Source organism: Cupriavidus sp. C1SS-2L (genome assembly GCF_057073735.1).
Map to the genome: position 1 here is coordinate 1,816,690 of NZ_CP172709.1, position 112,630 is coordinate 1,929,319.

A 112,630-nucleotide genomic window follows, 5' to 3' on the forward strand; every position below is an offset into this window, starting at 1 on the left:
TTGCCAAAGAACAGCAGTTCGGTGTGCCGGCGCGACGGCTTCATCCACCGGCGCAGCCCGCGCAGCAGGTGGTTGATGTGCATCACGGACGGCAGGACGTCGACCATCAGGGTCTCGGCCTCGGCGCGCGCGCTGAAGTCGCGCTGGGCCGCCGCGGCGAGCCGGTGGGCATGACCGCGGATGGCGGTGCGTAGGCACCGCAACGTGTCTCGCCGTTCGCCGAGCGACGGAAACGGCGATGCCATGAACGCTGCACGTTGCTTACCAAGCCATCGCTGCAGATCCTTTTCCTGTGCTGTATTCGGCACCATATTAACCCTAAATTTATTCTGAATGGTCAGTACAATTTAGAGTTTGGTAAAGAGATGGTAGGCTGTCAAGAACAGGGCGCTGGCCTTAGGGCAAGTCCCGAGAAGCGGAAAGGCGCCTTCTCCACACATCGCACGCACTGTGCCAACCGTGCCCCAACAGTGCCCCAACAGTGTCCAACAAGCAGCCATGAACTCCGCACAAGAGGGTGCCGCCGGCCCCGATCTCGCCCTGGACGCCGCCGCCCCGGAAGCGCGCACTGAAGCGCCGCCGGCACGTACCGGCGCGACAACTAAGTACCGCCGTGGTCTGGAAACCCGCCAGCGGGTTATCGAACTGACCAAGAGCCTGATCGCGGAACACGGATATGGCGAAGTGACGCTGGACCGGATTTCCGCGCACGCGGGCGTGGCCAAGAGCAGTCTGCTGTGGCATTTCGGCAGCAAGGAGATGCTGCTGGCCGAGGCGGCGGTCAGCCTGTTTCAGGAAATCGAGATTTCGCTCGGGTTGGGCGATCTGCAGGACATGCCCGTGTCGCAGCGCGTCGACGATCTCTTCGCGCGTGTGGCCGACTATTTCACGCGCCACCCGGAAACCAAGGGCATCGTGCTGTCGTTGCTGTTCTCCAGCAATACGCCGCAGACCGTGCGTGAGCATATTCGCGAAAGCTGGGCTGGCCATGTGCGTGTGATGATGGAGGCGCTCGGAACCGCTGACCGCCCGCTGTCGGCGGACATGGGCCGTGTGCTGCTGGCGCTGTTCCACGGCTGCTATTGCCACTGGTACGCCAACGGCGGACAGGAAGACATCGGTCTTTATCTCGGCCCCGCCAAGGAAATGTTCCGGCAATGGTTTATCGGCGCCGCGTAAGGTGCGGGACTGCCGATGTGTCCGACGACCCGGACATTGACATGAAAATCCGGCTTATCTAAATTTTCCGTTACGGGGTTCCAGTTCTTGCCCCGGAACGGATGCCCGAAACGACGCTCTTCTCCCGGGCTTTTTTCGTTTGGCTGTTGTGGCCGTTGCCTTGATGCCCTGAATGCCCGGAGTGCACCATGTCAAAGGTTACGTTGCGATCAAGCCGGTCCATACCCAGTGGCTGGAGCGATCTCCAGCGCTCGATCGACGCTTCCCGGCGTCGCGTGCGCGAGCAGATACAGCGAATCCGTACGATCCGCGCCGAAGGCGGGGACACCCGGCTTGCCTGCCGCGTTCTCCAGTATCTGCTGGATGCGGTGGCGCAGATGCGGTGGAATCGCGACCTCCTCGTCGCCGCATACAGGATGTGCCCTGGCCGCCCGCGGCCGCCCGGAAAGGATCCGGACGGCAACGATGGTCGCGTCGCGCGCCGATCCGGTCGACGCGGCCGTGTACGCGCGAAGAATGCCAACACCGCAGGCAAACACGCCGCGGCGCGCGATGGTACAGGAGCGTAGTAAATATCCGCGACGGTCATGTTGAAATTTTCTTTTCGAGATACCCGGCGCGCAGGCATTGCGGCAGGATAGGCTGCGGGTCTGTCGCCACTTCTCCACTTTTGCGCCCAAGCCATCGCGAACGCACGTGGCGTATGCATCGGTGACGCGATAGCCCTGAACGTGGCTACCAACGGCAGTACTCTCTGACGGAGTTCACCATGGCACGCAAACTGGTTCTGAGCCTGCTCGCCGTCGCATTGACGGCGTGCAGCGGTACGCCTCTGACGCCGTCGAGTCCCCCGGCGAGTCAGCCTGGCGCGTCATCCACCAGCGCAAGCACTCCGCCGCCGGCGAGCACGGCGCAAGCGGACGCGAAGGCGGTGGACCCCGCGGCCATCAAGGCGCTACAGGATATGGGCGCGTACCTGCAGACCCTGAAGCAGTTCCAGGTCACCATCAACCTGACCGGCGAGCGCGTCCTGCAGGATGGACAGAAGCTCCAGCACACGGCGACGGCCGACCTGGACATCGTGCGACCGAACAGGCTGCGCGCGGAAATGCGCAGCGCGCGCTCGCAGCGCGACCTGATCTACGACGGCAAGACCGTCACGCTCTACCAGCCCGAACAGAAGTACTACTCGCAGGCCCCGTTCAACGACAACCTGGGCGCCCTGACCGAGCGGCTGAGGGAGCGGTTCGGCATTGAAGTGCCGTCAGCCGACCTGTTCCTGTGGGGCACGCCGGCGGCGCCCGTCGACAACATCCAGTCGGCGATGAACGCCGGGCAGGACATCATCGTGGGCGAGCTGTGCGACCACTACGCGTTCCGGCAGGGAGATTTCGACTGGCAGATCTGGATCTCGGCCAATGGGCGCCCGCTGCCGCGCAAGCTGGTCGTCACGAGCCGTGCCGACGAGGCACGTCCACAGTCGATCACCTACTACAAGTGGAACCTGAATCCGAAGTTCGGCAATACGACCTTCGCCTTCAAGCCGCCGGCTGGCGCCAAGTCCGCCGAGTTCGTTCCCATGAAGTCGCGCTAAGGAGCCCGCCATGAAATACGCAGATCGCAAGCTGTTCACGGTGTGCATGGCCGCGCTCGCGCTGGCGGCATCCGGCTTGGCGCCCACGGCGCAGGCACGTGTCGGTGGCGGTGGTGGGGGAGGCGGTGGCGGGCATATGGCGGGCGCGCGCGGCGGTGGTGGTGGTGGTGGTGGCGCCATGGCCAGCGGCGGTGGCGGTGGCCGGCAGGTCAATAACCAGCGCACTGACGCGCGCGCCAACAATGTGCGCAGCACCAGCGTCAACAACGTGAACAACGTCAATGCCAACCGGAACGTCAACGTCAATTCCAACCGCAACGTCAACGTGAACGTCGACAATCACGGCGGCTGCTGCGGCTGGGACAACGACTACCACCCGGTGGCGACGGCTGCTGCGGTCACGGCCACGGTGGCGGTGACGTCAGCGGTGATCGGCTCCATGGTCCGTACGGTGCCGCCGGGCTGCGTGCCGGTCAACTATGGCGGCATGGTGTACCAGCAGTGCGGCACCACGTGGTACCAGCCGCAGGGGTCGCAATACATCGTGGTGAACGCGCCGTACTGACGCCGGCCTGCGCATGACGGCGACTACCTGCATCACGCGGTGGTCGCCGTCATGCTGTTTCTGAACGACGAGGCAAGTCAGGACACTTTCCTGTCAGGCGCCGCCGGTGCCTGATGCCAGTTCGCCGGCGGCACCACCACCGGCTCTTTCGGCTGGAGCACGAAGTGCGGCGACATGATCTGCACGCCGTGGCGGTTGAATTCGTCCTGGATGGCCTGGTGCAACGTGGATAGCGTAGGGAAACGCTGGCGCGGGTCCGTAATGCCGAAGAACAGCTCGTACTCGACATAGAAGTCCGACAGCCCACGCTGCAGCACGAACGGCGCCGGTTCATCGCGCAGGCCCGGCACGTTCGCCACGGCGCCGAGCAGCATCGCATGGACCTGCCGCCACGGCGTGTCGTAGCCGATCGTCACGGCTGTCGATAGCAGTGCGCCCGTGTCGCCATGCAGTGCGGCCGAGGCGCGGCCCCGGCGCGAGAAGTTGTGGACCGCGCTGCCGACCACCACCGCGTTGGGGAGCGTCACTTCCTCCTGCCGTACGTTTTCGATCTTGACCGACAGCGCGTCGAGCCCTGTCACCGTGCCGATCGTCCCGCCGATGTCGACCATATCGCCGGGCCGCAGTGCGCGTGAATACACAAGCACCATGCCGCTCATGATCTGGTTGACGATATTGGCCGAGCCAAGCGTCACCATGAAGCCGAACAGCACCGACAGGCCCTTGAACACGTCGCTCTGCGAACCCGGAATATACGGGTACGCGAAGGTCAGCCCGAGTGCCCATACGCCCACGGCGGTCAGCCGGCGCGTGGCGCCGACGGTTTCGGGATGGAGGCCCGGCACGTCGAGCTGGCCGCGCTGTACGGCGAGGAAGATGGTCGACACGAGCCGCTGCAGCGCGCGCGTGATCAACAGGATCACGATCACGGTGACGATGCCCGGAATCGCCTCCAGCATCGATTCGCCGATGCGTGTCAGCAGCGTGAACAGGAAGGTGCCCATGCGCTGGCCAAGCGGCTCAGTCAGCGGGAACTGTTCGAGCGCAAATTCCAGCCACAAGAAGATCAACAGCGCGGTCAGGCCGACGCCGACGATCTGCACGACGAGGCTGGCGAGCTGGAACAGTGCACCGGTCCAGTCGAAGCCGCTGCGCTTTACGCGATCGCCGACGCGGCGTTCCAGCGCCTTCAGCAGCAGCGCGCTGAGCCGGCGGCGTGCGCGGGCAACGCCCCAGACGAGCCCCACAAGTAAAAGCAGGCCCAGCGACGACAGCAGTGTGCCGCGGATGATGGTCGGCCAGCGCAACTGCTCGCGCCGCGCGGCGACGGCATTCTCGAGCGCATGGCTGGCCGCGTCGGCCACGGCCTCCACGGTCTGTCCCGGCTGCTCGGGATCGAGGTCGTCCTGGACGATGGCGAACATCACGCGGTCGCCGAGCCGAATCGCCACACCGGACTCCTCGCCGAGCCGCCCCGACACGCGCGTCAGCGGCTCGGCCAGTTCGGCGCGATTCAGGTTGTCGAATCGCTCCCTGGCGCGGGCCGCGCGCACGGCCGGCACCGCTCCCGCCACGGTCGCGCGGAACGTGGCGACGGGCCGGTTCATCAGGATCAGATCTGCAGGCTCGGAAACGGGGGCAGGTACCGGCTTGTCGGCCGCGTGGGCGGCGAGCGGCACGATGAGTGCCAGTATCAGCAACACCAGCAACACCAGCAACACCAGCAGCATCTGCAGCGCCAGGAGCTTGCGCCAGTCAAATGGGAGAAACCTCAGCCGGGAAGGCCTGATGGCGGCCGGGCGAAACAGCGAATGGGCGTGAGAGGCGATCATCCGGAGGCTCTGTAAGGCGGCTAGTGCTTCGCATGATCGGGTGTTTTGGGCAGGAATGCCAGTCGATGTGCGGATCGCAACGCGGCACCGCACAAGCTTGGCCTCAGACCCGGTTGAAGCGTTGCTCCGTCACCGTGGTCCCCCATTGGCTGCCCTCGAACTCTTCGCTCAGCCGGAAGCCATGCGACTCGTACAAATGGCGTGCCGCCTCAAGTCCCTTGAACGTCCAGAGATGCGTTTCGCGGAACCCCTGCGTCTCGACGAATCGCATGGCGCGGGCCATGAGTTCGCGTCCGATACCCGAACCGTGCAGCGATTCGTCGACGATGAACCAGCGCAAATGCGCGATGCCGGTGGTCTTGTCGCCGTCGATGGCGAGAGACGCCAGCGAGCGGCCATTCTCGACATAGAGCCAAAGCGCCTTGCCGTCGACTGGCAGCGACCCGGCAAATGCAGCAAGTTCCGTGGCGACCCGCTTCTCGAAAAAGGCACCGAAGCCCCAATGCGCCGCATAGAAACGCCCGTGCAGGCTGGCGATATCGCCAATGCAGCCGGGTTGGTAGCCCTCGATAATCTGCACCGCTTCCGGCGTGGCTGGCGGCGCATTGCCGGCGTTGTCCTGCGCCAACGCATTGGCATAGAGCGCGAGCGAGCGAAGCAGGGCTTGCTGGTCGGCGGGCGCCATGTGCCGAAGCGCGTTCGATACCTGGCTGGTCGCGAACTGGTCGATCCTTGCCCTGAGCGATTTCCCTTCCGCGCTCAAATACAGCTCGGACGAACGCGCGTCATCGCTGGACACCCGGCGCTCCACAAAACCAGCGGCTTCCAGCCGTGCGATTTGCCGGCTGGTATTCGACTTGTCGAGCCGCAGGATGGTGGCCAGATCTTTTGCCGTGATGCCGGGCTTCATGCCGATTTCCAGCACCGCGTGCACCGCGGAAGGCGCCAGATCGCTATTGGCCAGGGTGGCGCGCATGAACCCCAGTTCGCGGACGAGTTTGCGGGAAACATCGCGCAGCGACAGGATGGTGGCGTCACGGGTGACGGCAGGAACGTCGACGAAGTCCATGATCTCTCAGAAAGTTGCGAGTCGCAACCAATATTAGTTGCGACTCGCAACCTGGTCAAGGTGAGAGCGTGGGTCAGGCGGGTTGTCTGTCCAGGATGGCGCCGCGCACATTCTTCACATGCGCCGCACCGGCAGCCTCGGCCGCGTCGGGCTCGCCAGCGAGTACCGCCGTAGCGATGCGACGGTAATCGTCGAGCCGCATCTGCCGCAACGAAGCCAGCCGATGCTGCGCGTGGACGATCGGCATATGGATGGTCGGGAACAGCCGGCGCAGTTCGCGGTTGTCGCCCATTTCCAGCAGCGTGCGATAGAAATGGCGCCTGGCGTTAGAAAACGTCTCGCCGTCCTGGGCCTTCTCTGCTGCGACGAGCGCCTGGACCGACGTGCGCAAGGCCTGAACCTGCGGCTGGTTGCCGCTGCCGCGCGTGGCGGCGCGCGCGAGCAGGCCAGTCATGCGTTCCGCGACATCGAGTACATCGAGGGTTTCCTGCAGGCTCAGCCGCCGGATGACCGCGCCGCGATGGCGTTGCAGGTCGACGATGCCCTCGGCGGCCAGCCGCTGCAGCGCCTCGCGCACCGAGTTGCGGCCGACACCGAAATGCGCGACCAGGTCTGTTTCCACGAGCCGCTGGCCGGGCACGAAGGTGCCAAGTTCCAGCCCGCTCATGATCCCGAAGAACACGGTGTCGGATGCGCTGCCGTCCGCCGGGCTGGCGTCGGTGGGCGTATCGATAGGCATGGCGGAGGCGGCGGAGGTCGGTCTTGGCACGGCGGCGATTCTAATCGATTGGCAGGTCCCGTCGGACCGGAGCCGTTGACATGGGATGAAATCATCCTACAATCTGATCCCATCTGCAAACGGTCCGCAAGTGACGACCCCACCCAAGTCGAGGGAATGACACCCATGTTTACTCCTTGTCCCACTGAAAGAAGCCAGGAAATTGCGGACCGCGTCGAGCGCTTCGTGCGCGACGTGGTGGCGCCGTATGAAAGCGACCTGCGCTGCACCGCACATGGTCCGACCGCCGAGCTTGTGCATGAACTGCGCACCAAGGCACGTGCTGCGGGCGTCATGACGCCACACATCCTGGCCGATGGTTCACACCTGACCCAGCACGAGACAGCCGCTGTGCTCAAGCGTTCGGGCCTGTCGCCGCTCGGCCCCGTGGCCGTCAATACGATGGCGCCCGACGAAGGCAATATGTTCCTGCTCGGCAAAGTCGGCACGCCCGCGCAGAAGGAGCGCTTCCTGGCGCCGCTCGTCCGTGGCGATGTACGTTCGGCGTTCTTCATGACCGAGCCCGCGGAAGAGGGCGGCGCCGGGTCGGATCCGTCGATGCTGAGCACCACCGCCGTCCGCGATGGCAATGACTGGGTGCTCAACGGCCGCAAGAAATTCATCACCGGTGCCGAAGGCGCCAGCGTGGGCATCATCATGGCGCGCACCGGCGACGGCGAACGCGCGCAGGCGACGATGTTCCTCGTCGACCTGCCGCATCCGGCAATCCGCACCGAGCGCGTGCTCGACACCATCGACAGTTCGATGCCCGGCGGTCATGCGCAGGTCCTGATCGATGGCCTGCGCGTGCCTGCCGACCAGGTGCTGGGCGAGGTCAACGAAGGCTTTCGCTACGCGCAGGTGCGCTTGTCGCCGGCACGGCTGTCGCATTGCATGCGCTGGTTCGGCACCGTCACGCGCGCGGACGAGATCGCGCGCGCCCACGCCACCACGCGCAAGGCATTCGGCAAGCTGCTGATCGACCATGAGGGCGTCGGCTTCATGCTGGCGGAAAACCTGATCGACCTGCAGCAGGCGGCGTTGATGATCGACTGGTGCGCTGGCGTGCTCGACACGGGTTCGGCGGGCACCACCGAGAGCTCGATGGCCAAGGTGGCGGTCTCGGAAGCGCTGTTCCGTGTCGCAGACCGTTGCGTGCAGATCCTGGGCGGCAATGGCGTGTCGCGCGACACCATCGTCGACCAGGCCTTCCGCGAGCTGCGCGCCTTCCGCATCTACGACGGCCCGACCGAAGTCCACAAGTGGTCGCTCGCGAAGAAAATCAAGCGCGACACGCTCGGCACGCGTCAACATGGCTGATTGCGTTTGCTGAGCCCCGCATCATGGCGACACGCCCGTCCCCTGTGCAGCGCGCGCTGGCAGTATTGCGCGCGCTATCCGATCCTGAAGTGCGCCGCATGAGCGATGTGGCGCGCGCCACGGGTCTTGACCCCGCCACGACGTCGCGCATGCTCGACATGCTGGTGCAGGAAGGCTTCGCCACGCGCGACGACAAGCGTTGCTATGGCATTGGCCCCGAGGTGTTCCAGCTTGCCGATGTGGGGCAGCGGCGCGTCGACCTGCGCGAGCTGGCCCATCCGGCGTTGCAGCGGTTGCAGGAGACGTTTGAAGACACCGCGGTGCTCACCGAGGCCAGCCGCGGCGAGGCCGTGTGCTCGGACGTCGTCACCGGGTCGTTTCCTGTGCATGCGAACTATGTGACAGTCGGCACACGGCGACCGCTAGGCGTCGGCGCGGGCAGTCTCGCCGTGCTCGCGTGGCTGCCACCGGCGGAACGCACGCGCCGTCTGCAGCAGACGGCCCGCAAGCTGGCGAACTATCCGCGGCTGCATGCGCCGTCGATTGCCGCCGAGGCGGACGCGGCACGCGCGCGCGGCTATGTACTGTTCCTGGACTGGGTGGTCGAAGGCATGGGCGGCATTGCCGTGCCGATTCTCGACTATGACGGTCGGCCCATCGGCGCGCTCAGCGTGGCGGCGCTGTGCGATCGCATTCGCAGCCGCGAGGCAAGCCTTGCGCGTCACCTCCTCCAGGAAGCGCGCCGCATCACCGGCGCGTGGACGCGCGTCGTGGTGCCGGCGGGCGGCCCTCAGTGTGCCGGGCCACGCAGCAGCGGCGAGAGCCCGTCGGGAATCTCCACTTCAAAGCGCAGCACGGCGCTGGCGAGCGCTTTGCCGTAGTTATCGATGGCGAGGCTTCGCGAGACGCCGCCGCCCAGTGCACCGTCGGCGACGAAATTGAGAACCTGCAAGCCATCAACGTCATAGCGCGTGACGGCTCCCGTAATCAGCGTGCCGTAGTGCGCCTTGAACGCATCTGCGGTGAGCTGCTGCTTGATATGCGGATAAAACTCCGGCGCATAGGCGATGACGGCTGTGTTTGAAGTATTGCCCTTGTCGCCGGAACGGCTGTGGGCAAGGCGGCGCAGCGGTACGCGCATGATGTGGTCTCCCCGTCAGGTAAGCGGTTGCGGATGGTCAGACGAACTGGACCTGCGACCGGATCAGCGCGCGCGGCACCAGCGCCGACCACACGCCGATGATCTCGCGCGTACGGTCCTGGTGCGGCACGCGCTTTCCGGTGGAGGCTAGTCCGCATACGGCCATGCTGTCGATCTCGCGGCCGACCTTGGCGGCTTCTTCCCGTGTGCGCGTGCGGGCCGCAACGCGCACTGCAATTTCGTTGGGCTCGCACGCGGGCTCGGGCGATGCCGCGCCGTGAACCGCATTGACGCCCAGGAAATCGATGCGCAACTCGTCGGCCCGCAACGCGGCCATGGCGAAGCGCTCCTCGAGAATGCGCTTCGCGAGCTTCGCTTTCTCCAGGCAACCCGGGCCGGCATAGAAGAACATATCTTCGCCGATATGGCCTTCCGTGCAGCCCAGCGACACCTTGAGCGTATCGGTGCGTGGCAGCCCGCTTACGCCGCTGATGCGCACGCGGTCTGGTGCGACCTGTTCCAGTACGGCGGTCGAAAAATCGACAATCACGTCGGGCGTGATGTAGCGGCCCGGATCGTGGACTTCATAGAACATCTGTTCCTTGACGGTCTGCAGGTCAATGCGCCCGCCGCTGCCCGCGACTTTCGAGATGACCGCGCTGCCATCGGCCTCGACCTCGGCAATCGGGAATGCGAGATTCCACGGCTCCGGCACGTCCTTGTAGCCGGGGTCGCCAAAGTAGCCGCCAGTCACCTGCGCGCCGCATTCGAGCAGATGGCCAATGGCACTGCCGCGCGCGAGCCGTGCAACGTCGTCCGCTTGCCAGCCGAAGTGATGGATCATCGGGGCCAGAAAGAGCGACGGGTCGGCGACACGCCCCGTGACCACGATCTGCGCCCCGGCGCGCAACGCTTCGACGATCGGGCCGACACCCTCGTACGGTTCCGCGCTGATCAGCGTTTCGCGCAGCGTCGATACGTGCTCGCCGCTTTCCAGCAACGTCAGGTCGAGTTCGCAGATGCTGCTCGTCAGGTCGGTCGTGGTGACGGCCGCGATCTTCACGTCGGGCAGGCCGAGTTCCTTGCATAGTTCGGCCACGCGCCGGGCCGCGCCCAGGGGATGGATCCAGCCCTGGTTGCTGATGATGCGCGTGCCGTGCGCAATGCAATGGGGCAGCACGGCTCGCATGCGGTCGTCGAGATACGTGTCGTAGCCGCCGAATGCGGGGTCGCGCCGCTTGCGTACCTGTGCGGCCGAAACGGTCGCTTCGGCCATGGTCTCGAAGCACAGGTAGTCGAGCTTGCCGAGACGTGCGGAGCGTTCGGCCGGTTCTACGCGGTCCCCCCACCAGCCCGATCCGGAGCCGATGCGCAACGTAGTGTTCTGGGTCATGACGTCATGTGTCCTGGTTTGGCGATGCGTATCAGTCATTGCGCCTTGATGCCGGCGCTCTTGATCACGCGTGACCACTTCTCGGTATCGGCCTTGATCTCGGCGGCGAATGCGGCGGAGCCTTCGCCGCCCGGCTCCGCGCCGAGTTGTTCGATGCGCTTGCGTACATCCGGCATTGCAAGGACCTTGTCGACCGCCTGCTGAATCTGGCGCACGCGCTCGGGCGGCGTGCCCGCCGGCGCGAGCAAACCGAACCACGAGTTGACCTCATAGCCGGGCAGCCCCGATTCACGCACGGTTGGCACGTTGGGCAGCACGGATGCGCGCTTGACACTGGTCACCGCCAGCGCTTTGATCTTGCCCGTCTGAATCTGCGCGAGTGCCGATGGCAGGTTGTCAAACATCAGGTTGACCTGCCCCGCGAGCAGGTCCGTCATCGCGGGCGCGGCGCCCTTGTAGGGCACGTGCTGCATGTTCACGCCTGCCATTGCGTTCAGCAGTTCGCCGGAGAGGTGAGGGGAACCGCCCGTGCTGGTCGAGGCGTAGTTGATCTTTCCCGGTTCTCGTTTCGCGAGCGCGATCAGGTCCCCAACCGAATTCGCCTGCAGCGTGCTGTTTACGAGCAGCACGTTCGGCGAATTTGCCACCAGCGTCACGGGCGTGAAATCGCGGGCGCTGTCGTACGGCATGCGCGCATAGATGAATTGGTTGGTGACCTGCGTGCCGAGCGTGCCCATGAGCAGCGTATAGCCATCGGGCGCGCTGCGCGCAACGGCCTCGGCACCGATATTGCCGCCGGCGCCGGGGCGGTTGTCGACAACGACCGACTGCCCGAGCACCTCGCCGGACTTCTGTGCGACAAGGCGCGCGAGGATATCGGTCGTGCCGCCGGGCGTGAAAGGCACGACGAGCCGGATCGGCTTGGATGGGAACGTTCCGGCGGCGCTTGCGGGCATGGCAAGCACGGCACAGATCAACGGCAGGGCGGCCAGCAGGGGCTGGCGCGGGAATGCAGTCATCGGCTGTCTCCTGGGCGCGATGTGCGCAGGTGGCGGTTTCATCGAGGGAAACTCTGTGCGCACATAGTAGGAAGCGGCCGAAAACGGCGTCAATCAAACGTGCTGAATTTTCATTGGATGAAAATTCAGCACAGAACGCGCCGCCACAAAAAAGAAGCGCGGTCATACCGCGCTTTCAACGGCCTTGAACAGAAACGGGGAGCGTTCTGCAGGGGTGGCCTTACTGGCAAGATAAGCCCGCTAGGGGCTGAAGACAATTGAAACAATCTAAGGTCCGAATTAAGTGGCTTCTACGTAATCGTTTCGTCGCGTTGCGAGGTGGCTGAGTACACCTGTCGCCACGCCGGCATCTGCAACGGGCAACCGAACAGGCCGGCTGATATGTCGCGCGCCACCGGTGCAGTCAGGGCCTGGCAAATCAGACGCGGCCGCTCACGCCGGAAGAGCAGGCGCGCCTTGGCGGCAAGACGTGCTGCGGGATGAAACGACACCGAAAATATGGCGACAAGCCAGAGCCTGTTGGCTTCCATTCATAGAAGCGCAAAGCCGGTATCCCCTCACGCCGCTGCGGCCGGGGGGATAATGGCGACCTTTTATCCAGCCAGCCAATGAAAGCAGGTGTCATGCAAAGCACGCGTAAGGCCACGTTGATCGGGCTCATTGCGATCCTGTTGTGGAGTTCCATCGTCGGCCTGATCCGCGGCGTCAGTGAAAGCCTCGGCGCGACCGGTGGCGCCGCCATGATGTACTCGGTTGCCTCCGTCCTGCTTATGCTGACGGTTGGCTTCGTGCGTCTGCGCGAATTTCCGCGGCGCTATCTGGTCTGGGGCAGCATCCTGTTCGTCTCCTACGAACTGTGCCTGTCGCTGTCCATCGGCTATTCGCACAGCGGCAGGCAGGCGATCGAGGTGGGGATGGTCAATTACCTCTGGCCGTCTTTCACCATGTTGTGCGCCATCGCCTTCAACAAGCAGAAGGCGAACGTTCTGATCGTGCCGGGCTTCCTGATTGCGATCCTGGGTATCTGCCTGGTGCTGGGCGGCGAGCAGGGGCTGGATGTTGCAGGCATGGTGGCCAATGTCAGGGACAACCCGCTCAGCTACGGCCTCGCTTTAGCGGGCGCGCTGATCTGGGCGGCCTATTGCACCGTGACGAACAGGATTGCCGGCGGCAAGAACGGCGTCACGCTGTTCTTCATGTTCACCGCAATGGCGCTGTGGATCAAGTACTTCACCGGCGACCATGCGCCGATGGCGTTCACATACCACGCCGTCATCTACCTGGCACTGGCAGCGTCGGCGATGGGCTTCGGCTATGCGGCGTGGAACGTGGGCATCCTGCACGGCAACGTAACGGTGCTTGCGGGTGCGTCGTATTTCATCCCTGTGATTTCAGCCGCACTGGCTGGCTTGCTCTTGCATATACCGCTTTCGCTGGCGTTCTGGAAAGGCGCGTCACTGGTATGCGCGGGGTCCGTGCTGTGCTGGCTGGCGACGCGCGCACCGCGGCGCAAGGTGGCTGCAACGCCCGACCGTGCTCCGGTCCGCGACCGTGTCTGGAAGCAATGAGCTTTCGGCGGGTAATTTCAGGTCATCTGTCTTCCATGAAGTAGTCATTGCCTTGCGGCAGACGTGTCGTGCCCCGATTCCGATGCATTGCCCCATACTCCCCGGATACGCGGCAAAGGAGCAATGACTGCATGACCGAGTCCGATTCCACCACCGCTGCACCTGCCATCGGTCAGCATACGGACTACGGCAGTGCCGATCCGATCTGGGCGGCGCCCGGCGATCCGGAGGCGGCCGTATCGGCTGTCGTACCCGATGCGCCGTGGCGGAGCCTGACACTGCGCGGTGTCACGTGGCGCTACCCGGACGATGCGCGTGGTGGATTGCAGCGCGTCGGTGTCGGCCGGCTCGCCGAAGGTGAGGTTCTCCTCCACGCTGGCCTCGAACACCTCGGCCTCCTGCGGAATCAATGTGGCCAGCGAGCGCAATTCGGCCCAGTCTTGCGCCGCGCCGTCACGCCGAAGTTCGTCCTGCTGTGGATGATAGAGACCAGCAAGCGCACGCAGCAGCGTGCTCTTGCCACCGCCGCTCGGGCCGATAAGCGCGACGCGCGCTCCGCGCTGCAGCAGGAGGTCGATGCCATGCGTACCTCCTCGCGCGGACCAGCGTCGACCACGCGGCCTGCCTCCACTAGACGATGGTGTCAAGCCGGGGGAGCAGGCTTGGCCGATGCTTTCCGGTGGCCAGCGGCAGCGGCTTGCGCTGGCCCGCGGTGCACTGGCGGCGCAGGGAAGCTCGCTGCTGCTGCTCGACGAACCGACCAGCGCGCTAGACCCGCAGGCCGAAGGCCGCGTGTTCGATCGCATGTTTGCGGCGTTTCCGTCAGCGTGCATCGTCGCCTCGGTGCACTTGGCAGGCGGACGCATTGATCGCGATGCGAACGTCGTCTTTTGTCGGCCGGTATTGTCGACACCATCGTCCGAAGAATCGCATTGCCTGTGCGGATTCCCGCATCGTCGACTCGGTTGGGTGATGACAACCTTGCCGGCGGAGGCGCATAGTTTTCCGAATTCCTGGTATTCCAGTTCCCGGAATGTCGCCCACGGACTACTATGGGGCAAGTATTGAAGAGCGAAAGTCCACAACGTAGTCATCAAAATGATAAGAGACGTTCGACTCCGTGCAGCTTCAGGTGATGATACGGAAGGCATTGCACAAGTACTGCAGGCTTGCGGCCTGACGCTTGCCGAGGCAAGCGATGTGGGGCGGCTCTACCATGTGGCGGAGTTCGAGAGACGGATCGTCGGCTGTGCCTATGGTGAACAATACGGCCTTACCTTTGCCATCCATACGGTCGCGGTGTTATCGGAATTTCGTGGCCGCTGGCTGGGCACCTATATCGTCAGTGCGCTTCTGATGAGAGCCCGCGCCGGCGGCTGCCGCAATGCGACGGTGCTGACGAACGAGCATCCGGGCTTCTTCGCCCGCCATGGCTTTACCTTAACCTCGATAGACTGCCTTGTGCGTGAGACGCAGTTGTCGTTGAGTCTGTTGCGCAGTTTTGGCGCCCGGACGCATTTCATGGCGCGCCAGTTGAACTGAGTGCGGATGCCGGGCATGCGGATCTGCGCCCCTTCGCGCACACCAATCGCCTGCTGATCCGCGGATTCAAAACTGAGAAATCGCGTGGAGGTTTCCTGATTTCAGGTTGAGTGAGCAGGATCGCCTGCCGGCACGCGATTCGCCTGCTGTCAGGCATTTCCTACGAGCGATTCAGTCCGTCCTGACGCCCGTTGTTGTCCCTTACCGAAGGCATCGGCGTTGCTCCGCATCTAGTCTTGAAATCAAGAGGTGCCGGCAGTTTATGCAGCGCCGCCAAGGGAGTGACAGATGCGAAATACCGATAATTCGCTACACGCACTGGTCGAGAAGTGGTTGTCGCCAAGCGAGGCAAATCCCGCTCGGGTCGCCTGCTTCAGGCACTTGGCGAACCGCAAGGGTTGCCTGGTTCAGGTCGAATCGACGCATCCCACCCGGCGCTTGTCCATTGCTTTCTTCCGCCACGGCGACGGCGCTTGGTACGTGTTTCCGCCAGTCGTTGGCTAGCCTCCGAGCCAAGAAGAGATCGGCTGCCATCTTCTGGCCATCAAAAGATGTGGCGAATCCCCACCACGGCGCCGATCTCGAATTCTTGCCACGCTAACGTGTCTCGTCCACGCCCTCGGCGTGGTACGGTCATCCAGTATCAGAGCCACGGCATCGTCTTTTGAGTGCAGGGCGCCCGAGTCGGAGGCGCTTGATCGAACGCATTCGGGATTCCCCCTAGTCCGCTTTGACGAAGTAGGCGCCGCCTCCAGCCCCTAGCATCCGGTCACAAGCCTGAAGACAGGCGGACGGAGACGGCGATGAAGCGTGGTCGGTGTTTAGCGGCTGTGGTGTTGCTCGGCCTTGGCGTGGCAGCCGGGGTGGCGTTGAGCCTGAAGATGGGCGCAACGGGAATTCCCGATGGTGACGATACGGTAGAGATCCGCTTCGCCCCCGAGGCTGTGGTCGACTATTGCGATGACGTATGTGTGCGCGGGCGCGGCGCGGCTGCGCTGATCGTGTTCAGCCAGTGGCCGTCACCTTGATGATGTGTGCGCAGCGTGTGATACATGATTCGCCGGTGGCGCGCGCTTGCGTCTGCCGGCGTTAAACCTTCGGCGGACGTCTCTTCACTACTTCATCCTCCTGGCTGCTGCCTGCAGTTTCTTCGGCAATCTCCCGGCCAGCAACGACCCCGCACGCAGCATTTCGCGCTTCTCGATACGGACGCCGCCAGGCGATCCAAGAGAAGCAGTGTCCGCTTTTCCGAAAGGCTCTGCGGAGGTCTATTCCGGTATGAGGCCGTGCATGTGGACACCAGCCGTCTGACTAATGGTTCGCGATCTGGTTCTGCGTAAGATCGGCGACGGACAAGAACAAAACTTGCAGAGCCAGACCAGACCCGCATGCATATTCGCGCTACGAAGTGTGTGGCCCGTGGGGGTTGTCACGCAAGACGGTCTCGTTTGAGGAGGCACCATGCCTTGGATTACGACATTCAACGCCGCGAGTGATGATGCGAAGGGCAACACCTCCGTATCCCCCGGTTTTACGGGGTTCAGTGCCGAACCCTTTCGGAAGGTCATCCTGTTTCGAATAGTGATCAACGGGCGAGGCATGTATTACGGATTCTTCTGTCATGCCTGCGATGCGATCGCGGATGCGCTGGACCATGGCGCCAACAGCGTGGCGGTGGCGAGGGCCTAGACTGCGGGCACACACGTGATAGAGTCGGTCATCCTTCTCTATCGAGTCGCCCTATGTCGCCGCCCGTTGATTGTGGATCCGTCGATTCGGCAAGCCATCGGCAGCACAATGAAGGCGCCGCCGATGCGGACAGCGTGACCACGCGGATTCCGGCGATTGTTCCGGCGCAAACCGCACTGGTGGTCATGCACTATCAGACCGACATCCTGCAGTTGTTCCCGTCGGTCGCACCTGCGTTGCTGACCAATACACGCAAGCTGTGTGATGCTGCGCGGGCCGGGGGCGTGGGCGTCTATTTCGCCAAGATCCACTTCAGCCCGGGTTATCCGGAAATCAGTCCCTTGAACCGGAACGGGCAGGGTATCCGGCAACTGGGTCTGTTTGTCGACGACCAGATCTCGCCGGAACTCGGCCGGCAGGCGTCCGAACCGCTGATCATCGCGCATCGGGCCAGCGTGTTCTTTGGTACCGACCTGCAGGTCCGGCTTTCCGCGCAGGGGATCGACACGCTGCTGATGGCGGGCATTGCGTCGACTGGCGTGGTGCTGTCTTCGGTGGCGTACGCGAGTGACGCGGATTTTCGGCTGTTCACGGTAAAGGACTGTTGCTACGACCCCGATCCGGTCGTCCACGAACATCTTTTTTCAACAGCGTTTGATTCGCGCACAACCGTGCTCTCGCTCGCAGATGCCTTGTCACTGCTTGCCTGACGGCGGCGGGGAATTCGCCTACGCAGCGTAGGGCGCGTTGCCAGACGGTTTCAGTCCGGTGGAACGCTCAGTCGTGCACGAAACTGGCCGATTGATAGACCGTTTCGCACCACGCCGGACTGGCGCCCAGCAACCGCGACAGCTTCGCCGCGGCGACGAGCTGCACGCGCGTGATTTCCGAGCGGTCCGCCGCTTCCAGGCGTGACGCCGGCCCGGACAGCGTGAGCGCGGCCACGAATTTGTCACCGGCACCGAACAAGGGCGTAGCGAACGCCGCCGTGTATACGTCCCGGACGCCGGACGTGAACCAGGGCAACGGATCATCGCGCTTCGCGGACGCTTCTTCCTTGCCCCAGTACTTCAGGACGGAGCCGATTGCCGTATCGTCGAGCGGCAATATCGTGCCCGGCAAGCGCGTTTCCCGCAGGCCTTCGCTGGGCTCGGCGCGATACAGGCACATGCGCTGCTCGTCGCCATGGAGCACGTAGTAGGACGCGCTTTCGCGCGTGGCCAGCGCAAGTTCCTGCAGGACGGGCTCGATGACCGAGCCGAGCTGGAACGACGACTCGTATAGCTTTCCCAGATAGAGCAGGCGCGGCCCCAGCGCGTACCGGCCGTCGGCCGTGCGCACCACGTAGCTCATTCGCTCCAGCGAATTCAACAGGCGGAAGACCGTGGTCTTGTGCATGCCCGAGGCTGCGGCGAGTTGCGCAAGCGACTGGATTTCGGCCCCGAGCCGAAAGCAGTCCAGCAAGCCGAGCGCCTTCTCGACTGCAGCGACACCGTGATTACTCATCGATCCATTCCTGGCTATGGTGTGAGCATTGTACATAGTACAACGGTGTTTTGACACGTACAGGGGTAAACGAGAAGTGGAACATCCGGGCGGACATACTATAGTTCCCACACGTTTATGAAACGATGTTGTACAGGGTACAACGATCGAATTGAGATATGTTGGTGAGCACCTCCGTCGTCACAGAGTTCTATACCTGGAGTAGTACATGAGCACTCAAGCCAAAGCATCCCCCGCCATTCGTCGCGATTTCGAGCGTGTCTCTCCCGAGCTGGTTGAGCGCGCCTCCAGGTTCCAGGCCGCCATCCTGGCCGACGTCGTTGGCCGTCGCGGCACGCTGAACGGGCGCGTGCAAGGCTTGTCGCCTTCGATGAAGGTCGCCGGCCCCGCGCTGACTGTGGAGGTCCGCCCTGGCGACAACCTCATGTTCCACGTCGCACTGGCCATCGCCAAGCCGGGCGACGTCATCGTGATCGATGCCAAGGGCGACCAGACCGCCGCCATGTGTGGCGAGATCATGGCAACCCAGGCTCAGGCTTCGGGCATTGCCGGCTTCGTCGTCGACGCCGCCGTGCGGGATTCGCGCGAGCTGGCCAACGGCAGTTTCCCGATCTTCGCTGCCGGCACCAATCCGTGCGGACCGACCAAGGCGCTCGGCGGCCTCGTCAATTGGCCGGCATCCGTGGCTGGCGTCGCCGTCAATCCTGGCGACCTGGTCGTGGGTGACGCCGATGGCGTGGTCGTGATCCCCCGCGAAGATGTGCCGGCGATCCTTGAACTGGCCCAGAAGAAGCTCGATTCGGAAACCCAGCGCATCGCCGCCATCAAGGCCGGCGACCTCCGCCCTGGCTGGCTGGAAGGCGAACTGCGCAAGGCCGGCGTGCTGGCCGAAGGGGAAGTGCTGTGAGCGAAGCCAGGAAACCCGTTCTGCTCGTCACGGGGAATGACCTGGCGCCGCAGGCGCTGGCGTTGCTCAACGACTTTGAAGTCTGCTTCGCGGGCAAGCAGTGCAGCGAAGAGACGGTGGTAGCCCTGGCGAAGGAAAAGGATCCCGTTGCCATCATCGTGCGGTACGGCAAGATCGGCGCCGCCGTCATGGACGCCGCGCCGTCTCTCAAGGTGATCTCCAAGCACGGCAGCGGCATCGACGTGATTGACCAGAATGCCGCGGCGGCTCGCGGCATTGCCGTGAAGGCTGCCGTCGGCGCCAACGCCGCCGCGGTGGCTGAGCACGCGTGGGCCCTGATTCTCGCGTGCGCAAAGGCAGTGCCCCATCTCAACGAGCGGATGCGCGCAAGTCATTGGGACAAGGCCGTCCACAAGTCCATCGAGCTGGAGGGGCGTACGCTCGGCATCGTCGGGCTCGGAGAGATCGGCCGTCGCGCAGCGGCCGTGGGCATCGCGATGGGCATGCGGGTCATCGCATTCGATCCGTTCGCCAAGACCGCGCCGCAAGGCGTCACGCTGGCCGAACTGCCGCGGATCTTCTCGGAGTCGGACGTCGTATCGCTCCACTGCCCGCTGACCGACGAAAACCGCGGGATGCTGAACCGGGAAACGCTGGCCACGTTCAAGGACGGTGCGATCCTTGTCAACACCGCGCGCGGCGGCCTGATCGACGAACCCGCGCTGGTCGAAGCCCTGAACAGCGGCAAGCTGTACGCCGCGGGGCTGGACAGCTTCGCCGTGGAACCGATGCCCGTGCCGCATCCGTTCCAAAGCGTGCCGAACCTGATCCTTTCGCCGCATATCGGCGGGGTGAGCGATGCCGCATACGTGAACATGGGCGTGGGCGCGGCGAAAAATGTACTTGCCGTGCTGGAAGCCGGCGTCGTGCCGGCCTGAATACCCCCGCCCGGTAGCAGGCCACAAACAACGATGCCGCAGGACCCCTCAGGGGCCTCGCGGCAAGGAGACAAAGATGTTCCACCGCACTTTCGGGTTCGTCGCCGCGGCGATGCTGCTGAGCCTCAATGCCTTGTCCGCCGCAGCGGCCTATCCGGACAAACCTGTGCGCATCGTCGTGCCGAATCCTCCGGGTGGGGCGGTAGACGTGATCACGCGAAAGATCGCGCAGAAGCTCAGTACGCAAACGGGGCAGAGCTTCGTCGTCGAAAACAAGCCGGGTGCGTCCGGCACCATTGGCACGTCGCAGGTGGTGAACGCGCAGCCCGACGGCTACACGCTGCTGGCAAACGACAGCTCGTACACGACATTGCCGTATGTCTTCAAGAAGCTGAACTGGGATCACCAGTCGGCGCTCATTCCCATCGCGCCATTCTCGTTTGCGCCGGTGGTGGTCGGCGTCAAGGCTGGCTCGCGATTCAAGGACCTGCCATCGCTGGTGGCCTATGCAAAAGCCCATCCCGACGAGGTGACGTTTGGCAGCGGTGGTCCGGGCAGCGCGCCGCATTTTGCCGCGGAAGCCTTCCAGCAGGCGGCGGGAATCAAGCTGATGCATGTTCCGTACAAGGGTGCGGGCGAGGCCATGGTGGGTCTGCTCGGCGGCAACGTCGATTTGCTCTTTGTGTCGACGCCGTCCGCGCTGGCACAGGTCAAGGGTAACCAGATGCGGCTGCTGGCCATCAGCGGGAAGAGCCGCGTTGACGCTTTCCCCAATGTGCCGACGTTCGCGGAAGGCGGTGTTCCTAGCTTCAGCCTGTTCAATTGGGCCGGCCTGGCTGCGCCGAAGGGCACGCCGAAAGACGTCATTGCGCGTCTGCAAGCAGAAATCCAGAAGGCGCTCCAGACGCCTGACGTGAAGGAATTCATTGCCCGGCTGGGCGCCCAACCGGGCAGTCTTGACAGCCCCGCGTTTGCGCAGCTGATCCAACGCGAGACTGCGCAGTGGGCACCCGTGGCGCAGAAAGCCAATATCGAGAAGCAGTAAGACAGGAGCGGATGATGTTTCTTCTCCAGCAACCAACCGTTCGCGATGCCAGCGTCTTCACGAAGCTGCCGGAATCACTCCGTCGGCAAGGTAGCGATAACGCATGGGTCCGCGCCAACCGCCCGGATCTGCGGACGGATTCGTTTCTGGAAGGGCCGGTATGGGCCGATGACCACCTGTGGGTGACGGACATACCTTTCGGCCGGATCTTTCGCGTATCGCTGCAAGGCGAGTGGGAAGTCGTGGCCGAGTATGACGGTGAGCCAAATGGCATGAAGCGCATGGCCAGCGGGGATTTCCTGATCACCGATTATCGCCTCGGCCTGATGCACCTTGACGCCAGCACGGGCAAGGTCACGCCGTTCCTGGAGCGCAGAAATTCGGAGCGCTTCCGCGGCGTCAACGACCTGACCTTCGATTCCAACGGCAATTTGTACTTTACCGACCAGGGCCAGACCGGCATGCATGACCCGACCGGGCGCGTATATAGGCTGAGCCCTGAGGGCAAGCTGGACCTGCTGCTCTCCAACGCTCCGAGCCCGAACGGCCTCGTGCTGTCGCCCGATGAGCGCGTGTTGTTCGTCGCCATGACGCGCGGCAACTGTGTATGGCGCGTACCGCTGCAGGCCGATGGCTCAGTGAGCAAGGTGGGACAGTTCTTTACATCGTATGGGCCCAGCGGTCCCGATGGTCTGGCCATGCGTTCGGACGGCTGCCTGCTGGTCGCCAATCCGGGACTGGCTTACGTCTGGGTCCTGAATCATCGGGCGGAACCGGTAGAGGTCATCCGCGGGCAAGCCGGCACGTCGCTGACGAACCTGTGCTTTGGCGGTGCCGAAAGGAAAACCCTGTTCATCACGGAGTCGACGACGGGCACGATTCTTTGTGCAGAGATGTCTGAGCCCGGCGCTCCGGTCCACGAAGGGCGCCGGGCATGACTTCCGCAAGCGGTTCCGTCATCGAATTCGTCGGCGCTTGCGACTGCCACATGCACGTGTATGGCAGCCGTTACCCGATTACACCGGGGGCCACGTTGCGCCCGGCAGACGCTTCGGTGGCCGATTACCGCCGCGTTCAGCAAGACCTTGGGACGCAGCGTGTGATCGTCGTGACGCCGTCGACCTACGGGGTCGACAACGCGAGCACGGTGGACGCGATTGCCGAGTTTGGTGAGAACGCTCGCGGCGTTGCCGTGGTGGACGGCACGGTGACCGATGCCGGGCTCGAGAGCCTGCACCAGGCCGGCATCCGCGGTATCAGGCTGAACCTGACGCTGCCTGCACCGGTGACACTGGATGAACTGCCGCAACTTGCCGAGCGGATTGCGCCAATGGGCTGGCATGCGCAGCTCAATGTGCCACCCGCCTGGCTTCCGGAGATCGCGGGCATGCTCGAACGCCTGCCGGTCCCGATCGTCTTCGATCACTACGGACACTTGCCGCCGGGCACGCCGGAGACAGAGGCGGCAATCCGCGTGATTGCCAGCCTGTTGGATTCCGGCAAGGCATGGGTCAAGCTGTCCGGACCGTACATCGAGTCGCTGGAGGGCGCGCCACACTACGCGGACATGCGGCCGCTGGCGCAGCGTTACCTGGCGCTCGCGCCGGAACGCACGCTGTGGGGCTCCGATTGGCCACACCCCACGCAACGGGCGAAGGGCAACGCCGTCGACGACGCAGGCCTGCTCGACACCTTCCTGGGCTGGTGCCAGTCGGGCAGCCTCGCGGAACAAGTGCTCGTGCGCAATCCTCAGAACCTGTATGGGTTCCAGGCATTGAAATAAGCAAGTCCCCTCACCGATTGACGGGGGCCTCAAAAAACATCAGACAGACACCGGAGACTACATGCTCAAGAGGATCCTTTCGAAAGGGCGTGCGCACAGGCTCGGCGCCGTCATGGCGCTGGCATCGTCGTTCGTGACAATCGGCGCACATGCCCAGTCGGACTGGCCGAATAAGGTTATCAACTATGTCGTGCCGTATCCCGCTGGCGGGACGACGGATATTCTTGCGCGCCTGATTGCCCAGAAGGTCGGCCAAGCCCTGCACACGACCATTGTGGTCGAGAACCGGCCCGGCGCAACGGGTGCAATCGGTTCCGCCTATGTCGCACGCTCGGCTCCTGACGGTTATACGCTGCTCGGCGCATCGACCGCGTCGCATGCGATCAACCCGGCGCTGAATCCGAAGCTGCCCTACGACGCGGTCAAATCCTTCACGCCGGTTGCCTTGTATGGAACGATCCCTAGCGTGCTGATCGTCGGGCCGAACAGTGCCTATCAGAGCGTCAAGGATCTGCTGGCAGCGGCAAAGAAGAAGCCCGGCGCCATTTCGTACGCGTCGGGTGGCAACGGCACCATCCTGCAGATGTCGGCAGAGCTGTTGCAGCAACAGCAGGGTGTGCGGATGACGCACGTGCCGTACAAGGGCGATGTGCCGGCGATCCAGGACGTCATGGCAGGCCATGTCGACTTCATGTTTGCCCCGACCGCACCAATCCTGCCGCACGTTCAGGCAGGCAAGCTGCGCGCGCTTGCCGTGGCGACGGCGGCACGTGTTCCGACGCTGCCCAACGTTCCGACCATGGCGGAAGCGGGCGTTCCGAACTTCGAGGCGGAGCAATGGCAAGGCGTCTATGTGCCGGCCGGCACTCCGGCCGCCATCGTGCAGCGCCTGAATGCCGAGATCAACCGCGCGCTGCAGGATCCCGAGGTCAGGCAGCAACTCGCCAAACTGGGCATCAGGATTGCTGGCGGACCGCCGGAGCGCCTGACCGAGATCCAGAAGGCGGATACCGCGAAGTGGGCGCGCGTCGGCAAGGCCGCCGGCATCCTGCTGGACTGAGCCATGACTGCGGCATCAGCCTGACACCTGGGGCCAGTTTCGCAGCGGAGCCATCCGCGGATCGCCCCACACGCCCGCACGGGTTTGCATAACCACTGGAAGCAAGATGTTGTACTCCGCAGTCACCGATCACAAAGAGCAGGACCTGGAAGCCAGCACGACGATCAGCAAGATTTCATGGCGTATCGCAACGCGTCGTCGAACCTGATTGACGGCGGCATGGTTTCGCTGATAGGTCTCATTAAGGCATCGACTGGCAGCTACGGCCTGGCGTTGCTGCCGATTGTGGCGCTGACGCTGGTCGGCAGCGCATCGCTGCTGTGGATCAGCCGAAACGCGCCGCAGCACAAGCCCTGAGCTGTCAAGCCCGATCCATTGCATCGCTGAGACCGCGGCATGCGGTTCAGCGAGGCGCATGAAATTCGCCCACAGAAGATTGCAGTGTTCGCCGCACCGCGTGGCGCGTTACGGCTGCGCACCCGGACTGAATGCCACGCAACGACGACGCAGATTCCTCTTTCACAAAGACACAGGAGACAGACATGCAGTTCATTCGACGCGGCCTATGGGCCGTGGCCGCAAGCCTTTTCGCGCTCACTGCTTTTGCCCAGACTTATCCCGCCAAGCCGATCCGCGTGTACGTGCCGTTTCCGGCCGGCGGCGGCACCGACGTCATTGCGCGGGAGGTGTCGAACCGGGTGTCGGTCACCCAGGGCTGGAACATCGTCATCGAAAACAAGCCCGGCTCGGGCGGAAACCTAGGCGTGGATGCAGCGGCCAAGGCGCCGGCGGACGGCTACACGCTGGCACTCGGCCAGACCAGCAATCTTTCCGTCAATCCGACGCTGTACGCCAGGATGCCGTACGACTCGGTGAAGGACCTGACGCCGATTTCGCTGGTGGCGAGCGCACCGCTGGTGATCGTGGTGGGCGCCGATTCACCCTACAAGACGCTGCAGGACATCATGGCGGCGAGCAAGGCAAAGCCGGGCTCGCTGAATTTTGCGTCGCCCGGCAACGGGACGGTGGCCCACCTGACCATCGAACTGCTGCAGAAGACCGCCAATGTCAAATTCACGCATGTTCCGTACAAGGGCGCTTCGCAGGCGACCACGGACCTGATCGGCGGCCAGGTGCAGCTGTATGCGGCGTCGATCCCGACGCTGCTCGGGCAGATCAGGAGCGGACGACTGCGCGCCATCGCCGTGACCTCGGCGCAGCGCACCACCGATCTGCCACAGGTTCCGACGGTGGCCGAGTCCGGCTACAAGGGCTTCGAGTCGGTCACGTGGTTTGGCTTCGTCGGACCCGCAGGCATCCCGCAGCCGATCGTCACCAGGCTCAACGCTGAAATCAACAAGGTGCTGCAGTCGCCCGAACTGAAGAAGAAGCTGAGCGAGCAGGGCGCTACCGTGCTCGGCGGCACGCCCGAACAGTTTGCTTCGCTGATCAGAAGCGAAATTGGCCGATGGTCTCCGATCGTCAAGGCATCCGGCGCGAAGCTGGACTGATCGGGAACTTGACCTGCGGCGTTGAAGATGGACGGTGGGTGGGGCGCGCGGACTGCACCGCGCTCCACCTGCACTTTCTACATGATGTCGACCTTCTGACATCCAACATCGCGCTCCGCGAGTGCCGTAGGCTGACCATGGGCACGCCCGGGCGGCGGCGGCGACGCCGGATTCGCCACCCGTGACGTCGACATGCGCGAATGGCACCAATCCTGCTAGTTGCCGGAAATGGACCACGGATGGACGACGGGCAACCGGTTTCGCTTACTGGAGAACGGGGAGGAATACTTCCCCAGGCTGATTGCGGCCCTGAACGCCGCGCATACCAGTGTGCTGCTGGAAACGTTCATCCTGGCCGAGGATGACGTCGGTTGCCGGCTCGCCGAAGCGCTGGCCGCCGCAGCGCGACGGGGCGTGCAGGTAGCGCTGACCGTCGATGGTTTCGGATCGGCCGATCTGTCTGCCGACTATATGGTGAGGTTGACGCAGGCAGGCGTTGCGGTGCGCATGTTCTCGCCGGGCCGCCGGCTATTGGGCAAACGTGCCAATCTCTTCCGACGGTTGCACCGCAAGCTGGTGGCCATCGACGCATCCGTCGCGTTCGTCGGCGGGATCAACCTGTGCGTCGATCATCTTGTCCAAGCAAGCCCCATCGCCAAACAGGACTACGCGGTGGAGGTACAAGGGCCCGCTGCAGAAGCCATCCACAGGTTCATGCTGGAAGCGATTGGCGCCGGGGCCAAATGGCCACAGGCCATGCGCTGGCGGCGTCCGGCGGCGCGCGGCAACGCGGCTTTTGACGCTGACTTGCCAGGTGCCGCCTTGCTTGTGACACGGGACAACCGGGCACATCGGAGCGACATCGAGCGGCACTACCTGATGGCGATCCGCGCGGCGCGGCGCGAGATCGTCATTGCCAATGCGTACTTCCTGCCCGGCTATCGCCTGCTGCAGGCGATCTGCGCCGCGGCGCAGCGCGGCGTCGATGTGAGGCTGATCTTGCAAGGCAGGCCGGACATGGTGTGGGTCAAGCGCACCGTCGACATGTTGTACGCCCACTTGCGTGAATCGGGTGTGCGGATTTTCGAGTACTGCGAGCGTCCCAACCATAGCAAGGTGGCCGTGGTGGACGATGACTGGGCCACGGTGGGATCGAGCAATCTCGATCCCCTGAGCCTGTCGCTGAACCTCGAAGCCAATCTCGTGATTCGCGATGGCGCGTTCGTCGCCACGCTAAAGGACACCCTGCGCGACCTGATGGTCCGCAGTTGCACGGAGATATCCGCCGTCGAGCGCGGACAGGGCGCGTGGTGGCATGGCATCGCCACGCCGCTGATCTTCCACTTCCTGCGCAAGTTTCCCGCCTGGGCCGGATGGCTGCCGGCCCATACGCCCCGGCTGGTGTCGCCGGAGATTCCGGCGGCCGGCGTTGCGCCGCCGGCAGACATGGCCGTGCACAACGTTCAACGGGATGGCTCATGACAAGCACTACCGCTCTGCGCCGTGCGTTTCGACGCGGCATCCGCTGGTCGACCATCAAACGCGTGAGCGGCATCTTATTCGCGGCGCTGGTCGTTTACCTGATCTATCACAGCCTGCGGGGCGTCGACTGGCCGCAGGTATGGCAGGGCCTGCAGCGCTACAACGCGGCCACGCTGCTGCCGGTCATGGCGCTGGCCTGTGTCAGCTTCTCGCTGCACGCCTCGTTCGACATCCTCGGGCGCCACTACACGGGGCATCACCTGTCCACGCCGCGCGTCATGCTGATCGCGTTCATCGCGTACATCTTCAACCTCAACGTTGGCGCGATGGTGGGCGGCCTGGGCATGCGACTGCGGCTCTATTCGCGTGCCAATGTCAGCGGGTCACAAGTGGCCGGCATCTACACCATTGCCATCATCACGAACTGGACCGGCTACATGCTCCTGGCTGGCGGCGTGCTCGCGGCGGTGCCGCCCGTGTTGCCGAAGGAGTGGGGTGTCACACCGTGGATGCTCCGCGCCCTTGGTGTCCTGATGCTGGCTTGTGGGCTGCTCTACTGGCTGGCCTGTGCCAAGGCAAAGACGCGCAGCATCCGGTTCAAAAAGCGCGTGTTCCGGCTGCCGGGCATCCGCTTTGCATTGCTGCAGACCGCGTTGTCCGTCACGAACTGGATCGTGCTCGCCAGCATCATCAACCTGCTGCTGCCAAAGGAGGTGACGCTGTGGCAATGCCTTGCCGCCTTGCTGGTCGGCGCGGTCGCGGGCGCGCTCGCCCATATTCCGGCTGGCATTGGCGTGCTGGAAACCGTGTTCGTGGTGCTGTTGCGGCCAGTCGCCCCGGAACATGTCGTGGTCGCTGCCTTGATCGCTTACCGGGCGCTCTATTACCTGCTGCCGATGGTGGTCGCGTCGTCGATGTACGCGTGGATGGAGTTGCGCGGTGCACCCGCGCCGGCTCGCTAGCAAAGGGAGTTGGTGCCCAGTGGATCATCGTTGGTGGCAACGGCTGATGCGTCCCGGCCCCGGGGCGCGGTACAGGTCCTCAATACGCCGTAAAGCGCCAGGACTGGTGGATTGCCACCCCATTTCGCGCACCTGCGAAGGTCGCCTTGTATGTGCCGGGAGCGATGGGTTGTGTGGGGAGCAGGAAAACTACGCCTCGATACAGGCTCGCGTCCGCGATAGCCGAAGCAACCGAACCCGCCTTGGATTCTGCCGGCACCAGGATACGAGCCGGCACGGCATAGCCGCCTGGCCCCGTGAGGGTGAAGTCTGAAACCGTCAGTACGTCGGACGGCCTTTCCACGTTGACCCGGAACATGATGGGTGGACCGGCGGTGGCCAGATCGGGCGCCGGATTCGGGATCTCTTCCGCCGGAACGAACACGCCGTGGACGCTGGCATTGTTGGCCGGGTAATGGGCGCCAGTGCCGGGGGACAATTGCTGGCCGCCCCATTGGGCCAGGCCATAGCCGCCAGTGCCGTCCGCGGTCACTATGCCGAAGTTCGCCACGCAGTAATTGTCACGCATCGCGAGACCGATAGTCTCCTGGTTGCTGGTAATCCCCTGCAGGTGGTAAACCGAGTTCGCCATCGACGCCAGGCAGCGGCCGATGTCGCCGTTGTAGGCGTTCTGTCCGACCCATTGCTTGTGCGAGCCGCCCACGGCAAGTACCTGACGGTACGGGTCGGGGCTGGTGAAGCCGGGATTTCCCGGGATCTCCGTGTGGCTCATCGCCGCATTGAGCTTCATGTACTCCAGGTGGTTCTCGGCCGCCGCGTCCAGTGCAGGGTCTTGCCGCAATGCACCTACGCCGATTGCGAGGCGCAGGGCATTGAGCGCGTTGAAGAATTCGAGCCGGGGATCGGTTCGGAAGTAAGTCGATTTGTGCGTGCCGGTGGTCGGCGCGGAAGGAGAAAACTCGTTACTGACGGTGGGTCTGTGTGGCAGGTTTGCGGCGATCGTCGAAGGGGCGGCAACGACGTTGTCAATGCGGGCGCAGACCGCGACAAGGACAAATGTCGCGGCGACTGCGAAATGGCTCTTTCTCACGTTCTTCGGGTTGTTATAGGTCTGTACACGCGGGGTTCAGGGCGGCGCCGGATCCTGGGGAGCCGCTCCCCCGAGCCATAACGCGAGATGACGGAGATTCGTGCACACGATTTGCGCCCGGCCGGTACGTCGGATCCCTGGCCATGTTCACGACAGGACAATCTGATATCGTATTGCGCCCCGGCCGTGTGCCCCAGAGACCAACCTGACAAGAGAGGCAAGAATGCCCAGGCCCAACCCAGCGCTCCGACGCAGCCATAAGGCGCCCATGACACCGATGCGCCGGCGCCTTGTCATCACCGGCGCGATCCTGCTGGTCGCCGCGCTGGCCTGGGGTGTGGCAGTCGTCGTCGAACCCGCCATCCAGCGCACCATCGTGATCACGACTGGCGCGGACAAGGGCATCTACCGCGGCTTTGCCGATCGCTATGCGCCTCTGCTCAAACGTGACGGCATCACGCTCGATATCCGCAACTCCGCCGGATCGGTCGAGAACTATGCAAGGCTGACGGATCCGAACAGCGAATTCGACGTCGGCTTCATCCAGTCGGGCACCACGACCCCGAAGGAAACCGACCACCTGCAAACCATCGCTGCCGTTTCATACGAACCGATCTGGGTGTTCTATCGCGGCAAGGCCACGATCGACCGGCTCGCACAACTGAGCGGCAAGCGGATTTCGATCGGCGTACCTGGCAGCGGCCTGCTGAATGTCTCGCGCGTTTTGCTCAGCCACAGTGGCGTCAACGCGAACAACAGCACACTGCTGGAAATGGACGCCGGCCAGGCTTATCAAGGCCTGCGCGATGGCCGGCTTGACGCCGCCTTTTTTATCGGCAGGCCGGATGCCGACATGCAGCAAAAGCTGCTGAACAGCGACCTGAAGCTGATGAATTTCGCCCAGGCCGACGCGCTGGTACAGCGGTTCCCTTCGCTGTCCAAGCTCACATTCCCGCGCGCATCGACCAGCATCGCCAAGGACCTTCCGCAGGCGGATGTCACGCTGCTGGCCGCGACGGCCCTGCTGGTGTCGAAGGACACCCTTCATCCCGCCCTGGTCTACCTGCTGCTGGAGGCTGCGCGGTCTGTGCATGGCGGGGAGGACTACTTCACGCGGCTGGGCACGTTCCCCAACCTGAATACGAGCGAGTTCCCGATCTCGGACGAGAGCATGCGCTACTTCAAGTCCGGACGGCCCTTTCTGCAGCGCTATCTGCCATTCTGGCTCGCCAGCTTCATCGAACGGCGCCTGCTGATCCTGCTGCCTTTCATGGCTTTGCTGCTCGGCTTGCTGCAGGCATTGCCGCGCATGATCCGGGCGCAGTACAAGAACCGGCTGATCGTCTGGTACCAGGAGATCAAGGCGCTGGAAGATGAAATCTGGAGAGCCGGCGAGCCGACCGCGGAACAGGTGGCGCAATGGCGCGACGAGATCGAGAATATCGATGCGCACGCCAGCCAGATACGGCTGCCGCAGCGCTACTTCCAGGAGGTCTACGCACTCAAGCAGGCGATTGGTGTCGTCAGGGACCGGATTTCCCACGCGGCCGGGAAAATCAAGAACTCCTCGGCCGCTTGAACTTCAGCACGGACTAGATGCCAGCGTCCTGCATCAGTGCGCCGACATGCGCCATCGAACTCGTGGCCAAGGCGTCCAGGCTATAGCCGCCTTCCAGAATCGATACGATGCGGCCGTTGCACGCCTCGTCGGCAATTTGCATCAGTTCCCGGGTGATCCAATGGAAGTCGCTGTCCTCCAGGTTCATGCCAGCGAGGGGATCCAGGCGGTGCGCATCGAATCCCGCCGAGATAATGAGGAGGTCGGGGGCGAACGCTCTTAGCGAAGGAAGCACGAGAGCGGAAATCGCCGCACGGAACTGCGCTGACTCGCAGCCGCGAGGCAACGGAACGTTGACGATATTGTGGTTCACCCCTGTCTCGGACCGCGCTCCGGTGCCCGGATAGAACGGCGACTGGTGGGTGGATGCGTAGAACAGTTCCGGGCGGTTGAAGAACGCTGCCTGGGTTCCATTGCCGTGATGCACGTCGAAATCAACCACGGCAACGCGCTCGAGTTTGTGGACCTCACAGGCGTAAGCCGCGGCGATCGCCGCCTGGTTGAAAATGCAAAATCCCATTGCCTTCGCCGGTTCAGCGTGATGGCCGCACGGCCGCGTCGCGCAGAACACGTTACGCGCGTCGCCGTTCATCACGGTATCGACACCCGCGCAAGCCGCGCCGACGCAGCGCATCACGGCTTCCCACGACCCTGGCGACATGACCGTATCCCCCGCGTCCAGCGGCACGTATCCGTGTGTGGGCGCGCGTTGTGCGATCTCGTCGATGTAGTCCGTATCGTGGATCAATTGCAACTGTTCGACGGTCCCCATCGGCGCATCGCGCCATTCCAGAGATGCGAATTCCGGCGTTCGCAACGCCTCCACGACGGCTTTCAGGCGTTCAGGCGATTCCGGGTGGTGCGGTCCGGGGCGGTGTTCGAGACACGCGGTGTGGGTATAGATGATTGTGGGCGTCATGTTCGGCTGGTCTCCGTTTCAACCGGTGGCGTTCTTTGAATCGCGCATTGCGTGCTACGTCGATCGTCACGGCAATCTCATCAGATATGTAATATATCAGGAGTTGTGGGCCGGAGCAGCCCGGTAACCAACAGATTGCGAGACGACGCAGGAGAGACCGCTCAGGACCTACCGCGGCCAGTGTCGCCCGCTCGCGGAGTCACGTCCCACTGACGTGCTGACAATGTTCGCGAAACCAGAGGTCCAGCCTTTGCTGCGCGCCGGCCCAGGTGGGCACCTCGCCGAATGCGCCCGGCGCCAGACCGAGGCTTTCCCACGCGGAGTGCAAGAGTTGATCGACAGGTTTCCAGGAACGTCCCCATGGATTCTGCGGCTCCAGGACAACGTCGTGTGCCGCAATCCACGCATAAAGCGCTTGCCGGTCCTGCTCCGAGGGAAGGTCGGTCGACTGCATCGCCTGAGGCGCGACCCTGCCGATTGCCGCCGCTTCCAGCCACGAGGCCAAGGCTCGGCCCAGAGGCTGCTCGGCCAGCATGGCTGACAGCGCGACGCCCCGGCGCAGATCAGCAAGCAGGTACAGGCAGGCGCGCGGTGGCGTCTGCCCGCGAAAGCGTGTGCAGTGGAGGGCCCAGGTGGGGGCAAAAGATGAAGGGGGCGTCTGCAGGGACATGGCGATAACTGGAGAGCCACTTCCTATCGCAAGCAAAGCTTGTACCGGCCCCGATGTCAAGCGCTGGCAACTCTGGCGCCTGCGCGGGGCGCGTGTGCACCGAAGCAGGGACTGGCAACGATTACACCAACCGCAGACCCCACAGCACATCCAGAACGTGTTGGGTGGAGCGTTCAACGTACCCCGCACGATGCGCGATGCCGAGCCGACGCCATAGTGCAGGGCGCAGTGGACGCATGACGATGCGCTTGTCCGGCAATGGCGTGGTGGCCTCGTGGGGCAACAGCGCGGCGCCGTAACCCGCTGCGACGAGGCTCTTGATCGCGTCGTTGTAGTTGAGCTGAATGCGTGGGGCAGGATGGTGTCCCGCGGCCGCGAACCACTCCGCAGTCTGACGCGAGAGGCGCGTGGTCGCGTCATTGAGAATCAACGGCTGGGCGGCGAGCCATTCCGGCGTGACGCGGGCCGGGCACCGCCAATGTCCCGGCACGAAGGCCATCACGGGGTCGCGGCGCCAGGGCTTGATCACCAGTCCGGCTACTGGCGGCTGAGGCAATGCCACCAGCCCGATATCGAGCGTACCGTCCGCCAGCCGTGACAGTGTTTCCTGCGAAGTCAGGACCGCGATCTGAATGTCGATGCCGGGATGCTGCTGGCGCAGCACCTCCAGCGCCTGCGGCAGCAGGTGCGCGATCGCGCCAGTCGACGCGCCGAGCCGGGCGCGCCCTTCGAGCCCTTCCACCTGTCGCTGTATATCGTCCAGCGCCTGCTCGGCATCGGCCAGCAGCCGGCGCCCGCGCTCCAACAGCACCTCTCCGATCGCCGACGGCCTTACCTGTCCGCGTTTTCGCGACAGCAGCGGCGCACCGATGCGGTGTTCCAGTTCCGCGATGTGGAGGCTGACCGTGGGCGGCGCAAGGTGCAAGGCGCGCGCCGCCCCGGCGAATGAGCCATGGTCGGCAATGGCGACCAGCGTGCGCAGGCGGTCCAGGCTGATCTCTCGCATGTCGGCTCCCGATTCAGGAAAACTGAACGTCAAGGTTGTGAAATTCAACTTTCCCTATTTTAGCGGTCGATGGAAGATTGGGGCTCCGTCGACGTCCTTCTACGTCCTTCGACGTGTTATTCCTTCAGTCACCGGAGTATTCCTGTCATGAACTCTCCCCTCGTTTTCATCGACGGCGACCAAGGCACCACCGGGTTGCAAATCCACGAACGGCTGCGCGGCCGGACCGACCTCCGCCTATTCACGCTTGCCGCCTCGGAACGCAAGGACCCACGGCGTCGTGCGGATGCAATCAATGCCTGCGACATCGCTATCCTTTGCTTGCCCGATGCCGCCGCGCGCGAGGCGGTGAACGCCATCGTCAATCCCGCCGTCAGGGTGATCGATGCAAGCTCTGCCCACCGCACGCATCCAGACTGGACATATGGTTTTCCGGAAATGGCACCGGAACAGGCCGCACGCATCGCGAACGCACGACGGGTCACCAATCCCGGCTGCTATCCGACTGGTGCGGTTGGCCTATTGCGTCCGCTGGTGCAGGCCGGGCTTGTCCCGGCCAACTATCCGCTCAGCATCCATGCGGTGTCCGGCTACTCCGGCCGCGGCCGTGCCGGCGTGGAGGAATATGAGGGGCAGGATGCCGTCAGCCCGCCGGCATTCCAGATGTATGGCCTGGGGCTCGCGCACAAGCACCCCCCGGAAATCCAGCAGCACGCCGGGCTCGCGGAGCGTCCCATCTTCGTTCCCGCGTATGGTGCGTTCCGCCAGGGCATCGTGCTGACGGTGCCTATCGCGTTGCGGCTGCTGGCCCTCGATGTGGATGGCGCCACGCTCCACGCATGTCTCGCGCGCCACTATGCCGGGGCGGCCCATGTACATGTCCTGCCGTTGCACGAATCGCGCGATTTAAAGCACCTGGATCCGCAAGTGCTGAACGGTACAAACGACATGCACCTGAGCGTGTTTTCCAACGGGGAGCATGGGCACGTGCTGCTGTCGGCGGTGTTCGACAACCTTGGCAAAGGTGCGTCCGGCGCCGCGGTTCAGAACTTGGACCTGATGCTCAGGCGGCAATAGTGGCGATGGCTGAGCTAAAGGTCGGTTGTCCGCGAGGCGCCGATGCGGCGGCGGTCGCAAACTTCGGGTTTCCGACCCTCAACGGCCCTTCCACTTTCCCCTCCAGTGCAAGAGCCCCGCGGATATGTCACCGATGGGATTCTCGCGGGATCAGCGATCGTCGATTACAGTTGCTGGCCTCGGAAGCGTCAACATTGCCTCCAGGCCTCCGCGTTTCAAGTTGTGCAGTACCAATGTGCCGCCGTGAATTTGAGCGATCGCTCGGGCGATCGTCAGGCCTAATCCGGTGCCTCCGGTATCGCGGCTGCGGGATCTCTCAATGCGATAGAAAGGCTCAAACACGCGCTCGAGCTGCGCCTCGGAAATGCCGGGCCCCTGATCCAGAACGCGTATTACGAGTTGCCTCTCGTCGTCCTCGACCAGGATTTCTGCGCGATTTCCATACTTGCATGCGTTATCCACAAGGTTGCTAAGGCAGCGCTTGAGCGCTTGCGGGCGGCCAGGATATGGCCTGTCGGTGCTTCCTTCGATTGAAACGTGCGCACCGACCTCTTCCGCATCGGCCTGCAGGCTCTCGAGCAATGCCGTCACGTCAAGGGGCTGGATTGGTTCCGCGCTGTCCCCTCCGCGCATGAACGCGAGCGTGGCCTGCACCATCGACTCCATGTCATGCAAGTCCTGGGAGATCTTTTGTTTCAGCTCTCCGTCGTCAAGCAGTTCGGCGCGCAGGCGCAAGCGGGTGATCGGCGTCTTCAAGTCATGCGACATCGCCGCAAGCGTAGCACTGCGCTCTCGAAGGTAGCGGCTCAGGCTCGCTTGCATGGTATTGAAAGCGTGTGCCGCGCGCGCGACCTCCAGTGGTCCGTCCTCGGGCATGGGTGCGCGGTCGGAGGTGAGGTTGCGGGTTGCGGCATCGAGCACCCACCCGCTGAACTTGAACCACGCGGCTGCTTCGGGCTCCAGGTTATCAGGTAGCGAGCGGGCGCGTCTCAGTACGCTTTTGATCCGGGCGAGTAATTCGCGCGGATTGAAGGGCTTCACAACGTAGTCGTCGGCGCCCATCTCCAGTCCGACCACGCGGTCGGTCTCCTCGTCGCGCGCAGTAAGCATGATGATCGGCAAATTGGAACGGGTGCGCAGGTCGCGGCATAGTTCCAGGCCATCCTTCCCAGCCAGCATCAGATCGAGGACGATGAGATCCGGGCGCGCCGTACCGAGGGCGGCACGCAAGGCGCGACCATCGGCTACGGCCGTCGCGCGATAGCCCTGCTTTTGCAGATACTCGCGCAGCAGCCTGCGGGTCTCCGCATCATCATCGACAATCAATACATGACCTGGCAGGGCGAGAGCCTTACGATGCGCAATGCCAAGACGCCCGAGGATCGTCAAAAAGTGGCAAAAACGACACTCTTCGAGGTGCAGAAGCGCCCCAAGGAAAAAGGCATCACCCTGCCCGACCATCACGGACCGGGGGCGGTTTCTGGCCCCGGAATTGGCAGTCACACGGATTGAACGCAATGAAAAGAACATTGATAGGCGCGGCGGGCCCACTAATTTGCGGCATATCGATTGCCTTTGCGGCGCAACCGGGCGACGCGATGTTGCAACACGACATGCACTCGCGCCAGACTGAAGTCGCCCACCGCGGCGCGGCGGTGATGCCGTTTGATCTGGAGCGGACCACGCATTTTTTTGACGATACCGTGAGCGGGGGGATTGAGACGATCACGGCAAACGCCAAAAACGACACCGAGCAGATCGCGCTCATTCGCTCGCATCTGGCAACCGAGGCAAAACGTTTCGGTCGGGGGGACTTCTCTGATCCTGCAAGAATCCACGGTCATGACATGGCTGGACTGGCCGAACTGGCCGGCGCGGGCGACAAGCTTCATGTCGAATACAGGAGTATCCCGGCCGGGGCGAGCTTGACCTTTACCAGCACCGCCCCTGCGGTGATTGCGGCGATCCATGCTTGGTTTGCCGCTCAGCGCTCCGAACACGGGGCGCACGGCCATCGCGAGCCCTAGGTCGGAGTTCGTGCGCCACCTGTCCGTTTCTGCAGGTTGACCTGTATCAATGGCCGTCTCGACGGCCCTTCTATCCTTTTGTTATTGGCCATGTATCCACGCGCGCTGGGGAGATAAGCTTGCTTGCGATGGCATGTTCCTCATTAAAGCACGCGAGGACGGCAGGCGCATTCGCATCCGTGGAATCGCCAGCGCCTTCGCTGCATGTGGCACGGGCCCCTAGTATCAAGGTCGACAATGAATAGCCACCTCGCCGACGCCCATCCGGTTTCAGATCGCACGGCGCTGCAAACCTGGATCGCGAGGTGTTGTCGGATGCGCTGGATTCCGAGCTCGGAAGTAGGGACTTGGCGGAGCTGGTGCAGCAACGGTGTCCGTTCATTTTGGCTGCCCAGCCCGTCTTCATCCCACGCTAACAGTTGCCAGGTATGGCCGTGGTTGTGCACGGCGTTGAGTTGTTGAGCTGCTGGGCTATCGCGAGCAAGTGCAAGCTGGTTCACCCACGAGAGCGACTCACGGAGTCCGAATCATGAATGAATTTGTGATGCGTTTGCCACAACGAGGCCCGCGACTCTTCCTCGTGGCTGCCGCAGCAATCTGGTGGGCGCTGTACCAATCCCTTCTGCCCCTGTCCGAAGCATTGGTGGAGGCATTGCCGGTGGCGCGCGACAGCCGCCTTGGCGGCGCACTGCAGTTTTTTTTGTATGACACACCGAAAGTCTTGCTTCTGCTGACTGGCATCGTGTTCGGGATGGGCATGATTAACAGCTACTTCACGCCAGAGCGCACGCGCGCATTGCTGGCAGGGCGTCGCGAAGGCGTGGCCAACGCGATGGCGGCCAGCCTCGGCGTGGTCACGCCATTTTGCTCGTGCTCGGCGGTACCGCTCTTCATCGGTTTCGTGCAAGCCGGCGTGCCGTTGGGCGTAACCTTCTCTTTCCTGATTGCCGCGCCCATGGTCAACGAGGTAGCGCTCACCCTGCTGTTCGGGCTATTTGGTTGGAAAATAGCGCTGCTGTATCTCGCCTTGGGGCTGACGATCGCCGTGGCTGCAGGCTGGATCATCGGACGGCTCGGGATGGAGGCGTATCTTGAAGACTGGGTGCGCGACATGCCGAGAGCCGCCGCGCATTTCGAAGCAACCGGTGTCGATCTTAGCGATCGCATCGCAGCGGGCATGCGGAGCGTGCGCCAGATCGTCGGCAAGGTCTGGCCTTATATTCTCGCCGGCATTGCCATTGGCGCGGGCATCCATGGCTATGTGCCGGAGGATTTCATGGCCTCGATCATGGGCAAGGACGCCTGGTGGGCCGTGCCGATGGCGGTCATGATCGGCGTACCGATGTACACCAATGCCGCCGGGGTCATTCCGATCGTCCAGGCGCTTCTGGCGAAGGGCGCGGCACTGGGGACGGTGCTAGCCTTCATGATGAGCGTGATCGGGCTGTCGCTCCCCGAGGTCGTCATCCTGCGCAAGGTACTGAAGGTGCGCCTGATCGCCATTTTCCTGGGTGTCGTCGCCACTGGCATCCTGCTGGTAGGCTACATATTCAACTGGGCGCTGTAAGGAGGCCGTATGAAAGACATCAAGGTACTGGGCAGCGGCTGCGCCAACTGCAGGAACACCATCGCACTGATCGAGCAGGTGGCGCTGGACAATGGCATTGCCATCAGTATCCAGAAGGTGGAGGAAATGCGCGACATCGTGAGCTACGGCATCATGCGCACCCCGGGCGTGGTTGTCGACGGCAAGGTGGTGCACGCCGGCGGCATCCCCACCCGTGATAACGTCGAGGAGTGGCTATCGTCTTGACGGCATCATTCCCCATTGCCAAGGGCATGGCGAGACAAGTGAGGGGGGCTGAAAACTGGGCCCGCGAGTGCCGGCAGACCTGTCAGCCCAAAGCGCAAGCGGGAATCCACCATAGGCCCTTGTTTGAACGTTGGCTTCGCGCTCACTGAGGCGTTCTATGGCTGGCAAGCTATCTCTTGCGTTTCTCGCAGATGCTGGCCATAACCTCAGCGATGTCGGCGGCCTACTGCTGGCGTGGGCCGCCTTCGGTGCGGCGCGCTTGCGTCCGGACAAACGGCACACCATGTGCTCGGTCAGACTCCCACTGCTGCCAAAGCCGCCTGACCAGCCCTCGGAACCGCACGCGAACGTCGAAACGGAGCTCGTCGACCAGTAAACATCAATTCCATAGCGTGGAATTGCACTGCAGACCTTTTGACGCACCGCGCTTAACCTGTTTCTGCAGCCGGCACATCGTGCCGGCGACTCAGACGACAGGAGACCACCGTGGCAAGCTTCCCACTATGTGCCGTCCGCAAGCTGATGGCGCTCTTTGCGCTACTCGCAATGCTGGCGGGTATCGCAGCGCCGCCGGCGCAGGCCGCATATCCCGACAAGCCCATTCGCATCGTCGTGCCGTTTTCCCCGGGCGGCGGCACGGACCTGATCTCGCGCGCCATGGGCGTCGCGATGGGCCAGGACCTTGGCCAACCTGTGGTCATCGACAATCGACCCGGCGGCGGAACCATCATCGGTACGGATAACGTCGCCAAGGCTCCCCCAGACGGCTACACGCTGGTCATGGCGACGTTCGCGCATGCCGTCAACCCTAGTTTGCAGCCGAAGCTGCCTTACCAGACCGACAAGGCCTTCGCGCCAGTCATGCTGATCGGCCGGTCGCCCAATGTGCTCGTCGTGCGGGCCGACAGTCCGTACAAGTCAGTGCGGGACATCATCAATGCTGCCCGCGTAAAGCCGGGGCAGCTCTCGTTCGCATCCCAGGGCCCCGGCACATCAGCGCATCTGGCTGGCGAGTTGTTCAAAAGCCTGGCCAGGATCGACCTCAACCACATCCCGTACAAGGGGGCCGGCCCTGCCATCACCGATCTCCTCGGCGGGCAGGTGGACATGATGTTTGCGACGGCGTCGGCTGTGGGCAACCTGCTCGAATCGGGCAAGCTGCGTGCGCTCGGGGTAACCACGTCTCAACGCTCTACCAGCGCCGACCTAGCGCAGGTGCCGACCATCGCCGAGGCCGGCGTACCGGAATACGTCGCGGAGAGCTGGTATGGGCTGTTCGTCCCGGCCGGTACGCCCGCGCCCGTGATCGCCCGCTTGAACGCCGCGGCCCGAAAGGCTGTGACGGCTGATGCATTCCGCAAACGCGTAGCGTCGGAGGGTCTGATCGTCTCGCCCGGAACGCCTGAAGATCTCGCCCGCTACGTGCTCGGAGAGCAGGCGCGCTGGAGCAAGGTCGTCAAGGACGCCCACATCACCCTCAACTGACATCCTCCGCAACATCATCCAGGCACCCATCATGAGCGAATACCAACTGATCCATCTCGAAGACCGTGAAGGCATCGCAGTCCTGACGCTGAACCGTCCTGAAAAGCGCAACGCCATCAGCGACGACATGCGCACTGAGCTCATCCATGCGCTGGAGTCCATCGCCGCCAGCCGCGAAATCTGCGCGCTCGTGCTGACCGGCAACGGCAAAGGCTTCTGCGCCGGCGGGGACGTAGCGGGCATGCAGCGGCGCATGGATGCGCCGGCTGGCGAAGTCGGCTTCAACGGCTGGACGCGCCAGCAGCGCGTGCACCACTCGGTGGCGCTGCTGCACGATATGCCCAAGCCGGTCATCGCGGCGGTCAATGGCAGCGCCAACGGACTCGGCGCCGACCTGGCCATGGCCTGCGACTTCGTGATGGCCTCCGCATCGGCCAGCTTTGCCTGGTCCTACATCCATCGCGGGCTGATTCCGGATGGCGGCGGCATGTACTTCTTGCCGCGCCGAACCGGACTGTCTATCGCCAAGGGGCTGATCTTCAGCGGCCGCAAGGTAGAGGCCGATGAAGCGCTGACCCTGGGCATCGCAGACCGGCTGAGCACGTCGCCGGAAGCGCTGGTGTCCGAAGCGGTCGCGTGGGCGGCGGAGTTGTCGCAGGGCTCGGCCACGGCGCTGGCGCTGGGCAAGACGATCCTGAACCAGACCTTCGAGCTCACCGCGGATCAAGTGTTCGCGCAGGGCAGCCAGGCCCAAGGCATTTGCTACACGAGCGCCGAGCATCGCGAATCCGTGCTCGCCTTCCTTGCGAAGACAGCCACTCCAAACGCAGCGGCGAAGGGCTAAGACATCATGACGACATCCCATCAGTTTTCGCCGGCTGCCACGCGCCCGAATGCCGAGGCGATCTCGCGCCTCTTCACGCCACGAAGCGTGGCGGTGATCGGCGCGTCGGCCGATCCCGCCAAGACAGCCGGACGGCCGGTTTCCTACCTGTTGCGCCACGGCTATTCCGGTGCCATCTATCCGGTCAATCCCAAGGTGGATGCGATTGCAGGCGTGCGCTGCTATCCGGATATCAGCTCGCTTCCCGAAGTCCCCGACGTGGGCATTGTCCTTCTCGGCGCCGAACGTGCGCACCACGCGGTACGCGAACTTGCGGCGCGAGGCACAGGGGCGGCAATCGTGCTGGCAAGCGGCTATACGGAGACCGGCGCGGAAGGCGCGCGCAGGCAGGCCGAACTCGTGGAGGCCGCCGGCAAGATGCGCCTGCTTGGGCCGAACACGATCGGGCTGGTCAATGTCACCGAGAGCATCCCGCTCTCGGCAAGCGGCGCGCTGGAGATGGATAAGTTTCCGGCCGGCGGCATTGGCGTGGTATCGCAGAGCGGCGGCATCCTGGGCGCGGTGTTGTCGCGTGCCGCGGCTCGCGGCGTGGGCTTGTCCAAGCTGGTCTCCACCAGCAACGAGGCAGATCTCGATTTATCGGATTTCATCGACTACCTGGCGGACGATCCCGCCACCCGCGTCATCGCGCTGTACGTGGAAAGCGTGCGGCATCCCGACAAGTTCCGTGCGGCGGCACTGAAAGCAGCAAGGGCCGGGAAGCCAGTCGTCGCGTTCAAGATCGGCCGTTCCGAAGCCGGCGCCCGGGCCGCCGTCTCGCATACGGGCGCCATGGCGGGCGCCGACCGCATGTACGACGCCTTGTTCGCACAGGTGGGCATCATCCGCGCACAAGCTTTCTCGGATCTGATCGACATTCCTGCCGCGCTCGCGACCGGCCGCCGTCTGAACGGCAAGCGGATTGCCGTGCTCACTTCTACTGGCGGAGCCGGCACGCTCGTGTCCGACAGCCTCGGTGTCTCCGGCTTCGAAACGCCACCGCCAGACACCGCTACCGCGCAACAGTTGCGCGCCTTGCAGAAGGGCGACCACGCGGCGCTGGATCGTAATCCCATCGACGTGACGCTCGCCGGCCTGCAGCCAGACCTGCTGCGCAGTGCAATCCGCATCCTGCTCGCCAGTCCTGCCTATGACGCCGTGGCGGTTATCGTCGGCTCGTCCGGGCTGGCGATGCCACACCTGATGGCTGATGCCATTACCGACTGCCTGCCAGAGAGCGACAAGCCCGTGCTGGCCTACGTCAGTCCCCATGCTCCAGAGGCCGCGGCCGTGTTGAACCAGCGCGGCGTACCCGCGTTCAGCGCGCCCGAAAGCTGCGCGGTGGCGTTCGGCGCCATGCTGTCGGTCCAGCGACTCGTGCGCAACGATGATGCTCCAACGCCGGAAGCTGAGTTCATAGACACCACGGACCTGCTCCCGGGGCCAATGGACGAGGCAGCGGCGAAGCAACTCTTCGCCCGTTTCGGCGTACCGGGCGTACGCGAACAAGAAGTCGGCGGCGCTGTACAGGCAGAAGCGGCCGCCCGGAACCTGGGCGGACAGGTTGTCCTGAAGTTGCTCTCTTCCACCATTACGCACAAGAGTGACGTGGGCGGCGTGGCGGTAGGCGTCGCGCCAGCGGAGATCGGCAGGCGACTGGAGAAGATGCGCGAGGACGTGCAGCGTCATACAGGCCATGCCGCCGAACGCTTCCTGGTCCAGGAAATGGTCAATGGTGGCGTTGAACTGATTCTGGGCATGCACCGCGATGCGCTCGGCACCGCGATCCTCCTGGGCATGGGCGGCGTCACGGCGGAACTGTTCCAGGACACGACCATGCGGCTGCTCCCCGCCACGGGCGGGCTCGCGCGTGACGAGGCGCTGGCCATGATTCACGACCTCAAGACCTGGCCGCTGCTTGACGGGTTCCGCGGACGGCCAAAGGCCGATGTGGCGGCGCTCGCGGATGCTATCGTAGCGTTCTCGGCCATGGCTGCGGCAATGGGCACCCGGCTGGCGGAGGCGGAGATCAACCCCATCTTCGTGCTGCCCGCGGGCCAGGGCGTGCGCGCGGCGGACGGCGTGGCGGTGATCGGCAGCCAATGACAACAAGCCCGCGGGAGACGGCACGGTGGATCCGCAAGATGCAAGTCGCCGGGCACGTGGCCGTCCGGCCAACCTGCAGGCCAATCGCTCGCTTGAGCGCGGCCTCGAGATCCTGCGGGCGTTCCGGCCGGGTTCCGAAATCCTGGGAAACAGCGAACTCGCCGAACGGACCGGCCTGCCGCGCTCGACGGTAAGCCGACTCACGCAGAGCCTGGTGGAGACCGGCTTCCTCCAGTACGACGCGGGACTGCGTGCCTACCGTCTCGGCGTCCCCGTGCTTAGTCTCGCGCATGCGATGCGCGGGGGCTCCGCTGTACTGCAGGTCGCGGCCCCGTTCATGCGTAAGCTTGCGGAAAGCGAACACCTGAACGTTGGCCTGGCGATGGCCGACCGCGACGAGATGGTCTACCTTGAATCGATCCGCTACAGCCGCAAGGCGTCCCTGCGCAGCGTCGTGGCGGGTCAGCGTGTGCCGATAGCCCTCACTTCCCTTGGACGCGCCTGGCTGGCCGTAGCAACCGAAGCTGAACGCGCTGGCCTGATGGCGGCCTTCTCGACACGCTTCGCCCACTGGCGAACGGTTGAAGCGGAAATCCGGCATGCCATTGCACATGTCCAGCGGCACGGATGGTGTGCCGCCAGTTGGCAACCTGAGGTCGTGGCGGTCTCCACCCCGCTACAGCCTGGATCGCATCCGGTTCACGCCCTCAACGTCAGCCTGTCGACCAAGTTGCCGGCCGCGGAAGCCGCCGCCCGACTGGCGCCGTTGCTGATGCGCCTGTCCTGCGATATCGGTTCAGAATTTCTTGCGGCGCAGCCGCCGTCTGTCTGAAGCTGTCCGACGTCACAACCGAACGGGCGAGACGCAGGCTTTTGTGTCCAGATGCGCCACCGTTCAGTTTGCAACCACCGGAGCATTACCATCGCTAACGGAGTAGAGCTCCGAGATGGCGCCAGCGTTTTTGATTCTCGTGCCGGTCAAAAGGGTGCTCTGGCGTTTCCCCTGCACATCTGCCAAGATTGCGGCCCCTCAATGATCGCCGGCAAGCAAGCGCAGTCCCACCATGGCTTCAAGCAAAGCACACCACGCCACCGGATGGGCAGCGGCCGTCATCGCCGCCGCGGTGATCGGGAAGAGCGGTGGTGGAGGGTGGCACTGGGCAAGCGCGCTTGGCTTCGTGGCGGCGCTGTTCGGCAGCACCGCGCCCGACTGGCTCGAAGTGGCCTGGTGGTCAAGGTCGCGCCGCCTGTGGATTACGCATCGAACCTGGACGCATTGGGGCATCGCCTGGATCGGCCTTCTCGCGTGGGCATACCAGGCACTGGGCGCCCATGCACTGGCGGCGCCGGCGTTCGGCTTTGCCTGCGGGGGCGTCATGCACCTGCTGGCCGACTGGCCAAATCCGTTGGGTGTCCCGTGGATCGCAGGACGTCACAGCCTCAACTGGTGGAAAAGCGGCCGCTGCGATCTTGTCATCGTCGCCGCGTCATGGCTGATTGCCTTGTGGGTTTCCGATGAACTCTGGCTCCATGGAAGGCATGGCCTGGCGCTCATCCATCATTTCGGCTTCGGACCCGCTTACCTCTGACGACTCTCGGGAAGCCGGGGCAATGCCGGAGCGCGGGAGGAAGGCGATGATTACCGCACCCGCAGCGAGGGGAGCATGACGGCAACCGCCATATCTGACAAGCCCATGACGCGGACGGACCGGATCGCCTAACCTGATGCATGGGGCGGAAGCATCGGGAGGTCGATATGCGCTGCACAAACTGCGGAACGGTGAGCCCCGCCACCGCCAAGTTCTGCAAGAGTTGCGGCGCGAGGCTGGTCTTGCATTGTCCGACTTGCGGTCATGCCGCCGATCCCGAGGACAGGTTTTGTGCGGAGTGCGGTACATCGCTGGTGCCCGCCATGGAGCCTTCGGCCGAGGTACAGCCCGCCGCCGTCCGCGCGCCCATCCACTACACCCCCAGCCACCTCGTCGACCGCATCCTTGCGGAACAGGCGGCGATGGAAGCCCGCGGCGCCAGCGCGGGCGAGCGCAAGACCATCACGGCCCTGTTCGCCGATATGGCGGGCTCGACGGCGCTGATCCATGATCTGGACCCGGAGGAAGCGCGCCGGCTGATCGATCCCGTGATCGACCTGATGATGGAGGCCGTGCACCACTACGAGGGCTACGTAGCGAAGTCGCTGGGCGACGGCATTCTGGCCCTGTTCGGCGCGCCGATAGCGCACGAGGACCACGCGCATCGCGCGCTGTATGCCGCGCTGCGGATGCAGGCGGCAATGCGCCGCCATAGCGACCGGGTCCGCCTGGAGCAAGGCATTCCGCTGCAGATCCGGGTGGGCATCCACACCGGCGAGGTAGTGGTGCGCTCCATCCGCAAGGATGACCTGCGCACGGACTACGACCCGGTCGGGCACACAATCCACATTGCCTCGCGCATGGAGAGCATTGCCACGCCGTCTTCGATTCTGGTCAGCGAGCCGACCTGTCGGCTGACGGAAGGCTATTTCGATTTCAAGGCGCTCGGGGCGACGCAGGTCAAGGGCATGCCCGATGCGTTTGCCGTGTACGAAGTGGTGCGCCTGGGTGCGCTGCGCACGCGCCTGCAGGTGGCGCAGCGCCGCGGGCTGGCGCGGTTCGTCGGCCGGCACGCGGAACTGGAGCAACTGCGCCGCGCGCTGGAACTTGCCGCAGCGGGACACGGCCAGATTGTCGCCGTGGTGGGCGAGGCCGGAGTGGGCAAGTCGCGCCTGTTCTATGAGTTCAAGGCGGTTTCGCAGCGCGGCTGCATGGTGCTCGAGACTTTTTCTGTGTCGCATGGTAAGTCGTTCGCCTATCTGCCGCTGATCGAACTGGTGAAGAACTACTTCCGGATCCAGGACCAGGACGACGAACGGCAGCGCCGCGAGAAGGTTGCGGGCAGGATGCTGATGCTGGACCGTACGCTTGAAGACGTGCTGCCCTGCATGCTCGACCTGCTGGGGATCAGTGAACCGGATTCGGCGTTGCCGAACATGGACCCGCAGATCCGGCGCCAGCGGACGTTCGATGCCATCGTGCGGCTGTTCATCTGCGAAAGCGCCAACCAGCCCCTTCAGCTGATATTCGAAGACCTGCAATGGCTGGACAGCGACACCGAGGCCTTCCTCGACGTGCTGGTCGACCGCATTCCAAGCGCCAGGATTCTCCTGCTGCTGAACTATCGGCCGGAGTACCGGCATGACTGGCACGCGCGTGGCTGCTACACCCAGCTTCGGCTCGACCCGCTCGGCCAGGCCGAGGCCGGGGAACTGCTGACTGCCTTGCTAGGCGACCATCCCTCGCTGGAGATCCTCAGGGCGCTGATCCTGGAAAAGACCGAGGGCAACCCATTCTTTATCGAGGAGGTGGTGCAGACGCTGTCCGAGGAGAAGACGCTCCTGGGCGAGAGCGGTCACTACCACATCGAGGCGACACCGGCGGCCCTGCATATCCCGACTACCGTGCGCGGCGTGCTGGCGGCGCGTATCGACCGGCTGCCTTCCGCCGAGAAGAATCTGCTGCAAAGCCTCGCCGTCATTGGCAAGGAGTTCTCGCTGAGCCTGATCGAGCAGGTGATCGGGCAGCCGGAAGATGTCCTGCGGCCGTTGCTGGCGCGCCTGCAGGCAGGCGAATTCATCTACGAGCGGCCCGCCTTCCCGGATGTCGAATACACGTTCAAGCACGGCCTCACGCAGGAAGTGGCCGGCAGCACGTTGCTCACGGAACAGCGCAGCGCCTTGCATGAACGTACGGCGCGGGCCATCGAAACGCTCTTTCGCGACCGGTTGACGGACTACTGCAGCGAGCTCGCGCGGCATTACAGCCTCAGCGGTAACGACCCCAAGGCGGTCGAGTACCTGCTCTGCACGGGACAGCAGTTGCTGCAGCGCTCGGCCTACCGCGAGGCGGTCCGCCAGTTTGGCGAGGCGCTGGCCTTGCTTGCGCGCCAACCCGATACGCCGGCGCGCGCACGGCAGGAACTTGCGGTGCGGCTTGCCATCGGCCCGGCGCTCATCGCGGCGCGCGGCTTTGCTTCGCGGGAAGTCGAGGCGACTTACATGCGGGCCCTGGCGCTGTACGAGCAACTAGACGACATGTTGCAGAGCTTCCCGGCACAGGTGGGGCTGCGCACGTATTTCTCGATCAGCGCCGAACACGCCAAGGCCTACAGGCTTGGCAAGGGTCTGGTCAGGCTTGCCGAGCGGGCCGGCAACGCCGAATGGCTCGCCGAGGCGCATGTCTCGCTGGCCACGACGCTGTATTACGCGGGGCGCTTCCGGATCGCCAACGTCCATTTCGATCATGCGCTGGCGCACTACCAGTCTGGCGCGCGCCAGATCCACCCGAACTTCCATGGCGTGGACCCTGAGGTACGGGCGCTTTCCTTGTCGGCGCTGGTACGCTGGAACCTTGGCGATGCGGCGCAGGCGCGCGCTCGAAGCCAGCGTGCAATCACGCTCGCGCGCGGGTTGTCCCATCCGTTCACCCTTGCGCATACGTTGTGCATCGTGGCCCATCTGCACGAATTCCTGCGCGAGGCGCAGACCACGCTCGATCTCGCCGAGGCCGCGATCGCGCTGTCGACGGAACAGGGCTTTCCGCACTGGTCGGCGTGGGCGACCGCACTGCGTGGTCAGGCGCTGGTCCGGATGGGGCGCCACGATCAAGGTATTGCCGACATACAGTCAGGTATGGCCGCGTATCTTGCCACCGGCGCGCGGCTGGGGCAGTCGCACTTCCTGACGCTTCTCGCCGAGTGCAGCGGCCAGATCGGGCAGGCCGAAACGGGACTGCGCGCCATTGCCGACGCCCGGGCCATGGCGTCGGCCTGCGGCGAGCGTCATGTCGAGGCGGAGCTGTCGCGGGTCGAGGGCGAGCTGATCTGTTCTGACTCGTCCCTTGAGTTGCCCGATGCCGACCGTTGCGCACGTGCACAAGCGTGCTTCGAGAAGGCGATCGCCGTCGCCCACCGCCAGCACTCTCGTCCGCTGGAACTGCGCGCCACCATCAGCCTGGCGCGGCTGTGGCAGCGGCAAGGAAACAGCCGCGGCGCCATAGAGCGGTTGGCTGCAGTCATGGGATCAGTGGGCGAAGCATCCGGAATCGATGAAATTCACGAGGCGAGAGTGCTGCTAGACAGCATGATGTAGGTTCGCTTTCCGTGACTCTACGGCCGCTCGATGCCGCGCTGCCGGTCCGGGCCCGAAACGGCGTCCTATGGTAAGGTTGCTGCGATACGCTCGTGGATTCCAAGGGCTTATGCATGAGCGGTCGTGACGTGCTGCAGGAGAGTGACGGCGTGAGTGATCTGAAACGAGGAGCGCGGCGCACGCTGGGGACTGAGAAGGTTTCAATCAGCAGGGCTCTGCGCCAGAGTGTGGCGGCAGAGGCCAGGCCTGCGCCGATCAACAAGAAAGACTGGCTGCGGCAGCGAAAGGAGCAACTGCGGGCTGCGCGTGCCGCTGCCAAGCAAAGGCGCGATCAATTGAGGGCCGAAATCCTGTCGGCCGCGCGCGATATCGCGCGGGAAGAGCGCAGCGCTGCGCGGCTGGAAACCGAACGCCTGAAAGCGGAGGCCAGGACCGCGAGTACCTACGCGCGGGAGGATGCTCGCGCCGCCGCCAAGTTCGAGCGCGGTCGGCCAACCCGCGCGGTGCCGGAAAGAAAGACGCTTGCGCAGGAAAAGCGCAAGCTCGTGTCTTACGCCGATTTGCTACGCATGCGCAAGGGGTGAACCGGCAGAAGCCAGGACGGGCGGAAGGCCGTATCGCTTCCCATCCGCCCCGACTGATTGCCGCCAGGCCCTGAATTCACCTTGTCCGGTGTACCCGATCAGCCCCGCCAGGTGCTGCCTGTCGTTTCGCCAGTGCCGGACAGCGACGACGTGTCGGTATCCCGGCGCACGCGAATGTCGTTGTTGACCTCGCTGACGCCATAGGTCGAATCGGCCAGGTCTTCGATGTAGTACTTCTGGCTGCGGCTTTTCACTGTGCCGGACAACGTCACCACGCTATCCTTGACGTCGACACTGACATCGCTGATATCAACGCCGCGCGCGTAACTCAGGCGCTCGCAGATCTGGTCGCGGATCCGCTCGTCGGTCCGCTGGTAGCCGCGAGGCCCCACATGGCGCTCGTGCCGTTCCGAGGTGCCGAACAAATCGCCCACGGCTTCGCCGATGCGGCGCCCGAGGTTATAGAGCGCGCCATGGTCTTCGTCGCGGTCTTCATCGACTTCCCAGCCGCGCCGCTGTGCCGCTTCGCGGCTGTAGCGCCGTTCGTAGCGCTGGCCTTGCGCGCGGTCGTCGTCAGCCTCTGTCCAGTAGCGGGTATCGCTGCGGAGGTCATTGAAATAGGTGTCGCGGCCTGCCGTCTGGCGCTCCCGCTCGCGCGCGCGTTCCACGCTCTGGCGCCACTGGCGTTCGGCTTCCGCGTCGTCGCGCTGCCAGGCCCTCGGGTCGCGCCATTCCGAGGCCCGATCCCAGCCGTAGCCGCCGTTCATGCCATAGCGCAGTTCGCTGCCACGGTGACGGCCTTCGCCTCCGGTACTGCCTCCGCCGCGGTAAGCCTCTTCGGTGCGATAGCGGCCTTCGTCGCGGCCGCCATAGCGCTCGCCACCATAGCGGTCACCATATCGCTCTCGTCCTCGTTCGCGCGACGGATTGTCCTGGTAGCGCTCGGCGCCGTATGAGCCGTACCCCTGGTCGGGATCATCGTACCGGCGCTCTCCATACCGCTGGCCTGACGACCCTTGGTACGGATCACCATATCCGCCCCGCTGGGGCGCCGGGCCGCCATAGCTGGTCTGCCCCGGCGTCAGGCGCCGGCGTGCGCGCTCCGACTGCCACGCTTCGCGCCCGGATTCAGGTTGCCAGTCATCATCGTCTCGCCGCTTGCTGCGTTCGCGCCTGTAGCGCTCTTCGTCGTAGTAACTCATGCTGATGTCCTGAAGTAACATGGGGATGCCCGATTGCCCGCAGGCGCGATTGCACCCGCTCTGGCGTTGGGGCCGGTCTTCTACGAACGGCAAGATTCGTACCGCGTCACAGCGTCGCCGCGCGGGCGCTGGCGCGGCTTTGTGATCTTCGGGGCATTGCAACGATTGCACACCATGTAAGGGATGCAGGGTGACGGCTGTCTAGTTGCGTGCGGCCACAGGCGGTCGCGATGGCGGGCCACATGATGTACAAACCGATCCGCCTCTCCGAACAGCATTGCGCCTCCTTTCCAATGACCACGCCTGTGCTATGGTTGTTATGACCTTTTCGTGGAGTTCGCCGGTGTGGCTTCGGGGTCGCCAGACGACGGGGGCGAAGATGGTGCGTTTGAGCATGGAAGGACGCGAGCTGGAAGCACCGCCCAATTGCTCGATCCTGCAGGCCTTCCTCCATGCCGGCGAAACGCTGGTCGAGGGTGTCGGCTGCATGGGGCAGGGCGTATGCGGGTCCTGCCGCGTCATGGTGCGCCGCAGCGGCGACCAGGAAGTCAGGACCGCGCTCGCTTGCGAGACGCTGGTCGAGGAGGGCATGCAGGTCGCCTTCCTCGATTACTTCACGGTGTCGGCGCGCCACGTGTATCGCATCGAAGAATTCAGCGACAGCTGGCAAGTCCTGGGTGCGATTTCACAGACCTTTCCCGAGGCCGCGCATTGCCGCCACTGCAGCGGCTGCGATCGCGCGTGTCCAAAAGGTCTGGAAGTCCAGCAGGGCGTGAACTTTGCGGTGGAAGGAAACCTGGCCGCGTCGAGCCGTGTGTTCGACGAGTGCGTCATGTGCAATCTCTGCACGCTGGCGTGTCCCGAGCATATCCGTCCCAACCACCTTGGCCTGTTCGTGCGGCGCGTGATCGCGGCGAACTCGCTGCGTCCGGCCAATCTCATGCGGCGCCTGCAGCAGATCGAGCGCGGCGAAATGGGCATCGATTTCGATGCGCCGGGCGCCCGCCCGCCGCGCTGACGGGGGCGAACCGTCATGCCAGCCGGCATCCCTTACGAAGACGCGCGCCAGCGCTATCGTCCGGGCGCAGAGCACGCGGTGCGCAGCGACGACATGCCCGTCGACGCATTGCTCAAGGCCTATCATCCGGACCATGGCGCGAACGCGCATGTCCCGCTGGCCGTTGGCGTCAACCGCGGGGAGTCGTGCCAGCCTGACCTCGCGCGCTATCTGCAGGCCAATGCGCTGATCGACGATGTCGACATCGCCGGCGCGCAACTGGCGACCACCGACGTGCTCGTCATCGGCGGCGGGGGCGGCGGGTGTGCCGCAGCGCTGACCGCGGCAAAGCAGGGGGCGCGCGTGATTCTCGCCACCAAGTTGCGCCTTGGTGACAGCAACACCGTCATGGCCGAAGGCGGCATCCAGGCCGCCATCGGCGAGGACGACAGTCCTCAGCTGCATTTCGAAGACACGCTGCGGGCCGGGCATTTCTGCGGCGAGCCCGAACTTGTCGCTCAGATGGTGATGGACGGGCCCGACGTGATTCGCTGGCTGATCCGGCTCGGCATGATGTTCGACCAGGAAGAGGACCGGCTTATCGGCAGCAATCTGCTGCGCAAGAAGCCAGGCGGTGCGTCGGCCGCGCGCATTCTTTCGTATCGCGACTACACCGGGCTCGAGATGATGCGCGTGCTGCGCGAGGCGGTCGACCTCGATTCCGGCATCGACGTGTGGAACCGTTGCCCTGCGGTCGAACTGCTGTCCGACGAGCGCGGGCGCTGCGCTGGCGCGGTGATCTACAACCTGGAGTTGCGCACCTTCGTGCTGGTCCGCGCGCGGTCCGTGATCCTGGCCACGGGCGGCGCGGGGCGACTGCATCTGAATGCGTTCCCGACTTCGAATCACTATGGTGCGACTGCGGACGGTCTTGTCCTTGCCTATCGTCTCGGCGCGCGCCTGCGCGAACTCGATTCGTTCCAGTACCACCCGACCGGCATCGCGTATCCGTCCCACCTGGCGGGTGGGCTGATTTCGGAAGCAGCGCGTTCCGCGGGCGCAAAACTGCTCAATGGCAACGGCGAACGCTTCGTGGAGGAACTCAAGCCTCGCGATGTCGTGGCCTCGGCCATCTTGCGCGAATGCGCCGAGGGGCGAGGCATCGACCGCGATGGCCAGGTCGGCGTGTTCCTCGACACGCCGACGCTGGAAATGCAGAACCCGGGCATCCTTTCCAGGCGGCTCGTGACGCTGCGGCATCTCGCGCACAAGTGTGGGTTCGATGCGGCACAGGAGCCCTTCATGGTCTACCCAACCCTCCACTACCAGAACGGGGGCGTGGCGATCGGGAAGGACGGCGCGACGAGCGTGCCTGGCCTTTATTGCGTGGGCGAAGTCACGGGCGGCATTCACGGACGCAACCGCCTGATGGGCAATGCGCTGCTCGATATCCTCAGCATGGGCCGGCATGCCGGCGCCAGCGCCGCGTCAGCGGGCGGCAACGCCATGGCCAACCGCGCCGGCATCGGCCACGTGCATGCCTGGCAGCGGGAACTGACGCTCGCCGGGCTGCCGCTGCACGTCCAGGCACCGCTGCTGTTCCCCGGCTACGCGCATTTCGATCTGCGCGTCGACGCGGCCCGCAGCCCGGGCGCGTGGGGCCGGGCGCCCGGTGGCATCCGTTAGCGATAGGGCGATAGCGATCGGCGGAGCGCGTCATGGAAAAGCTGAATCAGGTCTTGCTTAAGGAGGACATCCGGGTCGGCGCAGACCTGCAGGCCTGGCTTGCGCGTGGTGGCGGAGAAGGGCTGGCCAAGGCTTTGTCCAATCCGGATGCGATCCTTGCGGAGATCGAACAGGCCGATCTGCGCGGCATGGGCGGCGCAGGGTTCCCGACGCACCGCAAGTGGAGGCCAGTTGCTGCTGCAGCCGCGGTCGACAAGTACATCATCTGCAATGGCAACGAAGACGAACCCGGCACGTTCAAGGACCGCTTCCTTCTGGAGCACACGCCGCACCAGGTCATCGAGGGCGCGCTGATCGCGGCGGCAGCCACGCGGGCCAATCATGTCGTGCTCTACGTCAATCCGCATCAGCCACTGTCGCTCGAAATGACGCGGCAGGCGGTGCAGCAGTGGCAAACACATGCGCAACTCGCCGAACTCGAGCGGCTGCTCGGCGGGCCGCTGACGCTGCGGGTCGTGCCGAGTTCCGGCCTGTACATCGGTGGCGAGGAAACGGCCGTGATAGCCAGCGTCGAGGGTACGTTCCCATTTCCGCGACGCAAGCCGCCTTATCCCGCCGACAGCGGCGTGCACGGCGCGCCGACCATCGTCAACAACACCGAGACGCTCGCCCACGTGCCGGGGATACTTCGCCACGGCGCGCAGTGGTATCGCGCGCTCGGCGTCGCTCAGGCGGCAGGGACCAAGCTCTATTCGCTGTCGGGCGACGTCCTGCGCCCGGGGCTGTACGAGCTGCCGATGGGCACCAGCCTGGAGACACTGATCTTCGAGTTTGGCGGCGGCATGCTGCAGGGCAAGGAATTCAAGGCTGTCTTCACGGGCGGGCCGTCCAACACGCTGCTGACCAAGCGCGATCTCGACGTAGCGCTGGATTTCGACTCGGTGCGCAAGCGGCGCTCGCGCCTGGGGACCGGCGCGATGATCGTCGTATCGGAGGGCTCCAGCATCGTCCGCAAGGTGGCCGAGTATGTGAGCTTCTTTGCGCAAGGTTCCTGCGGCCAGTGCCCGCCGTGCAAGGGGGGCACATTCCAGCTGATGCGATTGCTCAACCGGATCGACACGGGCCGCGGCGTGCGCGCCGACCTGGAGGCGCTGGAGAACCTGTGCCGCATCCTTCCCGGCAGCGGTCGCTGCGGGCTGATCGACGGCGCTGTCACGGTGGTAGACAGTTCGCTTCACCAGTTCCGCGATGAATATGAGTCGCATCTGATGGCATAGACGGCAACGGCAATCAGCGGCCCGGCCGTTCACGGGACGGTCGGTCCGCACGCAGAGGAGTCCACCATGTCCTACAGGGCATCGTATGCGTTGTGCCTGGCAATGGTCTTGATGAGCGGATGTGGCCGGGAACCGGAGAAAAGCCCGGCCCCCCAGACGGGCGCGGCAGGGAGCAGCGATGCCAGCGCGGCCGCCGCGTCGCCACGCGCCGACGACCTGCCGCCCCTCGGACGGCCCGGTCGGTTCCAGATCGTGAGCAACGCCCAGGCCCGCGGAGGTGCCTTCCTGCTTGATACGCAGGCCGGCCGCGTCTGGCAGTTGAGGGACTTCCCGGGGTTGCAGGGGGCGCCGAGCGCGTGGCAGGAAATGACCATCATCGACGACAAGAGCGGGATGGGAGTTACGACTGCCCAGTTCCAGAAACTCTACCCGCAGCGCCAGTTACCGCCTTCCCGGCAAGGGGACCGACACCGCCGCTAAGCAGCGGCAGCGTCGGATCGACGCACCGGTCGGTGAGTGTCGAATGCCGCACAACATCGGGATAAAAACTTTGCTTATCTCGGCGATGGAAAGATTTCATTTCGGAATGCTCCGGCTGCACATAGAGTTGACACGAGGATGGATACTGAGCACTTGTGCCGCTGGAACGCAGCGGCTCGGGCGAGCATGTACTTGTCATATAGGTAATGCCTTTTCTTTCGGGCGCTGAGCCCGTCGCGGTGCCCGGCAAACGGGCGATTTGGGGGGATGGCAATGGATCCGTGGACAACGCGCTCGCTCCGCTGCGCCAGGGCTTGGCTGCTCGCAGTTCTGGCGTTGCTATCGTTTGCCGTCCATGCGCAGGACACGTCCGCGCCGGCTACTACGTTCAAGCCGGAGGAACTCGAGGCACTGGTCGCCCCGATCGCCCTGTATCCCGATTCGGTGCTGGCCCAGGTGCTGATGGCCTCCACGTACCCGCTCGAGATCGTGCAGGCGGCGCGCTGGGTCAAGGCCAACCCGAAGGTCAAGGGCGACGATGCGGTCAAGGCCGTCGCTGACCAGCCGTGGGATGTCAGCGTCAAGTCGCTGGTGGCGTTCCCGCAGGCGCTGGAGCCGATGAACGACAAACTCGACTGGACCCAGAAGCTTGGCGATGCCTTCCTCGCCCAGGAGAAGGACGTGCTTGCCGCGGTGCAGCGACTGCGGGCCAAAGCCCAGCAGACCGGCAACCTCAAGTCGAATGAACAGCAGAACGTGATTGTGGAGCAAGCCCCCGCGCAGGCGCCCGTGCAGGGTCCCGCACCGTCGCAGGCGGCGGCTCCGCAGACCGTCGTGCGGATCGAGCCGGCCAATCCTGAAGTCATCTACGTGCCGTCCTACAACCCGACGGTGGTCTACGGTTCGTGGGGATATCCATCCTATCCGCCGTACTACTGGCCGCCGTATCCCGCTTACTATCCGGGCGCCGCGCTGGCCACGGGCTTTGCCTGGGGCGTCGGCCTCGCGGCAGCGGGGGCAATCTTCGGCGGCTGCAACTGGGGCGGGGGCGACGTCAATGTGAACGTCAACCGTGCTACCAATATTGACCGCAACTTCGACCGGACCAAGGTGCAGAACGGCAAGTGGAACCACGATGCCTCGCACCGCAAGGGCGTGGCGTACCGGGACAACGCATCGCGTGAAAAATTCGGCGGCCGGAGTTCCGCCGGGGCCGACAGGCGCAATGATTTTCGTGGCCGCGACGGTCTTGGTGATCGCGGCGGCGCTGGCAACCGCGGTGGCGTCGGTGACCGGGGCGGCGTAGGCGATCGAGGCGGCGTAGGAGACCGGGGCGGCGTAGGTGATCGAGGCGGCGTCGGTGACCGAGGCGGCGTAGGTGATCGAGGCGGCGTAGGCGACCGGGGCGGTGTAGGAGACCGCGGCGGAGTCGGTGACCGCGGTGGCGCCGGCAACCGCGCAGGCGTGTCGGACCGTCAGGCCGGCGCTGGCGGGCGCGGAGGCGCTGCAGGCGGCGGACGCGACAACGCGTTCCAAGGCGTGGGCGGCGGCGGCGCTTCGCAGCGTGATGTCGACCGCGGCAGGTCCAGCATGCAGTCCACGGGCTATCGCCAGAGTGGCGCCAGCCATGGCGGCGGCGGAGGTTTTTCCGGCGGAGGCGGCCGTGGAGGTGGTGGCGGAGGCTCCTTCAGCGGTGGCGGCGGCCGTGGAGGCGGCGGCTTTGGTGGCGGCGGTGGCCGTGGCGGTGGCGGTGGCCGTGGTGGCAGGCGCTAAACGGAGGGGCCGGATCATGAACTCGATACTGCGACATACTCCGTATCCGCGCCACGCCAGGGGCCGCACGCTCGCCGTGGCGGTGGCCATGTTGCTCTGGGGCATGGCACCTGCGTACGCGCAGAAGGACTTCAGCACACCCGAGGCCGCGATGACGGCCTTTGGGAACGCCGTGGCCACCAGCGACGATACGGCGATGCAGTCCATCCTCGGCGCCAACTACAAGACCCTGATTCCGCCGGTCGGCGCAGATATCCGCTACCGGTTCCTGGAAGCCTGGAGCCAGTCCCATGCGATTCAGCCCGACGGGGACAATCGCGCACGCATCGCCACGGGCAAGGACGGCTGGACGTTGCCGATTCCGCTGGTCAAGACCGCGAAGGGCTGGCATTTCGACACGCGCGCCGGCGTAGAGGAAATGAAGGCGCGCCGTATTGGCCGCAACGAGCTGTCGGCAATGCAGACCTTGCTGGCCGTGTGCGATGCGCAGGACGACTATGCCCGGCTGAGCCAGCAGAAGACCGGCATATCGACCTACGCCCTGAAGCTTGCCAGTTCGCCAGGCAAGCGCGACGGCCTGTACTGGCCAAGCACGCCCGGGGAACCGCAAAGCCCGCTGGGCCCGGCGTTTCTCGAGGCTGGCAAGCAAAGCCTCGGGGAAAGTGGCTACCACGGCTATCACTACAAGCTGCTGACTTCGCAAGGCCCGCATGCTCCAGGCGGCAAGTATGACTACCTCGTGAACGGCAAGCTCTTTGGCGGCTTTGCCTTGATCGCGTGGCCGGCCCGGTATGGCGATACCGGAATCAAGACCTTCATGGTGAGCTACGACGGGCGGGTGTACGAAAGCGACCTTGGTCCGAACAGCGCTGCCAAGGGCGCGGCCATCAAGTCATTCGACCCGGGGCCGGGCTGGACGGAGGTAAAGCCTGAAGTTTTGACGCGTTGACAGCCATACACGCTGTCACCTCATCCCACGCTGCTGGCGCTTGTACTGGGCACGGGTAGGCGAGAGAGCGATCCCGCTATCTCCGCTAAACTTGTGCCCGGACAGCTTCTTCAGGGTTTTGCAGCGTGGCACTTCAACAGGGTTTCATCCTGACCCGGCATTGGCGCGATACGCCGGCGGGTACCGAAGTCGAAGTCTGGCTTGCCACCGACGACGGCCCACGCCTGTTGCGATTGCCGCCGCAACCGTCCGTAGCCTTTGTGCCGGAGGCCCAGCGGCAGCGCGCCGAGGCCGTGCTGCAGGGTGACGCGACTGTCGATCTGCGTCCGCTCCGACTCCAGGACTTCAACCAGAGGCCCGTGTCTGGCCTTTACTGTCGTCAGTATCGGCAACTGGGACAGCACAGCCGCGCGCTGCGCGACGCGGGCGTGGACGTCTACGAAGCCGATATCCGGCCACCGGAGCGCTACCTGATGGAACGCTTCATCACCGCCCCGGTCTGGTACGACGGCGATGCCGATGGCAGCGGCGTGGTGCGCAACGCGCAGATGAAACCCGCCACGGACTATCGGCCGACGTTGCGGTTGGTGTCTCTCGATATCGAAACCAATGCCTTCGGCGACCTGTACTCGATCGCACTCGAAGGGTGCGGCCAGCGCCAGGTCTACATGCTGGGCCCGGCACCGTCCGTGCCCGCGGACGTCGAATTCTCGCTCGAATACTGCGAGACGCGGCCGGCATTGCTCGAACGGCTGAACGCGTGGATGGGGCGCCATGACCCCGACGCCATCATTGGCTGGAACCTCGTCCAATTCGACCTGCGCGTATTGCACGAGCATGCGCGCAAATTCCAGGTGCCGTTGCGCCTTGGCCGCGGCGGCGCCGAGATGGAATGGCGCGAGCATGGCAGCCAGCAGCACTATTTCGCCGGAGCCGCCGGCCGCCTGATCATTGACGGCATCGAAGCGTTGCGCTCCGCCACGTGGACCTTCCCATCGTTCAGCCTCGAATCGGTAGCCCAGTCACTGCTCGGCGAAGGCAAGGCGATCGACAACCCGTATGACCGCATGGACGCCATCGACCGCATGTTCGAGCAGGACAAGCCGGCGCTGGCACGCTACAACTTGCGCGATTGCGAGCTGGTGACACGGATCTTCGACAAGACGGAGTTGCTGACCTTCCTGCTGGAACGTGCCACGGTGACGGGCCTTCAGGCGGACCGCAGCGGCGGCTCGGTCGCGGCCTTCACGCACCTGTACATGCCGCTGATGCACCGCCAGGGCTATGTGGCACCCAACCTCGGCGACAAGGCGCCCGAGGCGAGCCCCGGCGGCTTTGTCATGGATTCGCGCCCCGGCCTCTACGAATCGGTGCTGGTTCTCGACTACAAGAGCCTCTATCCGTCGATCATCCGCACGTTCCTGATCGACCCGATCGGCCTGGTGGAAGGGCTTGCTCATCCCGACGATGCCGATTCCGTGGCCGGCTTTCGTGGCGCGCGGTTCTCCAGGACGAAGCACTGCCTGCCGTCCATCGTGGCCCGCGTCTGGCAGGGCCGCGAAGCTGCCAAGCGCGACGGCAACAAGCCGCTCTCGCAGGCGCTAAAGATCATCATGAACGCGTTCTACGGTGTGCTCGGATCAAGCGGCTGCCGCTTCTTCGATCCGCGGCTCGCGTCGTCGATCACGATGCGCGGGCACGAGATCATGCAGCAGACCCGGACCCTGATCGAGGCGCGCGGCTACGAGGTCATCTACGGCGATACGGATTCCACGTTCGTGTGGTTGCGCCGGGCCCGGACGGAGGCCGACGCCAGCCAGATCGGCCGCAGCCTGGTGGCCTATGTCAACGACTGGTGGCGTGATCACCTGTGGCAGACCTACGGGCTCGAAAGCGCGCTGGAACTGCAGTTCGAAACGCACTTCCGGCGCTTCCTGATGCCCACCATCCGCGGCACGGACCTTGGCAGCAAGAAACGCTATGCCGGCCAGGTGCAGCGGCCCGACGGCCGGGTCGAGATGGTGTTCAAGGGGCTGGAGACCGTGCGCACGGACTGGTCTCCACTCGCGCAGGAATTCCAGCAGGTACTCTACGAACGGATCTTCAACCGCGAGCCGTACCAGGATTACGTGAGGGATATCGTGCGCCGCACGCTGGCTGGCGAACTGGACGAACAGCTGGTGTTCCGCAAGCGGCTGCGCCGCAAGCTCGACGACTACCAGCGCAACGTGCCGCCGCACGTCCGCGCTGCGCGGATTGCCGATGCCCACAACGAACGCCACGGCCGCCCGCTGCAATATCAGCATGGCGGCTGGATCAGCTATGTGATGACCGTGGCGGGGCCGGAGCCGCTTGAAGTTCGCTCGGCGCCCATCGACTATGGGCATTACGTGACAAAGCAACTGCAGCCTATCGCCGATGCCATTCTGCCTTTCCTCGATGAGGATTTCGAGACGCTGCTCACGGGGCAGATGGCATTGTTCCCGTCATAGGGAAAGGGTTGCCTATGCCCGGGCACACTTGATGACCGTATCGAGCGTGCGCGTGGTGATGTCCTTGCCGAACGTGCGTTCGAGCAGGCTCATGAACACGGGACCTTTCTTCGGATCCGGTATGTAGACGCTGAAGATCTCCGTGGCACCGGCCTTGACGATGCTTGCGCCATCACGCTCGATGGGCAGCTTCACGTCTGGCGGCACCGGCCCGCGCAGAAACGTGACAACCCGCTTGGCCGAAGACGCAATGCTGAACTCTGCATAGGGATCCGAATCGATCAGGTCTTGTAGATAGCCCGCCGGACGGACAAAGGTGTCGAAGCTGCGGCCCAGCTCCTCTTGCATGGCCTTCCCGGCGCGCCGCTCCAGGCTGGTGAGTGACGATGATCGCGCGTTGAACACGACGTTGCCGCTGGAGAGCAAGGTTTTCACTTCGAAGAAGCCCGCCGCCTCGAAGCAGCGCTTGAGTTCGGGCATCCGGGCGTTCATCGGGCTGACGCCGCGAAGAAAGGCAATGTATCGGGGCATTGGTGATCCGGTCATGGCTGGCGCGCCGCTATGCATGTCGCGGCCAATGGCAAATGAAGTTGGCGGCTCACCGCAGCGGCTGGTCAATGATAGAGGACTGGCGCGCTGGCGCACCAAGGCACGATCCAAGAAGCGGCATTGGCGTACAGGAAAACCCCTACAGCGAAGGACAGCGTGCGGCAACTATTATTGCCACGAGTGGAAATTAATGTCGGCGTGAGTCGATGGATGGAAGCAAATCATCACGCGTCGGTAATCGCCACTGCAGCACATGGGAACTGCGCCGAGGCCATGGACAGGCAATCGGCGCGTCACACGGGAGGTTAGTCTTGATTCAGTTGGAGCAGGTATGAGCACATCAGGGACAGAAATCACGGGAAGCGGCATGGATGGATTATCAGGTCACGGAGGGTCGAGCGGAGCCGCGCACGATAGTGTGTGGCGGACAACGACTGAGCAGAACGAAGCCGCACGCATTGTGGCCGAAGTGGAGGCGCTTCCCCTTACGCCCTTGCACCGGCTTGCACGTGTCATCGTTGGGAGCGCCACCTTTTTTGATGGCTTCGATGTTCTCGCCATCGCTGCGGCGATGCCGGTGCTGATCAAGCTGTGGTCGCTATCTCCTGAGCAGGTCGGCCTCATTATCTCCATCGGCTATCTCGGCCAGCTTATTGGCTCGCTTTGCTTCTCGCACCTTGCGGACAAGTTCGGGCGCCTGCGTTGCGCCAGCCTCTCGGTGGCCTTGTTCGCACTTGGCAGCCTGGCCTGCGCGTTCGCGGGTAGCCCGATGAGCCTGATGGCATATCGATTCATTCAGGGTCTCGGGCTTGGGGGCGAGCTGCCGGTTGCGGCGACTTACATCAATGAACTGGCCAAGTCCGAGCATCGCGGACGCTTCGTGCTGTTCTACGAACTGATTTTCCCCATCGGCCTGTTTGCCGCGAGCCTGGCGGGCATGTGGGTGGTGCCCAATCTCGGTTGGCAGACGATGTTCTTCCTGGGGGCATTGCCGGCGCTGATCGCGCTTTGCATGCGTCGCTTCTTGCCGGAATCTCCAAGATGGCTCGCGTCGAAAGGCCGCTTCCATGAAGCCGATGCCGCACTGGAACGCTTTCGCAAGTACGCCAGGGCGGCGGGCGCCAACGGGCAGCCGGCTTCTCTCGAAACCAGGCACAAGACTGTGGCCAGGCAGGAGCCGCCAGCAACCTGGCAAAGCCTGTTCCGGCCGCCGTTGCTGCGCAGGACCTTTGTCCTGGTGTCGCTGTGGTTTGCCGGCGGCTTTGTGACAGCTGGTGTCACGTCGTGGATGCCGACGATCTATCGTGAGGTGTTCCACATCGACCTGGCCACGGCGCTCAAGTACGGCACCTACACGTCGTTGGCCGGCATTGTCGGCTCAGCAATGTGCGCGCTCGCGATCGACCGCTTCGGGCGCCGACTGTGGATGACCATGACCTGGATCTGCGCGGGCTTCGCGATGCTGGCTCCCGTCCTTTTCGCGCCAATGGCTCCGGCCACAACGGCGTTCTGCATGTCCCTCGCATTCGGATTCACGGCTGCCGCGTTCATCGGCTGCTATGTCTATACCCCCGAGCTGTATCCGACCGGGATCCGCACCTTCGGCGTGGGCGTGTCCAGCGCGATGCTGCGCCTGGCTTCCATCTGAGGTGTTCTGTCTAGAGCGGACACGTCTGGTTCATGCTGCAGCTAGTCGATTGAGGTAGCTTGCAGCGACTTCGCCTGGCGTTTGGTACCCCAACTTGGAATGCCGCCGTTGGCGATTGTAAAAAATTTCAATGTACTCACGAACAGAGGCCATGGCTTCCATCCGGGTGGCATACCGATGGTGGTACACCAGCTCTGCTTTCAGACTGCCCCAGAAGCTTTCCATGGGCGCATTGTCGTAGCAATTTCCCTTGCGTGACATCGATGCCTGCATGCCGAACTGCGCCAGCAACCTGCGATAGCCGTGAGCACAGTATTGGCTACCCCTGTCCGAATGATGTATCAGGCCGGGCCGCGGCCGCTTGCTACGCACCGCCCGGAACAGCGCCTCGCCTACCAGTTCCTGTGTCATTCTGGGCCCCATCGCGTAGCCCACGATCTCGCATGTGTACAGGTCCTTGATTCCTGCCAGGTACAACCACCCCTCGTCGGTTGCGATATACGTGATGTCAGTCACCCACGCGGCGTTTGGCCTGTCGGCTTCAAACTTCTGCTCCAGTAGGTTGGGCGCCACTGGCAGATTATGTGCCGAGCGCGTTGTCGCCACGAATCGACGCTTTTGCCGACACCGAATCCCCATCTCATTGCGCAGTCGGGCCAGCCGGTCACGACCGACCATGAATCCATCGCCAGCCAGTTCTCGCTGCAGGCGCCGCGTGCCATACGTCTGACGCGTGCGCTTGTGGGCCGCCCGGATCGCCAGATGCAACCGCTCCTGTTCCGGACTGAGCCCGTGAGGTCTGTGCGTCCAGTCGTAATAACCACTGCGCGAGACTCCCAATACCCGGCACATCATCTTCACCGGATACACTTCTCGCCATTGCCTCACGAACGCGTACCGGGCAGTGATTCCCTGGCGAAGTACGCTGCGGCTTTTTTTACAATATCGCGCTCCAGCTTCGCTTCTGCCAGCTCCTTGCGCAGCCTCGCATTCTCCGCCGCCAGCTCCGCCACTGTCACGCCTCCTGGTGCCGCTGTTGCTCCAGGCGCTTTGGCTCTCAACACCCAATTCGTCAACGTGCCCTTCGGAATCCCAAGACGCTGGGCGGCCGACTGCAGCGTCAGCCCCTGTTCCAGCACCAGTCTCACGGCCTCTGCCTGAAACTCTTCCGTGTACGTCTGTCTTGCCTTGCTCATCTTCGCGCGCTCCTGATCCACGATCTTAATCTAAGGACCAGGCGTGTCTGTCTCGATCAGGCTACCTCAATCATCTGTCCTTCGATGATCGGTTGGTTCGTTGCCCGCGGTTCGCTTTCCACGTCTTACGTCGTGATCGCCGGCGTCGCCTTTGCCGCGGCGCTTGCGGTCGGACTATTCGGCGAGGAGACAACCGGGCGAACGCTTGAGGACGCATCCGCGACGCCTCAGTAAGCGACTTTTTTTGCCACTAATTGCCATATATGGAAATTAGTGGCCGGTGAACAGAAGACTCAAACCTAACGGTAAAGGCGGGCTGATCATGAAGCACAGGGTTATCTCTGCGTTGGCTGTCTGTTGTGCCAACACGGCGTTCGCGCAGAGCCAGGTGACGTTGTATGGGAGTGTCGATACGTCCGTTCCGTGGATCAGCAATATCCGCGGCAACAGTACGGTTCGCATGGACGGCGGGATCTCGCAACCCGATCTGTTCGGTCTGCGCGGTTCCGAGGACCTTGGCGGTGGCATGAAGGCAATCTTCCAGCTGGAGAATGGCTTCCTGACCGACAGTGGTTCCATGATCGCCGCGGGGAAGATCTTCAACCGGGCGTCATGGGTCGGCTTGTCGGCAAGCAGCGGTACCGTCAGGCTTGGCCGCCAGGTTGACTTCGTGGCCGACAAGCTGGGCCAGTGGAGCAATGGCTACCAGCTGTTCAATTTCTACCTGTATCACCCCGGAAACCTCGACGGGTTATCGAGTCAGTTCCCGGTGGACAATGCCATCTCGTATCAATCGCCGCGCTTTGGCGGGATGCAACTCAGTGCGATGGTCGGGCTGGGCGAGGTGCCGGGTAGCAGCAGCGCCAAGCGCACCTACAGCCTTGCCGGCACATACGACGCGGACCGGCTGAGCGTCACGGTCGCCTACACGGACGCCAACGGCCGGGCCTTCGACATTGGCGGTACTACCGGTCTTCCGAATGCCCTCGGCAGGGGGCTCACACCCGGTGCCGCCATGTTCATCGATGCATTCAAGGCAGGGGGCATTGGCGGGAGCTATCGCCTTGAATCCGTGCCGCTTTCCGTGAACGCCCTCTACTCGCGTTCGACGCTGCGAGCCGGTGCGGCGGAAGGCACGATGAACGCAGCCGATCTCGGCCTGACCTGGCAAGCCACGCCAGCGGCTGCGGCCACCGTTGGCTACTCGTTCAGCAAGTTCGAGAAGACCAAATGGCACCAGCTTCATCTCGGTGGCATGTATTACTTCTCGAAGCGGACCCAGTTGTATGCGTTCTGGACGTATCAGCACGCCGTTGACGGCCTTGCGGCGATGAATGTCGTCGGTGTGTCGTCTGGCCAGAACCAGTCAGTGGTCAGTGTCGGACTACATACGTCGTTTTGAGGTGGCAGCGACCGTCCACACATCAAACAGGAGACAGGAGGCGAAATGAGATTCTTGCTGAACGCCAGGCGCGTCACATTCGACGGCGATCCGCAAACACCTTTGCTATGGGTGGTGCGCGAACACTTCAAGCTCACCGGCACCAAGTTCGGATGCGGTATCGGCATGTGTGGTGCCTGCACGGTTCACGTTGACGGAGCGCCAATGCGGTCCTGCTCCGTCCCGGTAAAGGCCGTGGATGGAAAGCAGGTCACCACGATCGAAGGACTGTCCAGGGACAGGTCTCATCCGATTCAAAGGGCGTGGATCGACAAGGATGTCCCGCAGTGCGGATATTGTCAGTCGGGAATGATCATGTCCGCGGCGGCTCTGCTGAAGAGCAATCCGACCCCCACCGACGAGCAGATCGACCAGGCGATGACCAACCTGTGCCGCTGCGCAACCTATCATCGCATTCGGGAGGCTATCCATGGCGCCGCGGCAGGCAAATAGCGGTAACACCAGCGAGGTGCGGTCACCTCGGCGACGACTTCTCCTGAAGGGCGTGGCAGCCGCGCTGGCGCTGCCCGCTGCCGGGAGCCTGGCAATACGCGTGGTCTACCCGAAAAACGACGGAGGGGCCGATCAGGCATCCGCGGAAGTCGAGGTCAGCGACTGGATCTGGATCCAGCCATCCGGTCACACCATTGTCGGCGTGTCGCAATGCGAGTTCGGCCAGGGCATCTATACCGGCTTGCCGCAAGTGCTCGCCGACGAGATGGACGCTGACTGGGAGAATATCTCGGTCAGGTTCGTTACCGGACGGGACGCGTACCGGAACGATGCCGGGGAAGAGCCATTGCAGCAGTACACCGGCGCATCGATGTCGATGACGTTCTTCTATGAGCGCATGCGCCTGGCCGGTGCGCAAGCCAGAGACGTCTTGCTGCGCGCCGGCGCGAAGCGGATGGGAGTGCGGTCCTCTCAGTGCATCACCAGGACCGGTCGTGTCATTCATCCCGCCACCGGGCGAAGCCTGGGCTATGGCGAGGTGGTCGGGGATGCGGCAAAGCTGCGCATCAGTCCCCGGCCGCGGATGAAGGTGCCATCGGAGCAGACGCTGATCGGCAAGAACCTTCGCCGCATGGACACCGCGGCCAAGGTCGACGGCAGTGCCATCTTTGGCATGGATATCGAGGTACCCGGGATGCTGGTAGGCGCGGTGCGCATGGCGCCAAGCGTGACCGGCAGCATCGTGCGCATTCGCAACGAAGCGGAGGTCCGCAAGAGGCCAGGGGTGAGCGCCATTGTGACGACGTCGCTGTGGCCGGTTGCGACACCCAATACCATCATCGTGGTGGCCGAGTCCTACTGGATCGCCAAACAGGCTGCTGATGCGCTCGAGATCGATTTCGATGCGGGTGTCGCCGGGCATGTCTCCTCGGAGCAGATCACCCGGCAGTTCCTCGCCGCGCTCGACAGCCCCAGTGCCCCGGTAGCGAGAAGGCTTGGCGATCCCGAATCCATTCTCGCGCGGAAATCCAGGCCATCCGTCATCACCGCGGACTACCAGTCTCCGTATGTCACGCATGCCACGATGGAGCCGGTCGTTGCCACGGCGCATGTCCGGGATGGCGAGATTGAGCTATGGGGGCCTTTCCAGGGACAGGATTTCCTGCGCGGCGAAGTGAGCCGGGCATTCGGCATTCCCGCGGACAAGGTGATCGTCAATACCGTCTATCTCGGCGGCAGCTTCGGGCGCAAGTACTTGCCGGATTTTGCGTTGCATGCCGCGACGGCGTCCAAGGCTGTGGGCAGGCCGGTCAAGGTGATTCGTTCCCGGGAAGACGACACGCGGCACTCCTACTACCGGCCCGGTGCGGCGGGGCGGTTCCGCGCGGTGTTGGACGAAGCCGGCATGCCGGCGGCCATGCACGCGCGAATATCCGGTCAATCGCTCTATGGCGTCATCAAGCAGGAAAAGATGGCGGCCGTGGGGGGATGGGATGAAACCATGGTCGAGTCGATCTACGACCTGATCTACCGCGTGCCCAACCTGCTGGTGGATGCCGTCGATGTCAAGCAGCCGATTCCGCTCAGCTTCCTGCGCAGTGTCGGCAGTACCTCCAGCGTCTTCTTCCTGGAAAGCTTTGTCAGCGAGCTTGCCTCGGCCGCGCACATGGATGACTACCAGTATCGGCGCAAGCTGCTCGCCGACCAGCCACTGGCCGTCAGGGTGCTCGACGCGGCCGCGCGTGCAGCGCAATGGGATCGCCCGCCAGCAAACGGCGTGTTCCGCGGCATGGCCTTCAACGTCTACACAGGACGGGGCGAGGGCTTCCAGACGTTTGTCGCGCTCGTGATGGAGCTTGAGTTGACGGCAGGAAAGGTCAGGCTCAGGCGCGCCGTTTGCGGCATCGATGCCGGCCGTCCGGTCAATCCCGGGCTGATCAGAGCCAACGTGGAGGGCGGCATCGGCTTTGCGCTGACCAACACATTCAAGAGCCAGCTGACCTTTGAGCAGGGGGCGGTCCAGCAAAGCAGCTTCCATGACTATCCGCTGCTGCAGTTGGCGGAGATGCCGCGCGTGGAGGTCGTCATTCTCGACAGTGACCGGCCGCCGCAAGGGTGCGGCGAGGTGGTGCTGGGTCCGACTGCGCCGGCTGTCGCGAGTGCCATGTTCCAGGCAACCGGACGGCGGTTCCGGTCCATGCCGCTCCCCCAGGCGGTGTAGTCCGGTGCCGGGGCGACAAATATGCACATCACGAAGTTGCTAGAATGCCGGGACGCCGGCCAGGCCGCGGCGACATGCATGCTGAAGTCAGTGTTCGTCCCTGGCCCTCGTTCTCCACCATCACTACCTGCGATATGGCAACGAAGACTCCCACCAAGCGTACATCCTCGGCTGGCAAGCCCGCGCGACGGCGCGTGAGCGGCAGGCCCACGGGAGAGGATACGGTGGGCAAACAGGTCATCCTCCAGACGACGGTGGAATTGCTGAAGACCCGGCTGCCGGAGCAACTGACCATCCTCGAGATCGCGGCGGCAGCCGGGGTCGCGAGGACATTGGTCCGGTACTACTTTGGCGATCTCCACGGCCTGCTGCGCGAGGTAACCGAACACCTGATGAGCCAGTTGCAGGATCGCATGGAAGTGGTGATGCGCATGCAAGGCACGGTCCGCGAGCGCGTCCATCAGCGCTTGCTGCTACGTCTGGAGTTCATGCAAGAGCATCCGCATTTCGAGCGGCTGGCGCTTAGCGAGATCTATCACGGCAAGGACGTAGCCGAAGAGGATGCGGTCGGCGATGCGCTGCAACGCATTACCCGACGCGCTCTGGAGCTGACCGACATGATCCTCGAAGATGCGCGAGGTGCGGACATCGATGCGAGGTACGTACACCTGCTGATACTGAGCGTGTCCGCGTTTATCCCCACGGCACAACCTTTGCTCCGACATCTTTTTGGGCCGGGCAAGGAATGTGAGCGACAGGTGGACAACTACCTTGAGTTCGTCTCGGGCATGATCGCTGATGCCATTGATGGCAAACGCGGGCCCGTCACCCCCCGCAAATAGAGGCGAGCGCAAGGCTTCGAGATACCTCAATGCCTTCGGGCGGTCATTGGCGTGGGCCTGGAGGGTGATGCCAGCGCGCCCAACGACCCGATGCGCTTGACTCTGCAAGACCGATCCAACTAAACTGCCACAAATTGCCACTAGTGGAAATTAAAGGCAGTTCGAACAAACCAAGGAAGGACGACTCATGAAAATCGACAATCTCACACCTGCAATCGGTTCCGAGATTCACGGCATCAACCTGGCCGATCCGGATCAGGTGCTTCAACACGCTGAGGACTTGCGCGCCATTCTTGCCGAGCGCCAGGTCATCTTCTTCCGCGATCAGGATCTGACGCCGGAAGCACAAGTTCGCTTTGCGAAGATCTTCGGAAGGGTGGAGCCGGTTTCGTCGACGTTTCCCGCGCATTCGGAAAATCCGTATGTGGAGCTCCTCGTCAGCCAGGGAACCAGGACAGGCACGGACATCTGGCATGCGGATCTGACGTGGCAGACATCCCCGCCTGCCGGTGCATGCCTCTATGCGGTGGACGTGCCGGAAACCGGCGGCGATACGATGTGGGCAAGCATGACGGCGGCGTTTGATTCGCTTTCACCGGCAATGCAGGATCATTTGCGAGGTCTGCGCGCCGTCCACAACTGGGAGGCACCGGCCTTGACCGACAACCTCCGCAAGCGCGATGAAACGGGGGCGCTGTATCGGGCAGCCCGCGAAAAGTATGCGCCGATCGAGCAGCCCGTCATTCTTGAGCATCCCGTCACGGGCAAGCCGGTGACGTTCGTCAACTCGCTCTACACCACCCACATTCGCGATGTGACGAACGACGAAAGTTGCGCGCTCATTGGCTTCCTCAGCGGCCTGGCGAAGGTGCCGGAGTGGCAAGTCCGCTTCCGCTGGACCAAGGGGTCTGTCGCGGTCTGGGACAACCTCGCCACACAGCACTACGCCGTCAACGACTACCACCCCGAACCGCGTCGAATGCATCGCGTCGCCATTCGCTGACGGGCGGAGTATCAAGCCGATTCCTGCACCTGATCTTTCTCTGACCGACTAACCACATCCTCCGACTATGAAAACCAAAGCTGCCATCGCCTGGAAAGCCGGCGCCCCGCTGACCATCGAAGACGTGGACCTGGAAGGCCCCCGTGCTGGTGAAGTGCTGGTGGAAATCAAGGCCACCGGCATCTGCCATACCGATTACTACACGCTGTCCGGCGCCGATCCTGAAGGCATCTTCCCGGCGATCCTGGGTCATGAGGGCGCGGGCATCGTCACCGATGTCGGCCCGGGTGTGACCTCGCTCAAGCCGGGCGACCACGTGATTCCGCTCTACACGCCGGAATGCCGCCAGTGCAAGTTCTGCCTGTCACGCAAGACCAACCTGTGCCAGGCCATCCGCGCCACGCAGGGCAAGGGCCTGATGCCGGATGGCACCTCACGCTTCTCGATCGACGGCAAGCCGATCTTCCACTACATGGGCACATCGACGTTCGCCAACCACATCGTGGTGCCGGAAATCGCGCTCGCGAAGATTCGCCCCGACGCGCCGTTCGACAAGGTCTGCTACATCGGCTGCGGCGTGACCACCGGCGTGGGCGCCGTCATCTTCACCGCGAAGGTGGAAGCCGGCGCCAACGTGGTGGTGTTCGGCCTCGGCGGCATCGGCCTGAACGTGATCCAGGGCGCGAAGATGGTCGGCGCGGACAAGATCATCGGCGTGGACCTGAACCCCGAGCGCGAAGCGATGGCGCGCAAGTTCGGCATGACGCATTTCATCAACCCGAAAGACGTGGGCAACGTCGTCGACCACATCATCCAGCTCACCGACGGCGGCGCGGACTATTCGTTCGAATGCATCGGCAATACGCAGGTCATGCGCCAGGCGCTCGAGTGCTGCCACAAGGGCTGGGGCAAGTCGATCATCATCGGCGTGGCGGAGGCCGGCGCGGAGATTTCCACGCGCCCGTTCCAGCTCGTGACCGGTCGCGAATGGAAGGGTTCGGCTTTCGGCGGCGCGCGCGGGCGCACTGACGTGCCGAAGATCGTCGACTGGTACATGGACGGCAAGCTCAACATCGATGACCTGATCACGCACACGCTGCCGCTGGACCGCATCAACGAAGGCTTCGAGCTGATGAAGCGCGGCGAGTCGATCCGCTCGGTGGTGCTGTACTGAGGAGCGCGCCGTGACCCTCGAACTGCTGTCCGAACACGGCTGCCATGGCGGCGTGCAGCGCTTCTACCGGCACGCATCGGCCACCATCGGGCTGCCAATGCGATTCTCGGTGTACCTGCCGCCACAGGCGCTGGCCGGTGGCGGCAAGCTGCCGGCCCTGTTCTATTTGGCGGGGCTGACCTGCACCGAGGAAACCTTCATGATCAAGGCCGGTGCGCAGCGCTTTGCCGCCGAGCACGGGCTGGTCCTGGTGGCCCCCGACACCAGTCCGCGCGGCGCTGGCGTGCCGGGCGAAGCCGATGCCTGGGACTTCGGCGTTGGTGCGGGTTTCTACGTCGACGCGACCGAAGCGCCGTGGAACACGCACTGGGGCATGGAAAGCTACGTCACGCAGGAGCTGTTTGACCTCGTGAGCCGCGAGCTGCCGGTCGATCCGGACCGTGTCGGTATCTTCGGGCATTCGATGGGCGGACACGGTGCGCTGGTGCTGGCGCAACGGCATCCGCAGCGCTTCCGCTCGGTGTCGGCGTTCGCGCCGATTGCCGCGCCGACGCGGTGCCGGTGGGGACAGAAGGCCTTCACCGGCTACCTCGGCGCGGACCGGGCAGTCTGGATGGACTACGACGCATCGGCGTTGATGAGCCAGCAAACGCGCCCGCCATTTCCGGAAGGCATTCTGGTTGACCAGGGTCTCGGCGATGAATTCCTTGAGGCGCAACTGAACCCCGCGGCATTCGAAGCCGCTTGTGCAAGCGTCGGACAGCCGCTGATCCTGCGGCGGCATGAGGCCTATGACCACGGCTATTACTTCATCAGTACGTTCATTGGCGACCACATCCACTTTCACGCCAGCATTCTGGCGGAGCGCAGTCGCCCAATGCTGACCCGGACATCAACGGTCAGGTAAATGCATCTGAACAGGCTGGCGCGACTTGCCGTGGCCTGGAATTCTTTTCTTCTTAACCAAGGAACTATGAGTATGACCATCTTTACCCACGTTGTGATTGGCACGAACGATCTGGAACGCGCCCGGAATTTCTATGACGAAGTGCTCGGCACACTCGGTGTCCAGCGGGTCATGAACCTGGAGACCGCATCGCTTTGGGGGGCGGATGTCCCGGCGTTCATGGTGACCAAACCGGGCAATGGTCTGCCTGCGACCTATGCCAATGGCGGCACCATCAGCTTTGCGGCGCCAAGCCGTGCCGCCGTCCATGCGTTTCACGAGACGGCACTGAAGCTCGGCGCGCTGGATGAAGGCGAGCCTGGTCCGCGCAGCTTTACACCCACCGCCTACGCGGCGTATGTGCGCGATCCGGACGGCAACAAGATCTGTACCTATTGCTTCGCGTCCGCTTAGTTTGCCTGCTGCTTGCGCGGCTGCGCTCTGGCGCCGGGACGGCAGGCACAGGGCGCTATGACTATCCCTGCCTTCCCGGCCCTTCGATGCTGATGCTCAGATCGACCGCTTCGACGGGCCGGTACCATCGTTTCTCGAAGCAGACGCCACAGGGTTGCGCTCTGCGCTGGCCGCCTGGCCAGCAGGCGGATTGCCGCTGCTTGCCTCGTACCTCGCAACGGCCAGGTCAATCGCGAAGAACATCCTTTCATGCGTCAGCGTCTCGCCGAGCGGCGAGCGCCGGACCATCTCCAGCACGTCCGGGTTCAGGCCGGCCAGCCACATCAGCACGCCGTTTTCCTCGCGCAGCAGCCTTTCGGCGTCGATAAGCATATGCAGCGCGGTGTACTCGAGGTCCGAGACGCCGGCCAGGTCCAACGCCAGGATGCGAGGGCTGGATTCCGCGACCAGCGCGCGCAGCTTGTGCCCGACGCGCCGTGCATTGGCAAAGTAGATGCGTCCTTCGGGCCGCAACATGAGCAGGCCCGGCAGCGTCTCGTCCTCGGGATGCCTGTCGGAACGCGGGCGAAATACGTTGGTCCCCGGTTTGCGAACCAGCACGTACACCGGCGGGTCGGAGGTCTGGTAGGCCAGCGCCAGCATGGAAATGATGATGGCGACGACGATGCCCTGCAGGGTGCCAAGCGCAACGACGCCAACCATGGCGATCAGCGCCCAGCTAAATTCCGTGCGCCGGACATGCAGGACCGCGCGGAATTCCGCGGGCTTGACCAGCGTGATCGAATAGACGATGACCACGGCGGCCAGCGTGGCTTCGGGCATCAGTCCGACCAGCGGGGCGAGTACCAGCATCGTGCCCAGCGACGCCAGCGCAGTCACCAGCCCGGCAAGCTGTGACCGTGCGCCCGCCATCTGGTTGACTGCGGTCTGCGTGGTTCCGCCGCCGGCCGCCATGGCGCCGAGAAACGCACCGGCCAGGTTCGCGAAGCCGGTCGCCAGCAGTTCCCGGTTTGCCGGCGGTGGCGATTCCCCGCTCTGCGCAAATGCGCGGCCGGCGGCAATGCTTTCGGTAAAGCTCATCAGCGCAACGCCAAGTGCCCCGGGCCAGAGCTGTTCCATCAGATCCGGATCGGGCAGCGTGAGCGGCGGCAGTCCGGTCGGCACCTTGCCCACGATGGCCACACCCAACGCAGGCAGGTTCAGCACGGAAACGCCGATGATGCCGATGGCCACCGCGATCAGCGGCGCCGGAGCGCGCGGCAACCAGTGCTCCATGGACAGCAGGATCGCAACCATCGCGATGCCGACGGCCGCGGTGGCCAGCGAGGCATGCGGAATCCCTTGCGCAATCCCCAGCACGTTGTGGAAGAACGAGCCCTTCTGGAAATGGATGCCAAGCAGCTTCGGGAGTTGGTCCACCACGATGACGACGCCGATGCCAGCCTTGAAGCCGATCAGCACCGGCTCGGAGATGAAGTCAGCGACGAAGCCAAGGCGCAGAAGCCTTGCAGCAATCAGCATGGCGCCAACCAGGAACGTCATCGTTGCCGAAGCCGCCACCAGTGTCGCAGTGCCAGGATTGGGACCCAGGGTGGAAAACGACGCGGCTACCAGGATCGCCAGCGTCGTCGTTGTGCTGACGCTGAGCAAGCGCGAGCTGCCGAGCAGCGCATAGACCAGCATGGGAACGAAAGCCGTGTACAGGCCGACCTCGACAGGCAGCCCCGCGATGGTGGCATAGGCCAGCGCCTTCGGGATGACTACCGCTGCGACGGTCAGCCCGGCGATCACATCGGGAGCTACCCACTCCTTGTGGTAGCCATGGAGCCAGCCGGGCAGCGGCAGGCTCGCGGTGCCGCGAGCCCAACGGCGTGGCATGAGGAGTTTCCGGTCGCCCGGCGCGCGATGCGGCATGGCTATGTACCTCCTTCCCTCAATCTTGGAATCCCGGGGCAGGACGTTTGCCGGATGCGCCCCTGCTCCTGGCGCTTGATCAGTTCCTGGTGCAAGGGAAGCAGGGCGTCCCTGTATGCCGTGAAGGACATGGGCGCCTTGACTCACCAGCAGGTCCCGGCACTCGGGCCGCGGCAGCGGTCAAACCTGCACTTGCCCGACAACAGAGTCTAAGCCTTCGACAGGAATTCACAAGTACGGTGAGGCATGCGAGTTCAAGGCGCCAGCCACAGCAATGCGGCATGGAGCAGCACACCCACCGTGCCGCCGACAACCGTGCCATTGATGCGGATGAACTGCAGGTCGCGCCCGATCTCCGACTCGATTTTCCTCGTGATCTCGTCGGGGTCCCAGCTCTTGACGACTTCGGAGATCAGCGCAGGCACCTGGTGGCGGTAGCGGATGACGGCCGCATGGACGAGCTGCAGCCACCACGCATTGAGCCGGTCTTGCTGGGCCGGATCATCGCGCACGCTCGCGCCGAGCGACGCCAGCATGTCGGCGACCATGGCGCGCATCCACGAATCCTCGCGTGCCGCTTCGCTGCCGAGCCACAGGCGCAGACGTTGCCACAGCATGCGATAGCTGTCTTCGCGCTTCAGGTAGCGGATGAAGTCGCGCATCCATGACCGGCCCGTACGGCGGTAGCGGGGGGACGTGCGCAGGCGGACGATCTGCACTTGCATGGCTTCGTCGAGTTGCTGCCGCAACGGGTGGTCCGGCGCGGAGCGGACTTCATGCAGCAGCGCGATGATGCCTTCGACGAACTTGTTGACGATGTAGGCGTCGAGCCGGACCGGTGTATAGCGCGATGCCTCGCTGAACTTGGCCTGTAGCACGCCGGCGTTCGCCGTGAGCCATTTTTCCATTGCGCGCAAGCCGCGATCGAGCAGCGGCTGGTGCCGCTGCTGCTCCGTCAGCACTTGCAGCAAGTTACCCGCCAGGGCCGAGACATCGAGCGTGCGAAGCCAGGGCAGGGCGCTGCGCTCGAACAGGCGGGCGACGTTGTCGTCGTCGAGCACCTGCAGCAGTGCCGGCAGCGAATCCACCACCGGGTCGGCCAGCGTCCGGCTGTTGGCTGGGCTGGCCAGCCAGCTGGCGGCCACCTTTGCCGTGTTGTGCGCGCGCAGCCGGTCGACAATCAGCTCGGGCGCGAGGAAATTCCGCTCGACAAAGCTCCCCAGGCTATCGGCAATGCGCATCTGGTTGCGCGGAATGATTGCGGTATGCGGGATCGGCAGGCCGAACGGGCGGCGGAACAAGGCCACGACCGCGTACCAGTCCGCGACTGCGCCCACGGTGCCGGCTTCGGCAAACGCGCGCACCCACGCAAGCCACGAGGCGTACGAAGGAAAGTAGGCCTGGCCCAGTGCGCTGAGCACCAGCAGCACCAGCATGGCCGCGAGAATAGCGGTTGCCGTCATGCGCATGCGCCGCAGGCCGTTCTGTGCTGGCGTGGCGGGCCGGTCGGGCGCGTCGTGCGGCAGGCGGGTGTCATCATCCGCGAATAGACTCAAGGCGAGGGCTCCTGCAGGAATCTGGATAACCTTGCCGCCGGCGACCCGCAGTGGACCCCGGCGAATGCGCATGGTACCGCGCAATGATTGCACGGGCTTGAACAGCGCCTTCATCGCCTCCGCATTCCCGGCCAAGGCCAGGCTCGCTGGCTTGCTGCCTCCGCGCCGTGACGCAATTACCCTGATCGTGCTATTCCCTTGCCCGCACCTTTGCTGGGATCATGGGGCTGCAAGCAGTGCAGGCGGTTGCACCAATCTCCATGGAGCCGTAAACAGGCTCGACACCATTGTGGCCGACACCGATCCCGATGCGCTGTTCAGGCGCGTCGGTTACTACGACTTCCCAGCCTGCACGGAGCTCACGTCGAGCGGACTGAACCAGGGGTTCGTGCTGGTACGCCATCACACCCTGATCGGCACCGTTCAGACGGTATTTCGTGCCGGCAAGCCGCAGGCGCAGCGCGATATGGCGCTGTTCATGGCGCTCGAAAAGCTCGGGCAACTGGCTGCGCTAGCCGCCCGGGACAGGTTGCCGAAACGGCACGGCTAGGTATCCTTCAAACCACGGCCGCTGCCTGATCGAGCGGCTTGCGTGCCAGCAGGTCCGCGAGCCGCTTCAGTGCCATCGACAGCTGCGTACGCTGCGCCGCGCCGCCGAGCGAGATGCGGATCATGTTGGGCGGCGTCGGCCCTTCATGGAATGCGTCAGAGGGCGTGACGCGCAGTTGTTCATCGAGCGCGGCACGGCTGAACCGCGCAGCGCTCCAGTAGCTCGGCAGTGCATGCCAAAGGTGGATGCCGGCAGGTGACAGCGCCCCGGAGCCAGGCAGCCACTGGCGCGCGATGGCCTGACGCGCGGCCGCTTCCGCGCGAATGCCGGCCAGCAGTTCGGTGGCCGAGCCGTCCTGTATCCACTGCATCGCGAGCGCCATCGATAACGGCGCCGCCATCAGGCTGAAGGCGCGCAGCGCGGACAGCATGGCTTCCTGCGTCTCCGGTCCACCGGGCATCACGACGTAAGCGGTGCGCAGGCCCGGGCTCAGGCACTTCGATAGTGTCGATACGTAGGCAACGCGTTCCGGTGCCAGTGCCGCGATGGGCGGGGGCGCATCGGGCGTGAGCAGCCAGTAGGGATCGTCTTCGATGATCAGCGCATCCCAGGCGGCGGCAATGCGCGCCAGTTCCAGCCGGCGCGCTTCGGGCATGGTGTGCGTGGTGGGGTTCTGCGAGGTCGGATTCAGATACACCAGCCGCACGCCTTCGTTGCGGCATGCGGCCTCAAGCAGGTCGGGGCGCATGCCGTCGGCATCGACGCCGATCGTCACGATGCGGCGGCCCAGCGTGGCGGCCGCGAGGCGCATGCCCGGGTAGATCAGCGGCTCGGCGGCGATGGCGTCGCCCGGTGCGCTGTGCGCCAGGACCAGCGCCGCCAGCGCGCTCTGCGCACCCGGATACACCACCACACGCGAAGGCTCGACCGCGCCCAGCATCGGCGCCAGCCATTGCGCGCCCGCGGCACGCTCGGACGCGCTGCCGCCGCCAAGCTGGTACGTCATCAGCAGGCTGGCATCGGTGCGCAGCGTGACCTGCGTCAGGCCACAGCGCATCACGTCGTTGAAATCGACACCTTCCGGCGGAGGCGGCACGTTCATGCTGAGATCGACGACCTGGGCCAGTTCGGCGGTCTGTGCCGCGACGAAAGTGCCAAGCGTTCCACGCGATTCCACCAGCCGGCGCCGCCGCGCCTCGTTCAACGCACGGGTGACGGTGGTCAGGTCCACCCCAAGGCGGGCGGCCAGTTCGCGCTGCGGCGGCAGCCGGTCGCCGGGCAGCAGCAGGCCGTCGGCCAGCGCCTGCTCGAGGAAGCCGACGATCTGCAGGTAGCGCGGGCCGGCGCCGGCCGAAAACCCGCGCGCCCAGGTCAGCACATGAGGGTTTTCTTGTAGGTTGATAGTCACCGAAAAGTTTGCCTTGTATGGATGTTGTCTTACCTTACCATCGCGACCGCCCCAGGTAAATCCATACAAAGGTTTGTCAAAGATGCGCAAATCCATCGCCGCCCTCGCGCTGTTGCTGGGCGGCTGTTCATTTGAACTGCTGTCCCCGAAAGGCCCGGTCGGCGCGCAGGAGCGCGACTTGATCCTGCTGGCGACCGGCCTGATGCTGACGGTCGTGATCCCGGTAATTGTCCTCACGCTGTACTTCGCCTGGCGTTACCGCGAGACCAACACCAAGGCGGAGTACGCGCCGCGCTGGTCCCATTCGACGGCGATCGAAGTGGTGGTGTGGGGCATCCCGTGCGTGATCGTGGCGGCGCTCGGCATCATCATCTGGGAGACGACGCACAGGCTGGACCCGTACCGGCCGCTCGAAGCGAAAGTCACGCCGGTCGAGGTCGACGTGGTGGCGATGGACTGGAAGTGGCTGTTCATCTATCCGCAATATGGCGTCGCCTCGCTGAACGAGCTGGCCGTGCCGGTCGGCACGCCAGTCAACTTCCGCATCACCGCGGAATCGACCATGAATGCGCTGTTCATCCCGCAGCTCGGCAGCATGGTGTACGCGATGAGCGGCATGCAGACGAAGCTGCATCTGCTGGCCGACACGCCGGGCGTCTACGACGGCCGCTCTGCTGCCTACAGCGGTGCCGGCTTTTCCGACATGCATTTCAAGACGTACGCCACGTCGCGCGAGGCCTTCGACGCCTGGATCGCGCGCGCCCGCGCTTCCGGCCAGGCGCTCGACGAACGCGCCTATGGCGCGCTCAAGCGCCCCAGCAGCAAGGACCCGGTCACCCTGTATGCCAGCGTATCGCCGCGGCTGTTCCAGGCCGTGGTCGATCAGTACATGCCCGGCATGGACGGCGTGTGCCGCTCCGACAACCCGGCCACGCTGCAAGCGGCGCTCTCTCTGCCCGCGCCGGCTACCCCTATCTCCGCGACCCCCGCGACCATTCGCTAAGCCATGTTTGGAAAACTCACCCTCGCGGCCATCCCCACCCACGAGCCCATCATCATGGGCACGCTGGTGGCGGTGCTGCTGCTCGGCGGCGCCCTGGTGGGCGCCATCACTTACTACCGCAAATGGTCCTATCTGTGGACCGAGTGGATCTGCTCGGTCGACCACAAGCGCATCGGCGTCATGTACATCATCATGGCGCTGATCATGCTGCTGCGTGGCTTTGCCGATGCCATCATGATGCGCACGCAGCAGGCCATTGCCGTGGGCGAGGCCGCGGGCTACCTGCCGCCGCATCACTACGACCAGATCTTCACGGCGCATGGCGTGATCATGATCTTCTTCGTGGCCACGCCGTTCATCCTCGGCCTGATGAACGTCATCGTCCCGCTGCAGATTGGCGCGCGCGACGTTGCGTTCCCGTTCGTCAACTCGCTGAGCTTCTGGATGTCGGCGGTCGGCGCCGTGCTGGTGATGATGTCGATGTTCGTCGGCGACTTCGCGGCCACGGGCTGGGTCGCTTATCCGCCGCTGTCAGGGCTCGGGTATAGCCCGACAGTCGGGGTCGACTACTACATCTGGTCGCTGCAGATATCGGGGCTGGGGACGACGCTCACGGGCATCAACTTCATCGCGACGATCCTGCGCATGCGCGCCCCGGGCATGAACCTGATGAAGATGCCGGTGTTCACGTGGACCGCACTGATCACCAACATCCTGATCGTCGCGATCTTCCCGGTGCTGACCGCCACGCTCGCGCTGCTGACGGCCGACCGCTACCTCGACATGCACTTCTTCACGAACGAGCTTGGCGGCAACGCCATGATGTACGTGAACCTGATCTGGATCTGGGGCCACCCCGAGGTCTATGTGCTGATCCTGCCGTGCTTCGGCGCGTTCTCGGAAATCATCGCCACGTTCTCGCGCAAGCCGCTGTTCGGCTACAAGTCGATGGTGTACGCGACTTCGTCGATCGGCGTGCTGTCGTTCTTCGTCTGGCTGCACCACTTCTTCACGATGGGATCGGGCGCCAACGTCAATGCGTTCTTCGGCATCATGACGTCGATCATCTCGATCCCGACCGGTGTGAAGCTGTTCAACTGGCTGTTCACGATGTACCGCGGGCGGATCCGCTTCCATTCGTCGACGCTGTGGACCATCGGCTTTATGGTGACCTTCGCCATCGGCGGCATGACCGGCGTGCTGCTGGCGGTGCCCGGCGCGGATTTCGTGCTGCACAACAGCCTGTTCCTGGTTGCCCACTTCCATAACGTGATCATTGGCGGCGTGGTGTTCGGCTGCCTGGCGGCCATGTCGTTCTGGTTCCCGAAGGTGTTCGGCTTCCGGCTCAACGAGTTCTGGGGCAAGGTGTCGTTCTGGTGCTGGCTGATCGGCTTCTGCCTGGCGTTCCTGCCGCTGTACGGCCTTGGCATGAAGGGCATGACGCGCCGGATGAACCACTACGTCAACCCCGAATGGCAGCCGTGGCTCATCGTTGCGATGATCGGCGCGCTCATCATCGGCGCCGGCATCCTGGCACTGCTGTGGCAGATCTACGTCAGCGTGCGCGACCGCGAGCAGAACCGCGACCTGACCGGCGACCCGTGGAACGCGCGCAGTCTCGAATGGTCGACGCCGTCGCCCGCGCCGCACTACAACTTCGCGATCGTGCCGAACATCACGTCGCTCGAGCAGCATTGGGACGACAAGGAAGCTGGACGCGCATGGCAGGCGCCGGCGCGCTACGAAGACATCCACATGCCGCGCCCGACGGCGGCGGGCTTTATCGTGTCGATGTTCGGGCTGGTGCTCTGCTTCGGCTTCGTGTGGCACATCTGGTGGCTGGCCGGGGCCGGTCTTGCCGGGATGATCGCCACCTTCATTGCGCGCTCGTATGACCGCGACGTCGACTACTACGTGCCGGCGGAGGAAGTCGAGCGCACCGAACGCGCGCGCTTCGAGCAGATGCGGCAAGCCACTCTCTGACAGACATGGAAACCACTTACAAGATCGGGACGGACGCGGTTGCCGTTCCCCACAGCGCCGGCGTCCATCACGCAGCACACACCGGTGCTGAGCACGACGCCCATGCCAGCGAAGGCCACACGACGCTCGGCTTCTGGCTCTACCTGATGAGCGACTGCCTCATCTTCGCCGTGCTGTTCGCCACCTACGGCGTGCTCGGCAACCACACGGCCGGCGGCCCGACCGGGCGCGAGCTGTTCGACCTGCGTTTCGTGCTGGTCGAAACCATGCTGCTGCTGTGCAGCAGCTACACCTTCGGCATGGCGATGATGAGCATCAAGAATGGCCGTGGCGAGGTGCGCGACGTGATCCGCTGGCTCGCGATCACGTTCATGCTCGGCGCGTGCTTCATCGGCATGGAGATCTACGAATTCCGAGAGTTGCTGCATGAGGGCGCCGGCCCGCAGCGCAGCGCGGCGCTGTCGGCGTTCTTCATGCTGGTCGGCACGCACGGCATGCACGTGGCGGCCGGGCTCGCGTGGATCGTCGTGCTCGCCCACCAGATGCAGGCGTTCGGGCTCGACGCCGTCGTGCGCCGACGGCTCGCGTGCCTGAGCCTGTTCTGGCACTTCCTGGACCTGGTCTGGATCTGCGTCTTTACGTTCGTCTACCTGAGGGCCTTCGCATGACGACTTCTCACGCTTCGCACGCTACTCACGCCGCGCATGATGCGGCTGCTCACGACGGCTCGCATGGATCGCCGCGCAGCTATGCGATCGGCTTCGCGCTATCGCTCGTCCTGACCTTTGCCTCGTTCGGCGCCGTGATGAGCGGCGCGCTGCCGCCCGGCATGGGTTTGCCGGTTATCGTCGGGCTGTGCGTTGCCCAGTTGCTTGTGCAACTGAGCTTCTTCCTGCATCTCGGCATCGGCAAGGGCCAGCGCGGCAATAGCGGGATCTTCGCGTGTACGTTCGGGCTGATCGTAATCGTCATCGCCGGCTCGCTGTGGGTCATGCATAACGCCGACACCAATATGATGCCGACGCAAATGACGTTCGAGCGGGCGCGGGCGAAGGACTGAGCGATCAGGACGTTTGCGGCACGGATACGCCACGGCCCTGCATGGCCAGCACCGACCACGCAAACACGACGAGACCGCCCAAAGCGAGCAGGGCGCCGACCCATCCGGTCGACGTCCAGCCCAGCCCGGCGGCAATGCTTACGCCGCCCAACCACGCGCCCAGGGCATTGGCCATATTGAAGGCCGAGTGATTGAGCGCGGCGGCCAGTGTCTGGGCGTCGCCCGCTACGTCCATCAGGCGGATCTGCAGCGCCGGGCCGAGCGCGACGACGGTCCCGATCAGCAGCACGTTGACCGCGGCCAGCCACGCATGCGGCGCGGTCAGCGTGAACGACCCAATCACCAGTGCCGACCACACCAGCACGCCGCCGATGGCTGGCATCAGGGCCTTGTCGGCGAGCTTCGCGCCGGCAAGGTTCCCGCTGACCATGCCCATACCGAACAGTGCGAGCACAAACGGAATCGCGCTCGCCGGCATTTGCGCCACTTCAAGCATGGCGGGTTTGATATAGCTGAACACCGCGAACATGCCGCCAAAGCCGATCGCGCCAATTCCGAGCGTCAGCCACACCTGCTTGCGGCGCAGTGCAGTCAGCTCGCGCAGCGGGCTCGCCTTGCGATCGGCCGGGAAGAACGGGACCCAGCACCACACCAGCCATGCCGTCAGCGCACCGATTGCGCCGACGATCATGAAGGCGGCGCGCCAGCCAAGCCAGGTGCCGACCGTAGCGGCAATCGGCACGCCAACCAGCGTGGCGACAGTCAGCCCTAGCATGACCAGGCCCACCGCCTGTCCGCGACGTTCGCGGGGCACCAGTCCCGCCGCCACCAGTGCCGCCACGCCGAAGTAGGTGCCATGCGGAAAGCCGGTCAGCAGCCGCGCGATGAGCATGGAAGCGTAGGAGGGCGCAAATGCGCTGGCGAAATTGCCGATGGCAAAGGCCGCCATCAGCGCGATCAGCAGATTGCGCCGCGGCAAACGTGCGCCGAGCACAGCCAGCAGCGGCGCGCCGATGACCACGCCCAGCGCATAGGCGCTGATCAGGTGCCCGGCTTGCGGGATCGTGATGGCAAGGTCGCGTGCGGCGTCGGGCAACAGGCCCATGATGACGAATTCGCCAGTGCCGATGCCAAAGCTGCCCACGCCAAGCGCGAGCAAGGCGCGGCGGCTATGTGCCGTAGAGGCTGGGTTGTCGGTGGTGGAGGCGGAAAGAGAAAGCGAGTCGGGGGTTCCGTGCGGAGCCGTCATGGGGTGAGAGCGCGAGGGGTTGTTGTCCAGTCGCTGCTCGCTGGCGGGCGGGCATCTGCGTCCCGCCTCATTGGTTGCCAGCGCGCTCCGGCGCAGCGCGAGTGCGCATTGTGACGCAAAACGGCGAGCCTTGCAGGCGGTGCCTGATGCGCCGCCTGACCTGCGCGGTGCACGCCGGACGCGTGGCCGTCGCTGCACCCGCGAAGTCAGAACCCGCCTACGCATCGTTGCGCCGTCCTCCGATGCTGAGGCAGTGCGCGGGCAACTACATTGACTTTAGCCGACTCACTGCACGGAGGTGCCTTATGTCTTTCGCGCTCTACCTGATCGGATTGCTGGTGCTCGTAGGCGGGATCGCCTGGGGGCTGTCGATTGCGGGCCTGGCGCCGGTCTATATCGGCATTGCATGCCTGATAGTGCTTGGTCTCGGGATCATGGGCGCTGTCTCCAGGACCCGGACCAAGGATTCCTGATGGTCATGAGGGGATCTGACGCAGGTTCGACGTTCTGACCGTGTAACGACCGGCCCTTCGGTCCAGGGCGCCCCGGCAGCGGGGCGCTGTCGTATTTCCGTACCCCATTTTTCCAGGGGAAACGGCCGGCGTTCTATGGCTTCCAGGCCCCGAAGCTGCTCAGCGTCGATCGCTCAAAACCTTGCGATGCTGGTGAGGCGTCGAACCCTTCCAGCGGCGATAGGCGCGAATGAAGTTCGATACCTCTCCATACCCGAGCGCCTCGCCAACCTGCGTCAGCGGGAGGCCGCTCGCCAGCAGTTCGTCGGCGAGGGATTCGCGTACTTCCTCCTGCAACTGGCGGACACTGGTGCCTTCGCCCGCGAGGCGCCGATGCAACGTGCGTGAAGTCATGTTCAGGTCCGCAGCAAGTGCCTCGGCACCGGGCAGCGAGCCGGGCTTCGCCACCAGCCGTGCGCGGACCTGTCCGGCGAAGCCGCTGCGGGCACGTCGGCTTGCCAGCAGCGCCTCGCATTGCAACTCGCACTGGCGCGCGACTTCCGCGCTTGCGCCCGGCAGCGGCCGGTCGAGATAGTCCGCCGCGTTCTTGACGACGCGATTCTTGTCTGCGCCGAACACGGGCGAGCATCCGAACAGCACCTGCCAGGGACTCGCATCGGCGGGTTCGGGTCGACGCAGCGTCACGCTTTCCACCGGCAGCGCTGTGCCGATCAGGTCGCGAACGAAACTGACGGAACTGGCTATGTCGCGGTCGACGATGAAATCGCGCACGTCTTCGGGTAGCCCACTGTCGTCGATGGTGGTAACGACGCGGTCGCCCTCGAATGCCTCATTGATCTCGGATAGCGGATACGAAAGCTCAAGGAAACGGACTGCCATGTGAATGGCACTGCGCAGTGTGGGACAACTCAGCAGCGCGAAGCCCCAGATGCCGTAGTTGGCCAGCCGGTAGCGCAACCCGGCCTGTATGCCAAGCCCGGGAAGATGCCCGAGCGCGTTCACGAGGTTGCGGATCAGCTCGAGTTCCTGCCTCGCGTCGATGGCGAAGCCAGGTTCGGCCAGGCGTCGCCAGTCGAGCCCTGTGCGCGCAAGGCAACGGTCTCCGGAAAGGCCGTGGTCGAGGCCGAATTGGAGCAGCAGTTGCACGCTGGCGGTGTTATGGCGAGAAGCCTGCGAATTCGAAGTCATCAATCTGGTAAGTCGGCAATTGCCCGGCAGTCAACGGGATCACATGGGAACAACCCGTGGCTGTCTGAAAATGATTATTTTCTGTCTAAATATGCCATGGCGCCACCCTTTGCGCCAACTTAGCATTTGCACTCAATACAAGAGCTCCCAAAGCTCGGCTTCTGACCACAGAAGGAGACAGCCCTCCGGCAACCGACTCATTCCTGACGCTGCACGTCGACGTGCGGCGGGGGATCGTTCGTGCCCACGCCCGCGCGTCGCCCAAGTGTCAGTCGCCTGATCGGCGCCGGCATCGTTCCGTGTGCCGCCCATGACCCTTCGATTCAACAGGATTCAATATGCGGATGCAGGGCAAGATCGCGCTCGTTACCGGAGGTGCCTCCGGCATGGGTCTCGCCTTCACAAGGCGGCTGGCGCAAGAAGGCGCCCGGGTCTATTTCACGGACATTAACGGGGCTGCGGGGCACGCTACCGAAAGCGAACTGCAAGGCGCGGGCCTCGCGGTGGTTTTCCTGCGGCACGACGTCACGCAGGAAAACGACTGGCTGCGGGTGCTCGAACACATCGGCGCTGTCGACGGCCGGCTCGACGTGCTCGTGAACAACGCCGGCATTGCCATCTCGCACAACATCGAGACCTGCACGACCGAGGATTTCGACCGCACCCTCAACGTCAACCTGAAGAGCGTCTTCCTCGGCTGCAAGCATGGACTGGCCCTGATGAAGCAGAAGGGCGGATCGATCATCAACGTGTCGTCGATTACGGCCATTTGCGGCGAGCCCGTGGCGCTGGCCTACAGCGCCTCCAAGGCGGGCGTGCGCTTCTTGTCCAAATCCGTCGCGCTGCACTGCGCGGAAAAGGGCTATGCGATCCGCGTCAACAGCCTCCATCCGGGCTACATCGATACGCCGCTGCTTGCCGGCAGCAACGCCGGCGGCAGCCTGACCGCGGACGAGGTCACGGCGTCGCGCGTGCGCATCGGCGGCGAGATTCCGCTGAAGCGCAGAGGCACGCCGGACGAGGTGGCTGGCGCCGTGCTCTATCTGGCCAGCGACGAGTCGACCTATGTCACCGGCACCGAACTGGTTATCGATGGCGGCTACGCCTGCCACTGACCACTGACCACTGTCCACTGACGGTTCTGCCTTCACCGACACCCATACAAGATCCCTGCAACAAAGGAAACCCGCACCCATGACGCTCCCCGCCACTATCACGCACCAGGAAAAACTCCTGACCGTAGACACTACCGCCCATCCCTTCCTGAAAGCGCTTGGCGGGCATGAGGGCACCGACATCTTTCCGCTTTTCATGGACCCGTACAACGGCCTGATGGTGATGCGCGCGAGCTTCGCGCCCGGCCTCACGCTGCCGCTGCACTTCCACACCGGCACAGTGCACATGTACACCATCTCGGGCTGCTGGTACTACACGGAATATCCCGGCCAGAATCAGACCGCCGGTTGCTACCTGTACGAGCCGGGCGGCTCGATCCACCAGTTCAATACGCCGCGTGATAACGAAGGACAGACCGAGGTCATCTTCATGCTGTCTGGCTGCAACGTGAACTTCACGCAGGACGGCACTTACCTCGGCCTGTCCGACGCAGGCGTGATCAAGAACTGGGTGGACCGCGCAATCCGCGAGCAGGACAACGGCTTGCGGTACATCGCCGCCGCGGTCCCGACGTACGCGGCCTGACCGCAGCACGCCAATCTTGACGGAGGCGATCTGTATGGTGCGTACGATGGGTTTTCCGGGGCAATATCTGCAAGGGCCTGGCGCCCTGCGGCAACTGCCCCCGCTACTGCAGCGCATGGGCTGGCGGCGCCCGTTGGCGATCTGCGACGCCATCGTCGCGGAGAAGGTCTGGCCCGCCGTGGCGCAGGCACTGTGCGAAGCCGGAGTCGCGGCAAGGCAACTGGCCTTTCCCGGGGAATGCACGCGGGCGGTGATCGCCGGGATGGTGGATCAGGCGTCGCAGGGCAGCCATGACGTGGTCATTGGCCTGGGCGGCGGCAAGGCACTCGACACCGCCAAGGGCGTGGCGCGCGCGCTTGACGTTCCCATTGTCATTTCTCCGACCATTGCGTCGAACGATGCGCCGACGAGCCGCGTGATTGTCCTGTACGACGATGCACACCGGCCGGAAGGCGCCGAATTCCTGAAGACCAATCCCGCAGCGGTGATCGTCGACACGCAGGTCATCGCGCAGGCGCCGGTGCGCTTCTTCGCCGCCGGCATCGGCGACGCCATCAGCAAGAAATTCGAGGCTGCGCAATGCAGGGCGACGGGACGCAACAACGCATTCGGAACGCCGCCGCTGGATACGGCATTGCTGCTCGCTGGCGCTACCTATGAAACACTGGTCAAACACGGACCTGCCGCCTGCGAAGCTATCCGGCGCCAGGAGCCCAATGAAGCCGTGGAACGTGTGGTCGAGGCGACCGTGCTGCTCAGTGGCCTGGGCTTCGAAGGCGGAGGACTGGCGCTTGCCCATGCGCTGACGCGCGGCTTCAGCGCGGTCCCCGGCATGGCGCAGGCGCTGCATGGCGAACAGGTCGCCTTTGGTGCGCTGGTCCAACTGGTGGCCGAGCAGCGAGACCAGGAGGAGATCGCAGAACTTGTCGATCTGCTCTGCGCGGTCGGCCTGCCTGTCACGCTGCAACAGCTCGGGGTGGCGCCCGAGAACCATCACGACAGCATTGCCACCATCGTCCAGGCCACGTTGGCGGGACAGACGAGCAACGTCATCAGCCCTTCTCTCAACCCTCAGCAACTGGCTGCGGCGCTCGCGCATGCCGACAGTATCGGCACGCTGGCGCTCAGCTGACCGGCGGGAAATCCTTCTCTGCAGGAGCAACTATCCATGATGCACACATTGAAGCGGCTGGTGGCCGTTACGGCCACCGTCGCCGCCATGAGTCCGTTCGCCGCCGGGGCACAGCAGGCGCGGCCAAATATCCTCGTCATCTGGGGCGACGACATCGGCTGGGAGAACGTCAGCGCGTACGGCATGGGCGTGATGGGCTACACGACACCGAATATCGACAGCATCGGCATGGAGGGCATCCGCTTTACCGACCAGTACGCCCAGCCTTCCTGCACGGCGGGCCGCGCGGCGTTCATTACCGGCCAGTATCCGATCCGCTCGGGCATGACCACCGTTGGCCAGCCCGGCGACAAGCTTGGCTGGCAGCCGGCATCGCCAAGCCTTGGCGAAGTGATGAAGCAAGCCGGCTACCGCACCGGTTTCTTTGGAAAGAGCCATATGGGCGACCGCAACTCGCACCTGCCCACGGTCCACGGCTTTGACGAGTTCTTTGGCAACCTCTACCACCTGAATACCGAAGAGCTTCCCGAGAACCACGACTACCAGGCTTATGCGAACGGCTACCCCGGTGGTGGCAAGGCCTTCGCGCAGAAATTCGCACCGCGCGGCGTACTGCACACCTATGCCACGGACAACGACGATCCGACCGACATGCCGCGCTTCGGTCCCGTCGGCAAACAGAAGATCGAGGACACCGGCCCGCTGACGAAAAAGCGGATGGAGGACTTCGACGCCGCCGAGGTCATTCCCAAAGCCATCGACTTCATGCAGGGCGCGAAGCAGAAGGACAAGCCTTTCTTTGTCTGGCTCAACACCAGCCGCATGCACCTCTATACCCACCTGAACGACAAGTGGCGGTACGCGGCGGCCAAGTACACGCATGAAGACGACATGCAGGGCAGCGGCATGCTGCAGCATGACCACGACATCGGCCTCGTGCTGGAATACCTCAAGCGCAGCGGCCTCGACAAAAACACCATCGTCTGGTACTCGACCGACAACGGGCCGGAACATGTCTCGTGGCCGCACGGATCGACCACGCCGTTCCGCGGCGAAAAGATGACGACCTATGAAGGCGGCGTGCGCGTGGTCTCCATGCTGCGCTGGCCCGGTGTCATCAAGCCGGGCCAGATCAAGAACGGCATCCAGGCGCACCAGGACATGTTCACGACATTCGCTGCGATTGCGGGCGTGCCGGACGTCGTCGGGCAGATGAAGCGCGAGAAGCATCAGTACATCGACGGCATCAACAACCTCGACTACTGGACGGGAAAGACCGCTGACAGTGCACGCAAGGACTTCCTGTACTACTACGAGAACAAGCTCACGGCCGTGCGCATGGGCCCATGGAAGCTGCACTTCTCGCTCAAGGAGGATTACTACGGCACGCTCCAGCCGCGCAGCGTCACGATGCTCTTCAACCTGCGCAGCGATCCGTTCGAAAGCTATGACAGCAAGGACGCCTATGGTCACCTGCTGCAAAAGGCCCAGTGGATCTCCGGCCCGATGAATGAACTGATCGCCAGTCACCTCAAGACCATCGCGGACTATCCGCCGGTGCAGCCTGCCAAGTCGTTCGACCGTTCAAACATGGTCCAGGACTTTCTGCAGCAGCAACAGCAGTTGCGGCAGCGGCAGCAGCAACAGGCGGCGATCAGGGAGTAAGGCGTGATCCAGCGCAGAACAGCGACGCGGGCGCTTCTCGTGATCCTGGCGGGCAGCGCGGTTGCGGTCGCGACTGGCTATGCCCGCTGGGGCGTGAGTGGGACCACGCCACCCGCGGCGGCGCCTGCCATCACGATTGGCGACGGTGTGAACGGGCCCGCCGGGATGGCGCACATTCCCGGCGGCGAATTCCTGATGGGCAGCGACAGCAACATGGCGCAGCCCAATGAGAAGCCCGCGCACAAGGTGCGGGTGCACGGGTTCTGGATGGACCGCCATCACGTCACCAATGCCCAGTTCCGGGATTTCGTGAAGGCAACGGGCTATGTCTCGACCGCCGAACGCAAGCCCGAGTGGGAAACCCTGAGGGTCCAACTGCCCGCTGGCACGCCGCGACCGCCCGACAGTGCGCTGGTGCCGGGCGGCATGGTCTTCGTTGGCACGTCACGTCCGGTGCCGCTGAAAGACTACTCGCAGTGGTGGCGCTACGTACCGGGGGCCGACTGGCGCCATCCGGGCGGGCCCGGCACGTCGATCGACGGCAAGGATGACCATCCGGTTGTCCAGGTGTCGTATGAAGACGCGCAGGCGTATGCACGGTGGGTTGGCAAGCGTCTGCCGACAGAGGCCGAATGGGAGTTCGCCGCCCGTGGCGGGCTGGAGCAGGCGACCTATGCCTGGGGCGGGACGTTCGCGCCGGAAGGCCGGCAGATGGCCAACGTCTGGCAGGGACAGCAGGCACAGCCTTTCCCGGTCGCCAGCCCCAAGGCGGGCGGCGCGCTGGGCACCAGCCCGGTCGGCACCTTCCCCGAGAACGGCTACGGACTCTATGACATGACCGGAAACGCCTGGCAGTGGGTTGCCGACTGGTATCGGGCCGACCAGTTCCGGCAAGAAGCCGCCGCCGGCCGGCGCGTTGACGACCCGAAGGGGCCCGTCTCTTCCTGGGACCCGGACGATGCCGGCGTGCCCACCGATGCGCCCAAGCGTGTCACGCGCGGTGGCTCGTTCCTGTGCAACGAGGACTATTGCCTCAGCTACCGCCCCAGCGCGCGGCGGGGCACGGACCCGTACAACAGCATGTCGCACCTCGGCTTCCGTCTGGTCATGGACGACAGCCGCTGGGCGGCAACACGCGGCCAGGCGGACCGCGCGAAGGACAGCATGGCTCGATAGCAAGGAGAAGCCATCGTGAGGGAACGTCCCAGGTTCGGGTGCATGTAGGACAACACCCGCGCCGCAACGAAAACAAATCCATACACAACGGAGGAGACAAATGACAGATACGCGCCCCATTGTCGACGTCAAGCGACTGATCGACGAAGAACGATTTTCCCCCTACCAGTGGCTGATCCTGGCGGTGTGCTTCCTGACGATCGCGGTGGATACCTACGATGCATTCGCCGTCGGCTTCGTTGTGCCGGCACTGATGCAGGAGTGGCACGTCGGCAAGGACGTGCTGGGCCCGGTGATGAGTGCCTCCATCTTCGGGATGGCCATTGGGGCGCTGCTGGCCGGACCGCTGTTCGATCGCACCACCCCGAAGACGGTGATGGTCTTCTCGATGCTGGTGTTCGGCATCTGCAGCCTCTGCAGCATTACGGCCACTTCGCCGTTGTCGCTTGGCCTGTGGCGATTGTTCACTGGGATCGGCATCGGGGCGGCGGTGCCGGGGGCGACGACGCTGGTGTTCGAATATGCGCCGGCACGGCGCAGTGCGCTGACCGTCAATGCCATGGGCTGCGGCGGCATGCTTGGCGCCGCGCTGTGCGGTGTCACAGCGGGCGTACTGGTGCCGGGCTATGGGTGGAAAAGCCTGTTCGTGGCCGGCGCCGTGCTGCCTATCGTTCTGGCACTGGTTGTCCAGTTTTCTCTGCCCGAGCCAATGCGCTTCATGGTGATGCGCGACTGGCCGGCGCAGCGGATCGCGGCGGTTTTGCGGCGCATCGCGCCAGGGCGTGACTTCGACGGCGTGCGCTTCGTCTTTTCCGAGGAGCAGGCGACGGACCGCAAGTCAGGGATGGCGGCAATGCTGTCCAGGCCGCTGCGTACCGGCACCATCATGCTGTGGGTCACGTACTGCGTCGGAACGTTCTCCTACTATCTGCTGATGGGGTGGATGCCAACGCTGGTCCAGGAATCCGGAGCGTCACTGCGCGAAGCGACGCTTGCTACGAGCCTGCTGTCGCTGGGCGGCATCGTGGGGGCGTTCGGTGTCGGCTGGCTGATGGACCGATTCGAGCGGAATGCCGCTGTGGCGGCGGCATTCGTCGTCGGTGGTGTGGCGGTGTGGATGATCGGCCAGCAGTCTGCCGGCACGGCATTGTTGCCGGCCATTATCTTTATTGCGGGCGTGGGCCTGAACGGCGCGATCTTTTCCATGGGCGGCCTTGCCGCGGCGTTCTACCCGACGAATGGGCGCTCCGCGGGCATTGCCTGGATGTACGGCATCGGCCGGATCGGCGGGATTCTCGGGCCGATTGCAGGTGGATTCCTGCTCCGTGCCAATTCAGGCACCGGCTTGTTCTATCTGATCGTGACGGGAGCCGTGCTGATGGCGGCTGCGGCGCTGTGGATCAAGCGCCGGGCCAGTGGCGGCCCGGCCGGCGTGAGTGCCATGGCGCCTGTGCGAAGCGGGTCGGAGGCAAGGTAGTGTCATTGGGCGTTTGCCATGGCCGATGTCGCGCAAACGCCCGTCTGCGCAGTCGGGTCAGAGCGGCCGGAACGTGGGCATCGGCGGCCCGTTGTCCGTCGGCGTAAAGGTCAGCTCGACCCGCTGGCCGATATGAACGGTATCGAGATCGCAGTCGACGATACGCGTCATCATCGTGACACCTTCGTCGAGCGCGACATAGGCCATGCAGAACGGCGTCGGCCCGGCACGGCGCGTAACGCTGTACGAATAGACCGTGCCGCGGCCGGCCGACGCCTTCCACGTGGTCTCGCCCATGCAGAACGGGCACAGCGTGCGCGGATACCAGTGCGGCTTGCCGCAGTCATTGCAGTGGCGTACCAGCAGGCGCGCTTCGCGGGCGGCAGTCCAGAACTCGGTGTTGTCCGGCAGCTCTTCAGGCGCCGTCAGGACTTGCGGGATAAAAGGAGTGCTCATGATGCGTTCTCGGTAATTCGATATGGATGCGGATTATTCGCGTTCGAGGATCAGCGTGGCGCTGCCATGGCGCGAGCCGAGCAGGCCGCCCATGCCCTGCGCCACGGCGAGGTCGCAGTTCTTTACCTGGACCGCGGGATGTGCCTCGCCACGCAGCTGGCGCACCGCTTCGATCACCTTGGTGATGCCGCCGCGGTTGGCCGGGTGGTTGTTGCACAGCCCACCGCCATCGGTATTGAACGGCAGCTTGCCGACGCCCGAAATCAGGTTGCCGTCCATCACGAACTTGCCGCCGTCTCCCTTCTTGCAGAAGCCGAGGTCCTCAAGCTGCATCAGCACGGTGATCGTGAAGCTGTCGTAGATCGAGGCGTATTTGATGTCGGCCGGCGTCACCCCGGCTTCGGCGAATGCTGCCGCGCCCGAGAACTTCGCGGCCGACCAGCTAAGGTCGACATGGCCGCCCATCTGCCCCTTCACGAATTCGCCGGCGCCGAGCACCTTGACCTTCGGCCGGTTCAGCATTGCCGCGATTTCCGGACGCGCGACGATCAGGGCGCCGCCGCCGTCGGACACCACGCAGCAGTCGAGCTTGCGCAGCGGATCGGAAATCATCGGCGAGTTCAGCACGTCTTCAACGGTCACGATCTCGCGCAGCATCGCATTCGGGTTGTGCTGCGCGTGGTGCGATGCCGCGACCTTGATCCATGCGAGCTGTTCGGCCGTGGTGCCGTACTCGTACATATGGCGCATGGCGACCATCGCGTACGAATTGACCGTGAGCGGGCTGAACGGTGCCTCGAACGGCTGGTCGGGCAGGTTGTTGCCCCAGTTTCGCGGCTTGGTGCCGCTGGAGCCTTCCGAACGCGGACGGCCGGCCAGCGTGATCAGCGCGACGTTGCACTTGCCTGCGGCAATGGCCTGCGCGGCGTGGGCCACGTGCACCAGGTACGACGAGCCGCCCGCTTCGGTGGAATCGACATGGCGCAGCTTGAGACCCAGGTAGTCGACCATGTTGAGCACGCCAAGGCCCGGCGCGTCGCCGGCGCAGAAGTAGCCGTCGACGTCGGCGAGCGTAAGGCCCGCGTCTTCCAGCGCGCCCTTGGCGCTTTCGGCATGCAGTTGCGCGACCGACTTGTCCGGTGCCTTGCGGGTGGGGTGTTCGTATGCCCCGACGATATATGTCTTGCCTTTGATGCTCATGCGCGAACCCTCAGTTGGAAACGTTGTGCCGGCCGTCTGGAAACGGCGTTCGCCGTGATCTTCCGGCAAGTGGGGTGCAATTTCCAATACAGGCTATGTATTGGCCGAAATACCGAAAGTATTTCACGCGCAATCCGGCGATCCGTAGCATCGGCCCATCAGTTTCGAGGAGACACGCATGAATTCCGCGGTAACAGAACACGCAAGGGGCACAGCATGACGGGCCCGTTGCAAGGCATTCGCATCGTCGACATGACGACGGTCCTGATGGGGCCGTACGCGACGCAGATCCTTGGCGATCTCGGCGCGGACGTGATCAAGGTCGAGCCCCCCACGGGCGACACCGTGCGTGACGTAGGCCCGCGCCGCAATGACGGCATGGCGGGTATCTTCCTGCACGTCAATCGCAGCAAGCGCAGCATCGTGCTCGACCTCAAGCAGGCCGCGGGGCGCGAGGCGCTGCTGCGTCTGGTGGCGGACGCCGATGTGCTGATCTACAACGTGCGCCCGCAGGCCATGGCGCGCCTGAACCTGGGCTATGAAGAGATCGCGAAGGTCAATCCGCGCATCCTGTACGTGGGCGTTTATGGCTACGGGCAGGGCGGTCCTTATGCAGCGAAATCTGCCTATGACGACCTGATCCAGGGCGCGGTGGCGATTCCGTCGCTCGCCCATACCGCAGGCGCCGACATGCCGCGCTACGCGCCCAGCGCCATCGCGGACCGCATTGTTGGGCTCGCTGCCGCGAACGCAGTCACGGCAGGCCTGCTGCATCGCGCGCGCACCGGCGAAGGCCAGTGCGTCGATGTGCCGATGTTCGAGACCATGGCGCAGTTCGTGCTGGGCGACCACATGGGCGGCCTCACGTTCGACCCGCCGATCGGCCCGAGTGGCTATGCGCGCATCCTCGACCACAACCGCCGCCCGCACCGCACCAAAGACGGCTATCTCTGCGTGCTGTTCTACAACGACAAGCAGTGGCGCAAGTTCTTCGAACTGGTCGGCCAGCCCGACCTGATGGACCGTGACCCGCGCTTTGCCACCATCGGCGAACGAACCAAGCACATCGACGCGCTATACCGCATGGTCGCCGAGGTGATGCCCACGCGCACCACCGCACAGTGGATCGAGGTGCTGGAAGCCGCCGATATGCCGGTGATGCAGCTTCACACCATCGATTCGCTGATGGCCGATCCGCATCTGCAATACGTGGGCTTTTTCGACGTGGTGGATCACCCCACCGAAGGCGCTATCCGCTCAATGGCCATTCCGAGCGTGTGGTCCAAATCGTCGCCGCAGGTCTCGCGCCAGGCGCCGCGCCTGGGCGAGCACAGCGCCGAGGTGCTGGCCGAGGCCGGCTACAGCGCGGCAGAGATCCGCAAGCTGGCCGAGTCGGGCGCAACGATGCTTGCCCCCGAAACCCGGTAACCCGCCTAGATTCAGGAGTCCTCACTTGACCACCAACCTTGAATCCCTCCCGCTCGTCGCGATTCCGGCCGAAGACGAAGCGCTGCGCGCACCGATCCGCGCATTCCTGCAGCAGAAGCTCGCCGATGTGCCGACGCATATCCGGGCCCGCACGTGGATGGGCTATGACGCCGAGTTCAGCCGCGCGCTGGCAAAACAGGGCTGGCTCGGCCTTGCGCTGCCCGCCGAGTACGGCGGAGCAGGGCGCAGCGCGTTCGCCCGCTTCGTGCTCGTGGAAGAACTGATTGCCGCCGGCGCACCGGTATCGGCCCACTGGTTCGCCGACCGGCAAACCGCACCGCTGATCCTGAAGTTCGGCACGCCCGCCCAGCGCGAGTACTTCGTGCCGCGCATGGTGCGCGGCGAGATCTTCATGTGCATCGGCATGAGCGAGCCCGATACGGGCTCCGACCTGTCCAGCGTGCGCACGCGTGCCGTGCGCACCGAAAAAGGCTGGCGTCTGAACGGCCGCAAGATCTGGACGACCAATGCGCACCGCACCCAATACATGTGCGCGCTGGTACGCACGTCGGGCCAGCATGGCGACCGCCACAAGGGCTTGTCACAGGTGCTGATAGACCTGAGCCTGCCGGGCATCCACTATCGCCCGATCAGGGACCTTGCCGGCGACGCCCATTTCTGCGAGGTGGTGTTCGAGGATGTCGACCTGCCCTCCGACGCGATCGTGGGCGAGGAAGGCTCGGGCTGGAAGCAGGTCACCGCGGAACTCGCATTCGAGCGCAGCGGCCCGGAACGCATCCTGACCAGCCAGCTGATCGCCGAGACGTGGCTGGCGGAAGTGCGTGCGTCGGGCCTGGCGGTACCGGATTCCGTCAAAGCTATCGCCGGTCGCATTGCTGGCCGTCTCGCGACGCTGCGCGCGATGTCGCTCGCCGTGGCGGACCTGCTCGACAAGGGGCAGAACCCCGAGACCGATGCCGCCTACGTGAAGGACCTCGGCACCGAGTTCGAGCAGACCGTGCCGGGCTGGATCGCCGCAGCCATGGAGCAGATGCCCGGCTTCGTTCCGTCGGAGTCGCTGCAACGCGCGCTTGCCTATATCACCCAGCTTTGCCCGAGCTTCTCGCTGCGCGGCGGTACGCGCCAGATTCTGCGCGGCATCATCGCGCGTCAGCTCGGCCTTCGCTGAATCCGGAGAGAGACACACCATGACCGATTCCCTGCTGGAAAGCTTTGAGCGCGCGCTCGCCGACCTCTGTACCGACGATGCCGTGCGCCGCAGCGAAGCGGGCGAGGGCGCTGCGCAGCAATGGGCCGCCATCGACGCGCTCGGCTACACCGATGCACTGGTTCCGACGGAATGCGGCGGTGCCGGGCTGACGCTGGCCGAGGCGTTTCCGTTGTTCCTTGCGGCGGGCCGAGCCGGCCTGAGCCATCCGTTCGCCGAGACGGCGATCGCCCGTGCCATGCTGGCAAAAGCCGGCCGCCAGAGCGGCGGCGAATGCATCGCCATTGCGCCCGCTGCTGCTGCCGGCGCCCGCATCGTGTGCCGCGACGTGCCGGGTGCCGCGGTGGCGGATCTCCTGCTGACGCGCGTGGGCAACGAATGGCTGCTGCTGCCGGTCAGCGCCGCGACGCATACGGCGGGCATCTACCGCGCGCACGCATCGGCGTCGCTGCAATGGCAGTCGGCCGATGCCGCCGTATTCCGCTTCCGCGACGATGACGCCGACATCCTCGCCATCTGCAACGCCGCGCACGCCGCCGGCATGGCCGGCGCCATGCAGCGCGTGCTGAGCATGAGCGTCGGCTACGTGAACGATCGCCAGCAGTTCGGCCGCGCGATCAGCCAGTTCCAGGCCATGCAGCAGGAACTGAGCGTGATGGCGGAGCAGGCCAGCTCGTCGGTATTCGCGGCGCGTATCGGCTGTGCAGCCCCCGGCTATCTGCCCGAGCCGCTGCGAGCAGCGACTGCCAAGCTGCGCGCATGCGAAGCCGGCGCCAGCGTGGCCGCCATTGCCCACGCCGTACATGGCGCCATTGGCATCACCGAGGAACTTGCGCTGGGCCTGTTCACGCGGCGCCTGCACGAATGGCGCAGCGTGGCCGGCAGCGAGACGTATTGCGCCAAGCTGCTCGGCGACGCGCTGTTCGCCCAGGACAGCGCATCGAGCCAGGTGATCCTCGACTTCGCACGCAACCAGCTGGCCGTTCCGGCCTGAGGCAAGACATGCAAAACCCTGTGAAGGAATCTATCGTCATCGTCGGCGCGAAGCGCACGCCGATTGGCGCGTTCAATGGCTCCCTGGCCGCACACAGCGCGCCCGAACTCGGCGCCATCGCCATCCGCGCGGCCGTGGCGCAGGCCGGCGTCGATCCGGCGTCGGTCGATGAAGCGATCATGGGCCTGTGCCTGTTCGCGGGCGTCGGCCAGGCTCCGGCCCGGCAGGCTGTGCTTGGCGCCGGCCTGCCGACCTCGACACCGGCCACGACCCTGAGCAAGATGTGCGGCTCGGGCATGAAGTCGGTGATGCTCGCGCATGATCTGCTGCTCGCCGGCACGTGCAATGTGGCAGTGGCGGGCGGCATGGAATCGATGACCAATGCGCCGCACATCGTTCCGCGCGGCCGTCACGGCTACCGGCTCGGCCATGGGCAGTTGCTCGATCACATGTACTGCGATGGCCTGGAGGACGCCTACGAAGGCCACCTGATGGGCCATTACGCGGACCTGGCCGCGGCGGAGCGCGGCATCGGCCGCGAGGCGCAGGACGCCTATGCCCGCGAAAGCCTGCAGCGTGCGCAGGCCGCAGTGGCCGAAGGGCGCTTCAGCGACGAGATCGCGCCGGTCGCGCTGAAGCGCGGCGGCGAGCTGGCACAGGACGAGACGCCGGGCCAGTGCGACGCCGAGAAGCTGCCTAAGCTGAAGGCAGTGTTCCGTTCCGGCGGCACGGTGACGGCCGGCAATGCGTCTTCGATCTCCGACGGCGCTGCGGCGCTGGTGCTGATGCGAGAAAGCGACGCTCGCCGCCAGGGCCTGGCGCCGCTGGCCCGCATCGTTGCGCCCGCTACGCACGCCAACCCGCCGCAGCAGTTCGCCGATGCGCCCGTGCATGCGGCGCGCCGCGTGCTCGATAAGGCGGGCTGGACCGCGCGCGATGTGGACCTCTACGAGATCAACGAGGCCTTCGCCGTGGTGACGATGATCGCGCTGGACGAACTTGGCATTGGCCATGACCGCCTCAACGTCAACGGCGGCGCCTGCGCGCTCGGTCATCCCGTCGGCGCCACCGGTGCGCGCCTGCTGGTCACGCTGCTCCATGCGCTGAAGCAGCGCGGCGGCCAGCGCGGTCTCGCGAGCCTGTGCCTTGGCGGCGGTGAGGCCGTGGCAGTCGGCGTGGAACTTTGCTGAGGGATATGCCATGAGCCTGCAATCCCGTATCGAAGGCGCCGTCGGCTGGATGACCATGGACCGCCCGGCGGCCATGAACAGCCTGAACCGCGAGATGGCTGCGGCCATGACCGCGCAGCTCAAGGCCTGGCGCGAGGATCCGCAAGTCCGAGCAGTGGTGCTGACCGGCAACGGCCGCGCGTTTTGCGCGGGCGCCGACCTCAAGGAAGTGGCCGAGCCCGTCGTGACGGGAGAACCCGATTTCCTCGATGTGGTCGTCGGCTTCGTCGACACGCTGCGCGTGTTTCCGAAGCCCGTCATCGCCGCCGTCAACGGGCTGGCGCTTGCTGGCGGGCTGGAAACCGTGATGGCCTGCGACCTTGTGCTCGCCGCGGAATCCGCGAAGCTAGGCGATGCCCACTCGAACTTCGGCGTCTTTCCCGGCGCAGGCGGCGCCGCGGTGCTGCCGCGCAAGATTCCCGCCAACGTGGCGCGCTGGCTGCTGTTCACGGGCGCCACGTTCACCGCTGCGCAGATGGAGCGGTACGGCCTGGTCAACGAGGTGGTGGCCGATGCCGAACTGCTCGCCCGTGCGCAAGCCGTCGCGGAACTGCTGGCCACGAAGAGCCCCTTGGTGCTGGCGCGCATGAAACGCGTGGTGGCCGAAGCCGCCGACAAGTCGCTGGCCGATGCCCTGCGGCATGAACTGCTCGAACTGCGCAACCACCAGCGCTCCCATGACATGAAAGAAGGCCTGACAGCCTTCGCCGAAAAGCGGCAGCCGGTCTTCAAGGGCTGCTGACGCGAGACGAGGAATCCGATGGACCTGTTCTACTCCGACGAACACAAGGCGTTCCGGCAGGAAGTGCGCGATTTCATCGCCGCCAACCTGCCTGACGACATGCGCGAGCGCCTGCGCGCCGGTGGCTTCGCCTCCAAGACCGACACCGAACGCTGGCAGCGCGCGCTGAACCGGCGCGGCTGGGGCGCGCCCGCCTGGCCGACGGCCTTCGGCGGCGCTGGCTGGGACGCGGCGAAACAGCAGATTTTTGCCGATGAATGCGCCGCCGCACCGGCGCCTCCCCCGCACATCTTCAACATCACGATGCTCGGCCCGGTGATCATCCACTTCGGCTCCGATGCCCAGCGTGAGTATTTCCTGCCGAAGCTGTTGAATGCCGATATCCAGGTGTGCCAGGGCTTCTCCGAGCCGGGCTCGGGCTCCGATCTGGCGTCGCTGAAGACCTCTGCCGTGCGCGAAGGCGACGAGTACGTCGTCAACGGCCAGAAGATCTGGACCAGCCAGGCGCATTACTCCGACTGGGTGTTCGCGCTCGTACGCACCGATCCGGAAGCCGTGCGCAAGCAGGCCGGCATTTCGTTCCTGCTGATCGACCTGAAATCGCCGGGCATCACCGTGCGCCCGATCATCAGCATCGACGGCCGCCACAGCCTCAACGAAGTCTTCTTCGACAACGTCCGCGTGCCGGTGACCAACCTCGTCGGCGAGGAAAACAAGGGCTGGGACTACGCGAAGTTCCTGCTCGGACACGAGCGCGCGTACATCGCCGGTATCGGCCGCAACAAGGAACGCGTGGCCTGCGCGAAGGCGCTGCTGACGAAGCTGGCGAGCGAAGGCCATCCGGAGCGTGAGTTGGCCGGCTGGCGCGGCCGCATCGCGCTGATCGAGGCCGATCTGCACGCGCTCGAGGTGACCCAGTTCCGCATGCACGGCGGCCACGCCGACATGAAGCTGTCGCCGATGCTGAAGGCGCGCGGCAGCGAGATCTTCCAGGCCATTACCGATGTGATCTGCCGCATGAGCGGCCCCGCGGCGCTGCGCGCCGATGGCATCGGCGGCCCCACGCTGACCAAGTCATACCTGTACTCGCGCGCCGTATCGATCTTCGGCGGCAGTACCGAGGTGCAGAAGAACATCCTGTCGGCCACCGTGCTGAGCTTGCCATGAACCTGCAATGGAACGATGTCCAGCAGCAACTGAAAGACAGCCTGTCCCGGCTGCTGGCGAATGAATACGACTTCGAACACCGGCAACGCTACGTGGCCGCGGCGGAAGGGCACGCTCCCGCGGTCTGGGCGAAGCTGACCGAACTTGGTGTGCCTGCTGCCGCGATTCCCGAAGCATGGGGCGGCTTTGGCGGCGATGCCGTGGACCACATGATGGTCTCGGAGGCGCTTGGCCGACACTTGTCCCTGGAGCCGTACCACGGCACCGCGGTCATGGGCGCGACTGCCATCGCGCTGGCGGGCAGCGACGCGCAGAAGGCTGCCTTGCTGCCGCGCATCGCGGATGGCACCGTTCAGGTGGCGTGGGCGCATGACGAGGCGGTGGCGGGGCGCGTCACCGTCCAAGCGGGTGGTGGCACGCTGACCGGCGCCAAGCCGTGCGTGCTGCATGGCGCATCGGCCGATTACCTGCTGGTGACGGCGAGAGCCGGCGACGGTGTCGGTCTCTTCCTCCTCGATGGCCGCGCTAGCGGCGTGCGCCGCGACGGCTACCGCCTGATCGACGGCACGCCGGTGGCGGATGTCCATCTCGATGGGGCAGTGGCCGAGCCGCTGCCCGGTGCGAACGCGGAGATCCTGTCCCGCATCCTGGCCATCGGTATCAACGCGGCCTGCGCCGAAATGGTTGGCGCGATGGATGCCGCCGTCGCACTCACTGTCGAGTACCTGAAGACCCGCAAGCAGTTCGGCAAGTTCATCGGCTCGAACCAGGCGCTGCAGCATCGCGCGGTGGACATGCTCACGGCGCTGGAGCAGAGCCGCAGCCTGTCGCTCTCGCTGGCGCTCGCCTTGGCCGGGCGCAACGACCTGGCCGGCGGCGATATGCAGGCGCACGCGGCCAAGGCGTATATCGGCCAGGCAGCGCGGCAGGTTACGCAGGAAGCCATTCAGATGCACGGCGGCATCGGCATGACCGAGGAGTACGCGGTGGGCCACTACCTGCGCCGCGTGCTCGTGTTCGACCGGCTGCACGGCGATATCCACTACCACACCCGCCGCCTCGAAGGCTGGCGGGACTGACGCTACACATTGCAAGCCTTCCCACATCGTCACGCGGGAAGGGAAGCCACTACGACCAAGGAGACCTTCAATGTCCGAAATCATGTCCCTCAAGGGGAAAGTCATTGTCATCACCGGCGCCGCGCAGGGCGTGGGCCGTGCCACGGCCGAACTGGCGCTGAATCTTGGCGCCAAGGTATGCGTCGTTGACCTGCAGCGTGAACCGCTGGAAGCATTCGCGGCGGCCAATCCCGACCACGTGCAGGCTTACATCGGCAGCGTGTCCGATCCTGACTTCGTCGCCGCTTCCATCGAACACGCCATCTCGCGCTTTGGCAAGCTGGACGGCCTGGTGAACTGCGCGGGCATCGTGCGTGCCGCGATGATCGAAAACATGACACTGCAGACCTGGAACCAGGTCCTTGAATGCCACCTGACCGGCGCGTTCCTGTGGCTGCAAGCCGTGGGCTCGCACCTGGTCGAGCGCGCCAAGTCCGGCGAGCAGGTCAAGGGATCGATCGTCAATATCTCGTCGGAAGCGGGGCGTCGCGGCTCCATCGGCCAGATCAACTACGCGTCGGCCAAGGCCGGCATGCTGGGCATGACCATGAGCGCGGCGCGCGAGTGGGGCAAGTATGGCGTGCGCACCAACACCGTCTGCCTGGGCATGGTCGAGACGCCGATGACCGAAACCATCCGCAGCGAACGCTTCCGTGATACCTACCTCGCGCAGATTCCGATGGGCCGCTGGGCGCAGCCCGAAGAAGTGGCGGGTCCGATCGTGTTCCTGTTGTCGGACGCTGCGGGCTACGTGCTCGGCCAGCACCTCGGCGTGAACGGCGGCTTCCACCTGGCGAGCTGAAGCACTATGTCGTCGCGCAAGCTCTATACCCATGACCAGCTACGGCGCGCGCTGCACCCGCGCAGCATCGCCGTGGTTGGGGCCACCTCCAACGAACGCTCCTTCGCCGGGCGTTCGATGGCGAACCTGAAGCAGTTCCAGGGCACGGTGCATCTCGTCAATCCCCGCTATGCGGAAGTGAATGGCCAGGTCTGCTATCCATCGCTGTCAGCGCTGCCCGAAGTGCCGGACTGCGTGCTGATTGCCACCGCACGCGACACGGTCGAGCCAATCGTGCAGGAATGCGCGCGGCTTGGCGTCGGCGGCGTCGTGCTGTTCGCGTCGGGCTATGCCGAGACCGGCAATCCGGAAAAAGCGGCAGACCAGGCGCGGCTGACGGCAATTGCCCGCGAAGGCGGCGTCACGCTGCTGGGCCCGAACAGCATCGGCTATGCAAACTACGTGACCAACGCGCTGGTGTCGTTCACGCCGTTGCCGGCCCGCACCGGCGAACTGCCACCGCATGCCATCGGGCTCGTGAGCCAGTCCGGTGCACTGGCCTTCGCGCTGCAGCAGGCCGCCAACCACGGCACCGCGTTCAGCCATGTGTTCTCGTGCGGCAATGCGTGCGATATGGACGTTACGGACCAGATCGCCTACCTGGCCGGCGACCCCGCGTGCGCAGCGATTGCTTGCGTGTTCGAGGGCCTGTCGGATGCGAGCCGCATCGTCCGCGCGGCCGAGTTGTGTGCCGCCGCAGGCAAGCCGCTGGTGGTCTACAAGATGGCACGCGGCGCGCTTGGTGCCGCGGCAGCCATGTCGCACACCGGATCGATGGCGGGGTCGGACCGTGCCTATTCCACGGCGTTGCGCGAGGCTGGCGTGATCCAGGTCGATACGCTGGAACAGCTGGTGCCGACGACGGTGTTCTTCGCCAAGGCTCCCGCGCCGGTTGCCACGGGCGTAGCGATTGTGTCGGGCTCGGGCGGCGCAGGCATCGTGGCGGCCGACGAAGCGGAACGGTTCAACGTGCCGCTGCCGCAGCCAGCCGACGACACGCGTGCCATTCTTGAAGCCCACATCCCGGACTTTGGCGCGGCGCGCAATCCATGCGACCTGACCGCACAGGCCACCAACAACTTCGATTCGTTCATCCGCTGCGGCGATGCGGTATTTGCCGATGCACAGTACGGCGCAGCCGTCGTGCCGCTGGTCGTGACCGGCGACGGCAATGGCCGCCGCTTCGAAGTGTTCAACGAACTGGCGGTCAAGCACGGCAAGATGGCTTGCGGTCTGTGGATGTCGAACTGGCTGGAAGGTCCCGACGCGCAGGAGGCGGAAGCCCTGCCGCGGCTCGCGCTGTTCCGCTCGGTGTCGCACTGCTTCGCCGCGCTGCGCGCATGGCATGAGCATGAGGCGTGGCGCATGAGCCGGCAAGCCGCGCGGCCGGATCGTCTCACCACCGCGTCTGTCGCCACGGCCGCGCGCGAACGCATTATTGCCGCGCCGGCCGATACGCTGACCGAACGCGAAGCCAAGGATGTACTGGCTGCGTACGGCGTGCCCGTGGTCGGAGAGGCGCTGGCGACCAGCGAACAGGATGCCGTGCGTGCTGCGCAAACCTGCGGCTATCCGGTGGTGCTCAAGGTTGAAAGCCCGGCTATCCCGCACAAATCGGAAGCCGGCGTGATCCGCCTCGGCCTCAAGAATGCCGATGAAGTGGCCGCCGCCTGGCGCGACGTCATGGCCAATGCCCGCAAGGTCACCACCGATGACCGCATCAACGGTGTGCTCGTGCAAAGCCAGGTGCCAGCCGGCGTCGAGATCCTGGTGGGTGCGCGCGTCGATCCGCATCTGGGCCCGTTGCTGATCGTCGGGCTTGGTGGCGTGATGGTCGAGCTGATGCAGGACACAGTGGCTGCAATGGCTCCTGTGTCGGCACAGAAGGCGCGAGACATGCTGGAGCAATTGCGGGGCGTGGCCCTGCTGAAGGGATTCCGCGGCGCCGCGGGTGTGGACATCGCTCGGCTGGCGGAAGTCATCGCCGCGCTGTCCGAGTTCGCGCATGACCAGCGCGATGCGATTGAAGAGTTTGACGTCAACCCGCTGATCTGCACGGCCGACCGCATCGTGGCCGTAGATGCGCTGATCTCGCGGCGCGCGGCGAAGCGCTGATCCGTCAGGAAGCAGGCCGCGTGACGGCCTGCGCCAGCGCCACGAAGTTGCGTGTCGTGGCGATGCTGGTATCGCCCAGCGTCGCCAGCGCCAGCCCGAAGTTCAGCTTGTCCGGCAGGCCCGTCAGTGGCACCAGCCTAGTCCCGTTCCCAGCATAGCCCGCCGCCGTGGCCGGCACCAGCGCTACCCCCAGCCCGCTTTCGACCAGCGCGAGCAACGTCTGCACCTGCACGGCTTGCTGCGCGATCGGCGGGCGGATGCCGGCCTGGTGGAAAGCCGACATCGTCATCGCATGCATGGCCGGGACGCGCGACTCCGAGTAGACAATGAAGGGCGTCGTGCCCAGTTCCGACAGGTCGATGCTTGACCGACCGGCCAGTGCCGAATCGGCGCTGACGGCCAGCACCAGTGGGTCAGGGCGCAGAAAGGTGATCTGCGCACTGGTCTGCGCGAGCACGGGGTAGCGCACGAGCGCCACGTCGAGCGAGTGTTCCTCGACCGCGCGCAGCAGATCGACGGTCGTCGATTCCTCGATGATCAGTTCGACTCGCGGATACTTGAGACGAAATGCACGGATCAGTTGGGGCATGACCGAGTAGACCGACGAGCCAACGAATCCCACGCGCAACGTACCCTGTTCGCCACATTCGCCCTCACGCGCTGCGCGGCGGATTTCATCGGCGAAGAAGAGCGTACTGCGCATCTGCCGCAGGACCACCTCGCCCGCGGACGTGAGCGACAAGCCGGATGGCTGGCGGTCGAACAGGGTGACACCCAGTTCTTCTTCCAGCTTGCGGATGGCGGTGGAGAGTGGTGGCTGCGCCATGTGCAGCCGTTCGGCGGCCCGGTGGAAGTTGAGTGTCTCGCTCAGCACCAGGGCCTGCTTCATCTGGCGGAGATCCATCTCCGTACTCCGTGTTCTTGTATTACGTTGGGCGGTAGGTTACTCCGAACGGTCGGATTAAACAATCAGGGATTGTCCGGCGGTGCAAAGCAAAAGGCCGGCATGATGTGCCGGCCCTTGCGCCTTGGGTGAAGTGCGCCGCGCTGAATTACTTCGGCTGCATCCGAATCGCCCCATCCAGCCGGATCACCTCGCCATTGATCATCGGATTCCCGATGATCGCCGCGGCCAGCTTCGCATACTCCGGGGGCCGCCCCAGGCGAGACGGAAAGGGCACCATCTTGCCGAGCGCATCGCGCACGGTTTCCGGCAGGCCGAGCAGCATCGGCGTCTCGAACAAGCCCGGGGCGATGGTCACGCAGCGCACGCCGTCGCGAGAGAGGTCGCGCGCGACGGCCAGTGTCATCGCGGCCACGCCGCCCTTGGAGGCCGCGTACGCAGCCTGTCCGATCTGTCCTTCGAACGCCGCTACCGACGCCGTGTTGACGACCACGCCGCGTTCGCCGTCGGCATCCGGTGTGTTGTTCACCATCTGTGCAGCGGCCAGCCTCACCATGTTGAACGTGCCGATCAGGTTGATGCGGACCGTGCGCTCGAACACGTCGAGCGGGTGGGGACCATCTTTGCCTACGGTCTTGCAGGCCGGCGCGACGCCCGCGCAGTTGACCAGCCCGGCCACGCGGCCCAGTGCTGCAGCAGCGTTGACGACCGCCGTGCCGTCGGCCTCGCTTACGACATCGCAGCGCACGAAGCGTGCGCAGATCTCCTCGGCCACGGCTTCGCCGGCCGGATTGATGTCGGCAATGACCACCTTGCCTCCGGCGGCGGACAGCATTCGGGCCGTGGCCTCGCCAAGTCCCGACGCGCCGCCGGTGACAATGAAGACGTTATTGCGAATTTCCATGGCGTTCCTCAGCCTTTGATGCGTGCCAGGAAGCCATCGAGTGCGGCTTCGTGTTCGGCGGTATGGTGCGCCAGCGCCTGGAACCCGGCCGACATTTCGAGAATGGTGTCGAGCCGCGCATGCTGGGCTTCTTTGAGCAGGCGCTTGCACATGCGCAGCGCATGCCCCGGATTGGCGGCGATGCGGTGCGCGAGTTCCAGCGCGGTCGGCAGCAGTTCCTCGTGCGGTACCACGCGCGAAACCAGCCCGTACTCGCGCGCCGTGGCGGCGTCGATGGTGTCGCCGGTGAAGCACAGCTCGGCCGCGCGCGATGCACCAATGGCACGCGGCAGCAGCCATGCGCCGCCGTCGCCGGGGATCAGGCCCAGCTTCACGAACGTGGCGGCGAAGACGGCCTTCTCGGAAGCGATGCGGATGTCGCAGGTGCAGGCGAGGTCGTTGCCGGCACCGAGGGCCGGGCCGTTCACCGCGGCAATCACCGGCACTTCGAGGTTGGCCAGCGCGAGCGGCAGGCGCTGAATGCCTTCGCGATAGGCGTAGCGTGCGCTGACCGGCTCACCGGATTCGCTGCCGAACGTCGCACGCAGCGTCTTGAGGTTGCCGCCAGACGAGAACGCTGTGCCGGCCCCCGTCAGCACGACGACGCGCACGGAATGGTCGCGGTTGAACGCGTCGCACATGGCGACCAGTGCATCGACGGCGTCGTTGTCGGAGACCGCGTTGCGCGTCTCCGGGCGGTTCATGGTGACGATGGCGACGTGGCCATCGCGGCGGATATCAAGAAAATTGCTCATGGTCTTTGGTCGTGAAAACAGGTTGGCCGGTATTCAGTCCCGGTCGGCTTTCTCGGCGAGCGCGCGCACTTCGGCAATCCGCGCGGCAGGCAGCCAGCCCGCAAGCGTGTGGGCGTAATCGCGAACGTCGGGCGCGCGCGGCGCCGTGGGCAGCGCCGATGGCGTGCGGCTGAAGCGCGGGGCGGGGGCGGGCTGCACGATGCCGTCGATCTCGACGAAGGTCTCGCGTGCCTTGAGGTGGGCGTGCTGCGGCGCTTCCTCATAGCTGAGTACCGGCGCGAAGCAGGCGTCGGTGCCCTCCAGCAGTGCGCACCACTCGTCCCGCGTGCGCGTCCGGAACAGCTCCGCCAGGCGATTGCCCGCGGCTTCCCAGTTGGCCGGGTCGAGTTGTTCGCCAAGGCTGGCGGGGTCGATGCCAATGCGGTCCAGCAGGTCACGATAGAAGCGCGCCTCGATCGGGCCAACCGAAATCCAGCCGCCGTCCTTGCACTGGTAGACGTTGTAGTAATGCGCGCCCGAGTCGAGCACGTTGGTGCCGCGCTCCGGGTTCCACTGGCCTGCGGCTACCAGCCCGAAGAACACGCTGCCGAGCGCGGCGGCGCCGTCGACGATGGCGGTGTCCACCACTTGTCCCTTGCCGGACTTGCCCGCTTCCACCAGCGCGGCGAGCACGCCGGCCAGCAGGAACATGCCGCCGCCTGCGAAGTCGCCGAGATAAGCCGGCGGAATCGCGGGTGGCTGGCCGCGCTGGCCGATCGCATTGAGCGCGCCGGTCAGCGCGATGTAGTTCACGTCATGCCCGGCAGTGTGCGCGAGCGGACCCGTCTGGCCCCACCCGGTGATGCGGCCATAGACCAGCTTCGGATTGCGCGCGAGGCAGGCATCGGGGCCAAGGCCCAGACGCTCGGTGACGCCCGGGCGGAAGCCCTCGATCAGCGCATCGGCCGACTCGACCAGGTCCAGCACCGCAGCCACGGCCTGCGGGTCCTTCAGGTCCAGCGCAATGGACTTGCGTCCGCGCAGCATCAGGTCGAAGCGGCGCTCGCGCCTGACGCCGAGATCCGTCTCGCCGGGGCGCTCGATGCGCAGCACTTCGGCACCCATGTCGGCCAGCATCATGCCGGCCAGCGGGCCCGGGCCTATGCCGGCCAGTTCGATGATCCTGACACCGGCCAGCGGTCCCTTCTTTTGCTCTTGCATGCGGTTTCTCTCTTCCTTTTTGTCTCCGGTCGCTTACTCGACCGGAATGGCTGCGCTCTTGACGATCTCGCGCGTGCGCGCGATCTCGGCAAGCTGGAACTTGCGCAGTTCGCGCGGATTGCCCGGATCCACGGTGCCGCCGAGGCCGGCGATGAATTTCACGCTGTCAGGCTGCTGCATGGCCTGGCGCACCGCGTCGGACAGTGCCTTGATGATGTTCTCCGGCACTTTGGCGGGAGCGAAGACGCCAGTCCACGCCGTCACCTCGAAACCGGGTGCGCCGCTTTCGGCCACGGTGGGCACCTGCGGCAGATCCTTGAGCCGCTGCGAATCGGTCACGGCGAGCGGACGGATGCGGCCTGCGCGGATCAGCGGCAGGACCGAGCTGATCTCGCCAATCGCGTAGTCCACGTTGCCGGCGGCTACGTCGGTCATGGCGGGCGCGGTGCCCTTGTAGGCGATCGCATTGCCTTTCAGGTGGAAGCGTTCGTGGAACATCTCCGTGTAGACCTGGTAGCCCGCGCTTCCGCTCGCGTAGTTCAGCTTCCCGGGCGCTTGACGGATGCCTTCAATAAGTTCGCCCAGGTTCTTGAATCGCGATGTCGACGGGACAACCACCACCATCGCAAAGCGGGCCAGGCGCTCCACCGGCACGAAGTCCTTCACCGGGTCGTACGGCAGGCTCTTGAACAACGCCGCATTGGTCACCATGGTCGAGTTGCTGCCGACGAACAGCGTGTAGCCATCAGGCGCGGCCGATGCCACGGCACGGGCGCCGATGAAGCCGTTTGCGCCGGGCCGGTTCTCGACCACGAAGGGCTGCTGGAACGTCTCGCTCAGGCGCTGCGCGATAAAGCGCGCGGTGGAGTCGGCACCGCTTCCCGGCGGCAGCGAAACGATGATCTTGACCGGATGGGTCGGGTAAGCGGTCTGGGCCGCCGCTGGCAGAGTGAAAAGTGCCAGTGACGCCAGCATGAGGCGCCGCCTCAACTCGTCGAATGCCATGGAGTCTCCTTGCTGTGGTGCCACGTTGTTGTCGGACACTAGTGGGTGTGGCCCGATCCTACGGAAGCTGCGGCAAACGGAAAAATACTTTTGGTATGTCGAGCAATACAGCTCGTGTATCGAAACGGGACGCTGCGTGGGCGAAGGCAGCGCGGCACGGCATATCGTGTCGCCGGCCGCGCGTGCCACCGCGCTATTCGCGTGGGATATTGGCGGTCCTGACAACCTTCTGCGCGCGTTCGTACTCGGCCGCCTGGAAGGACTTTAGTTCGGCGGGTCCACCGGGATAGACGACGCCGCTCATCGCGTCGATCACGGCGGCAGTCGACGGCTTCCTGAGGACGGCGTCCGCAGCTTGCGCCAGCGCATCGACCAGCTTCGGCGGCATCTTTGCGGGCCCGTACAGCGCAATCCAGCCGTCGAAATCGAAACCTGGGGCGCCGCCCTCGGCCACGGTCGGCACGTCGGGCAGGTCTTTGAGTCGGCGCGCGCTCGTGGTGGCCAGAATCCGGACCTTGCCGCTGCGCACGAGAGGCAGTACCGCATTGATCTCGCCAATCGAGTAGTCCACGTTGCCGGCGGCCAGGTCGGTGATGGCGGGTGTGGTGCCCTTGTACGGGATGGCGTTGGCCTTGACGTGGTGCTGCTCGTTGACCAGTTCGAGCACGACGCGATACGTCGCGGACCCGCTTGCGTAAGTCAGCTTGCCCGGTGCCGCGCGGCCTGCGGCCATCAGGCTTTCCAGCGTCTTGTGCGGCGACGTGGACGGGACCACGATGACAAGGGGCAGTCGCACGAGTCGCGCGATCGGCGTGTAGTCATTGACGGGATCGTAGGGCAGGTTGAGGAACACCGCCGGATTCGTCACCATCGGCGAATTCGAGCTGAGCCAGAGCGTGTAGCCGTCGGGCGTCGCTCCCGATACCGCCTTCGCGGCGATGAAACTGTTGCCACCGGGCCGGTTCTCGACCACGAATGGCTGGCGGAATCGCTCGGACAGTTCCTTGGCGATATATCGGGCCGTGGTGTCGAGGCCACCGCCCGGCGGCATGGCCACGATCAGCTTGACCGGACGGTTCGGGTAGTCGCTGTCGGCTGCCGCCGCCGTGGCGGGTTGCGTGGCCGCGAGTCCTGTGCAGACCAGCAGCGAAGTGGCCGTCCAGCGCCGTGCAATGCATCTCCAATCCATGTGTCTCCTCAGCCTTCTTTTCGTGGTGATCGCCAGCGCCGTCGAGGGCGCGGCCGGCCAATGCTATGACAGGCGATTCGGCATCGGAAATACATTCGCTGTCTCGCCCGATATAGCGCGTGTATCTGCTGCCGAGCGACGTATCGACGTTGCCGCCAATCATCTGGCTCATATGAAATGCGCGGGCGACACGCCACCCGAGACGGGTGGGACGAACCGGCGCGGTGTCGGGAAACCATGGTTGATTCCTGCCATATCGAGTTCCGAGATACCCGACAAAAGCCGCGCCAGGCAGGGTGCCTGGCGCCTACAAAGTGAGGAGACAGCCAATGACAGCCACGGAACATACCCTGCGGAACACCACGCTAAGCATTCGCGATGGCATCGCCGAGTTTACGCACCAGCGACCCGAGATCCGGAACGCGCTGACACCTGAACTGAAGCACGATTATGTCGATATGCTCGATATCGTCGAAGACGACCGCAGTGTCCGGGCGCTGATCCTTACGGGATCGGGCGGAAGCTTCTGTGCGGGCGGAGACCTGAAGTCTTTGCTGGCCATGCGCGACGATCCGTCCCTGGCGGCGCACCAGCCGGAAGCCATGCGCCGGCGTGTGAAACGTGGTCAGGGCTGGCTGCGGCGGCTTCGCGACCTCGAGGTTCCTGTCGTTGCCGCGGTGGATGGTCCTGCTGCCGGAGCCGGCTTCTCGATTGCGCTCACCGCGGACTTCGTGCTGGCTTCGGAACGCGCATCGTTCTCGATGGTTTTTGTGAAAATCGGGCTGGTACCGGACATGGGAGCGATGTACTCGCTGCCGCGAACGGTGGGCTTAAGCATGGCGAAGGAGTTGATGCTGACCGGGCGCCGCGTTGGCGCGGCGGAGGCGCACAAGCTCGGCATCGTGCATGCGATCCACTCGGCCGATGCGCTGGCCGAAGACGCGCGCCGGTTCGCCGCGCGCTTCGTTGACGGGCCCCGGGAAGCCATGGCTTTGACCAAGAACGCGCTCAATGGCACGTTCGAAGCGCCGTATGACACGATGCTGGCGGCGGAGGCCCAGGGCCAGGCCGTTGCCGCGGCGGCGCCGTATTACGGCGAGGCGGTGCAGGCCTTCCTGCGCGGGGAGCCGGCGAAGTTCGACTGGGATCGTCGACGCTAACGTCGATTCACGCAACGCCGATATCGACGATAACGTGCCTTGCCTGACGCTGAACGTGGCTACTCCGCCCTGTACCACAACCCCGAGTCGGGGCGGACGCTGACCCTCACGCCATCGCGTCGAACCTGCTCCTCATCGAGTCGCATTGCTGCCGAAGGATCGATGTCGAACGAGATATCGAGTGCCTTGGTGACGCGGGCATCTTCGATGGGAAGCTCCCAGGTCAGGAATAGCTGCGTGCAATCCTGGTCGTCCGGAAACTCCGCCGCATCGAAAGCATTGCTACCGCGTGGAATCACCGCATGCGGCTGGCAGGTATCGAAGATCAGGACGGTACCGCGTCTCAGCGGAATGCGGAGGCCCAGCGACGGGAAATGTACGTCCTGCCCCTTGTCCTCGCTCAGGAAGAGGTTGCAGAACGCCGCGCCGCCATACTGCTCGCCGTCATGGTGATATCGCGCGCCGCGGCAAACCATGAGCGCCACGTCGCTGGAGGCAAGGACTCCAGGTAATCCAAGCGTGCTCGTCCAGTCGTCGGCCGCCCGTACGCATTGCGAATACTCCGGCCAGCGGGTTCGGGCTCGCGCCAGCGGCATGGCTTCGACGTCGCCGGCTTCCAGCGTCATGCGGGACAGCTCGCGTGTCCAATCGGCGACGAGACGCGCCGGTGGCGGTGGCACGTCGACAGCGCCGACCAGCACCACGTCGCTCACGCTGCGGCTGCGGATGGCGTCGCCACTCCAGAAGAAGGAGGTCAGGGCATTGGAAGCGGGGCTTTGATCGATGCTATGGGTCATGGGTAACCGTGCCGTTCGGCTGTGCAGTTGGGCTGGCCGTGGTGCCTGCGAACGGTGAAAGAAGCGCGGTCCGCGCAGGATAACCGATGTTTCGTTGTCTGCCGGCCACGAGGACCGGATGTAAGTCTGGGCGGCGACACAGGCAAAAAGCGGGAATCGGCCCGTACTGCCCACGGCGTGCGCCAACTTTCGAACGGCACGGATATTGCTCGGGAACGAAGATACTGTCGCCGAACGCCCATGCCCGAGACGCTGCCGCCAGACATCATGGAGATCCTGCGGGATCAGTTTGGCGTCGCACGCCTGCGCCCCGGGCAGGCTGACGTCCTGGCCAGCGTGCTGCAGGGCCACGACACGATCGCTGTCATGCCGACCGGGAGTGGAAAGTCGCTGTGTTTCCAGCTGCCTGCCCGCGTACTGGACGGCCTGACGGTGGTGATATCGCCGCTGATCGCATTGATGCAGGATCAGGCCGGCAAGCTGGACCAGCTCGATTTGCCGCCCGCGGTGGTCAACAGTGCCGTGGGCGACGCGGCGCTGGACAGTCTCGCGCGCGGCGGCGAGCGCATCCTGTTGACGACGCCCGAGCAGCTCGAAGGCAAGGCCGTCATTGAAGCGCTGCGCCGCAACCGCGTTGCATTGTTCGTGGTCGACGAGGCGCACTGCATTTCGCAATGGGGCCACGATTTTCGGCCCGCATACCTCGGATTGCGGGAGGTCGTGTCGGCGCTGTCGCGGCCGCCGGTACTGGCGCTGACCGCCACGGCGACCGACGCCGTCGTCAAGGACATCGCGCACCACCTCGGCATGCGCCATCCGCGTGTCGTGCGTGCGCCGCTGTTTCGGCCCAACCTTGTCTATGCCGTCGAGCATCTGTCGGAGGCGCCCACGCGGCCTGATGCGGTACGCCGCCTGGTTTCGGCCGAAAGCGGTGGAAGCGGTGGAAGCGGCAGGAGGGGTGCAGGCATCGTCTACACTGCGACGGTCGCGCTGGCGGAACAGTTGTACGATGCACTGCGGGGTGCAGGCATGAACGTCGCGCTGTATCACGGCCAGCGCACCGCGGTGCAACGCCGCGACGCGCAGGACGCTTTCATGGCGGGGCGCGCGGACGTGATGGTGGCGACCAATGCCTTTGGCATGGGGATCGACAAGCCCGACGTCCGGTTCATCGTTCATGCGCAATGTCCCGGCAGCCTGGATGCCTATTACCAGGAGTCCGGAAGAGCAGGGCGCGACGGCGGGTTGGCGCGCTGTACGCTGCTGTTCGACGAGAAGGACAAGCGCATCCACCAGTTCTTTCTTGCTAACCGTTACCCGGCCGCGACGGACCTGCGGCAGATGGTGACGGCGCTCAGGGGCACGCCAACGGTCCTGCCGGCGTTGCGAGAGGCACTTCCCCACATCGGTGTGCGGCGCTTGCAGTCAGGCATGCGGATGCTTGGCGATTTTGGCATCGTGCAGCGCGATCGCCGAGGGCGCTTCTCGCTGCGCGATGGCAGTGCCGACAGCATCGAAGACATCGCCGCCCTGTACGA

The 112,630-nt window shown here is 64.5% G+C and carries 104 protein-coding genes and 1 pseudogene (2 of these 105 running past the window's edge); 73 read left to right on the forward strand and 32 right to left on the reverse strand.

Annotated elements, in window-relative coordinates:
- Positions 1-311: the 5' end (the start) of a coniferyl aldehyde dehydrogenase gene (locus ACIGJG_RS26035; RefSeq protein ID WP_483673286.1), read on the reverse strand. Its footprint begins 1,162 nt before the window's first position; only the first 311 of its 1,473 coding nucleotides appear in the window; the start codon lies at positions 309-311; the stop codon falls past the left edge of the window.
- A gap of 187 nt (positions 312-498) precedes the next feature.
- Between ACIGJG_RS26035 and ACIGJG_RS26040 the strand changes: the two genes are divergently transcribed.
- Complete coding sequence (locus ACIGJG_RS26040; protein ID WP_483673287.1) at positions 499-1,179, forward strand: TetR/AcrR family transcriptional regulator; 681 nt, start codon at positions 499-501, stop codon at positions 1,177-1,179.
- Between the two features lie 209 nt (positions 1,180-1,388).
- On the opposite strand, the gene ACIGJG_RS26045 is transcribed toward ACIGJG_RS26040, so the two are convergent.
- Positions 1,389-1,859, reverse strand: a complete 471-nt coding sequence (locus tag ACIGJG_RS26045) for a hypothetical protein (protein ID WP_166487089.1) — start codon at positions 1,857-1,859, stop codon at positions 1,389-1,391.
- Between the two features lie 89 nt (positions 1,860-1,948).
- Here ACIGJG_RS26045 and ACIGJG_RS26050 point away from each other — a divergent pair, with 89 nt between their 5' ends.
- Both ACIGJG_RS26050 and ACIGJG_RS26055 read left to right on the forward strand, forming a co-directional pair.
- Entirely contained in the window at positions 1,949-2,773 is an 825-nt protein-coding gene (locus ACIGJG_RS26050) for a DUF2092 domain-containing protein (protein WP_011300749.1), read from the forward strand.
- Positions 2,774-2,783: 10 nt separating this feature from the next.
- Positions 2,784-3,338 (forward strand): hypothetical protein, encoded by a 555-nt coding sequence (locus ACIGJG_RS26055; RefSeq protein WP_011300748.1) that lies wholly within the window; start codon positions 2,784-2,786, stop codon positions 3,336-3,338.
- A 77-nt stretch (positions 3,339-3,415) separates the two neighbouring features.
- On the opposite strand, the gene ACIGJG_RS26060 is transcribed toward ACIGJG_RS26055, so the two are convergent.
- The 3 genes from ACIGJG_RS26060 to ACIGJG_RS26070 all read right to left on the reverse strand — a co-directional run bounded on the left by ACIGJG_RS26060 (position 3,416) and on the right by ACIGJG_RS26070 (position 6,978).
- The gene (locus ACIGJG_RS26060; protein WP_483673288.1) at positions 3,416-5,170 is read right to left on the reverse strand and encodes a mechanosensitive ion channel domain-containing protein; all 1,755 of its coding nucleotides are present in this window, start codon (positions 5,168-5,170) and stop codon (positions 3,416-3,418) included.
- A gap of 103 nt (positions 5,171-5,273) precedes the next feature.
- Positions 5,274-6,239 carry a GNAT family N-acetyltransferase gene (locus tag ACIGJG_RS26065; protein ID WP_483673289.1) on the reverse strand — a complete coding sequence of 322 codons (966 nt, stop codon included), beginning with the start codon at positions 6,237-6,239 and terminating at the stop codon, positions 5,274-5,276.
- 73 nt (positions 6,240-6,312) lie between these two features.
- The gene (locus ACIGJG_RS26070; RefSeq protein WP_483673291.1) at positions 6,313-6,978 is read right to left on the reverse strand and encodes a GntR family transcriptional regulator; all 666 of its coding nucleotides are present in this window, start codon (positions 6,976-6,978) and stop codon (positions 6,313-6,315) included.
- Between the two features lie 165 nt (positions 6,979-7,143).
- Between ACIGJG_RS26070 and ACIGJG_RS26075 the strand changes: the two genes are divergently transcribed.
- Positions 7,144-8,337, forward strand: a complete 1,194-nt coding sequence (locus ACIGJG_RS26075; RefSeq protein WP_483673292.1) for an acyl-CoA dehydrogenase family protein — start codon at positions 7,144-7,146, stop codon at positions 8,335-8,337.
- A 23-nt stretch (positions 8,338-8,360) separates the two neighbouring features.
- Complete coding sequence (locus ACIGJG_RS26080; RefSeq protein WP_483673293.1) at positions 8,361-9,218, forward strand: IclR family transcriptional regulator; 858 nt, start codon at positions 8,361-8,363, stop codon at positions 9,216-9,218.
- Here the strand turns inward: ACIGJG_RS26080 and ACIGJG_RS26085 are convergent.
- The 3 genes from ACIGJG_RS26085 to ACIGJG_RS26095 are packed head-to-tail and all read right to left on the reverse strand — an operon-like array spanning position 9,128 to position 11,890.
- Positions 9,128-9,478 carry an AtuA-related protein gene (locus ACIGJG_RS26085; RefSeq protein WP_140953345.1) on the reverse strand — a complete coding sequence of 117 codons (351 nt, stop codon included), beginning with the start codon at positions 9,476-9,478 and terminating at the stop codon, positions 9,128-9,130. The two genes, ACIGJG_RS26080 and ACIGJG_RS26085, sit on opposite strands and share 91 nt — an antisense overlap.
- A gap of 37 nt (positions 9,479-9,515) precedes the next feature.
- A complete protein-coding gene (locus ACIGJG_RS26090; RefSeq protein WP_483673294.1) occupies positions 9,516-10,871 on the reverse strand; it encodes an acyclic terpene utilization AtuA family protein in 1,356 nt (451 codons plus the stop codon).
- Positions 10,872-10,906: 35 nt separating this feature from the next.
- Positions 10,907-11,890: a Bug family tripartite tricarboxylate transporter substrate binding protein gene (locus ACIGJG_RS26095; RefSeq protein WP_483673295.1), complete on the reverse strand. Its 984-nt coding sequence runs from the start codon at positions 11,888-11,890 to the stop codon at positions 10,907-10,909.
- 623 nt (positions 11,891-12,513) lie between these two features.
- Between ACIGJG_RS26095 and yddG the strand changes: the two genes are divergently transcribed.
- Positions 12,514-13,458 carry an aromatic amino acid DMT transporter YddG gene (gene yddG / locus ACIGJG_RS26100; RefSeq protein ID WP_483673296.1) on the forward strand — a complete coding sequence of 315 codons (945 nt, stop codon included), beginning with the start codon at positions 12,514-12,516 and terminating at the stop codon, positions 13,456-13,458.
- 44 nt (positions 13,459-13,502) lie between these two features.
- On the opposite strand, the gene ACIGJG_RS26105 is transcribed toward yddG, so the two are convergent.
- Positions 13,503-14,105: an ATP-binding cassette domain-containing protein gene (locus tag ACIGJG_RS26105; protein ID WP_483673297.1), complete on the reverse strand. Its 603-nt coding sequence runs from the start codon at positions 14,103-14,105 to the stop codon at positions 13,503-13,505.
- On the opposite strand from ACIGJG_RS26105, the pseudogene ACIGJG_RS26110 reads away from it, so the two are divergent.
- The 5 genes and pseudogenes from ACIGJG_RS26110 to ACIGJG_RS26130 all read left to right on the forward strand — a co-directional run.
- Positions 14,077-14,241: pseudogene (locus ACIGJG_RS26110) on the forward strand (ATP-binding cassette domain-containing protein); the annotation flags it as partial. The gene ACIGJG_RS26105 and the pseudogene ACIGJG_RS26110 overlap by 29 nt on opposite strands.
- Positions 14,242-14,556: 315 nt before the next feature.
- A complete protein-coding gene (locus ACIGJG_RS26115) occupies positions 14,557-15,000 on the forward strand; it encodes a GNAT family N-acetyltransferase (RefSeq protein WP_483673298.1) in 444 nt (147 codons plus the stop codon).
- Between the two features lie 803 nt (positions 15,001-15,803).
- Positions 15,804-16,028 carry a hypothetical protein gene (locus tag ACIGJG_RS26120; RefSeq protein WP_483673299.1) on the forward strand — a complete coding sequence of 75 codons (225 nt, stop codon included), beginning with the start codon at positions 15,804-15,806 and terminating at the stop codon, positions 16,026-16,028.
- 433 nt (positions 16,029-16,461) lie between these two features.
- Positions 16,462-16,689 carry a hypothetical protein gene (locus tag ACIGJG_RS26125; RefSeq protein ID WP_220630194.1) on the forward strand — a complete coding sequence of 76 codons (228 nt, stop codon included), beginning with the start codon at positions 16,462-16,464 and terminating at the stop codon, positions 16,687-16,689.
- A 53-nt stretch (positions 16,690-16,742) separates the two neighbouring features.
- Positions 16,743-17,399 (forward strand): cysteine hydrolase family protein, encoded by a 657-nt coding sequence (locus ACIGJG_RS26130; protein ID WP_011300734.1) that lies wholly within the window; start codon positions 16,743-16,745, stop codon positions 17,397-17,399.
- A 67-nt stretch (positions 17,400-17,466) separates the two neighbouring features.
- Here ACIGJG_RS26130 and ACIGJG_RS26135 read toward each other — a convergent pair whose 3' ends face one another.
- Positions 17,467-18,195, reverse strand: coding sequence for an IclR family transcriptional regulator (locus ACIGJG_RS26135; protein WP_011300733.1), 729 nt, complete (start codon positions 18,193-18,195; stop codon positions 17,467-17,469).
- Between the two features lie 208 nt (positions 18,196-18,403).
- On the opposite strand from ACIGJG_RS26135, the gene ACIGJG_RS26140 reads away from it, so the two are divergent.
- From ACIGJG_RS26140 to ACIGJG_RS26185, 10 genes are all read left to right on the forward strand, one after another.
- A complete protein-coding gene (locus tag ACIGJG_RS26140) occupies positions 18,404-19,102 on the forward strand; it encodes an RraA family protein (protein ID WP_011300732.1) in 699 nt (232 codons plus the stop codon).
- Positions 19,099-20,040, forward strand: coding sequence for an NAD(P)-dependent oxidoreductase (locus tag ACIGJG_RS26145; RefSeq protein ID WP_140948928.1), 942 nt, complete (start codon positions 19,099-19,101; stop codon positions 20,038-20,040). The genes ACIGJG_RS26140 and ACIGJG_RS26145 overlap by 4 nt, the downstream gene beginning before the upstream one ends.
- Before the next feature lie 76 nt (positions 20,041-20,116).
- Positions 20,117-21,085, forward strand: coding sequence for a Bug family tripartite tricarboxylate transporter substrate binding protein (locus tag ACIGJG_RS26150; protein ID WP_011300730.1), 969 nt, complete (start codon positions 20,117-20,119; stop codon positions 21,083-21,085).
- Between the two features lie 14 nt (positions 21,086-21,099).
- Positions 21,100-22,023 carry an SMP-30/gluconolactonase/LRE family protein gene (locus tag ACIGJG_RS26155; protein WP_011300729.1) on the forward strand — a complete coding sequence of 308 codons (924 nt, stop codon included), beginning with the start codon at positions 21,100-21,102 and terminating at the stop codon, positions 22,021-22,023.
- A complete protein-coding gene (locus ACIGJG_RS26160; protein WP_140948927.1) occupies positions 22,020-22,868 on the forward strand; it encodes an amidohydrolase family protein in 849 nt (282 codons plus the stop codon). Before ACIGJG_RS26155 ends, ACIGJG_RS26160 begins: the two co-directional genes overlap by 4 nt.
- A gap of 61 nt (positions 22,869-22,929) precedes the next feature.
- A complete protein-coding gene (locus ACIGJG_RS26165; protein WP_011300727.1) occupies positions 22,930-23,928 on the forward strand; it encodes a Bug family tripartite tricarboxylate transporter substrate binding protein in 999 nt (332 codons plus the stop codon).
- 177 nt (positions 23,929-24,105) lie between these two features.
- Positions 24,106-24,285, forward strand: a complete 180-nt coding sequence (locus tag ACIGJG_RS26170) for a hypothetical protein (RefSeq protein ID WP_140948926.1) — start codon at positions 24,106-24,108, stop codon at positions 24,283-24,285.
- 185 nt (positions 24,286-24,470) lie between these two features.
- Positions 24,471-25,439: a Bug family tripartite tricarboxylate transporter substrate binding protein gene (locus ACIGJG_RS26175; protein WP_011300726.1), complete on the forward strand. Its 969-nt coding sequence runs from the start codon at positions 24,471-24,473 to the stop codon at positions 25,437-25,439.
- A gap of 228 nt (positions 25,440-25,667) precedes the next feature.
- Positions 25,668-26,921 carry a cardiolipin synthase ClsB gene (gene clsB, locus ACIGJG_RS26180; RefSeq protein WP_011300725.1) on the forward strand — a complete coding sequence of 418 codons (1,254 nt, stop codon included), beginning with the start codon at positions 25,668-25,670 and terminating at the stop codon, positions 26,919-26,921.
- Positions 26,918-27,883 (forward strand): lysylphosphatidylglycerol synthase domain-containing protein, encoded by a 966-nt coding sequence (locus ACIGJG_RS26185; protein ID WP_011300724.1) that lies wholly within the window; start codon positions 26,918-26,920, stop codon positions 27,881-27,883. Before clsB ends, ACIGJG_RS26185 begins: the two co-directional genes overlap by 4 nt.
- A gap of 79 nt (positions 27,884-27,962) precedes the next feature.
- On the opposite strand, the gene ACIGJG_RS26190 is transcribed toward ACIGJG_RS26185, so the two are convergent.
- Complete coding sequence (locus tag ACIGJG_RS26190) at positions 27,963-28,973, reverse strand: CAP domain-containing protein (RefSeq protein WP_140948923.1); 1,011 nt, start codon at positions 28,971-28,973, stop codon at positions 27,963-27,965.
- A 268-nt stretch (positions 28,974-29,241) separates the two neighbouring features.
- Between ACIGJG_RS26190 and ACIGJG_RS26195 the strand changes: the two genes are divergently transcribed.
- A complete protein-coding gene (locus tag ACIGJG_RS26195; RefSeq protein ID WP_140948922.1) occupies positions 29,242-30,552 on the forward strand; it encodes a TAXI family TRAP transporter solute-binding subunit in 1,311 nt (436 codons plus the stop codon).
- A gap of 13 nt (positions 30,553-30,565) precedes the next feature.
- On the opposite strand, the gene ACIGJG_RS26200 is transcribed toward ACIGJG_RS26195, so the two are convergent.
- From ACIGJG_RS26200 to ACIGJG_RS26210, 3 genes are all read right to left on the reverse strand, one after another.
- On the reverse strand, positions 30,566-31,510 hold the full coding sequence (locus tag ACIGJG_RS26200; RefSeq protein WP_483673300.1) for a histone deacetylase family protein: 945 nt from the start codon (positions 31,508-31,510) through the stop codon (positions 30,566-30,568).
- A 199-nt stretch (positions 31,511-31,709) separates the two neighbouring features.
- Positions 31,710-32,180, reverse strand: a complete 471-nt coding sequence (locus tag ACIGJG_RS26205; RefSeq protein ID WP_041680241.1) for a hypothetical protein — start codon at positions 32,178-32,180, stop codon at positions 31,710-31,712.
- Between the two features lie 121 nt (positions 32,181-32,301).
- Positions 32,302-33,186 (reverse strand): LysR family transcriptional regulator, encoded by an 885-nt coding sequence (locus ACIGJG_RS26210; protein ID WP_483673301.1) that lies wholly within the window; start codon positions 33,184-33,186, stop codon positions 32,302-32,304.
- Between the two features lie 147 nt (positions 33,187-33,333).
- Here ACIGJG_RS26210 and argC point away from each other — a divergent pair, with 147 nt between their 5' ends.
- Positions 33,334-34,263, forward strand: a complete 930-nt coding sequence (argC, locus tag ACIGJG_RS26215; protein ID WP_011300719.1) for an N-acetyl-gamma-glutamyl-phosphate reductase — start codon at positions 33,334-33,336, stop codon at positions 34,261-34,263.
- A gap of 150 nt (positions 34,264-34,413) precedes the next feature.
- Here argC and ACIGJG_RS26220 read toward each other — a convergent pair whose 3' ends face one another.
- The gene (locus tag ACIGJG_RS26220) at positions 34,414-35,589 is read right to left on the reverse strand and encodes a response regulator (RefSeq protein WP_483673302.1); all 1,176 of its coding nucleotides are present in this window, start codon (positions 35,587-35,589) and stop codon (positions 34,414-34,416) included.
- Between the two features lie 3 nt (positions 35,590-35,592).
- On the opposite strand from ACIGJG_RS26220, the gene ACIGJG_RS26225 reads away from it, so the two are divergent.
- The 11 genes from ACIGJG_RS26225 to ACIGJG_RS26275 all read left to right on the forward strand — a co-directional run bounded on the left by ACIGJG_RS26225 (position 35,593) and on the right by ACIGJG_RS26275 (position 48,343).
- Positions 35,593-35,775, forward strand: a complete 183-nt coding sequence (locus tag ACIGJG_RS26225; protein ID WP_483673303.1) for a hypothetical protein — start codon at positions 35,593-35,595, stop codon at positions 35,773-35,775.
- 5 nt (positions 35,776-35,780) lie between these two features.
- Positions 35,781-36,290, forward strand: coding sequence for a hypothetical protein (locus ACIGJG_RS26230; protein ID WP_011300717.1), 510 nt, complete (start codon positions 35,781-35,783; stop codon positions 36,288-36,290).
- Between the two features lie 529 nt (positions 36,291-36,819).
- Positions 36,820-37,857 carry a permease gene (locus tag ACIGJG_RS26235; RefSeq protein ID WP_011300716.1) on the forward strand — a complete coding sequence of 346 codons (1,038 nt, stop codon included), beginning with the start codon at positions 36,820-36,822 and terminating at the stop codon, positions 37,855-37,857.
- 9 nt (positions 37,858-37,866) lie between these two features.
- Positions 37,867-38,103: a thioredoxin family protein gene (locus ACIGJG_RS26240; RefSeq protein ID WP_011300715.1), complete on the forward strand. Its 237-nt coding sequence runs from the start codon at positions 37,867-37,869 to the stop codon at positions 38,101-38,103.
- A gap of 522 nt (positions 38,104-38,625) precedes the next feature.
- Positions 38,626-39,588 (forward strand): tripartite tricarboxylate transporter substrate binding protein, encoded by a 963-nt coding sequence (locus tag ACIGJG_RS26245; RefSeq protein WP_483674045.1) that lies wholly within the window; start codon positions 38,626-38,628, stop codon positions 39,586-39,588.
- A 31-nt stretch (positions 39,589-39,619) separates the two neighbouring features.
- A complete protein-coding gene (locus tag ACIGJG_RS26250; protein WP_483673305.1) occupies positions 39,620-40,432 on the forward strand; it encodes an enoyl-CoA hydratase/isomerase family protein in 813 nt (270 codons plus the stop codon).
- Between the two features lie 6 nt (positions 40,433-40,438).
- Positions 40,439-42,577, forward strand: coding sequence for an acetate--CoA ligase family protein (locus ACIGJG_RS26255; protein ID WP_140948915.1), 2,139 nt, complete (start codon positions 40,439-40,441; stop codon positions 42,575-42,577).
- Between the two features lie 25 nt (positions 42,578-42,602).
- Positions 42,603-43,409 (forward strand): IclR family transcriptional regulator, encoded by an 807-nt coding sequence (locus ACIGJG_RS26260; protein WP_483673306.1) that lies wholly within the window; start codon positions 42,603-42,605, stop codon positions 43,407-43,409.
- A gap of 232 nt (positions 43,410-43,641) precedes the next feature.
- Complete coding sequence (locus ACIGJG_RS26265) at positions 43,642-44,166, forward strand: metal-dependent hydrolase (protein WP_011300710.1); 525 nt, start codon at positions 43,642-43,644, stop codon at positions 44,164-44,166.
- A gap of 167 nt (positions 44,167-44,333) precedes the next feature.
- A complete protein-coding gene (locus tag ACIGJG_RS26270) occupies positions 44,334-47,759 on the forward strand; it encodes an adenylate/guanylate cyclase domain-containing protein (protein ID WP_483673307.1) in 3,426 nt (1,141 codons plus the stop codon).
- 149 nt (positions 47,760-47,908) lie between these two features.
- A complete protein-coding gene (locus ACIGJG_RS26275; protein WP_220630689.1) occupies positions 47,909-48,343 on the forward strand; it encodes a hypothetical protein in 435 nt (144 codons plus the stop codon).
- 98 nt (positions 48,344-48,441) lie between these two features.
- Here ACIGJG_RS26275 and ACIGJG_RS26280 read toward each other — a convergent pair whose 3' ends face one another.
- Positions 48,442-49,545 carry a BON domain-containing protein gene (locus ACIGJG_RS26280; RefSeq protein WP_140948913.1) on the reverse strand — a complete coding sequence of 368 codons (1,104 nt, stop codon included), beginning with the start codon at positions 49,543-49,545 and terminating at the stop codon, positions 48,442-48,444.
- 379 nt (positions 49,546-49,924) lie between these two features.
- Here ACIGJG_RS26280 and ACIGJG_RS26285 point away from each other — a divergent pair, with 379 nt between their 5' ends.
- From ACIGJG_RS26285 to ACIGJG_RS26315, 7 genes are all read left to right on the forward strand, one after another.
- A complete protein-coding gene (locus ACIGJG_RS26285) occupies positions 49,925-50,563 on the forward strand; it encodes a 2Fe-2S iron-sulfur cluster-binding protein (protein WP_140948912.1) in 639 nt (212 codons plus the stop codon).
- Positions 50,564-50,578: 15 nt separating this feature from the next.
- Positions 50,579-52,228 carry an FAD-binding protein gene (locus ACIGJG_RS26290; protein WP_011300705.1) on the forward strand — a complete coding sequence of 550 codons (1,650 nt, stop codon included), beginning with the start codon at positions 50,579-50,581 and terminating at the stop codon, positions 52,226-52,228.
- Between the two features lie 32 nt (positions 52,229-52,260).
- Positions 52,261-53,505 (forward strand): complex I 51 kDa subunit family protein, encoded by a 1,245-nt coding sequence (locus ACIGJG_RS26295; protein ID WP_483673308.1) that lies wholly within the window; start codon positions 52,261-52,263, stop codon positions 53,503-53,505.
- A 66-nt stretch (positions 53,506-53,571) separates the two neighbouring features.
- Positions 53,572-53,985 carry a hypothetical protein gene (locus ACIGJG_RS26300; protein ID WP_011300703.1) on the forward strand — a complete coding sequence of 138 codons (414 nt, stop codon included), beginning with the start codon at positions 53,572-53,574 and terminating at the stop codon, positions 53,983-53,985.
- Between the two features lie 273 nt (positions 53,986-54,258).
- Positions 54,259-55,758, forward strand: a complete 1,500-nt coding sequence (locus ACIGJG_RS26305) for a DUF3300 domain-containing protein (protein ID WP_140948911.1) — start codon at positions 54,259-54,261, stop codon at positions 55,756-55,758.
- Positions 55,759-55,774: 16 nt separating this feature from the next.
- A complete protein-coding gene (locus ACIGJG_RS26310) occupies positions 55,775-56,707 on the forward strand; it encodes a DUF2950 domain-containing protein (protein ID WP_011300701.1) in 933 nt (310 codons plus the stop codon).
- 125 nt (positions 56,708-56,832) lie between these two features.
- Positions 56,833-59,199 carry a DNA polymerase II gene (locus ACIGJG_RS26315; RefSeq protein ID WP_220630202.1) on the forward strand — a complete coding sequence of 789 codons (2,367 nt, stop codon included), beginning with the start codon at positions 56,833-56,835 and terminating at the stop codon, positions 59,197-59,199.
- A gap of 12 nt (positions 59,200-59,211) precedes the next feature.
- Here the strand turns inward: ACIGJG_RS26315 and ACIGJG_RS26320 are convergent, their stop codons facing one another.
- On the reverse strand, positions 59,212-59,730 hold the full coding sequence (locus ACIGJG_RS26320) for a DUF1697 domain-containing protein (RefSeq protein ID WP_011300699.1): 519 nt from the start codon (positions 59,728-59,730) through the stop codon (positions 59,212-59,214).
- A 436-nt stretch (positions 59,731-60,166) separates the two neighbouring features.
- Here ACIGJG_RS26320 and ACIGJG_RS26325 point away from each other — a divergent pair, with 436 nt between their 5' ends.
- A complete protein-coding gene (locus ACIGJG_RS26325) occupies positions 60,167-61,396 on the forward strand; it encodes an MFS transporter (RefSeq protein WP_483673309.1) in 1,230 nt (409 codons plus the stop codon).
- 30 nt (positions 61,397-61,426) lie between these two features.
- Here ACIGJG_RS26325 and ACIGJG_RS26330 read toward each other — a convergent pair.
- Positions 61,427-62,592 (reverse strand): IS3 family transposase gene (locus ACIGJG_RS26330; RefSeq protein ID WP_483673311.1). Its coding sequence is split into 2 segments (ribosomal slippage): positions 61,427-62,328 and positions 62,328-62,592, totalling 1,167 coding nucleotides; the frame shifts between segments, so codons are not numbered across the junction.
- A 322-nt stretch (positions 62,593-62,914) separates the two neighbouring features.
- On the opposite strand from ACIGJG_RS26330, the gene ACIGJG_RS26335 reads away from it, so the two are divergent.
- The 8 genes from ACIGJG_RS26335 to ACIGJG_RS26370 all read left to right on the forward strand — a co-directional run bounded on the left by ACIGJG_RS26335 (position 62,915) and on the right by ACIGJG_RS26370 (position 71,086).
- Positions 62,915-63,994 (forward strand): porin, encoded by a 1,080-nt coding sequence (locus ACIGJG_RS26335; protein ID WP_220630204.1) that lies wholly within the window; start codon positions 62,915-62,917, stop codon positions 63,992-63,994.
- Between the two features lie 45 nt (positions 63,995-64,039).
- The gene (locus ACIGJG_RS26340) at positions 64,040-64,486 is read left to right on the forward strand and encodes a (2Fe-2S)-binding protein (protein WP_220630205.1); all 447 of its coding nucleotides are present in this window, start codon (positions 64,040-64,042) and stop codon (positions 64,484-64,486) included.
- Positions 64,464-66,707 carry a xanthine dehydrogenase family protein molybdopterin-binding subunit gene (locus ACIGJG_RS26345; protein ID WP_483673312.1) on the forward strand — a complete coding sequence of 748 codons (2,244 nt, stop codon included), beginning with the start codon at positions 64,464-64,466 and terminating at the stop codon, positions 66,705-66,707. The genes ACIGJG_RS26340 and ACIGJG_RS26345 overlap by 23 nt, the downstream gene beginning before the upstream one ends.
- Before the next feature lie 224 nt (positions 66,708-66,931).
- A complete protein-coding gene (locus ACIGJG_RS26350) occupies positions 66,932-67,549 on the forward strand; it encodes a TetR/AcrR family transcriptional regulator (RefSeq protein WP_245001805.1) in 618 nt (205 codons plus the stop codon).
- 187 nt (positions 67,550-67,736) lie between these two features.
- Positions 67,737-68,552: a TauD/TfdA dioxygenase family protein gene (locus tag ACIGJG_RS26355; RefSeq protein WP_220630207.1), complete on the forward strand. Its 816-nt coding sequence runs from the start codon at positions 67,737-67,739 to the stop codon at positions 68,550-68,552.
- 67 nt (positions 68,553-68,619) lie between these two features.
- Positions 68,620-69,726 (forward strand): S-(hydroxymethyl)glutathione dehydrogenase/class III alcohol dehydrogenase, encoded by a 1,107-nt coding sequence (locus tag ACIGJG_RS26360; protein ID WP_140950159.1) that lies wholly within the window; start codon positions 68,620-68,622, stop codon positions 69,724-69,726.
- A gap of 10 nt (positions 69,727-69,736) precedes the next feature.
- A complete protein-coding gene (gene fghA, locus ACIGJG_RS26365; RefSeq protein WP_483673313.1) occupies positions 69,737-70,633 on the forward strand; it encodes an S-formylglutathione hydrolase in 897 nt (298 codons plus the stop codon).
- The gene (locus tag ACIGJG_RS26370; protein ID WP_483673314.1) at positions 70,634-71,086 is read left to right on the forward strand and encodes a VOC family protein; all 453 of its coding nucleotides are present in this window, start codon (positions 70,634-70,636) and stop codon (positions 71,084-71,086) included.
- A gap of 96 nt (positions 71,087-71,182) precedes the next feature.
- Here the strand turns inward: ACIGJG_RS26370 and ACIGJG_RS26375 are convergent, their stop codons facing one another.
- Both ACIGJG_RS26375 and ACIGJG_RS26380 read right to left on the reverse strand, forming a co-directional pair.
- Positions 71,183-72,964, reverse strand: coding sequence for a SulP family inorganic anion transporter (locus tag ACIGJG_RS26375; RefSeq protein WP_220630211.1), 1,782 nt, complete (start codon positions 72,962-72,964; stop codon positions 71,183-71,185).
- Positions 72,965-73,254: 290 nt separating this feature from the next.
- Complete coding sequence (locus ACIGJG_RS26380; protein WP_235679737.1) at positions 73,255-74,556, reverse strand: DUF445 domain-containing protein; 1,302 nt, start codon at positions 74,554-74,556, stop codon at positions 73,255-73,257.
- Between the two features lie 70 nt (positions 74,557-74,626).
- Between ACIGJG_RS26380 and ACIGJG_RS26385 the strand changes: the two genes are divergently transcribed.
- Positions 74,627-75,106, forward strand: coding sequence for a hypothetical protein (locus tag ACIGJG_RS26385; protein WP_483673315.1), 480 nt, complete (start codon positions 74,627-74,629; stop codon positions 75,104-75,106).
- A gap of 7 nt (positions 75,107-75,113) precedes the next feature.
- Here the strand turns inward: ACIGJG_RS26385 and ACIGJG_RS26390 are convergent, their stop codons facing one another.
- Positions 75,114-76,514 carry an aminotransferase-like domain-containing protein gene (locus ACIGJG_RS26390; protein ID WP_483673316.1) on the reverse strand — a complete coding sequence of 467 codons (1,401 nt, stop codon included), beginning with the start codon at positions 76,512-76,514 and terminating at the stop codon, positions 75,114-75,116.
- Positions 76,515-76,596: 82 nt separating this feature from the next.
- Here ACIGJG_RS26390 and cyoA point away from each other — a divergent pair, with 82 nt between their 5' ends.
- The 4 genes from cyoA to cyoD are packed head-to-tail and all read left to right on the forward strand — an operon-like array spanning position 76,597 to position 80,560.
- Positions 76,597-77,517: a ubiquinol oxidase subunit II gene (cyoA, locus tag ACIGJG_RS26395; RefSeq protein WP_220630213.1), complete on the forward strand. Its 921-nt coding sequence runs from the start codon at positions 76,597-76,599 to the stop codon at positions 77,515-77,517.
- A gap of 3 nt (positions 77,518-77,520) precedes the next feature.
- Positions 77,521-79,500: a cytochrome o ubiquinol oxidase subunit I gene (cyoB, locus tag ACIGJG_RS26400; RefSeq protein ID WP_011300694.1), complete on the forward strand. Its 1,980-nt coding sequence runs from the start codon at positions 77,521-77,523 to the stop codon at positions 79,498-79,500.
- Between the two features lie 5 nt (positions 79,501-79,505).
- On the forward strand, positions 79,506-80,168 hold the full coding sequence (cyoC, locus tag ACIGJG_RS26405; RefSeq protein ID WP_483673317.1) for a cytochrome o ubiquinol oxidase subunit III: 663 nt from the start codon (positions 79,506-79,508) through the stop codon (positions 80,166-80,168).
- Complete coding sequence (gene cyoD / locus ACIGJG_RS26410) at positions 80,165-80,560, forward strand: cytochrome o ubiquinol oxidase subunit IV (RefSeq protein WP_483673318.1); 396 nt, start codon at positions 80,165-80,167, stop codon at positions 80,558-80,560. The genes cyoC and cyoD overlap by 4 nt, the downstream gene beginning before the upstream one ends.
- 4 nt (positions 80,561-80,564) lie before the next feature.
- On the opposite strand, the gene ACIGJG_RS26415 is transcribed toward cyoD, so the two are convergent.
- Positions 80,565-81,809 carry an MFS transporter gene (locus tag ACIGJG_RS26415; protein WP_483673319.1) on the reverse strand — a complete coding sequence of 415 codons (1,245 nt, stop codon included), beginning with the start codon at positions 81,807-81,809 and terminating at the stop codon, positions 80,565-80,567.
- A gap of 305 nt (positions 81,810-82,114) precedes the next feature.
- Between ACIGJG_RS26415 and ACIGJG_RS26420 the strand changes: the two genes are divergently transcribed.
- Complete coding sequence (locus ACIGJG_RS26420) at positions 82,115-82,282, forward strand: hypothetical protein (protein ID WP_041680237.1); 168 nt, start codon at positions 82,115-82,117, stop codon at positions 82,280-82,282.
- Between the two features lie 159 nt (positions 82,283-82,441).
- Here ACIGJG_RS26420 and ACIGJG_RS26425 read toward each other — a convergent pair whose 3' ends face one another.
- Positions 82,442-83,470, reverse strand: a complete 1,029-nt coding sequence (locus ACIGJG_RS26425) for an AraC family transcriptional regulator (RefSeq protein ID WP_011300689.1) — start codon at positions 83,468-83,470, stop codon at positions 82,442-82,444.
- A 338-nt stretch (positions 83,471-83,808) separates the two neighbouring features.
- Here ACIGJG_RS26425 and ACIGJG_RS26430 point away from each other — a divergent pair, with 338 nt between their 5' ends.
- The 6 genes from ACIGJG_RS26430 (at position 83,809) to ACIGJG_RS26455 (ending at position 90,621) form a co-directional block, all read left to right on the forward strand.
- Complete coding sequence (locus ACIGJG_RS26430; protein ID WP_011300688.1) at positions 83,809-84,585, forward strand: glucose 1-dehydrogenase; 777 nt, start codon at positions 83,809-83,811, stop codon at positions 84,583-84,585.
- Positions 84,586-84,664: 79 nt separating this feature from the next.
- The gene (locus tag ACIGJG_RS26435; protein ID WP_483673320.1) at positions 84,665-85,171 is read left to right on the forward strand and encodes a 2,4'-dihydroxyacetophenone dioxygenase family protein; all 507 of its coding nucleotides are present in this window, start codon (positions 84,665-84,667) and stop codon (positions 85,169-85,171) included.
- 34 nt (positions 85,172-85,205) lie between these two features.
- Positions 85,206-86,303: a glycerol dehydrogenase gene (locus ACIGJG_RS26440; protein ID WP_483673321.1), complete on the forward strand. Its 1,098-nt coding sequence runs from the start codon at positions 85,206-85,208 to the stop codon at positions 86,301-86,303.
- Positions 86,304-86,339: 36 nt separating this feature from the next.
- Positions 86,340-87,968, forward strand: a complete 1,629-nt coding sequence (locus ACIGJG_RS26445; RefSeq protein ID WP_219916577.1) for an arylsulfatase — start codon at positions 86,340-86,342, stop codon at positions 87,966-87,968.
- Positions 87,969-87,971: 3 nt separating this feature from the next.
- The gene (locus ACIGJG_RS26450; protein WP_140948901.1) at positions 87,972-89,144 is read left to right on the forward strand and encodes a formylglycine-generating enzyme family protein; all 1,173 of its coding nucleotides are present in this window, start codon (positions 87,972-87,974) and stop codon (positions 89,142-89,144) included.
- A gap of 100 nt (positions 89,145-89,244) precedes the next feature.
- Positions 89,245-90,621 carry an MFS transporter gene (locus ACIGJG_RS26455; RefSeq protein ID WP_140948900.1) on the forward strand — a complete coding sequence of 459 codons (1,377 nt, stop codon included), beginning with the start codon at positions 89,245-89,247 and terminating at the stop codon, positions 90,619-90,621.
- A gap of 57 nt (positions 90,622-90,678) precedes the next feature.
- Here the strand turns inward: ACIGJG_RS26455 and ACIGJG_RS26460 are convergent, their stop codons facing one another.
- Both ACIGJG_RS26460 and ACIGJG_RS26465 read right to left on the reverse strand, forming a co-directional pair.
- A complete protein-coding gene (locus ACIGJG_RS26460) occupies positions 90,679-91,077 on the reverse strand; it encodes a Zn-ribbon domain-containing OB-fold protein (protein ID WP_220630216.1) in 399 nt (132 codons plus the stop codon).
- Between the two features lie 33 nt (positions 91,078-91,110).
- The gene (locus ACIGJG_RS26465; protein ID WP_483673322.1) at positions 91,111-92,277 is read right to left on the reverse strand and encodes a thiolase domain-containing protein; all 1,167 of its coding nucleotides are present in this window, start codon (positions 92,275-92,277) and stop codon (positions 91,111-91,113) included.
- A gap of 216 nt (positions 92,278-92,493) precedes the next feature.
- Here ACIGJG_RS26465 and ACIGJG_RS26470 point away from each other — a divergent pair, with 216 nt between their 5' ends.
- From ACIGJG_RS26470 to ACIGJG_RS26510, 9 genes are all read left to right on the forward strand, one after another.
- The gene (locus tag ACIGJG_RS26470; RefSeq protein WP_483673324.1) at positions 92,494-93,705 is read left to right on the forward strand and encodes a CaiB/BaiF CoA transferase family protein; all 1,212 of its coding nucleotides are present in this window, start codon (positions 92,494-92,496) and stop codon (positions 93,703-93,705) included.
- Positions 93,706-93,730: 25 nt separating this feature from the next.
- A complete protein-coding gene (locus ACIGJG_RS26475; RefSeq protein WP_483673326.1) occupies positions 93,731-94,894 on the forward strand; it encodes an acyl-CoA dehydrogenase family protein in 1,164 nt (387 codons plus the stop codon).
- Positions 94,895-94,913: 19 nt separating this feature from the next.
- The gene (locus ACIGJG_RS26480) at positions 94,914-95,927 is read left to right on the forward strand and encodes an acyl-CoA dehydrogenase family protein (RefSeq protein WP_140948898.1); all 1,014 of its coding nucleotides are present in this window, start codon (positions 94,914-94,916) and stop codon (positions 95,925-95,927) included.
- Positions 95,928-95,935: 8 nt separating this feature from the next.
- Positions 95,936-97,117: a thiolase family protein gene (locus ACIGJG_RS26485; RefSeq protein WP_140948897.1), complete on the forward strand. Its 1,182-nt coding sequence runs from the start codon at positions 95,936-95,938 to the stop codon at positions 97,115-97,117.
- A 10-nt stretch (positions 97,118-97,127) separates the two neighbouring features.
- Positions 97,128-97,898: an enoyl-CoA hydratase/isomerase family protein gene (locus tag ACIGJG_RS26490; protein ID WP_140948896.1), complete on the forward strand. Its 771-nt coding sequence runs from the start codon at positions 97,128-97,130 to the stop codon at positions 97,896-97,898.
- Positions 97,899-97,916: 18 nt separating this feature from the next.
- Positions 97,917-99,065: an acyl-CoA dehydrogenase family protein gene (locus ACIGJG_RS26495; RefSeq protein ID WP_140948895.1), complete on the forward strand. Its 1,149-nt coding sequence runs from the start codon at positions 97,917-97,919 to the stop codon at positions 99,063-99,065.
- Positions 99,062-100,144 (forward strand): acyl-CoA dehydrogenase family protein, encoded by a 1,083-nt coding sequence (locus ACIGJG_RS26500; protein WP_140948894.1) that lies wholly within the window; start codon positions 99,062-99,064, stop codon positions 100,142-100,144. The genes ACIGJG_RS26495 and ACIGJG_RS26500 overlap by 4 nt, the downstream gene beginning before the upstream one ends.
- 70 nt (positions 100,145-100,214) lie before the next feature.
- A complete protein-coding gene (locus tag ACIGJG_RS26505; RefSeq protein WP_483673329.1) occupies positions 100,215-100,985 on the forward strand; it encodes an SDR family NAD(P)-dependent oxidoreductase in 771 nt (256 codons plus the stop codon).
- A 6-nt stretch (positions 100,986-100,991) separates the two neighbouring features.
- On the forward strand, positions 100,992-103,139 hold the full coding sequence (locus ACIGJG_RS26510; protein WP_011300672.1) for an acetate--CoA ligase family protein: 2,148 nt from the start codon (positions 100,992-100,994) through the stop codon (positions 103,137-103,139).
- A 4-nt stretch (positions 103,140-103,143) separates the two neighbouring features.
- Here the strand turns inward: ACIGJG_RS26510 and ACIGJG_RS26515 are convergent, their stop codons facing one another.
- From ACIGJG_RS26515 to ACIGJG_RS26540, 6 genes are all read right to left on the reverse strand, one after another.
- The gene (locus ACIGJG_RS26515) at positions 103,144-104,043 is read right to left on the reverse strand and encodes a LysR family transcriptional regulator (protein ID WP_220630220.1); all 900 of its coding nucleotides are present in this window, start codon (positions 104,041-104,043) and stop codon (positions 103,144-103,146) included.
- Between the two features lie 148 nt (positions 104,044-104,191).
- Positions 104,192-104,947, reverse strand: coding sequence for a 3-hydroxyacyl-CoA dehydrogenase (locus ACIGJG_RS26520; RefSeq protein ID WP_483673331.1), 756 nt, complete (start codon positions 104,945-104,947; stop codon positions 104,192-104,194).
- Between the two features lie 8 nt (positions 104,948-104,955).
- On the reverse strand, positions 104,956-105,741 hold the full coding sequence (locus ACIGJG_RS26525) for a crotonase/enoyl-CoA hydratase family protein (protein ID WP_220630222.1): 786 nt from the start codon (positions 105,739-105,741) through the stop codon (positions 104,956-104,958).
- A gap of 33 nt (positions 105,742-105,774) precedes the next feature.
- Positions 105,775-106,941 carry a CaiB/BaiF CoA transferase family protein gene (locus ACIGJG_RS26530; RefSeq protein WP_483673333.1) on the reverse strand — a complete coding sequence of 389 codons (1,167 nt, stop codon included), beginning with the start codon at positions 106,939-106,941 and terminating at the stop codon, positions 105,775-105,777.
- Between the two features lie 33 nt (positions 106,942-106,974).
- Positions 106,975-107,946, reverse strand: a complete 972-nt coding sequence (locus ACIGJG_RS26535; protein ID WP_483673335.1) for a Bug family tripartite tricarboxylate transporter substrate binding protein — start codon at positions 107,944-107,946, stop codon at positions 106,975-106,977.
- Positions 107,947-108,139: 193 nt separating this feature from the next.
- Positions 108,140-109,135, reverse strand: coding sequence for a Bug family tripartite tricarboxylate transporter substrate binding protein (locus tag ACIGJG_RS26540; RefSeq protein ID WP_140948888.1), 996 nt, complete (start codon positions 109,133-109,135; stop codon positions 108,140-108,142).
- A 329-nt stretch (positions 109,136-109,464) separates the two neighbouring features.
- On the opposite strand from ACIGJG_RS26540, the gene ACIGJG_RS26545 reads away from it, so the two are divergent.
- Complete coding sequence (locus ACIGJG_RS26545) at positions 109,465-110,295, forward strand: enoyl-CoA hydratase/isomerase family protein (protein WP_140948887.1); 831 nt, start codon at positions 109,465-109,467, stop codon at positions 110,293-110,295.
- A 59-nt stretch (positions 110,296-110,354) separates the two neighbouring features.
- On the opposite strand, the gene ACIGJG_RS26550 is transcribed toward ACIGJG_RS26545, so the two are convergent.
- A complete protein-coding gene (locus tag ACIGJG_RS26550) occupies positions 110,355-111,092 on the reverse strand; it encodes a hypothetical protein (RefSeq protein WP_220630226.1) in 738 nt (245 codons plus the stop codon).
- Between the two features lie 240 nt (positions 111,093-111,332).
- Between ACIGJG_RS26550 and ACIGJG_RS26555 the strand changes: the two genes are divergently transcribed.
- Positions 111,333-112,630, forward strand: partial view of a RecQ family ATP-dependent DNA helicase gene (locus ACIGJG_RS26555; RefSeq protein ID WP_220630227.1) — the 5' portion only. Its footprint extends 373 nt past the window's final position; 1,298 of the gene's 1,671 nt are visible here — the first part of the coding sequence; the start codon lies at positions 111,333-111,335; its stop codon lies off the right edge, out of view.

Excerpts from the sequence above, each read along its gene's own strand:
- ACIGJG_RS26040 (WP_483673287.1), top strand. The coding sequence starts at position 499 with ATGAACTCCGCACAAGAGGGTGCCGCCGGCCCCGATCTCGCCCTGGAC.
- ACIGJG_RS26050 (WP_011300749.1), top strand. The coding sequence starts at position 1,949 with ATGGCACGCAAACTGGTTCTGAGCCTGCTCGCCGTCGCATTGACGGCG.
- ACIGJG_RS26055 (WP_011300748.1), top strand. The coding sequence starts at position 2,784 with ATGAAATACGCAGATCGCAAGCTGTTCACGGTGTGCATGGCCGCGCTC.
- ACIGJG_RS26060 (WP_483673288.1), bottom strand. The coding sequence starts at position 5,170 with ATGATCGCCTCTCACGCCCATTCGCTGTTTCGCCCGGCCGCCATCAGG.
- ACIGJG_RS26065 (WP_483673289.1), bottom strand. The coding sequence starts at position 6,239 with ATGGACTTCGTCGACGTTCCTGCCGTCACCCGTGACGCCACCATCCTG.
- ACIGJG_RS26070 (WP_483673291.1), bottom strand. The coding sequence starts at position 6,978 with ATGCCTATCGATACGCCCACCGACGCCAGCCCGGCGGACGGCAGCGCA.
- ACIGJG_RS26075 (WP_483673292.1), top strand. The coding sequence starts at position 7,144 with ATGTTTACTCCTTGTCCCACTGAAAGAAGCCAGGAAATTGCGGACCGC.
- ACIGJG_RS26080 (WP_483673293.1), top strand. The coding sequence starts at position 8,361 with ATGGCGACACGCCCGTCCCCTGTGCAGCGCGCGCTGGCAGTATTGCGC.
- ACIGJG_RS26085 (WP_140953345.1), bottom strand. The coding sequence starts at position 9,478 with ATGCGCGTACCGCTGCGCCGCCTTGCCCACAGCCGTTCCGGCGACAAG.
- ACIGJG_RS26090 (WP_483673294.1), bottom strand. The coding sequence starts at position 10,871 with ATGACCCAGAACACTACGTTGCGCATCGGCTCCGGATCGGGCTGGTGG.
- ACIGJG_RS26095 (WP_483673295.1), bottom strand. The coding sequence starts at position 11,890 with ATGACTGCATTCCCGCGCCAGCCCCTGCTGGCCGCCCTGCCGTTGATC.
- yddG (WP_483673296.1), top strand. The coding sequence starts at position 12,514 with ATGCAAAGCACGCGTAAGGCCACGTTGATCGGGCTCATTGCGATCCTG.
- ACIGJG_RS26115 (WP_483673298.1), top strand. The coding sequence starts at position 14,557 with ATGATAAGAGACGTTCGACTCCGTGCAGCTTCAGGTGATGATACGGAA.
- ACIGJG_RS26120 (WP_483673299.1), top strand. The coding sequence starts at position 15,804 with ATGAAGCGTGGTCGGTGTTTAGCGGCTGTGGTGTTGCTCGGCCTTGGC.
- ACIGJG_RS26125 (WP_220630194.1), top strand. The coding sequence starts at position 16,462 with ATGCCTTGGATTACGACATTCAACGCCGCGAGTGATGATGCGAAGGGC.
- ACIGJG_RS26130 (WP_011300734.1), top strand. The coding sequence starts at position 16,743 with ATGTCGCCGCCCGTTGATTGTGGATCCGTCGATTCGGCAAGCCATCGG.
- ACIGJG_RS26135 (WP_011300733.1), bottom strand. The coding sequence starts at position 18,195 with ATGAGTAATCACGGTGTCGCTGCAGTCGAGAAGGCGCTCGGCTTGCTG.
- ACIGJG_RS26140 (WP_011300732.1), top strand. The coding sequence starts at position 18,404 with ATGAGCACTCAAGCCAAAGCATCCCCCGCCATTCGTCGCGATTTCGAG.
- ACIGJG_RS26150 (WP_011300730.1), top strand. The coding sequence starts at position 20,117 with ATGTTCCACCGCACTTTCGGGTTCGTCGCCGCGGCGATGCTGCTGAGC.
- ACIGJG_RS26155 (WP_011300729.1), top strand. The coding sequence starts at position 21,100 with ATGTTTCTTCTCCAGCAACCAACCGTTCGCGATGCCAGCGTCTTCACG.
- ACIGJG_RS26160 (WP_140948927.1), top strand. The coding sequence starts at position 22,020 with ATGACTTCCGCAAGCGGTTCCGTCATCGAATTCGTCGGCGCTTGCGAC.
- ACIGJG_RS26165 (WP_011300727.1), top strand. The coding sequence starts at position 22,930 with ATGCTCAAGAGGATCCTTTCGAAAGGGCGTGCGCACAGGCTCGGCGCC.
- ACIGJG_RS26170 (WP_140948926.1), top strand. The coding sequence starts at position 24,106 with ATGGCGTATCGCAACGCGTCGTCGAACCTGATTGACGGCGGCATGGTT.
- ACIGJG_RS26175 (WP_011300726.1), top strand. The coding sequence starts at position 24,471 with ATGCAGTTCATTCGACGCGGCCTATGGGCCGTGGCCGCAAGCCTTTTC.
- clsB (WP_011300725.1), top strand. The coding sequence starts at position 25,668 with ATGGACCACGGATGGACGACGGGCAACCGGTTTCGCTTACTGGAGAAC.
- ACIGJG_RS26185 (WP_011300724.1), top strand. The coding sequence starts at position 26,918 with ATGACAAGCACTACCGCTCTGCGCCGTGCGTTTCGACGCGGCATCCGC.
- ACIGJG_RS26195 (WP_140948922.1), top strand. The coding sequence starts at position 29,242 with ATGACACCGATGCGCCGGCGCCTTGTCATCACCGGCGCGATCCTGCTG.
- ACIGJG_RS26200 (WP_483673300.1), bottom strand. The coding sequence starts at position 31,510 with ATGACGCCCACAATCATCTATACCCACACCGCGTGTCTCGAACACCGC.
- ACIGJG_RS26205 (WP_041680241.1), bottom strand. The coding sequence starts at position 32,180 with ATGTCCCTGCAGACGCCCCCTTCATCTTTTGCCCCCACCTGGGCCCTC.
- ACIGJG_RS26210 (WP_483673301.1), bottom strand. The coding sequence starts at position 33,186 with ATGCGAGAGATCAGCCTGGACCGCCTGCGCACGCTGGTCGCCATTGCC.
- argC (WP_011300719.1), top strand. The coding sequence starts at position 33,334 with ATGAACTCTCCCCTCGTTTTCATCGACGGCGACCAAGGCACCACCGGG.
- ACIGJG_RS26225 (WP_483673303.1), top strand. The coding sequence starts at position 35,593 with ATGACCTGGCAGGGCGAGAGCCTTACGATGCGCAATGCCAAGACGCCC.
- ACIGJG_RS26230 (WP_011300717.1), top strand. The coding sequence starts at position 35,781 with ATGAAAAGAACATTGATAGGCGCGGCGGGCCCACTAATTTGCGGCATA.
- ACIGJG_RS26235 (WP_011300716.1), top strand. The coding sequence starts at position 36,820 with ATGAATGAATTTGTGATGCGTTTGCCACAACGAGGCCCGCGACTCTTC.
- ACIGJG_RS26240 (WP_011300715.1), top strand. The coding sequence starts at position 37,867 with ATGAAAGACATCAAGGTACTGGGCAGCGGCTGCGCCAACTGCAGGAAC.
- ACIGJG_RS26245 (WP_483674045.1), top strand. The coding sequence starts at position 38,626 with ATGGCGCTCTTTGCGCTACTCGCAATGCTGGCGGGTATCGCAGCGCCG.
- ACIGJG_RS26250 (WP_483673305.1), top strand. The coding sequence starts at position 39,620 with ATGAGCGAATACCAACTGATCCATCTCGAAGACCGTGAAGGCATCGCA.
- ACIGJG_RS26255 (WP_140948915.1), top strand. The coding sequence starts at position 40,439 with ATGACGACATCCCATCAGTTTTCGCCGGCTGCCACGCGCCCGAATGCC.
- ACIGJG_RS26265 (WP_011300710.1), top strand. The coding sequence starts at position 43,642 with ATGGCTTCAAGCAAAGCACACCACGCCACCGGATGGGCAGCGGCCGTC.
- ACIGJG_RS26270 (WP_483673307.1), top strand. The coding sequence starts at position 44,334 with ATGCGCTGCACAAACTGCGGAACGGTGAGCCCCGCCACCGCCAAGTTC.
- ACIGJG_RS26280 (WP_140948913.1), bottom strand. The coding sequence starts at position 49,545 with ATGAGTTACTACGACGAAGAGCGCTACAGGCGCGAACGCAGCAAGCGG.
- ACIGJG_RS26285 (WP_140948912.1), top strand. The coding sequence starts at position 49,925 with ATGGTGCGTTTGAGCATGGAAGGACGCGAGCTGGAAGCACCGCCCAAT.
- ACIGJG_RS26290 (WP_011300705.1), top strand. The coding sequence starts at position 50,579 with ATGCCAGCCGGCATCCCTTACGAAGACGCGCGCCAGCGCTATCGTCCG.
- ACIGJG_RS26295 (WP_483673308.1), top strand. The coding sequence starts at position 52,261 with ATGGAAAAGCTGAATCAGGTCTTGCTTAAGGAGGACATCCGGGTCGGC.
- ACIGJG_RS26300 (WP_011300703.1), top strand. The coding sequence starts at position 53,572 with ATGTCCTACAGGGCATCGTATGCGTTGTGCCTGGCAATGGTCTTGATG.
- ACIGJG_RS26305 (WP_140948911.1), top strand. The coding sequence starts at position 54,259 with ATGGATCCGTGGACAACGCGCTCGCTCCGCTGCGCCAGGGCTTGGCTG.
- ACIGJG_RS26310 (WP_011300701.1), top strand. The coding sequence starts at position 55,775 with ATGAACTCGATACTGCGACATACTCCGTATCCGCGCCACGCCAGGGGC.
- ACIGJG_RS26320 (WP_011300699.1), bottom strand. The coding sequence starts at position 59,730 with ATGCCCCGATACATTGCCTTTCTTCGCGGCGTCAGCCCGATGAACGCC.
- ACIGJG_RS26335 (WP_220630204.1), top strand. The coding sequence starts at position 62,915 with ATGAAGCACAGGGTTATCTCTGCGTTGGCTGTCTGTTGTGCCAACACG.
- ACIGJG_RS26340 (WP_220630205.1), top strand. The coding sequence starts at position 64,040 with ATGAGATTCTTGCTGAACGCCAGGCGCGTCACATTCGACGGCGATCCG.
- ACIGJG_RS26345 (WP_483673312.1), top strand. The coding sequence starts at position 64,464 with ATGGCGCCGCGGCAGGCAAATAGCGGTAACACCAGCGAGGTGCGGTCA.
- ACIGJG_RS26355 (WP_220630207.1), top strand. The coding sequence starts at position 67,737 with ATGAAAATCGACAATCTCACACCTGCAATCGGTTCCGAGATTCACGGC.
- ACIGJG_RS26360 (WP_140950159.1), top strand. The coding sequence starts at position 68,620 with ATGAAAACCAAAGCTGCCATCGCCTGGAAAGCCGGCGCCCCGCTGACC.
- ACIGJG_RS26370 (WP_483673314.1), top strand. The coding sequence starts at position 70,634 with ATGCATCTGAACAGGCTGGCGCGACTTGCCGTGGCCTGGAATTCTTTT.
- ACIGJG_RS26375 (WP_220630211.1), bottom strand. The coding sequence starts at position 72,964 with ATGCCACGCCGTTGGGCTCGCGGCACCGCGAGCCTGCCGCTGCCCGGC.
- ACIGJG_RS26385 (WP_483673315.1), top strand. The coding sequence starts at position 74,627 with ATGGTACCGCGCAATGATTGCACGGGCTTGAACAGCGCCTTCATCGCC.
- cyoA (WP_220630213.1), top strand. The coding sequence starts at position 76,597 with ATGCGCAAATCCATCGCCGCCCTCGCGCTGTTGCTGGGCGGCTGTTCA.
- cyoB (WP_011300694.1), top strand. The coding sequence starts at position 77,521 with ATGTTTGGAAAACTCACCCTCGCGGCCATCCCCACCCACGAGCCCATC.
- cyoC (WP_483673317.1), top strand. The coding sequence starts at position 79,506 with ATGGAAACCACTTACAAGATCGGGACGGACGCGGTTGCCGTTCCCCAC.
- cyoD (WP_483673318.1), top strand. The coding sequence starts at position 80,165 with ATGACGACTTCTCACGCTTCGCACGCTACTCACGCCGCGCATGATGCG.
- ACIGJG_RS26415 (WP_483673319.1), bottom strand. The coding sequence starts at position 81,809 with ATGACGGCTCCGCACGGAACCCCCGACTCGCTTTCTCTTTCCGCCTCC.
- ACIGJG_RS26420 (WP_041680237.1), top strand. The coding sequence starts at position 82,115 with ATGTCTTTCGCGCTCTACCTGATCGGATTGCTGGTGCTCGTAGGCGGG.
- ACIGJG_RS26425 (WP_011300689.1), bottom strand. The coding sequence starts at position 83,470 with ATGACTTCGAATTCGCAGGCTTCTCGCCATAACACCGCCAGCGTGCAA.
- ACIGJG_RS26430 (WP_011300688.1), top strand. The coding sequence starts at position 83,809 with ATGCGGATGCAGGGCAAGATCGCGCTCGTTACCGGAGGTGCCTCCGGC.
- ACIGJG_RS26435 (WP_483673320.1), top strand. The coding sequence starts at position 84,665 with ATGACGCTCCCCGCCACTATCACGCACCAGGAAAAACTCCTGACCGTA.
- ACIGJG_RS26440 (WP_483673321.1), top strand. The coding sequence starts at position 85,206 with ATGGTGCGTACGATGGGTTTTCCGGGGCAATATCTGCAAGGGCCTGGC.
- ACIGJG_RS26445 (WP_219916577.1), top strand. The coding sequence starts at position 86,340 with ATGATGCACACATTGAAGCGGCTGGTGGCCGTTACGGCCACCGTCGCC.
- ACIGJG_RS26455 (WP_140948900.1), top strand. The coding sequence starts at position 89,245 with ATGACAGATACGCGCCCCATTGTCGACGTCAAGCGACTGATCGACGAA.
- ACIGJG_RS26460 (WP_220630216.1), bottom strand. The coding sequence starts at position 91,077 with ATGAGCACTCCTTTTATCCCGCAAGTCCTGACGGCGCCTGAAGAGCTG.
- ACIGJG_RS26465 (WP_483673322.1), bottom strand. The coding sequence starts at position 92,277 with ATGAGCATCAAAGGCAAGACATATATCGTCGGGGCATACGAACACCCC.
- ACIGJG_RS26470 (WP_483673324.1), top strand. The coding sequence starts at position 92,494 with ATGACGGGCCCGTTGCAAGGCATTCGCATCGTCGACATGACGACGGTC.
- ACIGJG_RS26480 (WP_140948898.1), top strand. The coding sequence starts at position 94,914 with ATGACCGATTCCCTGCTGGAAAGCTTTGAGCGCGCGCTCGCCGACCTC.
- ACIGJG_RS26485 (WP_140948897.1), top strand. The coding sequence starts at position 95,936 with ATGCAAAACCCTGTGAAGGAATCTATCGTCATCGTCGGCGCGAAGCGC.
- ACIGJG_RS26490 (WP_140948896.1), top strand. The coding sequence starts at position 97,128 with ATGAGCCTGCAATCCCGTATCGAAGGCGCCGTCGGCTGGATGACCATG.
- ACIGJG_RS26495 (WP_140948895.1), top strand. The coding sequence starts at position 97,917 with ATGGACCTGTTCTACTCCGACGAACACAAGGCGTTCCGGCAGGAAGTG.
- ACIGJG_RS26500 (WP_140948894.1), top strand. The coding sequence starts at position 99,062 with ATGAACCTGCAATGGAACGATGTCCAGCAGCAACTGAAAGACAGCCTG.
- ACIGJG_RS26505 (WP_483673329.1), top strand. The coding sequence starts at position 100,215 with ATGTCCGAAATCATGTCCCTCAAGGGGAAAGTCATTGTCATCACCGGC.
- ACIGJG_RS26510 (WP_011300672.1), top strand. The coding sequence starts at position 100,992 with ATGTCGTCGCGCAAGCTCTATACCCATGACCAGCTACGGCGCGCGCTG.
- ACIGJG_RS26515 (WP_220630220.1), bottom strand. The coding sequence starts at position 104,043 with ATGGATCTCCGCCAGATGAAGCAGGCCCTGGTGCTGAGCGAGACACTC.
- ACIGJG_RS26520 (WP_483673331.1), bottom strand. The coding sequence starts at position 104,947 with ATGGAAATTCGCAATAACGTCTTCATTGTCACCGGCGGCGCGTCGGGA.
- ACIGJG_RS26525 (WP_220630222.1), bottom strand. The coding sequence starts at position 105,741 with ATGAGCAATTTTCTTGATATCCGCCGCGATGGCCACGTCGCCATCGTC.
- ACIGJG_RS26530 (WP_483673333.1), bottom strand. The coding sequence starts at position 106,941 with ATGCAAGAGCAAAAGAAGGGACCGCTGGCCGGTGTCAGGATCATCGAA.
- ACIGJG_RS26535 (WP_483673335.1), bottom strand. The coding sequence starts at position 107,946 with ATGGCATTCGACGAGTTGAGGCGGCGCCTCATGCTGGCGTCACTGGCA.
- ACIGJG_RS26540 (WP_140948888.1), bottom strand. The coding sequence starts at position 109,135 with ATGGATTGGAGATGCATTGCACGGCGCTGGACGGCCACTTCGCTGCTG.
- ACIGJG_RS26545 (WP_140948887.1), top strand. The coding sequence starts at position 109,465 with ATGACAGCCACGGAACATACCCTGCGGAACACCACGCTAAGCATTCGC.
- ACIGJG_RS26550 (WP_220630226.1), bottom strand. The coding sequence starts at position 111,092 with ATGACCCATAGCATCGATCAAAGCCCCGCTTCCAATGCCCTGACCTCC.